80 protein-coding genes, 10 tRNA genes, 6 rRNA genes, 20 pseudogenes and 1 other annotated feature (1 of these 117 running past the window's edge) are annotated in these 95,545 nt (G+C 42.8%); of the genes and pseudogenes, 113 read left to right on the top strand and 3 right to left on the bottom strand.

What is annotated here, in order from left to right:
• The 3 genes from NDM98_RS21465 to ehuB form a co-directional block, all read right to left on the bottom strand.
• Positions 1-485, bottom strand: a 485-nt coding sequence (locus NDM98_RS21465; protein ID WP_251611531.1) for an amino acid ABC transporter permease, incomplete at its 3' end; no start/stop codon positions are given.
• A complete protein-coding gene (gene ehuC, locus NDM98_RS21460) occupies positions 482-1,138 on the bottom strand; it encodes an ectoine/hydroxyectoine ABC transporter permease subunit EhuC (protein ID WP_251608824.1) in 657 nt (218 codons plus the stop codon). The genes NDM98_RS21465 and ehuC, both read right to left, overlap by 4 nt.
• Positions 1,139-1,261: 123 nt before the next feature.
• On the bottom strand, positions 1,262-2,122 hold the full coding sequence (gene ehuB / locus NDM98_RS21455) for an ectoine/hydroxyectoine ABC transporter substrate-binding protein EhuB (RefSeq protein ID WP_251611530.1): 861 nt from the start codon (positions 2,120-2,122) through the stop codon (positions 1,262-1,264).
• A 374-nt stretch (positions 2,123-2,496) separates the two neighbouring features.
• Between ehuB and NDM98_RS21450 the strand changes: the two genes are divergently transcribed.
• From NDM98_RS21450 to NDM98_RS24775, 113 genes and pseudogenes are all read left to right on the top strand, one after another.
• The gene (locus tag NDM98_RS21450; RefSeq protein ID WP_251611529.1) at positions 2,497-3,732 is read left to right on the top strand and encodes a multidrug effflux MFS transporter; all 1,236 of its coding nucleotides are present in this window, start codon (positions 2,497-2,499) and stop codon (positions 3,730-3,732) included.
• A gap of 40 nt (positions 3,733-3,772) precedes the next feature.
• Positions 3,773-4,111 carry a L,D-transpeptidase gene (locus NDM98_RS21445; protein ID WP_251611528.1) on the top strand — a complete coding sequence of 113 codons (339 nt, stop codon included), beginning with the start codon at positions 3,773-3,775 and terminating at the stop codon, positions 4,109-4,111.
• A gap of 116 nt (positions 4,112-4,227) precedes the next feature.
• Positions 4,228-5,034, top strand: coding sequence for an alpha/beta fold hydrolase (locus NDM98_RS21440; protein WP_251611527.1), 807 nt, complete (start codon positions 4,228-4,230; stop codon positions 5,032-5,034).
• Between the two features lie 117 nt (positions 5,035-5,151).
• Entirely contained in the window at positions 5,152-5,460 is a 309-nt protein-coding gene (gene yabP, locus NDM98_RS21435) for a sporulation protein YabP (RefSeq protein WP_251611526.1), read from the top strand.
• On the top strand, positions 5,457-6,044 hold the full coding sequence (gene yabQ / locus NDM98_RS21430) for a spore cortex biosynthesis protein YabQ (protein ID WP_251611525.1): 588 nt from the start codon (positions 5,457-5,459) through the stop codon (positions 6,042-6,044). The genes yabP and yabQ overlap by 4 nt, the downstream gene beginning before the upstream one ends.
• 6 nt (positions 6,045-6,050) lie before the next feature.
• Entirely contained in the window at positions 6,051-6,428 is a 378-nt protein-coding gene (locus tag NDM98_RS21425; protein ID WP_251611524.1) for an FtsB family cell division protein, read from the top strand.
• Positions 6,429-6,504: 76 nt separating this feature from the next.
• On the top strand, positions 6,505-6,975 hold the full coding sequence (locus tag NDM98_RS21420; protein ID WP_251611523.1) for a S1 domain-containing RNA-binding protein: 471 nt from the start codon (positions 6,505-6,507) through the stop codon (positions 6,973-6,975).
• Between the two features lie 140 nt (positions 6,976-7,115).
• Positions 7,116-7,189: transfer RNA gene (locus tag NDM98_RS21415), tRNA-Met, on the top strand.
• Between the two features lie 717 nt (positions 7,190-7,906).
• Positions 7,907-10,403, top strand: a pseudogene (gene spoIIE / locus NDM98_RS21410) (stage II sporulation protein E).
• Positions 10,404-10,478: 75 nt separating this feature from the next.
• Positions 10,479-11,214, top strand: a pseudogene (locus NDM98_RS21405) (vWA domain-containing protein).
• On the top strand, positions 11,180-11,617 hold the full coding sequence (locus tag NDM98_RS24360; RefSeq protein ID WP_307728926.1) for a hypothetical protein: 438 nt from the start codon (positions 11,180-11,182) through the stop codon (positions 11,615-11,617). Before NDM98_RS21405 ends, NDM98_RS24360 begins: the two are co-directional and overlap by 35 nt.
• Positions 11,618-11,666: 49 nt before the next feature.
• The gene (locus NDM98_RS24355; protein ID WP_307728925.1) at positions 11,667-12,134 is read left to right on the top strand and encodes a hypothetical protein; all 468 of its coding nucleotides are present in this window, start codon (positions 11,667-11,669) and stop codon (positions 12,132-12,134) included.
• 108 nt (positions 12,135-12,242) lie between these two features.
• The gene (gene tilS, locus NDM98_RS21395) at positions 12,243-13,625 is read left to right on the top strand and encodes a tRNA lysidine(34) synthetase TilS (RefSeq protein ID WP_251611522.1); all 1,383 of its coding nucleotides are present in this window, start codon (positions 12,243-12,245) and stop codon (positions 13,623-13,625) included.
• A 52-nt stretch (positions 13,626-13,677) separates the two neighbouring features.
• Entirely contained in the window at positions 13,678-14,217 is a 540-nt protein-coding gene (gene hpt / locus NDM98_RS21390) for a hypoxanthine phosphoribosyltransferase (protein ID WP_251611521.1), read from the top strand.
• A 69-nt stretch (positions 14,218-14,286) separates the two neighbouring features.
• Positions 14,287-16,278 (top strand): annotated as a pseudogene (gene ftsH, locus NDM98_RS21385) (ATP-dependent zinc metalloprotease FtsH).
• 124 nt (positions 16,279-16,402) lie between these two features.
• The gene (locus NDM98_RS21380) at positions 16,403-17,173 is read left to right on the top strand and encodes a type III pantothenate kinase (RefSeq protein WP_251611520.1); all 771 of its coding nucleotides are present in this window, start codon (positions 16,403-16,405) and stop codon (positions 17,171-17,173) included.
• A gap of 15 nt (positions 17,174-17,188) precedes the next feature.
• Positions 17,189-18,070: an Hsp33 family molecular chaperone HslO gene (hslO, locus tag NDM98_RS21375; RefSeq protein WP_251611519.1), complete on the top strand. Its 882-nt coding sequence runs from the start codon at positions 17,189-17,191 to the stop codon at positions 18,068-18,070.
• A 110-nt stretch (positions 18,071-18,180) separates the two neighbouring features.
• Positions 18,181-19,108, top strand: a pseudogene (gene cysK / locus NDM98_RS21370) (cysteine synthase A).
• A gap of 105 nt (positions 19,109-19,213) precedes the next feature.
• Positions 19,214-20,666 (top strand): annotated as a pseudogene (gene pabB / locus NDM98_RS21365) (aminodeoxychorismate synthase, component I).
• A 12-nt stretch (positions 20,667-20,678) separates the two neighbouring features.
• Positions 20,679-21,272, top strand: coding sequence for an aminodeoxychorismate/anthranilate synthase component II (gene pabA / locus NDM98_RS21360; protein WP_251611518.1), 594 nt, complete (start codon positions 20,679-20,681; stop codon positions 21,270-21,272).
• Entirely contained in the window at positions 21,257-22,102 is an 846-nt protein-coding gene (gene pabC / locus NDM98_RS21355; protein WP_251611517.1) for an aminodeoxychorismate lyase, read from the top strand. Before pabA ends, pabC begins: the two co-directional genes overlap by 16 nt.
• 13 nt (positions 22,103-22,115) lie before the next feature.
• Entirely contained in the window at positions 22,116-22,931 is an 816-nt protein-coding gene (gene folP / locus NDM98_RS21350; protein WP_251611516.1) for a dihydropteroate synthase, read from the top strand.
• Positions 22,932-22,936: 5 nt separating this feature from the next.
• A complete protein-coding gene (folB, locus tag NDM98_RS21345; protein ID WP_251611515.1) occupies positions 22,937-23,308 on the top strand; it encodes a dihydroneopterin aldolase in 372 nt (123 codons plus the stop codon).
• Positions 23,301-23,789, top strand: a complete 489-nt coding sequence (folK, locus tag NDM98_RS21340) for a 2-amino-4-hydroxy-6-hydroxymethyldihydropteridine diphosphokinase (RefSeq protein WP_251611514.1) — start codon at positions 23,301-23,303, stop codon at positions 23,787-23,789. Before folB ends, folK begins: the two co-directional genes overlap by 8 nt.
• Positions 23,777-23,977, top strand: a complete 201-nt coding sequence (locus tag NDM98_RS21335; protein ID WP_251611513.1) for a helix-turn-helix domain-containing protein — start codon at positions 23,777-23,779, stop codon at positions 23,975-23,977. The genes folK and NDM98_RS21335 overlap by 13 nt, the downstream gene beginning before the upstream one ends.
• Positions 23,978-24,098: 121 nt before the next feature.
• A pseudogene (lysS, locus tag NDM98_RS21330) lies at positions 24,099-25,596 on the top strand (lysine--tRNA ligase).
• Positions 25,597-25,978: 382 nt separating this feature from the next.
• Positions 25,979-27,531 (top strand): 16S ribosomal RNA (locus tag NDM98_RS21325).
• 243 nt (positions 27,532-27,774) lie between these two features.
• Positions 27,775-30,707, top strand: a 23S ribosomal RNA gene (locus NDM98_RS21320).
• A 111-nt stretch (positions 30,708-30,818) separates the two neighbouring features.
• Positions 30,819-30,934, top strand: a 5S ribosomal RNA gene (gene rrf / locus NDM98_RS21315).
• A 14-nt stretch (positions 30,935-30,948) separates the two neighbouring features.
• Positions 30,949-31,024, top strand: a tRNA-Val gene (locus NDM98_RS21310).
• Positions 31,025-31,028: 4 nt separating this feature from the next.
• Positions 31,029-31,101: transfer RNA gene (locus NDM98_RS21305), tRNA-Thr, on the top strand.
• 38 nt (positions 31,102-31,139) lie between these two features.
• Positions 31,140-31,212 (top strand) — tRNA-Lys (locus NDM98_RS21300).
• Between the two features lie 16 nt (positions 31,213-31,228).
• Positions 31,229-31,310, top strand: a tRNA-Leu gene (locus NDM98_RS21295).
• 11 nt (positions 31,311-31,321) lie between these two features.
• Positions 31,322-31,396, top strand: a tRNA-Gly gene (locus NDM98_RS21290).
• A 36-nt stretch (positions 31,397-31,432) separates the two neighbouring features.
• Positions 31,433-31,521: transfer RNA gene (locus NDM98_RS21285), tRNA-Leu, on the top strand.
• Positions 31,522-31,532: 11 nt separating this feature from the next.
• Positions 31,533-31,609: transfer RNA gene (locus tag NDM98_RS21280), tRNA-Arg, on the top strand.
• Between the two features lie 5 nt (positions 31,610-31,614).
• Positions 31,615-31,691: transfer RNA gene (locus NDM98_RS21275), tRNA-Pro, on the top strand.
• Between the two features lie 10 nt (positions 31,692-31,701).
• Positions 31,702-31,776, top strand: a tRNA-Ala gene (locus NDM98_RS21270).
• Positions 31,777-31,999: 223 nt separating this feature from the next.
• Positions 32,000-33,552: ribosomal RNA gene (locus NDM98_RS21265) — 16S ribosomal RNA — on the top strand.
• A 243-nt stretch (positions 33,553-33,795) separates the two neighbouring features.
• A 23S ribosomal RNA gene (locus NDM98_RS21260) occupies positions 33,796-36,729 on the top strand.
• A 111-nt stretch (positions 36,730-36,840) separates the two neighbouring features.
• Positions 36,841-36,956 (top strand): 5S ribosomal RNA (rrf, locus tag NDM98_RS21255).
• Together the 16S, 23S and 5S rRNA genes with 9 tRNA genes alongside form the textbook arrangement of a ribosomal RNA operon.
• 1,052 nt (positions 36,957-38,008) lie before the next feature.
• Positions 38,009-38,470, top strand: coding sequence for a CtsR family transcriptional regulator (locus NDM98_RS21250; RefSeq protein ID WP_251611512.1), 462 nt, complete (start codon positions 38,009-38,011; stop codon positions 38,468-38,470).
• 29 nt (positions 38,471-38,499) lie between these two features.
• The gene (mcsA, locus tag NDM98_RS21245) at positions 38,500-39,033 is read left to right on the top strand and encodes a protein-arginine kinase activator protein McsA (RefSeq protein ID WP_251611511.1); all 534 of its coding nucleotides are present in this window, start codon (positions 38,500-38,502) and stop codon (positions 39,031-39,033) included.
• Between the two features lies 1 nt (position 39,034).
• Entirely contained in the window at positions 39,035-40,099 is a 1,065-nt protein-coding gene (gene mcsB / locus NDM98_RS21240) for a protein-arginine kinase McsB (RefSeq protein ID WP_251611510.1), read from the top strand.
• Positions 40,100-40,128: 29 nt separating this feature from the next.
• Positions 40,129-42,586, top strand: a pseudogene (gene clpC, locus NDM98_RS21235) (ATP-dependent protease ATP-binding subunit ClpC).
• Between the two features lie 99 nt (positions 42,587-42,685).
• Positions 42,686-44,059, top strand: a complete 1,374-nt coding sequence (radA, locus tag NDM98_RS21230) for a DNA repair protein RadA (RefSeq protein WP_251611509.1) — start codon at positions 42,686-42,688, stop codon at positions 44,057-44,059.
• A gap of 5 nt (positions 44,060-44,064) precedes the next feature.
• A pseudogene (gene disA / locus NDM98_RS21225) lies at positions 44,065-45,137 on the top strand (DNA integrity scanning diadenylate cyclase DisA).
• A gap of 127 nt (positions 45,138-45,264) precedes the next feature.
• Entirely contained in the window at positions 45,265-46,356 is a 1,092-nt protein-coding gene (locus NDM98_RS21220) for a PIN/TRAM domain-containing protein (RefSeq protein ID WP_251611508.1), read from the top strand.
• 142 nt (positions 46,357-46,498) lie between these two features.
• Positions 46,499-47,214 (top strand): annotated as a pseudogene (ispD, locus tag NDM98_RS21215) (2-C-methyl-D-erythritol 4-phosphate cytidylyltransferase).
• Positions 47,189-47,665: pseudogene (ispF, locus tag NDM98_RS21210) on the top strand (2-C-methyl-D-erythritol 2,4-cyclodiphosphate synthase). The pseudogenes ispD and ispF overlap by 26 nt, the downstream one beginning before the upstream one ends.
• A gap of 90 nt (positions 47,666-47,755) precedes the next feature.
• On the top strand, positions 47,756-49,222 hold the full coding sequence (gene gltX / locus NDM98_RS21205; RefSeq protein ID WP_251611507.1) for a glutamate--tRNA ligase: 1,467 nt from the start codon (positions 47,756-47,758) through the stop codon (positions 49,220-49,222).
• Between the two features lie 301 nt (positions 49,223-49,523).
• A complete protein-coding gene (gene cysE, locus NDM98_RS21200; RefSeq protein WP_251611536.1) occupies positions 49,524-50,171 on the top strand; it encodes a serine O-acetyltransferase in 648 nt (215 codons plus the stop codon).
• 48 nt (positions 50,172-50,219) lie between these two features.
• The gene (gene cysS / locus NDM98_RS21195; RefSeq protein ID WP_251611506.1) at positions 50,220-51,626 is read left to right on the top strand and encodes a cysteine--tRNA ligase; all 1,407 of its coding nucleotides are present in this window, start codon (positions 50,220-50,222) and stop codon (positions 51,624-51,626) included.
• A complete protein-coding gene (locus tag NDM98_RS21190) occupies positions 51,623-52,066 on the top strand; it encodes a Mini-ribonuclease 3 (RefSeq protein WP_251611505.1) in 444 nt (147 codons plus the stop codon). Before cysS ends, NDM98_RS21190 begins: the two co-directional genes overlap by 4 nt.
• The gene (gene rlmB / locus NDM98_RS21185; RefSeq protein WP_251611504.1) at positions 52,059-52,808 is read left to right on the top strand and encodes a 23S rRNA (guanosine(2251)-2'-O)-methyltransferase RlmB; all 750 of its coding nucleotides are present in this window, start codon (positions 52,059-52,061) and stop codon (positions 52,806-52,808) included. The genes NDM98_RS21190 and rlmB overlap by 8 nt, the downstream gene beginning before the upstream one ends.
• Before the next feature lie 2 nt (positions 52,809-52,810).
• The gene (locus NDM98_RS21180) at positions 52,811-53,323 is read left to right on the top strand and encodes an NYN domain-containing protein (protein WP_251611503.1); all 513 of its coding nucleotides are present in this window, start codon (positions 52,811-52,813) and stop codon (positions 53,321-53,323) included.
• Between the two features lie 157 nt (positions 53,324-53,480).
• A pseudogene (sigH, locus tag NDM98_RS21175) lies at positions 53,481-54,069 on the top strand (RNA polymerase sporulation sigma factor SigH).
• Between the two features lie 310 nt (positions 54,070-54,379).
• Positions 54,380-54,559: a preprotein translocase subunit SecE gene (gene secE / locus NDM98_RS21170; RefSeq protein WP_285804105.1), complete on the top strand. Its 180-nt coding sequence runs from the start codon at positions 54,380-54,382 to the stop codon at positions 54,557-54,559.
• Between the two features lie 75 nt (positions 54,560-54,634).
• Entirely contained in the window at positions 54,635-55,168 is a 534-nt protein-coding gene (gene nusG / locus NDM98_RS21165; protein ID WP_251611502.1) for a transcription termination/antitermination protein NusG, read from the top strand.
• Between the two features lie 157 nt (positions 55,169-55,325).
• The gene (gene rplK / locus NDM98_RS21160) at positions 55,326-55,751 is read left to right on the top strand and encodes a 50S ribosomal protein L11 (RefSeq protein WP_251611501.1); all 426 of its coding nucleotides are present in this window, start codon (positions 55,326-55,328) and stop codon (positions 55,749-55,751) included.
• Positions 55,752-55,869: 118 nt separating this feature from the next.
• Positions 55,870-56,565, top strand: coding sequence for a 50S ribosomal protein L1 (rplA, locus tag NDM98_RS21155; RefSeq protein ID WP_251611500.1), 696 nt, complete (start codon positions 55,870-55,872; stop codon positions 56,563-56,565).
• 55 nt (positions 56,566-56,620) lie between these two features.
• Positions 56,621-56,750 (top strand) — a sequence feature (ribosomal protein L10 leader region).
• A gap of 39 nt (positions 56,751-56,789) precedes the next feature.
• Positions 56,790-57,290 carry a 50S ribosomal protein L10 gene (gene rplJ, locus NDM98_RS21150; protein ID WP_251611499.1) on the top strand — a complete coding sequence of 167 codons (501 nt, stop codon included), beginning with the start codon at positions 56,790-56,792 and terminating at the stop codon, positions 57,288-57,290.
• 68 nt (positions 57,291-57,358) lie between these two features.
• Positions 57,359-57,728: pseudogene (gene rplL, locus NDM98_RS21145) on the top strand (50S ribosomal protein L7/L12).
• A 75-nt stretch (positions 57,729-57,803) separates the two neighbouring features.
• On the top strand, positions 57,804-58,406 hold the full coding sequence (locus NDM98_RS21140; RefSeq protein WP_251611498.1) for a class I SAM-dependent methyltransferase: 603 nt from the start codon (positions 57,804-57,806) through the stop codon (positions 58,404-58,406).
• 258 nt (positions 58,407-58,664) lie between these two features.
• On the top strand, positions 58,665-62,204 hold the full coding sequence (gene rpoB / locus NDM98_RS21135) for a DNA-directed RNA polymerase subunit beta (RefSeq protein WP_251611497.1): 3,540 nt from the start codon (positions 58,665-58,667) through the stop codon (positions 62,202-62,204).
• A gap of 121 nt (positions 62,205-62,325) precedes the next feature.
• A complete protein-coding gene (gene rpoC, locus NDM98_RS21130; RefSeq protein ID WP_251611496.1) occupies positions 62,326-65,949 on the top strand; it encodes a DNA-directed RNA polymerase subunit beta' in 3,624 nt (1,207 codons plus the stop codon).
• Positions 65,950-66,038: 89 nt separating this feature from the next.
• The gene (locus tag NDM98_RS21125) at positions 66,039-66,287 is read left to right on the top strand and encodes a 50S ribosomal protein L7ae-like protein (protein ID WP_251611495.1); all 249 of its coding nucleotides are present in this window, start codon (positions 66,039-66,041) and stop codon (positions 66,285-66,287) included.
• A gap of 108 nt (positions 66,288-66,395) precedes the next feature.
• Positions 66,396-66,817: pseudogene (gene rpsL / locus NDM98_RS21120) on the top strand (30S ribosomal protein S12).
• 38 nt (positions 66,818-66,855) lie between these two features.
• A pseudogene (gene rpsG / locus NDM98_RS21115) lies at positions 66,856-67,327 on the top strand (30S ribosomal protein S7).
• Positions 67,328-67,433: 106 nt separating this feature from the next.
• The gene (fusA, locus tag NDM98_RS21110; protein WP_251611494.1) at positions 67,434-69,512 is read left to right on the top strand and encodes an elongation factor G; all 2,079 of its coding nucleotides are present in this window, start codon (positions 67,434-67,436) and stop codon (positions 69,510-69,512) included.
• Positions 69,513-69,636: 124 nt separating this feature from the next.
• The gene (tuf, locus tag NDM98_RS21105; protein ID WP_251611493.1) at positions 69,637-70,827 is read left to right on the top strand and encodes an elongation factor Tu; all 1,191 of its coding nucleotides are present in this window, start codon (positions 69,637-69,639) and stop codon (positions 70,825-70,827) included.
• A 999-nt stretch (positions 70,828-71,826) separates the two neighbouring features.
• Positions 71,827-72,135, top strand: coding sequence for a 30S ribosomal protein S10 (rpsJ, locus tag NDM98_RS21100; RefSeq protein ID WP_143850525.1), 309 nt, complete (start codon positions 71,827-71,829; stop codon positions 72,133-72,135).
• 84 nt (positions 72,136-72,219) lie between these two features.
• Positions 72,220-72,849 carry a 50S ribosomal protein L3 gene (gene rplC / locus NDM98_RS21095; protein ID WP_251611492.1) on the top strand — a complete coding sequence of 210 codons (630 nt, stop codon included), beginning with the start codon at positions 72,220-72,222 and terminating at the stop codon, positions 72,847-72,849.
• Between the two features lie 29 nt (positions 72,850-72,878).
• Positions 72,879-73,502 carry a 50S ribosomal protein L4 gene (rplD, locus tag NDM98_RS21090; RefSeq protein WP_251611491.1) on the top strand — a complete coding sequence of 208 codons (624 nt, stop codon included), beginning with the start codon at positions 72,879-72,881 and terminating at the stop codon, positions 73,500-73,502.
• On the top strand, positions 73,502-73,789 hold the full coding sequence (gene rplW, locus NDM98_RS21085; RefSeq protein ID WP_251611490.1) for a 50S ribosomal protein L23: 288 nt from the start codon (positions 73,502-73,504) through the stop codon (positions 73,787-73,789). Before rplD ends, rplW begins: the two co-directional genes overlap by 1 nt.
• A 27-nt stretch (positions 73,790-73,816) precedes the next feature.
• Positions 73,817-74,647, top strand: coding sequence for a 50S ribosomal protein L2 (rplB, locus tag NDM98_RS21080; RefSeq protein ID WP_251611489.1), 831 nt, complete (start codon positions 73,817-73,819; stop codon positions 74,645-74,647).
• Positions 74,648-74,710: 63 nt separating this feature from the next.
• Positions 74,711-74,990: pseudogene (gene rpsS, locus NDM98_RS21075) on the top strand (30S ribosomal protein S19).
• A gap of 26 nt (positions 74,991-75,016) precedes the next feature.
• Positions 75,017-75,358, top strand: coding sequence for a 50S ribosomal protein L22 (rplV, locus tag NDM98_RS21070; protein WP_251611488.1), 342 nt, complete (start codon positions 75,017-75,019; stop codon positions 75,356-75,358).
• Positions 75,359-75,361: 3 nt separating this feature from the next.
• The gene (gene rpsC, locus NDM98_RS21065; RefSeq protein WP_251611487.1) at positions 75,362-76,021 is read left to right on the top strand and encodes a 30S ribosomal protein S3; all 660 of its coding nucleotides are present in this window, start codon (positions 75,362-75,364) and stop codon (positions 76,019-76,021) included.
• Positions 76,022-76,023: 2 nt separating this feature from the next.
• Positions 76,024-76,458: a 50S ribosomal protein L16 gene (rplP, locus tag NDM98_RS21060; RefSeq protein WP_251611486.1), complete on the top strand. Its 435-nt coding sequence runs from the start codon at positions 76,024-76,026 to the stop codon at positions 76,456-76,458.
• On the top strand, positions 76,448-76,651 hold the full coding sequence (gene rpmC, locus NDM98_RS21055; protein ID WP_203090893.1) for a 50S ribosomal protein L29: 204 nt from the start codon (positions 76,448-76,450) through the stop codon (positions 76,649-76,651). Before rplP ends, rpmC begins: the two co-directional genes overlap by 11 nt.
• A 16-nt stretch (positions 76,652-76,667) precedes the next feature.
• On the top strand, positions 76,668-76,928 hold the full coding sequence (rpsQ, locus tag NDM98_RS21050; RefSeq protein WP_251611485.1) for a 30S ribosomal protein S17: 261 nt from the start codon (positions 76,668-76,670) through the stop codon (positions 76,926-76,928).
• Positions 76,929-76,962: 34 nt separating this feature from the next.
• The gene (rplN, locus tag NDM98_RS21045) at positions 76,963-77,331 is read left to right on the top strand and encodes a 50S ribosomal protein L14 (RefSeq protein WP_251611484.1); all 369 of its coding nucleotides are present in this window, start codon (positions 76,963-76,965) and stop codon (positions 77,329-77,331) included.
• Positions 77,332-77,376: 45 nt separating this feature from the next.
• Positions 77,377-77,689: pseudogene (gene rplX, locus NDM98_RS21040) on the top strand (50S ribosomal protein L24).
• 29 nt (positions 77,690-77,718) lie between these two features.
• Positions 77,719-78,259, top strand: a pseudogene (rplE, locus tag NDM98_RS21035) (50S ribosomal protein L5).
• A 30-nt stretch (positions 78,260-78,289) separates the two neighbouring features.
• A complete protein-coding gene (locus NDM98_RS21030; RefSeq protein ID WP_251611483.1) occupies positions 78,290-78,475 on the top strand; it encodes a type Z 30S ribosomal protein S14 in 186 nt (61 codons plus the stop codon).
• A gap of 29 nt (positions 78,476-78,504) precedes the next feature.
• Positions 78,505-78,903: a 30S ribosomal protein S8 gene (gene rpsH / locus NDM98_RS21025; RefSeq protein ID WP_251611482.1), complete on the top strand. Its 399-nt coding sequence runs from the start codon at positions 78,505-78,507 to the stop codon at positions 78,901-78,903.
• Positions 78,904-78,935: 32 nt separating this feature from the next.
• The gene (gene rplF / locus NDM98_RS21020; RefSeq protein WP_251611481.1) at positions 78,936-79,472 is read left to right on the top strand and encodes a 50S ribosomal protein L6; all 537 of its coding nucleotides are present in this window, start codon (positions 78,936-78,938) and stop codon (positions 79,470-79,472) included.
• 34 nt (positions 79,473-79,506) lie between these two features.
• Positions 79,507-79,869 carry a 50S ribosomal protein L18 gene (rplR, locus tag NDM98_RS21015; RefSeq protein ID WP_251611480.1) on the top strand — a complete coding sequence of 121 codons (363 nt, stop codon included), beginning with the start codon at positions 79,507-79,509 and terminating at the stop codon, positions 79,867-79,869.
• 23 nt (positions 79,870-79,892) lie between these two features.
• A complete protein-coding gene (gene rpsE, locus NDM98_RS21010) occupies positions 79,893-80,393 on the top strand; it encodes a 30S ribosomal protein S5 (protein ID WP_143850508.1) in 501 nt (166 codons plus the stop codon).
• Positions 80,394-80,407: 14 nt separating this feature from the next.
• Positions 80,408-80,596, top strand: coding sequence for a 50S ribosomal protein L30 (gene rpmD, locus NDM98_RS21005; RefSeq protein WP_251611479.1), 189 nt, complete (start codon positions 80,408-80,410; stop codon positions 80,594-80,596).
• A gap of 31 nt (positions 80,597-80,627) precedes the next feature.
• Complete coding sequence (gene rplO / locus NDM98_RS21000; RefSeq protein WP_251611478.1) at positions 80,628-81,068, top strand: 50S ribosomal protein L15; 441 nt, start codon at positions 80,628-80,630, stop codon at positions 81,066-81,068.
• Positions 81,068-82,364: pseudogene (gene secY / locus NDM98_RS20995) on the top strand (preprotein translocase subunit SecY). The gene rplO and the pseudogene secY overlap by 1 nt, the downstream one beginning before the upstream one ends.
• A gap of 65 nt (positions 82,365-82,429) precedes the next feature.
• A complete protein-coding gene (locus NDM98_RS20990) occupies positions 82,430-83,080 on the top strand; it encodes an adenylate kinase (protein ID WP_251611477.1) in 651 nt (216 codons plus the stop codon).
• The gene (gene map / locus NDM98_RS20985; protein WP_251611476.1) at positions 83,077-83,823 is read left to right on the top strand and encodes a type I methionyl aminopeptidase; all 747 of its coding nucleotides are present in this window, start codon (positions 83,077-83,079) and stop codon (positions 83,821-83,823) included. The genes NDM98_RS20990 and map overlap by 4 nt, the downstream gene beginning before the upstream one ends.
• Before the next feature lie 166 nt (positions 83,824-83,989).
• The gene (infA, locus tag NDM98_RS20980) at positions 83,990-84,208 is read left to right on the top strand and encodes a translation initiation factor IF-1 (protein ID WP_251611475.1); all 219 of its coding nucleotides are present in this window, start codon (positions 83,990-83,992) and stop codon (positions 84,206-84,208) included.
• 61 nt (positions 84,209-84,269) lie between these two features.
• Positions 84,270-84,383: a 50S ribosomal protein L36 gene (gene rpmJ, locus NDM98_RS20975; RefSeq protein ID WP_143850501.1), complete on the top strand. Its 114-nt coding sequence runs from the start codon at positions 84,270-84,272 to the stop codon at positions 84,381-84,383.
• Between the two features lie 22 nt (positions 84,384-84,405).
• A complete protein-coding gene (rpsM, locus tag NDM98_RS20970) occupies positions 84,406-84,771 on the top strand; it encodes a 30S ribosomal protein S13 (RefSeq protein ID WP_251611474.1) in 366 nt (121 codons plus the stop codon).
• Between the two features lie 22 nt (positions 84,772-84,793).
• Entirely contained in the window at positions 84,794-85,186 is a 393-nt protein-coding gene (rpsK, locus tag NDM98_RS20965) for a 30S ribosomal protein S11 (protein WP_251611473.1), read from the top strand.
• Between the two features lie 163 nt (positions 85,187-85,349).
• Positions 85,350-86,294, top strand: a complete 945-nt coding sequence (locus NDM98_RS20960) for a DNA-directed RNA polymerase subunit alpha (protein ID WP_251611472.1) — start codon at positions 85,350-85,352, stop codon at positions 86,292-86,294.
• Between the two features lie 142 nt (positions 86,295-86,436).
• On the top strand, positions 86,437-86,799 hold the full coding sequence (gene rplQ, locus NDM98_RS20955; protein ID WP_251611471.1) for a 50S ribosomal protein L17: 363 nt from the start codon (positions 86,437-86,439) through the stop codon (positions 86,797-86,799).
• A 103-nt stretch (positions 86,800-86,902) separates the two neighbouring features.
• Entirely contained in the window at positions 86,903-87,739 is an 837-nt protein-coding gene (locus NDM98_RS20950; RefSeq protein ID WP_251611470.1) for an energy-coupling factor transporter ATPase, read from the top strand.
• Entirely contained in the window at positions 87,715-88,590 is an 876-nt protein-coding gene (locus NDM98_RS20945; RefSeq protein ID WP_251611469.1) for an energy-coupling factor transporter ATPase, read from the top strand. Before NDM98_RS20950 ends, NDM98_RS20945 begins: the two co-directional genes overlap by 25 nt.
• Entirely contained in the window at positions 88,590-89,381 is a 792-nt protein-coding gene (locus NDM98_RS20940) for an energy-coupling factor transporter transmembrane component T family protein (RefSeq protein ID WP_251611468.1), read from the top strand. The genes NDM98_RS20945 and NDM98_RS20940 overlap by 1 nt, the downstream gene beginning before the upstream one ends.
• A gap of 12 nt (positions 89,382-89,393) precedes the next feature.
• Positions 89,394-90,139, top strand: a pseudogene (gene truA / locus NDM98_RS20935) (tRNA pseudouridine(38-40) synthase TruA).
• A 188-nt stretch (positions 90,140-90,327) separates the two neighbouring features.
• Positions 90,328-90,765, top strand: coding sequence for a 50S ribosomal protein L13 (gene rplM / locus NDM98_RS20930; RefSeq protein ID WP_251611467.1), 438 nt, complete (start codon positions 90,328-90,330; stop codon positions 90,763-90,765).
• Between the two features lie 19 nt (positions 90,766-90,784).
• Positions 90,785-91,178, top strand: a pseudogene (gene rpsI / locus NDM98_RS20925) (30S ribosomal protein S9).
• A gap of 245 nt (positions 91,179-91,423) precedes the next feature.
• Complete coding sequence (locus NDM98_RS20920; RefSeq protein WP_251611466.1) at positions 91,424-92,383, top strand: hypothetical protein; 960 nt, start codon at positions 91,424-91,426, stop codon at positions 92,381-92,383.
• A 23-nt stretch (positions 92,384-92,406) separates the two neighbouring features.
• Positions 92,407-93,702, top strand: coding sequence for an autotransporter-associated beta strand repeat-containing protein (locus tag NDM98_RS24350; RefSeq protein WP_251611465.1), 1,296 nt, complete (start codon positions 92,407-92,409; stop codon positions 93,700-93,702).
• Between the two features lie 206 nt (positions 93,703-93,908).
• Positions 93,909-94,571, top strand: coding sequence for a DNA alkylation repair protein (locus tag NDM98_RS20910; RefSeq protein WP_251611464.1), 663 nt, complete (start codon positions 93,909-93,911; stop codon positions 94,569-94,571).
• Between the two features lie 169 nt (positions 94,572-94,740).
• Complete coding sequence (gene sigY, locus NDM98_RS20905; RefSeq protein WP_251611463.1) at positions 94,741-95,271, top strand: RNA polymerase sigma factor SigY; 531 nt, start codon at positions 94,741-94,743, stop codon at positions 95,269-95,271.
• Positions 95,258-95,491, top strand: coding sequence for a YxlC family protein (locus NDM98_RS20900; protein ID WP_251611462.1), 234 nt, complete (start codon positions 95,258-95,260; stop codon positions 95,489-95,491). The genes sigY and NDM98_RS20900 overlap by 14 nt, the downstream gene beginning before the upstream one ends.
• Positions 95,452-95,545, top strand: the 5' portion of a protein-coding gene (locus tag NDM98_RS24775; protein ID WP_373370434.1) for a hypothetical protein. Its footprint extends 56 nt past the window's final position; the window shows 94 of its 150 coding nt (coding positions 1-94); the start codon lies at positions 95,452-95,454; its stop codon lies beyond the right edge, outside the window. The genes NDM98_RS20900 and NDM98_RS24775 overlap by 40 nt, the downstream gene beginning before the upstream one ends.

The following is a 95,545-nucleotide window of genomic DNA, read 5'->3' as shown; positions in this document are numbered from 1 at the left end:
GTTTCTTTAAATAAAACAATTAAATAATTGCCCATCATTGGGATAACCGGTGGGATGGCCTGAGGTAAAATGACTTTTACCCATGTTTTTGTTCGGCCGAAGTTAAGAGCGCGGCTTGCCTCCCATTGACCTTTAGGTACAGAATTTATCCCTGATCGATAGATTTCTGATAAGTAGGTGGCATAGTGAATGCCGAGTGTCGCTATTCCTGCTGTAACAGCACTCATGGAAACACCAACAACTGGAATTTGTGGCCATGCATAATACACAAAAAACAGTTGAACAAGTGGTGGTGTACTTCGGACAAATTGTACAAATCCAAAAACTGTCCACGCTAGTGGTTTAAAGGATGAGCGACCTAACAAAGTTAGCACTAAGCCAAACGTTACTGAAACAAGATACGCTCCAAGTGTAATGCCGAGTGTAACAAACATGGCACGAAAGATGACTGGGAATGCGTCTGCTACTACCTGCCAATCAATCATGTGCTAGCCACTCCCTTCGATGCTCGCTTCTCGAAATATTTAGAGAGAAGAATAAGGGGTAGGGCAACAAGGAAATACATCACTAATAAGATGGAAAAAACGGGTAGAGCGATGCTATAATCGGCTCCACGTAAGTTTTGGCCCCAATACATCATGTCCTGCAACGTTATTAAGGCAACAAGAGATGTTCCTTTCAAAAGCTCAATTGAGTTGTTTGTTAAGCCTGGAATCATTGTTCTAAATGCTTGTGGAAGAATAACACGAAACATTTGCTGTCTGCTTGTCATATTTAAGGCAATGCCAGCTTCTGATTGTCCTTTTGGTACAGAAAGGATAGAGCTTCTCACAATCTCTGATCCGTATGCTCCATAGTTTAATCCTAATGTAATAACACCTGCAAGGAAAGGATCTAAACGAATACCAAAGGCTTCCGGTAATACATAGAACAGCCAAAACAGCTGAATTAACAAAGAGGTACCTCTAAAAAACTCTACATAGATCATTGTCCCAACTCGGACAAATTTGTACTTTGATACTCTTGAGATCCCAGCAATAAAGGCGATGGTGAAAGCAAGAGCGGTTGCCGTTAAAAGAAGTGAAACAGTCGTTGGCAATCCTCGTATGAGTACCTGTACAATGTCTGCTGTGCTCAAAATTTGTTCACTCCTAACGGTTCAATTAAACAAAAACAGGGATATCTCGTAGAAACTCAATCACATGGAGCTTCTAAGCGGTAGAGATATCCCTTTCTTTACATACGTTTTGATTCTATTTTACTATCCTGCGCAAAGTTCATCGGTTGTCATATCTGTAACCATATTATCCTCCGTGAAACCAAATGGCTCCATGATCTCTAAGATTCTTCCCGACTCTTTTAATTCTTCTAATTTTTCATTATAAGCATCTCTAAACTCTTCATCTTCAGGGTGGAATACAGCTGCACCATATCCATAGACTTCTTCTCCATCAATGACAGGCTGTTCAAAGTCTTCAACGATCTCGATATTATCATTGTCTTGATCTTCAAGCGCTGTTCTCAATGTAAGATCAGTCATTGTAATTGCATCTGTGCGGCCTGAAGTTAATGCTGAAATATTGTCTGTGATGCTAGAAACTTGTTCAATTTGTGAATTATCTACACCCATAGCACGAAGATAATCTAGTTCTATTGCACCTGACATGACGGTAACAGTAAGATCTGGATTATCAGCTAGATCTTGATAGCTTTTAATATCGTGCGGATTACCAGGTGCTACGGCAAGACCTTCACCAATGCGATAATCAGGCTCTGAGAAGAGAGCATTCTCGCAACGATCGGGCGTCACATAGACTCCAGCTGTGACAATATCAAAATTGCGTGAATTAACCCCATTGATCAATGCATCAAATTCAACCACTTGACCGTCTAATTCATCAACGCCTAATTCAGCAAAAATAGCCCGAGCTACTTCAACGGATGCACCTGTTACGCCTCCATCACTTTCTTCGTACCCATAAGGACGTTCATTTGCAACACCCACTGTGACGCTTCCGTCATCTTGAACTTTCTCTAATGTGTCTCCACCTACACTTGAACAAGCACCAAGTAAAGCAACAGACATCAACCCTGTAAGTATGTAACCTATCTTCAACTTCAAAAAACCAACCCCTTCTATTTTGGTAATAAAGTAAAAAATATTATTTCTATGTTATATTTTTCACGATTTGCACTTTATTAGCGTAACAAAAGCCAAATCGGATGACAAAAGCTCTGAGGTGGCATATAAGCCAAATATTTTGCTTGAAAGAGTCTTAGGTGGGAGATATGCGCATTATTCATAGATTAAGAGCGTGAATACGACCGAATCATCAGAATTGCGAATTATATCATTAGAGAGCGAGGGTACTTCGTTGTATGCTTGAATGATGAATACCCGGTTTTTAAAATAGCTAAACCACATATTTATAAATTTCTTGATGAAAAAATGAGAGAAGGTAAAATAGAGGTATTGATAGCAAAGGATGATACAACATGAATCAAAATCATACTCATAAACAATCCATACCTTTTTTGAGGACGCTGCTCATATTAGGGAGCTTAGCGGCGTTTGGTCCTTTAACCATAGATATGTACTTACCGGCCTTTCCGCAAATAGAAGAAGATTTCGGAACAAGTGCCTCCTTTACACAATTAAGCTTAACAGCTTGTTTGCTAGGTCTCGCACTAGGACAAATTATTGTCGGACCAATTAGTGATGTTCGTGGAAGAAAGGGACCGTTAATTGTCGCCCTCATTGCCTATTCAATTGCCTCGATACTTTGCGCCTTATCGCCTTCGATTTGGATGTTGATTGCTTTGAGGTTTATTCAGGGACTTGCAGGAGCTGCAGGGATTGTCCTATCTAGAGCAAGTATTCGCGATCTTTATTCAGGACCTGATTTAACAAAGTTCTTTGCAATGCTGATGTTAATAACAGGTGCAGCCCCAATATTGGCGCCTGTTGTTGGTGGCCAACTGTTGCAGTGGATGCCGTGGCAGGGTGTTTTTGTTGTGCTTGCAGGTATTGGTCTTGTGGTACTACTATCTGTAATAGTGGGACTTCCAGATACGCTCGCTCCTGAAAACCGCTCTGCGGGAGGTATGCGGGATCTGACTAAAACGTTTAAAGGACTCATTCGTAATAAACTATTTATTGGCTATGCTGCCACACAAGGTTTAGTCGGAGCAGGCATGTTCTCGTATATTTCTGGATCATCCTTTGTTTTGCAAAATGTATTTAGTGTGAGCGCACAGACTTATGGGTTTCTGTTTGCACTTAATGGTGCAGGTCTTATCATTGCATCACAAACAACGGGACGCTTAGCCGCTCGTGTAGGAGAAAAACGTCTTTTGGCAGTTGGCTTATTAATCGCAGTAAGTGGGGCACTTATTTTATTACTTGCCGTTCTATTTACGAATCAATTAATTCTAGTCATGCTTGGTTTGTTTTTAGCTGTTTCAAGCGTAGGAATTGTTGGTCCATCCTGTTTTGCTCTTGCGATGGCTGACCAAGAGAAAAGTGCAGGAAGTGCTGCAGCATTACTTGGGCTGATGCAGTACATTGTTGGTGCAGCTGCAGCCCCTTTTGTAGGCATTGCAGGAAGTCATACGGCCTTACCAATGGCAATCATCATTTTACTTTGTGAGATTGGCGCTATATTGATGTACTTTGTTCTTGTTCGACCGAATCAGTCTGTCCGTACCTATATTAATGAGCATTCATCCTAGGTGGCAGTCCTGCATAGAATACAGGACGGAGGAATGTTTAATGCCAAACAAATCAATTACGGTAAAACTTTCGACACATGAGCTGACGCTTTATGAGGATGGGAAAGCGGTCAAAACATACCCAGTAGCTGTAGGGAAACTTGCTACAATGACTCCTTTTGGACAGTTTACGATTGTGAATAAGCAGCCGAATCCAGGAGGACCTTTTGGTGCGTTTTGGATGGGTTTATCTAAGCCTCATTACGGTATTCATGGTACCAATGATCCATCCTCTATAGGTCAGTCTGTCTCGCATGGGTGTATTAGAATGTATAATGAAGATGTTTTAGAGTTATCAAAGCTCGTTTCGATTGGAACACCTGTTTCAATCGTGCCTTAAACGTAGGGTGGTGGGGACCGTGATTCGGTGGTTCCTGCCTTTTTTGTGTATGTTTAATGCCTTAATAAAGGGGAACATATATGCACATAAAGAAATTTTCAGAGGAGAGGATCAAAATGGGACATTATATAGAGGTTGAACCAAATGTGAATGTATACGTAGAGGATGTAGGTGAAGGGACGCCAATTATCTTTATCCATGGGTGGCCTGTAAGTCATAAAATGTTTGAGTATCAGCAGACAGAGCTTCCAAAACACGGATATCGTTTTATTGGAATTGATTTACGAGGTTATGGTAAATCAGATGCACCATGGTCGGGATATGATTATGACACCATGGCAGCAGATATACATGCAGTGGTGACAAAGCTTGAGCTTACAGATGCGGCACTTGCAGGTTTTTCTATGGGTGGTCCGATTGCGATTCGTTATTTATCGAAGTATAAAGAAAATCCAATTAGTAAGCTCATTCTTTTAGGTGCGGCGGCTCCAATCTTTACACAACGAGATGAATACCCACACGGCCTTGAAAAGTCTGGAGTAGACGATATTATTTCAAACCTGAAAGCGGACCGACAAGCAATGCTTAAAGACTTTGGGGGAATGTTCTTCCATCAAGAAATGTCTGATGCATTTAATGATTGGTTCTTAAACCTAGGTTTGACAGCAACACCACATGCAACAATTCATTCCGCAGAAGCGTTAAGGGACGAAGATGGACGAGTTGACCTCGCGAGTGTACATGTACCAACACTTATCCTTCATGGTAAACATGATGAGATTTGTCCATTTGAATTTACCTCATTTATGAACGAGGGAATTGCCGAATCAACCGTTGTACCTTTTGAGAATAGTGGGCATGGTTTAGTTTTTGAAGAAAAAGAGAAAGTGAACCATGAAATTGTTAAGTTTCTAAAAGGATAGATGGATGAAAAGCTGTTAGCCTATGAGCTGCAGCTTTTCTATCTGGATAAGGCTCGTTCTATTCTCACTCCTTTTAACATATGGTTAAGTACTAAAGTTGTTGGAGGGAGATGCGGAATGGACCAGTTTGAATTCGGGACACCGATGGGTAGAGAGAGCGTTACAAAAGATCATGATGTGACACTAGTAGGGCGAAAACAGCTAGATATTACTGGTGTTAAACAAGTAGAAAGCTTTGATAATGAAGAATTTTTGATGGAAACAACGATGGGTTTCCTTTCTGTAAGAGGTCAAAACCTGCATATGAAAAACTTAAATGTAGAGCAAGGATTTGTATCTATAGAGGGTAAAATCCATGATATGATTTATTTAGATCAAAATAATCAGGATAAATCAAAAGGGTTCTTAGGGAAGTTATTTAAGTGAGTTTGACTATACAGCTTCAGACCATGTTGTCGATGCTAGCAATGGGCGCGTGTCTTGGAGCTTCTCTAGATACATATGGGAAGCTTACCTACCAACCGCGCTCATTCAGCTGGGTTGTTGCCATACGAGATTTTTTATTTTGGTGTGTTCACGCATTGCTCATATTCTATGTGTTGTACCAATCAAATATGGGTGAGCTTAGATTTTACGTATTTGCAGCACTTCTTTGTGGTTATGCCACTTATCGAGCTTTATTACAATCGGTTTTTAATTATCTATTGGACAGGCTTATTGCCCTTGTTGTTGGAATTATTCGGTTCATAAAAAAAAGCTTGTATTACATGTTCATTAAGCCGATAAAATGGATATTGTATCTTATAAGCAGCTTTTGTATGATAGTATTAACGATCGTTTGGAAGATTTGTCTAGTCTTATTTTCATTTGTATGGAAACCGGTATGGTGGTTGATTCGACCAATTGTACGTTGGATAAATGGAACAAAGCAATGGCAGAGGGTTAAACCTTTTTTAATAAAAATAAAGGAGGTTGGCCGTTCTGTATGGAAGAAGAAAGACACGAGGTGATTGTGAATGGCCAACAGGAAACCTACGATAAGGGAATTAGATTCCGCATATATTAAGCAGCGCGAGCAGGAGAAGCAACTGCAGCATAAGAGAAAACGTGGATTAATGAGACGTCTTACAACCCTTGGAATTATAGGGTTTATCATTATAGGCATTGTTTCGGCTACATTAATTGCACAGGCCTCAGCTATAAATGAAAAGAAGGAAGAGCAGGCAGCTCTAAAAGAAGAGCAAGAAGCGCTTATAGCAGAGCAGGAAAGGCTAGAGCAGGAAATTGAGAATTATAATAATCCTGATTATATTGGAGAAGTACTCAGGAGAGATTACTTTTTGACACGTCCTGGAGAAACATTATATAAATTACCAGAATCATCATCAGATTGACACCTTTTTTTGCTTTCGGTTATACTATAATTCAAAGTGATTTTTTTACAGATATCTAAGGAGGATCTATCTTTTCATGTCAATTGAAGCAGGCAGCAAGGTGCAGGGCAAAGTGACAGGCATTACACATTTCGGTGCATTTGTAGAATTACCGGGCGGAACCACAGGACTTGTTCATATCAGTGAGGTTGCTGATAACTACGTAAAAGACATTAATGAGTTTTTGAAGGTTGGCGAAGAAGTCCTAGTTAAGGTTGTTAACGTTGAGAAAGACGGAAAAATTGGCTTATCTATTAGAAAGGCTCAAGACCGTCCAGGAGTGCGCCAAGCTCAGACTTCACGTCCTAGTGCTGCCTCACGCCCGTCCCGACCATTCAACAATAGTCGTCCTCAAGGTGGAAATCGTAGTCCAAGAGGAAGCGTTAGGCAAACTGTTACGTTTGAAGACAAGGTTAGTCGCTTTTTAAAAGATAGTGAGGAACGATTAACGACAATTAAGCGTCAAACAGAATCCAAACGTGGAGGGCGCGGTGCCAAAAGAGGCTAAACTGCTGTATTGATACGCTCCTTACTGAATAAATAAAAGGCAGATCTCGCATCTGTCTTTTTTTTCGTGCAAAAAACAATTGACTTGTCCCGAGCAAGAAGGTATATTTAGTTTTGTCGTCATTTTAGAATGACTTTTGAGGCGGTGTAGCTCAGCTGGCTAGAGCGTACGGTTCATACCCGTGAGGTCGGGGGTTCGATCCCCTCCGCCGCTATTGATTATTAGACAAGAGGCTAGCACAGAAATGTACTAGCAATAAGAAAAGCCGAACCATTGTGTGGATTCACTCACATAATGATTCGGCTTTTTTTGTTTATCGAAAATAAAAGAGGGGGAGGGATCACTTCGGACATAGTTAAGTTCTATTGAAGCAGCGTGATAAAAAGCGTGGGAGAAGAGCGATACCCGCGAGAGCAGAAGGAATACCCGTGGGAAGAGAGCGATACCCGCAAGAGTAGAAGGAATACCCGTGGGAGAAGATCGATACCCGTGAGAGCAGAAGAAATACCCGTGGGAAGAGAGCGATACCCGCGAGAGGAAAGAGAACCACCGAAAACCCCGCAAAGATCCGAATCTCCTTCTTTGATTTGGACGACGAACGGACTACAGCGATCTTCTTTATAGATTATTTGTACACATCTGTCCCCCAACATCTTTTTTGTCGTTTCTTTGAAATTGGCTATCTGAAGCGGTTTTTCATGATGAAACACTAGAAAAAATAAAACCTTATGCCAAATTATCGCAGGCGCACTTAAAATAGGTGGTTATATGCGCTCATATTGCCACGGTTTGCTAATAACTGTGTGTAATCGTTTTAGTTCTGGTTGAAATGAGTCGAACGATTCTGATTTCTTCCCCTGTGATTATGACAAATTCTTGCTCTGGAACCTGTTTATAATGAGACCACGAATCTAATAGGGTGGTGGGTCTTATGTTAAGAAAGGCTGTTAAGTTATGGAGTGAACCTGCGTGGATTGCACGAGCAGGCCAAATCTATCAAAGAACCACAGAGTCAGTTAAGCAACAATCGATTTCCTGGTTTGATACAGCATTTTATCAGTGGGGTCTACTAATTGCGATTATGGGTTTTTTACTTGGACGAGCCGTTATTTTAACTGAACTAACACCTTTTGTCTTACCCTTTTTAGCAGCTGTCTATCTATTAAAACGGGATAAGGCTGCGATTGCATCATTCTCATTACTTGGTGGTGCTATCTTTAGTTATCATGGACAAGTTGGGTTTGTCATTGTCGCCATCATTGCCTATATCCTCTTACAAAAAGCAGTTTCTAAATTTGTTCCCAATCAGAAAGAAGCCCTTCCATACCTCGTTTTCTCTGCGAGTTTACTATCAAGGCTTAGTCTAGTTTTTGTCGGTACCGGAACGATCTCAGGCTACGCATTAATGATGGCCGCGGTAGAATCTGGGCTGAGTTTTATTTTAACAATGATTTTTATACAAAGTGTACCTCTCTTAACAGCAAAACGAATGCAAAGACCTTTAAAGAATGAAGAAATTATTTGCTTAATTATTTTGTTGGCTTCGGTTATGACAGGTACGGTGGGCTTGGGCTTGGAATGATGTAACAGTGGAGCATGTGCTCGCCAGATATCTATTGCTTATTTTTGGATTGGTTGGTGGTGCAGCGATCGGTTCAACCGTTGGAGTGGTAACTGGCCTCATCTTAAGTCTCGCTAGCCTCGCAAGTTTGTATCAAATGAGCCTATTAGCATTCTCAGGCTTATTAGGAGGACTTCTTAAAGAGGGGAAAAAAGTAGGTGTGGCTGTTGGGCTACTTGTTGGTACGCTACTAATAGGTATGTATGGAGAAGGTGGACCTGGAATATCCGCTACCTTACTAGAGACTTTGGCAGCCATTTTACTATTTTTCTTAACGCCTAATCGTGTTATTCAAAATATCGCTCGCTACATACCGGGTACGGTTGAATATGCTACGGAACAACAACAGTATCTACGGAAGATCCGTGACGTGACTGCAGGTAGAGTAGAGCAATTCTCGACACTGTTTCAGACATTGTCCAATAGCTTTCAAATGCCTGCTCCACGTGAAGACCTAGAGCGTGATGAAAAAGAGGTTGATTATTTTCTGAGCAATGTAACGGAAAAAACATGCCAGACCTGCTTTAAAAAAGAGCGGTGCTGGGTGCAGAACTTTAATAAAACGTATGATTGTATGAATAAAATTATGACGGAAACGGCTAAAAATGGTGAGATAAAAGATCAGATCCTTCAGATGGAGTGGAACAAACATTGTATCCGGCCAGAAAAGGTTGTTCAGGCCATTGTAATGGAGCATAGCCACTATCAGGTTAATCAAATGCTTAGGAAGCAGGTATCAGAAAGCCGGAAGTTAGTTGCTGATCAATTGTTAGGTGTATCCCAAGTCATGGGCGACTTTGCAAGAGAAATCCAAAAAGAGAAGGAAGCTCACTTTCAGCAAGAAGAAGAGTTGTTGGAAATGTTGAGAGGAGCAGGTCTCGAGGTCGGTCATGTGGATATTTATAGTCTGAAGCCGGGACAAGCTGAAATTGAGTTAAGTGTGCCGTTTGATCAAGGACAGGGTATAGGTGAGAAGATTATTGCACCGATGTTGTCCTCCCTTCTAAATGAAACGGTAGTGCTTCAAAAAGAAGAAACCGAGTTCTACTCGAATGGTCACAGTCATATGACATTTGCATCTGCTAAGCAATTTGTTGTTGAAACGGGTGTGGCAAATGTGGCAAAAGGAGGAGCGTGGATATCGGGTGACAGTTATTCGACTCTTGAACTCGGTTCCGGGCAATATGCGATTGCCATTAGTGATGGAATGGGGAACGGAGAGCGGGCTCATCTAGAAAGTACAGAAACCTTACAGCTGCTGCAAAAGGTTCTTGAATCTGGAATTGAGGAAATGGTAGCCATTAAATCAGTGAATTCGGTGCTTTCTTTACGCACGACAGATGAGATTTTCTCGACGCTTGATTTAGCGATGATTGATCTGCAAACAGCAAAAGCTAAGTTCTTAAAAATAGGTTCCATCCCGACTTTCATTAAGCGTGGGGATAAGGTTTTAAAGATTGACTCGAGCAACCTACCGATGGGTATGTTTCAGGACTTTGATGTAGATGTTGTAAGTGAGCAATTAAAAGCTGGCGATATTTTAATCATGGTGAGTGATGGGATATTTGATTCGCCGACGCATGTAGAGAATAAGGATTTGTGGATGAAACGAATGATTGCAGAATTAGAAGTAGCCGAGCCACAGGAGATGGCAGATATCATACTAGAACGAGTGATCCGTTCAGATCGAGGCATTCAGATTGAGGACGATATGACCGTGATTGTTGCCGAAATTAAGCGAAATACACCAAAGTGGGCGTCCATTCCGCTCTATCGTCCAGCTCCACCGCTAAAAAAACGTGCGTAAAGAGTATGGCATGAAGTATAGATTCTCTCCAAGAAGTGAAGGATGTTACCATTCACAAATTTGGAGGGATTGTCGATGAAAGGCACACTTAAACAAATACTCTTGATCACAGATGGTCATTCAAATCAGGGAGAGGATCCAATTGCCATTGCGGCACTCGGAAAGGAACAAGGCATCACCCTTAATGTCATTGGAATAGTAGACGGAGACTCATTAAATGAACAAGGCATTCAGGAGGTTGAGGCTATTGCGCTTGCTTGGAGGCGGTGTCAGTCAAATCGTCTATGCGAAGCAGTTGGCTAAAACCGTACAAATGGTTACAAGAAAAGCAATGACACAAACCCTACATGGTGTGGTAAATAAAGAGCTGCAGGATATTTTAGGTAAGAACCAAGAGTTAGAGGATCTACCACCTGAAAAAAGAGGGCAGGTTATGGAGGTTGTTGATGATCTAGGTGAAACCATTTCGCTTGAGGTATTAATTTTAGTAGATACAAGTGCAAGCATGAGGGATAAGCTACCAATGGTACAGGAAGCATTAACAGACTTGTCCATTAGTTTAACGTCTAGAGTAGGAGAAAATCGTTTTGCACTCTATTCGTTTCCCGGGAAACGACGTGATGTGGATCGCTTGTTAGAATGGACACCAAAATTAAGTAGCCTAACAAGTATTTTTCAAAAACTCTCACCTGGAGGAACAACGCCTACTGGTCCTGCTATTCAAGCAGCTGTTCGTATCTTTACTCAAAAAGGTTCGAAAAGGAGCTTGCTGAATCATGAGGAACAGTTATTCGACGAAATCGCCGATTAAACTTGCTTCAGGTGCCAGATTAAAAGGGAAATGGCACAAAAAATCATATACCGTTATTCGTTTGCTTGGGGAAGGAGCGACAGGTGCAGTTTATCTTGTCCAATCAATCAATGGTTTAGTTGCTGTCAAAGTGGGAATAGACAGTATGGCGATTACAACTGAGGTGAATGTCTTAAGGCAGTTCTCAAAAAAACAAGGCGTGGCACTTGGGCCAAAACTGCTTGATGTGGACGATCTCGTTTTTGGAACTCATACTTACCCCTTTTATGCGATGGAGTATGTGAAGGGAGAAGCACTTATACCTTTTATGAGAGGCAAGGGACCCGAATGGCTAGGATTACTAATTTTGCAGCTACTTGGTGACCTAGAAAACCTTCATAAAGAGGGCTTGGGCATTTGGTGATCTAAAGCCAGATAATCTGTTAGTAACAGGGCCGCCTTCAAGGGTGCGCTTGCTTGATGTAGGAGGGACAACACTACTCGGAAGATCCATAAAGGAGTACACTGAGTTTTATGATAGAGGCTACTGGACGTTAGGTTCAAGAAAGGCAGAACCTTCTTATGATCTATTTTCAGTGGCGATGATTATGATGAATTGTGCATACCCTAAACGGTTTGATAAGAAAAACGGGCATCCTAAACAGCAACTAAGAACGGCTATTAACGGCCATCCTCTGTTAAAGCCTTATGAAACAGTCCTTGTTCGAGCAATAACGGGTCATTACTCGAGTGCCTCTTCAATGAAAAAAGAATTGACACAAAGCATGCAACAAGATATCACTTATGGTGATGTAGGCTCTAGTGCGCGTAAGCGATCAACTAAACACAAACGACGTTTTGCCTACAAAGTTGAACTGGTTTTAAGTGGGACCTTACTTTTTATCGGTTGTCTTTTATACGTATTCATTCTTACAATGTAGGGGCCAGTACGATTAGGTCCTTTTCTTTTTTGTGAAAAGGACATGTTTTCGCTAAAACACGCTATAATAGATAACAACTGAAATATGCATAAAAGGAGTCGTTTTGAAGTGGAAGCAACCGTCCGCTCTTTTATCAAGCAATCAAACATGACTCTAAATGGTAAGCATGTGGTGATTGCGGTTTCGGGTGGACCTGATTCAATGGCTTTGCTACACTTCCTTTGGAGGGAACGGCATCACACTCAGATTCAGGTTACAGCAGCACATATTAATCATCAGCTGCGAGGAGATGAGTCAAATCAAGACGAGGCACTCGTAAGGGACTTTTGTAAAAAAGAAGGAATTCCAATTCAGGTCGCTCGAGTTGATGTGAAAAGCTATGCCAAACAAAACGGAATAGGGTCTTCTGTTGCGGCAAGAGAGCTGAGGTACCAAAAGCTAAATAAGATCTTAGAAAGTATACAAGGAGACTATTTAGCTGTTGCTCACCACGGTGATGACCAAATTGAGACTGTATTTATGAAAATGGTTCGTAGTGCAAATGCTCTGCAAAAACCAGGTATGGATGCCGTACGATCGTTTGGAGAAGCAACATTAATTAGACCGTTATTATGTGTGACAAAAACAATTATTTTGGACTATTGTGAAGCCAATAACGTACCATTTGCGTTGGATTCAAGCAATTCGTCTCAAGTGTATACGCGAAATCGATTTCGCGAGTCAGTCCTACCTTTTGTTACACAGGAAAATCCGATGTTATTTAAGCATATTCAACGTTATCATGAATGGCAGACAGAAGATCAGGACTTTCTTTTTAGTCTCGCCGAGAATTCATTAAATCAAATGTTGGTTAAAAAAAGTGAACAATTCCTTACAATTTCAAGGGATCAGTTTCTCTCAGTGGCACTCCCTTTACAAAGGAGAGTGATTCATCTAATATTAAATTATCTTTACAACGAGTCTGCCCGTATTACGTCTGTACATATTGAGCAAACGATAACAATGCTACACGCTGAAAATCCATCAGCAACATTAGAACTAGCAAGTGATTTTAGGGCTATTCGAGAATACAACTACTGTCATTTTTCACGATTCGAGCCAAGTGATAAGGAACAGATCCATACTAGGCTTGATATTCCGGGCAGTGTACGTCTTCAATTGGGAGAAATAACAGCAACCAAACTAGGGCAGGATATGAATCAAGAAGATCTGCCGAAATTCCAATTAGATTTGGATGGACTAGTGCTTCCTTTAACTGTTCGCACCCCCATCCCTGGAGATCGTATTGCCGCAATAGGTATGACAGGTACAAAAAAGTTAAACAGGCTTTTTATTGATCGAAAGGTTCCGAAGTCATTAAGGTCCAAGTGGCCTGTTGTTACGGATGCACATGAACAAATCATTTGGGTACCGCTTTTACAAAGATCTCGTATAGCAAATGTAACAAATGCTTCAAGTAACATAGCCGAGTTAACGTTTTTAAGATACTGAACGTCTTCTCACATTTAGTAACCGAATTAAACAGGAGGGTCTTAAGCCTTTGATGAAAGATGAATTGAAAGAGATATTGATTTCTGAAGAAGAAATCCAGAATAAAGCCCGTGAATTAGGAAGCGAAATTTCGGAACAATATAAAGAAGCCTTTCCGCTTTTTGTAGGTGTGTTAAAAGGTGCATTACCTTTTATGGCAGAGCTTATCAAACATGTTGATGTACATCTTGAACTAGACTTTATGGATGTATCAAGTTATGGAAATGCCATGGTATCAACCGGTGAAGTAAAAATTATTAAAGACTTAAATACGTCTGTTGAAGGACGTGATGTCTTAATTGTCGAAGATATTATAGACAGTGGACTTACACTTAAGTACTTAATTGAGCTATTTCATTATAGAAAAGCAAAATCAGTGAAGGTTGTTACCCTTTTGGATAAGCCTGATGGACGTAAGGTAGACCTAGTCCCTGACATGTCTGGTTTTACAGTTCCCGATGCCTTTGTAGTAGGTTTTGGACTTGATTATGCTGAGCGTTACCGTAATCTCCCATATATCGGTGTCTTAAAACCAGAGATTTATGAGGGGTAATATTTGTGGACTTAAAGTCCAGTATGATACTATTATTGCAGCTTTGTTGGACGTGGGAGGAGGTCTAGAATGAAATACCGGGTATTTAGAAATACAATCTTTTATCTGCTTATCTTTTTGGTGATAATTGGTATTGTTAGTGTTATTAATACAGATCAAAGTACAGTGGATGAACTTAATTACAATGATTTCACCGAAAATCTAGATCAAGGCAACGTGGAAACATTTAGTATAAAACCGGAACGAGATGTTTATCTTGTTCGTGGACAGCTTGTTGGTGCTAAAGATGATGAGTTTTTCGAAACATATGTACTTCGTAGCGAACAAACATCTGAGCTTCTAGCACAAGCGCAAAGTCAATTAGAGATTGAGCCAGCTGATGAAACAAATAGCTTGGGTGGCAATCTTTACTTCCCTTATTCCCTTTGTGATTATCATCATCTTGTTTATCTTCCTTATGAGCCAAGCTCAGGGTGGCGGAAACCGTATGATGAGCTTTGGTAAGAGCAAAGCGAAACTGGTTAGCGACGACAAGAAAAAGGCTAAGTTCAAGGACGTGGCTTGGTGCAGATGAAGAAAAAGCTGAGCTTGTTGAAGTTGTGGAATTCCTTAAGGATCCGCGCAAGTTCTCGGCTATTGGTGCCCGTATTCCTAAAGGGGTTCTCCTTGTTGGACCTCCAGGTACAGGTAAAACCCTTCTAGCACGTGCTGTTTCTGGTGAAGCAGGCGTACCATTCTTCTCCATTAGTGGTTCTGACTTTGTGGAGATGTTTGTTGGGGTCGGTGCTTCACGTGTTCGAGATTTATTTGAGAATGCTAAGAAAAATGCACCGTGTATTATTTTTATTGATGAAATCGACGCAGTTGGACGTCAGCGTGGAGCTTGGAGTTGGCGGTGGTCACGATGAGCGTGAGCAGACGTTAAACCAATTGCTTGTTGAGATGGACGGGTTTAGCTCTAATGAAGGAATCATCATTATTGCTGCAACAAACCGTGCAGATGTTCTTGACCCAGCATTACTTCGTCCAGGACGTTTTGACCGTCAAATTCAAGTGAATCGCCCTGACGTTAAGGGACGTGAACATGTTCTTCAAGTTCATGCAGAGAACAAACCTTTATCGGATGACGTGAAGCTTGATGTAATAGCAACAAGAACACCTGGATTCTCAGGTGCCGATCTAGAAAACCTTCTAAATGAAGCTGCATTAGTGGCAGCTAGGAATAACGAGACTAAAATAGGCATGACTCACGTCGAAGAAGCCATTGACCGAGTTATTGCTGGTCCTGCTAAGAAAAGCCGTATTATTTCTCCAAAAGAGAAAAACATTGTTGCTTGGCATGAAGCGGGTCACACTGTAGTTGGTGTGAAGCTAGAGGGTGCTGATATCGTTCATAAGGTAACCATTGTTCCACGAGGTATGGCCGGTGGGTATGCAATGATGCTTCCAAAAGAAGATCGTTACTTTATGACAAAGCCTGAGCTTATCGATAAAATCGTTGGATTGCTTGGTGGCCGTGTAGCTGAGGAAATTCAGTTCGGTGAAGTAAGTACCGGAGCTCATAATGATTTCCAACGCGCAACGGGTATCGCTCGTAAGATGGTCACTGAATATGGAATGAGCGAAAAGTTAGGACCAATGCAGTTTGGACAAAGCTCTGGAGGTCAGGTATTCCTTGGCCGTGATATTCAGAATGAGCAAAATTACAGTGATGCAATTGCACACGAGATTGATTTAGAAGTTCAAAAAATCATTAAGGATGCTTATGAAATTTGTAAGAAAATCCTGACTGAAAATAAAGAATCTCTAGACCGCGTGGCTGAATCATTAATTGAACTTGAAACATTGGATGCTGAACAAATCCTTTCATTAGTAAATGAAGGAAAGCTTCCAGAGAATCATCATGGGAATAAACCAAAAGATTCTGATGTGAAAGTAAATATTAATGGCAAGCAAGAAGAGCGTCCTGAAGGTACTCCGTATGAAGAAACAACAAACCTTGAGCAAGGTGAAAATGAACCACCAGCTGAAGGCGGGGGCCAAGATAACGATCGACGTTAATTCATAAAAAGAGAGAAGGTGCCCAGTATGGGTATCTTCTTTTTCTTATGCTAGGCACGATCTTTGCCAAAATACCTTTTTGCAATCATAATAAAAAACGAGTCAGCTGGGATGGTGATTAGGATTGATTCTTGTAATGGATGTTGGTAATTCAACCATAGTTCTTGGCGTATATAAAGAGGATGTATGCATACGCTCTTGGCGTATTGCGACAGACAGGCAGAAAACGTCAGATGAATATGCGGTGTTAATCCGCTCGATGTTTGCGGATGAAGGCATTTCATTTTCTGATATAAAAGGAATCAGTGTGTCGTCCGTTGTGCCCCCTATCATGCATACACTAGAACAAATGTGTAAAGTGTATCTTGGTCAGAAGGCGTTAGTCATTGGTCCAGGTGTTAAAACGGGTTTAAACATTCTGTATGAAAATCCTCGTGAGGTAGGCTCTGATCGAATTGCCAATGCAGTTGGAGCGCTCACTCACTATGGTTCTCCTGTTGTGATTGTTGATTTTGGAACAGCTACTACGTATTGTTATATTAATGATAAGGAACAATATGTAGGAGGAGCTATTGCGCCAGGTATGGCTGTTGCAGCAGAGGCTTTGTATATGAGGGCATCTAAGCTTCCGAAAATTGAGCTTGCTAAGCCGAAGAATATTCTAGGCAGGAACACCATTCATGCCGTGCAGGCGGGTACGTTCTATGGGTACATCGGTCAGGTGGAAGGTATTATCTCGCGTATCTATAAAGAAGCAAAAGTAACAACAAAACCTGTTGTTGTGGCAACCGGTGGGCTTGCGGAACTACTTGCACCAGAGACCTCGATGATTGATGTCGTTGATCCATTTTTAACATTAAAAGGGCTTAAAGCCATTTACGAAAAAAACACCTAGAGTGGAGTGGGATAGATGAAGGATTATTTAGTAAAATCAACAGCTTTTGAAGGAAAGGTTCGTGCCTATGCACTTGTGGCAACAGATATGGTGAATGAGGCTGTAAGAAGACAAGGGACCTGGCCAACAGCATCAGCGGCCCTTGGTCGGACGATGATGGCAAGTGCGATGATGGGTATGATGCTTAAAGGAGAAGAAAAGCTAACTGTTAAGGTAGAAGGTGGCGGTCCAATCGGTGCTATCGTTACTGATAGTAATGCAAAAGGAGAGACGCGAGGGTACGTCTCTAATCCACAAACTCATTTTGATTTAAATGACAACGGCAAACTTGATGTGGCGCGCGCAGTCGGTACAGATGGTGCATTATCAGTTGTCAAAGACCTTGGGATGAAAGAGCCCTTTACTGGAAGTGTTCCAATTGTATCAGGTGAGCTTGGTGAGGATTTCACGTATTATTTTGCAAACTCGGAGCAAACACCTTCTGCAGTTGGTGTTGGCGTATTAGTGAATCCAGACAATACCATTAAAGCGGCTGGAGGATTTATTATTCAATTAATGCCTGGCGCTGATGATGATGTGATTTCTGAAATTGAGAAACGTCTTTCAAGCATTCCGCCAATTTCTAAATTAGTGGAACTAGGAATGCCTCCTGAGGAAATTCTTTATTCCGTTCTCGGTGAAGAGACGGTATCAATTCTTGAAACATCACCTGTTGAATTTAAATGTACATGTTCAAAAGATAGAATTGGTAAAGCGATTATTAGCTTGGGTCAAGATGAAATTAAGGCGATGATTGAGGAAGATGGTGGCGCAGAAACGGTTTGTCATTTCTGTAATGAAGACTATCAATTTTCAAGTGATGAACTATTAGAGTTAAAAGAGCAAGCAGCTGAATAAAATGTAAAATCCTTCTTTTTATATTAGTAGATTCATTGACTTATGTTGAAAGTTCTGATAACATCGACTTATAAAACCAATAAAATTACTAGGAATTAAGGAGGCGCATTATGACTGCTGTAAATTCTGTACTCGATTTAATTGGAAATACGCCATTAGTGAAATTAAATAGGTTAACAAGTGATAAGCATGCTGATATCTATTTAAAAGCTGGAATACTACAATCCAGGTAGTAGTGTAAAAGATCGAATTGGCTTAGCGATGTTAGAAGCCGCTGAAGAAGCCGGGAAAATTAAACCGGGTGACTCATTTGTTGAACCTACTAGTGGTAACACTGGTATTGGTCTAGCGATGGTTGCTGCTGCTAAAGGCTTTAAAGCGATATTAGTTATGCCTGAAACGATGAGTTTAGAGCGTCGTAACCTTTTGCGTGCGTACGGTGCTGAGGTTGTTCTAACTCCGGGTCCTGAAGGTATGGGTGGAGCGATCCGTAAAGCAACAGAACTTGCAAATGAGCATGGATACTTTATGCCTCAGCAATTTGAAAATGAAGCGAATCCTGCTATCCATAGAAATACAACAGGTAAAGAATTACTAGAGCAGGTAGATGGTCAACTGGATGCCTTTGTTTCTGGTATTGGTACGGGTGGAACGATTACTGGTGCTGGTGGATTCTTAAAAGAACATTTTCCTGATCTAAAGGTTGTTGCTGTTGAGCCAAAGGATTCTCCGGTCCTTTCTGGTGGTAGCCCAGGACCTCACAAGATCCAGGGGATTGGACCAGGATTTGTGCCAAAGATTTTAAATCAAGATGTTTACGATGAGGTTATTCAAGTAACAACTGAGCAATCCTTTGAATTTGCACGTAAGGCAGCAAGAGAAGAAGGTATTCTTGGTGGAATCTCCTCCGGTGCAGCTATATATGCGGCACTTGAAGTAGCAGAAAAGCTCGGACCAGGTAAAAAGGTCGTAGCGATTATTCCGTCAAACGGTGAGAGATATCTAAGTACGGCTTTGTATCAATTTGAAGAAGAATAAGCATTAGTATAAAAAGGCAGTCCGGATTATCTGGGACTGTCTTTTCTTATGCTTCGATGTCATGTAAAATAGAAGCCATATCTGACGGTGAGTAGGGGGTGTGAGATGTTTATTCATAATAAACGGACATCAAGAATAACAAGGTCAAAATCATTTCCTCTTCAAGCGAATGAGTGGTTTAATCGTTACCAAGCACTTGCTACACATTCAAAGCAGCATGTTTTACTAGAGAGTGGGCGTGGAGGTCGCTTTAGCATTATGGGTCTTGATCCATTTGCGACGCTAGAAGGACACGATCAAACGTTAACTCTTTCTATGGGTGAGGAGAAACAGGTTTGGGAAGGTCCATTGCTAAAAGGAATTGAGTCAGCCATGGAGCCTTTTGTAGTAGAGCCAACCCAAGCTGTTGCTGATATTCCCTTTAGTGGAGGTGCAATTGGTTACTTTAGCTATGATGTAGTAAGGGAAATCGAACGAATCCCATCTCAGTCTAAGGATGACCTTCCTTTGCCAGATGTGTATCTCATGTTATTTGAGAACGTTTTTGTTTATGATCATCACACAGAAATGATCCATCTTTGTGTAAATGGATTTGCAGAAGAGGAAGAAGCACTACTTTTGCGACTAGAGATGTTTGAGTCAATTTGGCGACAAGGTTCACCGACCCAAACGACATGGAAACAAAAGGAACACACTTCTGACGGTTCAAATACCGCAAGTTTGACGGAAGAAGAATTTGTTGATGCGGTTAATAAGATTAAATCATACATTGCACAAGGAGATGTTTTTCAAGTTAACTTGTCATTACGTGAGTCAAAGCCATTAACCGTAGAACCGATGCATGTCTATGAAAAATTGAGAGAGCTTAATCCTTCGCCATATATGGGGTATATGCAAACTCCTGATTTTCAGCTTGTTAGTGCTTCGCCTGAATTATTGGTCAAAAAACAAGGTGATCGCCTAAGTACAAGACCAATTGCTGGGACACGCTCACGTGGTGCAACGGTAGAAGAAGATCAAAGACTAGCTGATTCTCTCTTCGTCAACGAAAAAGAACGAGCGGAGCATGTGATGCTTGTTGATCTTGAGCGCAATGACCTCGGCCGTGTTTCAAGCTATGGCACAGTTGAGGTAGATGAGTTAATGGTCATTGAGCGATACTCTCATGTGATGCATCTTGTTTCAAATGTAGTGGGAGAGCTTGCTGATGATCACTCGGTTTATGATGTCATTCGGGCGGTTTTTCCTGGTGGAACGATAACTGGTGCACCAAAGATTCGCACGATGGAAATTATAGAAGAGCTAGAGCGTGTACGTAGAGGCATTTATACAGGTGCTATTGGTTGGATTGGTTTCCATGGTGATATGGAGCTAAACATTACAATTCGAACGATGATCTGCTATGATGAGCATGCGTATGTGCAAGCTTGGTGCCGGGATTGTAAGTGATTCAAATCCGCACCATGAGTATAAGGAATCGTTTAAGAAGGCGCGTGCTCTTTGGCGGGCGCTTGAGCTGAGTGAAGAAGAGTGTAAAAACGTAACACAGATGAGCTGAGGAGGAATTAATATGATTCTGATGATTGATAACTATGATTCATTTACGTATAATTTGGTTCAATATTTAGGTGAAATGGGCCAAGAGCTTGTGGTTAGACGGAATGACCAGATTACGATTGAAGAGATTGAAGAGATGGCCCCATCTATTTTAATGATTTCTCCAGGACCGTGCAGTCCAAATGAGGCAGGGATTAGTTTAGAGTCTATCCGACACTTCGCTTGGACCATCCCGATATTTGGTGTGTGTCTGGGCCATCAGTCTATTGCCCAGGTGTTCGGTGGTGATGTTGTAAGAGCTGAACGACTTATGCATGGAAAAACGTCTGAGATTAAACATAATGGGAAATCCGTTTTTAGTGGATTGCCATCACCAATGACGGCAACTCGTTATCATTCATTAATTGTAAAAAGAGAGACGCTTCCTGACTGTTTTATCATCTCAGCAGAGACAGATGAAGGTGAAATTATGGCGATACGCCACAAGGAACTACCGGTAGAAGGGGTTCAGTTTCATCCAGAATCGATAATGACTGGAGATGGGAAACAACTTTTGCGTAATTTTGTAGAAGCTCACTCTGGGAGTCAAGCATGTTCATCTACCTAAATGGAGAGTATGTTGAAGAGGCCGAAGCCAAAGTATCGATCATGGATCATGGGTATTTATATGGCTTAGGGCTTTTTGAAACATTTCGCATATATAACGGTCATCCTTTTTTACTGGATGACCATTTTCAACGTATGGCTGAGGGCTTAGAGGAACTTGGAATTGACTGGTCAATCACTAGAAGCGATGCGATGGACATCCTTACTGAACTTCTTACACGTAACGGAATAAAAGATGCCTATGTTAGATGGAATGTCTCTGCTGGAGCAATGGGTTTAGGTTTATATACAGGAAGATACACCGACCCAACAGTTGCTGTTTTGATCAAACCACTGCCTAGTAGCGTTCAGGATAAAGAAATTGTGATCTTAAATCGCAGGAGGAACACACCTGAAGGGGACAAGCGCTTAAAATCACACCATTACTTAAATAATGTGCTTGCTAAAAGGGAGCTTGGATCATCACCTTTGTTAGAAGGGATTTTTCTTACTAAAGAGGGTTGGGTTGCTGAAGGCGTTGTTTCCAATCTGTTCTGGATAAAAGATCATAAAGTATATACGCCGGCTCTTGAAACGGGCATTTTAGATGGAGTGACACGTAGGTATATAATGTCGCTCTTAAAGGATCAACAAATTCCGTTGATAGAGGGATTGTTTGATCAATCTGAGCTACTCGATGCAGATGAGGTATTTTTAACAAATTCTATTCAAGAAGTTGTTCGAGTGGAAAGCTGTGGCAGAACAGCTTATGCTAAGGAAAGTAATTTATTAAAAGGACTCAAAGAATCCTTTGAAGTTGAAACGACTCAGCGGTGGAGTATTGCTGAATAGGAGTGTCATATGTATGGCTGAAGCACAAGTTGATTTTTCTGCCCAATTGGAAGCAACACAAATTATGGGCATATTAAATATTACACCAGACTCATTCTCTGACGGTGGGCGCTACAATCAAATAGATCTAGCTGTCAAACGGGCAGGGGAGATGATCGCTGCTGGAGCAGACATTATTGACATTGGTGGCGAATCAACAAGACCAGGTGCGGAAAAGGTAAGCAAAGAAGAGGAGCTTGAGCGTGTTATTCCTGTCATCGAGGCATTGGTACAGGAAGTGGATGTTCCGCTATCTATTGATACGTATAAGGCTGAGGTAGCTGAACGTGCGCTTCAAGCAGGTGCTTCAATTATAAATGACGTATGGGGTGCAAAGGCAGATGTGAATATGGCCAAGGTTGCTGCACAAAATGGAGCAACGATCGTTTTGATGCACAACCGTCTTGATCGTGACTATGGCAATTTTATCGAGGACGTTAAGACTGATTTGAGAGAAAGCATTTCACTTTGTAAAAAAGCAGGAGTCACGGATGAGCAAATCATTCTGGATCCAGGTGTAGGTTTTGTTAAGTCCTATGAACAAAACTTGGAAGTCATTCGTAGGCTTGATGAAATTGCACAAATGGGATACCCGGTTTTACTGGGCGTCTCTCGGAAATCGTTCATTTCCAAAGCACTAGATCTTCCAGTAGAGGATCGATTAGAAGGAACAGGCGCGGCAAACTGTTTAGGAATATCAAAGGGTGCAGGTATTATTCGGGTACATGATGTAAAGGAAATGAGCCGGATGGCAAAAATGATGGATGCCTTGCTTGGAAAGGGGCAGTAATGGATATGGATAAAATACGATTAAATAGAATGAAGTTTTATGGATATCATGGCGTGTTTGAAGCGGAACAAAAACTTGGTCAGCGGTTTCAGGTTGATTTAACGTTGGAGGTTAACTTGGCAGAAGCGGCTGCTACAGATGATCTAACAAAATCAATTGATTATGGAGATGTTTTTTCGCGAGTGCAAAAGATTGTAGAAGGCGAGCCGAAGAAACTACTGGAAGCAGTAGCGGAGTCTATCACATCCGAATTACTGTTGGCGTATCCAATTCTCGAGCAATGTACGGTTGTGCTACTTAAACCGGATCCCCCTATCCCTGGTCATTACGATTCTGTTTCGGTTGAAATCACCAGGTCTCGGGTGAAGAATGTCTAAGGTATATATTTCGCTCGGCTCAAATATGGAGAGTCGATATGGCTATTTAGAAGAAGCTATTAAGCAACTACGTTCTATAGATGAAATTGAAGTGTCTACTATCTCATCCGTTTATGAGACTGACCCAGTAGGCTATGTCGACCAACCTGCCTTTTTAAATCTTGTTATTTGTATAGAAACAACTCTTAGACCTCTTGACCTTCTTTCAGAAACTCAGGCGATTGAGACCCTTTTGGGTAGAAAGCGGGATATAAAATGGGGTCCAAGAACAATAGACCTTGACATTCTTCTTTATGATCAAGAGAATATGAATGTAGAGAGGTTAATGATCCCTCACCCAAGAATGTGGCAACGTGCATTTGTCATTGTGCCACTTTTAGAGATTGCGCCTGATTTATTTATAGATGAATTAGGATTATCGATTAAAGAAGTTTATGAGCAATTAAACGACAAAGAGGGTGTGCGAATGTGGAAACCTTAAACTGGGGCAGGCGTATTCGTGCATTTCGCAAGCTGAAGGGATATACGCAAGAGACCTTTGCAAAAGCAATAGGTGTATCCGTTTCGGTTCTTGGCGAAATTGAACGTGATACGAGGAGTCCAGATGAGCAGTTAGTCAGTCACATTGCATCTGTGTTAGATATATCGATTGAGGAATTGCGTCCTTAGATTAAATTGTAGATCCTTTTTTGAGCTGTTTAAAACTCGTGAATTATAGATTTCTATAGATTGAATATAAGTGTACAGGCTTATGACATAAGTCTGTAGTTGACTAGGAGATGAATGTGGTATGAGTGAAGAGTTGGAATTACATGATTTGTTGGCGGTTAGACGCGATAAATTAAAGCAGCTAGAGGAACAGGGTATAGATGCATTTGGACATAAATTTGAGAGAACGCATACCTCTACGTCGATGGCAGAGGAATTTGATCGTTTCTCTAAGGAAGAGCTAGGGGAAAAAGAAGCTCCGGCAATTCTTGCTGGTCGTATTATGACTAAACGGGGAAAAGGGAAAAGCTGGTTTTGCTCATATTCAAGATCTAACGGGACAAATTCAAATTTACGTTAGAAAAGATGCGATCGGGGACGAGCAATATGCGTTATTTAATACGCTAGATATCGGTGACATCGTGGGAGTGTCCGGTACGGCTTTTAAGACAAATGTAGGGGAGTTATCTTTAAAGGTCTCTGACTTAAAGCTTTTGAGTAAATCGCTTCGCCCACTGCCGGATAAGTTTCACGGGTTAAAGGATGTTGAACAGCGTTATCGTCAGCGTTACGTTGACCTAATTGTTACACCAGATGTTCGTGATACATTTATCGTTCGTAGCCGAATTTTACAATCTATGCGTAGATATCTTGATGATCTAGGATACTTAGAAGTAGAAACACCAATGATGCATTCCATTGCTGGAGGCGCATCTGCTAAACCATTTATTACGCATCACAATACACTTGATATGACGCTTTATATGCGTATTGCTATTGAATTGCATCTTAAGAGATTGATCGTTGGTGGCTTGGAAAAAGTGTATGAGATTGGCCGTGTCTTTAGAAATGAAGGGGTATCAACTCGTCATAATCCAGAGTTTACGATGATTGAGCTTTATGAGGCTTATGCTGACTATAAGGATATCATGGCCTTAACAGAAGGTTTAATTGCTCATATCGCCGAAGAGGTGCTTGGTTCACAGGTCGTTCAATATGGCGAGTATGAGGTGGATTTAACTCCTAAATGGAGAAGAGTCCACATGGTTGATGCGATTAAGGAGCAAACAGGAGTGGATTTCTGGGTGCAAATGACAGATGAAGAAGCTCGTGCACTTGCTAAAGAACACAATGTTCCAATTAAAGAAACGATGAGTTATGGACATGTTGTTAATGAGTTCTTTGAGCACTTTGTAGAAGAAACATTAATTCAGCCGACGTTTATTTATGGACATCCTTTAGCGATTTCTCCTCTTGCTAAGAAAAATCCAGAAGATGAGAGATTCACAGATCGCTTTGAGTTATTTATCGTAGGTAGAGAGCATGCAAATGCATTTACAGAATTAAATGATCCGATTGATCAGCGTGCGCGTTTTGAACAGCAGCTAGTGGAACGTGAGCAGGGTGACGACGAAGCACATATGATGGATGATGATTTTATCGAGGCTCTTGAGTATGGAATGCCTCCAACGGGTGGACTAGGAATCGGGATTGATCGTGTAGTTATGCTTCTAACAAACTCAGCGTCGATCCGTGATGTATTACTGTTTCCGCAAATGAGAAACAAAGAGCAAGGTTAAGACCAAAAGAGAAGGATTGGTTTCACTTAATCGATGCAAAATAGATTAGGTGAAACCCGTTCATTTTCATTTTAAAATATTTTTATGATATTTTTTAAAAAAGTTATTGCATTCGTTTCGCCAGGGTGGTATATTATTTCTTGTCGCCAAGAACGAAACGGCGTTGAAAAAAATTAGTTATTGACAAGTTGATTTCGATTTGTTAGTATAGAAAAGTCGCAGTGAACAGCGACAAACAAGTTCTTTGAAAACTGAACAAAAGCCAAGCGTACGAAGAGATACATGATATCTCATTAGTAATAAAAAAGTCGCAGGTAACACTGTGCAATTGGAAAGTTGATGGAGACATCAACGCCAGCAGTTGAGCAATCAACTCACCACTTTTATGGAGAGTTTGATCCTGGCTCAGGACGAACGCTGGCGGCGTGCCTAATACATGCAAGTCGAGCGGACGTTTTTGAAGCTTGCTTCAAAAACGTTAGCGGCGGACGGGTGAGTAACACGTGGGCAACCTGCCTTATCGACTGGGATAACTCCGGGAAACCGGGGCTAATACCGGATAACATCTAGCATCTCCTGGTGCAAGATTAAAAGAGGGCCTTCGGGCTCTCACGGTGAGATGGGCCCGCGGCGCATTAGCTAGTTGGAGAGGTAATGGCTCCCCAAGGCGACGATGCGTAGCCGACCTGAGAGGGTGATCGGCCACACTGGGACTGAGACACGGCCCAGACTCCTACGGGAGGCAGCAGTAGGGAATCTTCCGCAATGGACGAAAGTCTGACGGAGCAACGCCGCGTGAGTGATGAAGGGTTTCGGCTCGTAAAGCTCTGTTATGAGGGAAGAACACGTACCGTTCGAATAGGGCGGTACCTTGACGGTACCTCATCAGAAAGCCACGGCTAACTACGTGCCAGCAGCCGCGGTAATACGTAGGTGGCAAGCGTTGTCCGGAATTATTGGGCGTAAAGCGCGCGCAGGCGGCCTTTTAAGTCTGATGTGAAATCTTGCGGCTCAACCGCAAGCGGTCATTGGAAACTGGGAGGCTTGAGTACAGAAGAGGAGAGTGGAATTCCACGTGTAGCGGTGAAATGCGTAGATATGTGGAGGAACACCAGTGGCGAAGGCGACTCTCTGGTCTGTAACTGACGCTGAGGCGCGAAAGCGTGGGGAGCAAACAGGATTAGATACCCTGGTAGTCCACGCCGTAAACGATGAGTGCTAGGTGTTAGGGGTTTCGATGCCCGTAGTGCCGAAGTTAACACATTAAGCACTCCGCCTGGGGAGTACGGCCGCAAGGCTGAAACTCAAAGGAATTGACGGGGGCCCGCACAAGCAGTGGAGCATGTGGTTTAATTCGAAGCAACGCGAAGAACCTTACCAGGTCTTGACATCCTTTGACCACTCTGGAGACAGAGCTTCCCCTTCGGGGGCAAAGTGACAGGTGGTGCATGGTTGTCGTCAGCTCGTGTCGTGAGATGTTGGGTTAAGTCCCGCAACGAGCGCAACCCTTGACCTTAGTTGCCAGCATTTAGTTGGGCACTCTAAGGTGACTGCCGGTGACAAACCGGAGGAAGGTGGGGATGACGTCAAATCATCATGCCCCTTATGACCTGGGCTACACACGTGCTACAATGGATGGTACAAAGGGTTGCGAAGCCGCGAGGTGAAGCCAATCCCATAAAGCCATTCTCAGTTCGGATTGTAGGCTGCAACTCGCCTGCATGAAGCTGGAATTGCTAGTAATCGCGGATCAGCATGCCGCGGTGAATACGTTCCCGGGCCTTGTACACACCGCCCGTCACACCACGAGAGTTTGTAACACCCGAAGTCGGTGAGGTAACCTTTTGGAGCCAGCCGCCGAAGGTGGGACAGATGATTGGGGTGAAGTCGTAACAAGGTAGCCGTATCGGAAGGTGCGGCTGGATCACCTCCTTTCTAGGGAGTAATACTTCTAGTCGATCACACAGGTTCGCCTGATGTGAATACGCTTTGGCTTTTGTTCGGTTTTGAATGAACTTCGTTCATTCTGAACCCACTTTTTTTGTGGGCAATGGTTCTTTGAAAACTAAATCGTGCAATGCAAAACACACACAACGCAATCATCTCTATAGATGTGAGCGAGTCTTTATATACACCATACTTGATGAATGGCATCGTCAGATGACCTGAAATCAAATTGGTTAAGTTAGAAAGGGCGCACGGTGAATGCCTTGGCACTAGGAGCCGAAGAAGGACGCGACGAACGGCGAAACGCCTCGGGGAGCTGTAAGTGAGCTTTGATCCGAGGATATCCGAATGGGGGAACCCACCATTTTTAATCGAATGGTACCCGTATCTGAATACATAGGATACGAGGAGGCAGACCCGGGGAACTGAAACATCTAAGTACCCGGAGGAAGAGAAAGAAAAATCGATTTCCTGAGTAGCGGCGAGCGAAACGGAAAGAGCCCAAACCTGAAGGCTTGCCTTCAGGGGTTGTAGGACATTCCATTGGAGTCATAAAGAAACGGAGTAGGTGAAGCATCTGGAAAGATGCGTCAAAGAGGGTAACAACCCCGTAGCCGAAACTTCGTTTCCTCCGGAGTGTATCCTGAGTACGGCGGGACACGTGAAACCCCGTCGGAATCCGGGAGGACCATCTCCCAAGGCTAAATACTACCTAGTGACCGATAGTGAACCAGTACCGTGAGGGAAAGGTGAAAAGCACCCCGGAAGGGGAGTGAAAGAGATCCTGAAACCGTGTGCCTACAACTAGTCAGAGCCCATTAACGGGTGATGGCGTGCCTTTTGTAGAATGAACCGGCGAGTTACGATGTCGTGCAAGGTTAAGCTGATGAGGCGGAGCCGTAGCGAAAGCGAGTCTGAATAGGGCGATTTGAGTACGCCGTCGTAGACCCGAAACCGAGTGATCTACCCATGTCCAGGGTGAAGTTCAGGTAACACTGAATGGAGGCCCGAACCCACGCATGTTGAAAAATGCGGGGATGAGGTGTGGGTAGGGGTGAAATGCCAATCGAACTCGGAAATAGCTGGTTCTCCCCGAAATAGCTTTAGGGCTAGCCTCGAGGGAAGAGTCTTGGAGGTAGAGCACTGATTGGACGAGGGGTCCCCACAGGATTACCGAATTCAGTCAAACTCCGAATGCCAAGTACTTATCCTCGGGAGTCAGACTGCGAGTGCTAAGATCCGTAGTCAAGAGGGAAACAGCCCAGACCATCAGCTAAGGTCCCAAAGTATACGTTAAGTGGCAAAGGATGTGGAGTTGCCCAGACAACCAGGATGTTGGCTTAGAAGCAGCCACCATTTAAAGAGTGCGTAATAGCTCACTGGTCGAGTGACTCTGCGCCGAAAATGTAACGGGGCTAAACGTATCACCGAAGCTATGGATGAACACCTTAGGTGTTCGTGGTAGGGGAGCGTTCCAAGGACAGCGAAGCTAGATCGTGAGGACTAGTGGAGTGCTTGGAAGTGAGAATGCCGGTATGAGTAGCGAAAAGAGGGGTGAGAATCCCCTCCGTCGAAAGCCCAAGGTTTCCTGAGGAAGGCTCGTCCGCTCAGGGTCAGTCGGGACCTAAGCCGAGGCTGAAAAGCGTAGGCGATGGACAACAGGTTGATATTCCTGTACCACCTCTCCACCGTTTGAGTAATGGGGGGACGCAGAAAGGTAGGGTGAGCGCGCTGATGGATATGCGCGTCTAAGCTGTTAGGCTGGAAAGTAGGCAAATCCGCTTTCCGTTCGGCTGAGCAGTGATAGCGAGGGAAATTTAGTACCGAAGTCCCTGATCCTCCGCTGCCTAGAAAAGCCTCTAGCGAGGTGGAAGGTGCCCGTACCGCAAACCGACACAGGTAGGCGAGAAGAGAATTCTAAGACGCGCGGGAGAACTCTCGTTAAGGAACTCGGCAAAATGACCCCGTAACTTCGGGAGAAGGGGTGCTCTATTAGGGTGCAAGCCCGAGAGAGCCGCAGTGAAAAGATCCAAGCGACTGTTTAGCAAAAACACAGGTCTCTGCGAAGCCGCAAGGCGAAGTATAGGGGCTGACACCTGCCCGGTGCTGAAGGTTAAGAGGAGGGGTTATCCTTCGGGAGAAGCTCTGAATTGAAGCCCCAGTAAACGGCGGCCGTAACTATAACGGTCCTAAGGTAGCGAAATTCCTTGTCGGGTAAGTTCCGACCCGCACGAATGGTGTAACGATTTGGATACTGTCTCAACGAGAGACCCGGTGAAATTATAGTACCTGTGAAGATGCAGGTTACCCGCGACAGGACGGAAAGACCCCATGGAGCTTTACTGTAGCCTGATAGTGGATGTTGGTATCGTTTGTACAGGATAGGTAGGAGCCTTTGAAACCGGAGCGCCAGCTTCGGTGGAGGCATTGGTGGGATACTACCCTGACGGTGCTGACATTCTAACCTCGACCCGTGATCCGGGTCAGGGACATTGTCAGGTGGGCAGTTTGACTGGGGCGGTCGCCTCCTAAACAGTAACGGAGGCGCCCAAAGGTTCCCTCAGAATGGTTGGAAATCATTCGAAGAGTGCAAAGGCATAAGGGAGCTTGACTGCGAGACCTACAAGTCGAGCAGGGACGAAAGTCGGGCTTAGTGATCCGGCGGTGCCGAATGGAAGGGCCGTCGCTCAACGGATAAAAGCTACCCTGGGGATAACAGGCTTATCTCCCCCAAGAGTCCATATCGACGGGGAGGTTTGGCACCTCGATGTCGGCTCGTCGCATCCTGGGGCTGAAGTAGGTCCCAAGGGTTGGGCTGTTCGCCCATTAAAGCGGCACGCGAGCTGGGTTCAGAACGTCGTGAGACAGTTCGGTCCCTATCCGTCGCGGGCGCAGGAAATTTGAGAGGAGCTGTCCTTAGTACGAGAGGACCGGGATGGACACACCGCTGGTGTACCAGTTGTTCCGCCAGGAGCATCGCTGGGTAGCTACGTGTGGACGGGATAAGTGCTGAAAGCATCTAAGCATGAAGCCCCCCTCAAGATGAGATTTCCCATGGCGTAAGCCAGTAAGACCCCTTAGAGATGATGAGGTTGATAGGTCTGGAGTGGAAGCGTGGCAACACGTGGAGCGGACAGATACTAATCGGTCGAGGACTTATCCAACATGGTGAAAGACAGTGTGAGTAGCATAGAAACAGGAAGAAGAAGTCACTTCGGTGAATTCCTCCTCCTGTGGGCACGATTTGGTTTTGAGAGAATCTTTTCTCTTATAAGTCCGGTAGCAATAGCGAAGAGGTCACACCCGTTCCCATGCCGAACACGGCCGTTAAGCTCTTCTGCGTCAATGGTAGTTGGGGGCTTCCCCCTGCGAGAGTAGAACGTTGCCGGGCTTACATATTTACTTGGAGGATTAGCTCAGCTTGGAGAGCATCTGCCTTACAAGCAGAGGGTCGGCGGTTCGAGCCCGTCATCCTCCACCATAGAGCCGGCCTAGCTCAATTGGTAGAGCAACTGACTTGTAATCAGTAGGTTGGGGGTTCAAGTCCTCTGGCCGGCACTGTTTAGTTGCAGGTAATATTGTAATTCTCATTTTATGAGCCATTAGCTCAGTTGGTAGAGCATCTGACTTTTAATCAGAGGGTCGAAGGTTCGAATCCTTCATGGCTCACTTCTTAATTTTATATGCGGGTGTGGCGGAATTGGCAGACGCGCTAGATTTAGGATCTAGTGTCTTATGACGTGGGGGTTCAAGTCCCTTCACCCGCATCAATTTAACTGCGGAAGTAGTTCAGTGGTAGAACATCACCTTGCCAAGGTGGGGGTCGCGAGTTCGAATCTCGTCTTCCGCTCCATATTGTTTTTTAAATGTGAACTTGTCCTTACCTCGTGCCGGGGTGGTGGAATGGGCAGACACACAGGACTTAAAATCCTGCGGTAAGTGATTACCGTGCCGGTTCAAGTCCGGCCCTCGGCACCATAATAAAATATGCGCCCGTAGCTCAACTGGATAGAGTACTTGACTACGAATCAAGCGGTTAGAGGTTCGACTCCTCTCGGGCGCGCCATATTACGGGAAGTAGCTCAGCTTGGTAGAGCACTTGGTTTGGGACCAAGGGGTCGCAGGTTCAAATCCTGTCTTCCCGACCATCTTCTTAATGGGGCCTTAGCTCAGCTGGAGAGCGCCTGCCTTGCACGCAGGAGGTCAGCGGTTCGATCCCGCTAGGCTCCACCAAATATTTTTTTGAAAAACATATTGACAAACTTTAATCGGTTTGGTAATATAGAAAAGTCGCCAAAACAGCGACAAACAAGTTCTTTGAAAACTGAACAAAAGCCAAGCGTACGAAGAGATACATGATATCTCATTAGTAACAAAAAAAGTCGCAGGTAACACTGCGCAATTGGAAAGTTGATGGAGACATCAACGCCAGCAGTTGAGCAATCAACTCACCACTTTTATGGAGAGTTTGATCCTGGCTCAGGACGAACGCTGGCGGCGTGCCTAATACATGCAAGTCGAGCGGACGTTTTTGAAGCTTGCTTCAAAAACGTTAGCGGCGGACGGGTGAGTAACACGTGGGCAACCTGCCTTATCGACTGGGATAACTCCGGGAAACCGGGGCTAATACCGGATAATATCTAGCACCTCCTGGTGCAAGATTAAAAGAGGGCCTTCGGGCTCTCACGGTGAGATGGGCCCGCGGCGCATTAGCTAGTTGGAGAGGTAATGGCTCCCCAAGGCGACGATGCGTAGCCGACCTGAGAGGGTGATCGGCCACACTGGGACTGAGACACGGCCCAGACTCCTACGGGAGGCAGCAGTAGGGAATCTTCCGCAATGGACGAAAGTCTGACGGAGCAACGCCGCGTGAGTGATGAAGGGTTTCGGCTCGTAAAGCTCTGTTATGAGGGAAGAACACGTACCGTTCGAACAGGGCGGTACCTTGACGGTACCTCATCAGAAAGCCACGGCTAACTACGTGCCAGCAGCCGCGGTAATACGTAGGTGGCAAGCGTTGTCCGGAATTATTGGGCGTAAAGCGCGCGCAGGCGGCCTTTTAAGTCTGATGTGAAATCTTGCGGCTCAACCGCAAGCGGTCATTGGAAACTGGGAGGCTTGAGTACAGAAGAGGAGAGTGGAATTCCACGTGTAGCGGTGAAATGCGTAGATATGTGGAGGAACACCAGTGGCGAAGGCGACTCTCTGGTCTGTAACTGACGCTGAGGCGCGAAAGCGTGGGGAGCAAACAGGATTAGATACCCTGGTAGTCCACGCCGTAAACGATGAGTGCTAGGTGTTAGGGGTTTCGATGCCCGTAGTGCCGAAGTTAACACATTAAGCACTCCGCCTGGGGAGTACGGCCGCAAGGCTGAAACTCAAAGGAATTGACGGGGGCCCGCACAAGCAGTGGAGCATGTGGTTTAATTCGAAGCAACGCGAAGAACCTTACCAGGTCTTGACATCCTTTGACCACTCTGGAGACAGAGCTTCCCCTTCGGGGGCAAAGTGACAGGTGGTGCATGGTTGTCGTCAGCTCGTGTCGTGAGATGTTGGGTTAAGTCCCGCAACGAGCGCAACCCTTGACCTTAGTTGCCAGCATTTAGTTGGGCACTCTAAGGTGACTGCCGGTGACAAACCGGAGGAAGGTGGGGATGACGTCAAATCATCATGCCCCTTATGACCTGGGCTACACACGTGCTACAATGGATGGTACAAAGGGTTGCGAAGCCGCGAGGTGAAGCCAATCCCATAAAGCCATTCTCAGTTCGGATTGTAGGCTGCAACTCGCCTGCATGAAGCTGGAATTGCTAGTAATCGCGGATCAGCATGCCGCGGTGAATACGTTCCCGGGCCTTGTACACACCGCCCGTCACACCACGAGAGTTTGTAACACCCGAAGTCGGTGAGGTAACCTTTTGGAGCCAGCCGCCGAAGGTGGGACAGATGATTGGGGTGAAGTCGTAACAAGGTAGCCGTATCGGAAGGTGCGGCTGGATCACCTCCTTTCTAGGGAGTAATACTTCTAGTCGATCACACAGGTTCGCCTGATGTGAATACGCTTTGGCTTTTGTTCGGTTTTGAATGAACTTCGTTCATTCTGAACCCACTTTTTTTGTGGGCAATGGTTCTTTGAAAACTAAATCGTGCAATGCAAAACACACACAACGCAATCATCTCTATAGATGTGAGCGAGTCTTTATATACACCATACTTGATGAATGGCATCGTCAGATGACCTGAAATCAAATTGGTTAAGTTAGAAAGGGCGCACGGTGAATGCCTTGGCACTAGGAGCCGAAGAAGGACGCGACGAACGGCGAAACGCCTCGGGGAGCTGTAAGTGAGCTTTGATCCGAGGATATCCGAATGGGGGAACCCACCATTTTTAATCGAATGGTACCCGTATCTGAATACATAGGATACGAGGAGGCAGACCCGGGGAACTGAAACATCTAAGTACCCGGAGGAAGAGAAAGAAAAATCGATTTCCTGAGTAGCGGCGAGCGAAACGGAAAGAGCCCAAACCTGAAGGCTTGCCTTCAGGGGTTGTAGGACATTCCATTGGAGTCATAAAGAAACGGAGTAGGTGAAGCATCTGGAAAGATGCGTCAAAGAGGGTAACAACCCCGTAGCCGAAACTTCGTTTCCTCCGGAGTGTATCCTGAGTACGGCGGGACACGTGAAACCCCGTCGGAATCCGGGAGGACCATCTCCCAAGGCTAAATACTACCTAGTGACCGATAGTGAACCAGTACCGTGAGGGAAAGGTGAAAAGCACCCCGGAAGGGGAGTGAAAGAGATCCTGAAACCGTGTGCCTACAACTAGTCAGAGCCCATTAACGGGTGATGGCGTGCCTTTTGTAGAATGAACCGGCGAGTTACGATGTCGTGCAAGGTTAAGCTGATGAGGCGGAGCCGTAGCGAAAGCGAGTCTGAATAGGGCGATTTGAGTACGCCGTCGTAGACCCGAAACCGAGTGATCTACCCATGTCCAGGGTGAAGTTCAGGTAACACTGAATGGAGGCCCGAACCCACGCATGTTGAAAAATGCGGGGATGAGGTGTGGGTAGGGGTGAAATGCCAATCGAACTCGGAAATAGCTGGTTCTCCCCGAAATAGCTTTAGGGCTAGCCTCGAGGGAAGAGTCTTGGAGGTAGAGCACTGATTGGACGAGGGGTCCCCACAGGATTACCGAATTCAGTCAAACTCCGAATGCCAAGTACTTATCCTCGGGAGTCAGACTGCGAGTGCTAAGATCCGTAGTCAAGAGGGAAACAGCCCAGACCATCAGCTAAGGTCCCAAAGTATACGTTAAGTGGCAAAGGATGTGGAGTTGCCCAGACAACCAGGATGTTGGCTTAGAAGCAGCCACCATTTAAAGAGTGCGTAATAGCTCACTGGTCGAGTGACTCTGCGCCGAAAATGTAACGGGGCTAAACGTATCACCGAAGCTATGGATGAACACCTTAGGTGTTCGTGGTAGGGGAGCGTTCCAAGGACAGCGAAGCTAGATCGTGAGGACTAGTGGAGTGCTTGGAAGTGAGAATGCCGGTATGAGTAGCGAAAAGAGGGGTGAGAATCCCCTCCGTCGAAAGCCCAAGGTTTCCTGAGGAAGGCTCGTCCGCTCAGGGTCAGTCGGGACCTAAGCCGAGGCTGAAAAGCGTAGGCGATGGACAACAGGTTGATATTCCTGTACCACCTCTCCACCGTTTGAGTAATGGGGGGACGCAGAAAGGTAGGGTGAGCGCGCTGATGGATATGCGCGTCTAAGCTGTTAGGCTGGAAAGTAGGCAAATCCGCTTTCCGTTCGGCTGAGCAGTGATAGCGAGGGAAATTTAGTACCGAAGTCCCTGATCCTCCGCTGCCTAGAAAAGCCTCTAGCGAGGTGGAAGGTGCCCGTACCGCAAACCGACACAGGTAGGCGAGAAGAGAATTCTAAGACGCGCGGGAGAACTCTCGTTAAGGAACTCGGCAAAATGACCCCGTAACTTCGGGAGAAGGGGTGCTCTATTAGGGTGCAAGCCCGAGAGAGCCGCAGTGAAAAGATCCAAGCGACTGTTTAGCAAAAACACAGGTCTCTGCGAAGCCGCAAGGCGAAGTATAGGGGCTGACACCTGCCCGGTGCTGAAGGTTAAGAGGAGGGGTTATCCTTCGGGAGAAGCTCTGAATTGAAGCCCCAGTAAACGGCGGCCGTAACTATAACGGTCCTAAGGTAGCGAAATTCCTTGTCGGGTAAGTTCCGACCCGCACGAATGGTGTAACGATTTGGATACTGTCTCAACGAGAGACCCGGTGAAATTATAGTACCTGTGAAGATGCAGGTTACCCGCGACAGGACGGAAAGACCCCATGGAGCTTTACTGTAGCCTGATAGTGGATGTTGGTATCGTTTGTACAGGATAGGTAGGAGCCTTTGAAACCGGAGCGCCAGCTTCGGTGGAGGCATTGGTGGGATACTACCCTGACGGTGCTGACATTCTAACCTCGACCCGTGATCCGGGTCAGGGACATTGTCAGGTGGGCAGTTTGACTGGGGCGGTCGCCTCCTAAACAGTAACGGAGGCGCCCAAAGGTTCCCTCAGAATGGTTGGAAATCATTCGAAGAGTGCAAAGGCATAAGGGAGCTTGACTGCGAGACCTACAAGTCGAGCAGGGACGAAAGTCGGGCTTAGTGATCCGGCGGTGCCGAATGGAAGGGCCGTCGCTCAACGGATAAAAGCTACCCTGGGGATAACAGGCTTATCTCCCCCAAGAGTCCATATCGACGGGGAGGTTTGGCACCTCGATGTCGGCTCGTCGCATCCTGGGGCTGAAGTAGGTCCCAAGGGTTGGGCTGTTCGCCCATTAAAGCGGCACGCGAGCTGGGTTCAGAACGTCGTGAGACAGTTCGGTCCCTATCCGTCGCGGGCGCAGGAAATTTGAGAGGAGCTGTCCTTAGTACGAGAGGACCGGGATGGACACACCGCTTGGTGTACCAGTTGTTCCGCCAGGAGCATCGCTGGGTAGCTACGTGTGGACGGGATAAGTGCTGAAAGCATCTAAGCATGAAGCCCCCCTCAAGATGAGATTTCCCATGGCGTAAGCCAGTAAGACCCCTTAGAGATGATGAGGTTGATAGGTCTGGAGTGGAAGCGTGGCAACACGTGGAGCGGACAGATACTAATCGGTCGAGGACTTATCCAACATGGTGAAAGACAGTGTGAGTAGCATAGAAACAGGAAGAAGAAGTCACTTCGGTGAATTCCTCCTCCTGTGGGCACGATTTGGTTTTGAGAGAATCTTTTCTCTTATAAGTCCGGTAGCAATAGCGAAGAGGTCACACCCGTTCCCATGCCGAACACGGCCGTTAAGCTCTTCTGCGTCAATGGTAGTTGGGGGCTTCCCCCTGCGAGAGTAGAACGTTGCCGGGCACTTTAAGAACCCCTTCATCTGATGGTTAACCCATTGGATGAAGGGGTTTTTTGTGTGGATATGGATTGGAGTTGAGGAAGCAAGAGGAATCGAGATTTAGCCAGAAGAGGAGAGGGATAGTAAGAAAAAAGGGCGGAGAATCAAGAAGAAAAGATGGAAAGGAATAAACCTATTCGGGTTTAGATCGATTGAAGCTGGAAGTGGAAGGAAGAAATCAATCCGGACTTAGACCGATTAGAAGCAGTAAACGAAAGGAACAAAGGCAATACCAAGAAACAGGCGAACGTAACCAAGCAAGAGCACCCATTCACCAAGAAATAGGCTTCATTACCAAGAGAAACCAGAGATAATACAAGAGCAAATCATCATTTACCCAGCATCAAGCTCCTATACTAAGAAAAACAACTAGGTAACCAAGAACCTCCCTTCACTAGCAAGAGAAAGAACAACGTTAGCAAGAACCTTTTTCATACCACCAAGAGACTTCTCTTCACACCAAGAACCACCTTCCTGTACCAAGCCCGAGCCCTCCGCACCAAGAGAGAAAGCCCAAAAGCAAGAGCACTCTCCAACTACTGAACAAGCCGCATCGCAACACTCAAACCATTTCAAAAGGAATAAACCTATTCAGGTTTACCCCATTATATAAACCCTACAAACCACTTAACCCGAAAACCAAAGGCAAAACCAAGAACAACAAAACCTTAACCAACGAAAAGCACCCATTCACCAAGAACCAAGCTGCACCACCAAGAGATACTGGAGGATAAGCAAGAGGAAGGGGAATATTAGCAAGAACCCACCACATAAAACCAAGCTCCCCCTCCCCACACCAAGATCTAACACATAAAACCAATCCTCCACCAAATCCTTTCTCCAAAAAAAGTCTAGATCATGCAAACCTGGAGAGACTAGAAGACACAGAATTTGAACTTTTTAATCAAAATGATTATAATAAAGTTAGTCAAATATAGTCAAAGTCAGATCGCGAACTAGATCGTGCACCAATTCATTCATCAGATCATCCATCTGAAGAGAGGGGGGTAACAAAATGCGAAATATCTCTGATTTTATTGAGCAGTACTTAAAAAGTACTTTACTAAAAAGTGGTAATGAGCTACTAGAGATAAAGAGAAGTGAGTTAGCGAAGAGATTTGAATGCGTCCCCTCTCAAATAAATTATGTTATTAGTACTCGTTTTACCTTGGAAAAAGGTTATATTGTTGAAAGTAAACGTGGTGGCGGAGGTTACATTCGAATTATAAAAGTTGAGACTCATGAGAAGGTCGACCTATATGATCATCTACTCCACCTTATTGGACCAGTCATTGATCAACAGACAGCTGAAACGATTGTGATGCGGTTATTTGAAGAGAAGGCAGTAACAAAAAGAGAAGCGAATTTAATGGTAAGTGTTCTTGATCGCTCTGTACTAAAAGTAGAGCTACCTTATCGAGACCAAATTCGTTCAAATGTTTTAAAAGCAATGATTAATACTCTTAAATATAAGTAAGCTAGATGAAAAAGAGGTGAGCGCATATAATGAAGTGCCAAGAGTGTCAACAGCGGCAGGCTACCCTACACTTTACAAAGATTATTAATGGTGAAAAAACAGAGATACATCTTTGCGAAACGTGTGCAAAAGAGAAGGGTGAACATATTCCCGGATCTAATACATTTTCGATTCATCAGCTTTTATCAGGATTGTTGCATTTTGAGCATCCAGATATCCAGGGCAGCGAGCATAAATCGGCGCCTAAGGAAAGAACGTGTGAAAGTTGCCAGATGACGTACAGTCAATTTGTTGAAATAGGAAGGTTTGGCTGTGCGACTTGTTATGAAACCTTTGATGATAAGCTTGACCCAGTGCTGCGCCGTGTACATAGCGGAAATGTAAGGCACCATGGTAAAATTCCGAAACGAATTGGTGGAGGAATTAAACGTCAAAAAGAAATCAACGCACTCAAATCGAAAATTAAAGAATACATTGAAAGTGAAGAGTTTGAAAAAGCAGCTGAAGTACGAGATCATATTCGTTCATTAGAGCAAAAAAATAAAGAGCAAGAGGAGGGGTGATATGACACTTGAGCGTTTTATAAAAGATGCAATTAGTCCTTGGATGAAGGAAACAGGGACAGATTTAGATATTGTTCTAAGTAGCAGAATTCGATTGGCTAGAAACCTTAAGGATTATGCTTTTCCAATCCTCTCCTCTTTAAATCAGTCAAAAGAAGTGACAGATTATACTGTGGATGCACTAACAAATGCTCCAAATGAGCAAATTGGCTCGATAGATACTTTGTACATGGAAGAGTTAAAGTCTAATGAAAAACGAGTGTTAGTTGAAAAACACTTAATTAGTCCACACTTAGCTGAACAATCCAAACACGGGGCAGTGCTGTTAAATAAAGACGAATCACTAAGCATAATGATTAATGAAGAGGATCATCTGCGTATTCAGTGTTTATTTACAGGCTCACAATTGGAGAATGGCCTGGACATTGCACAATCTGTTGATGATTGGGTTGAGGAACACCTTACGTATGCATATGATGAAAAGCGTGGCTATTTAACGAGTTGTCCAACAAATGTAGGGACGGGAATGCGTGCCTCAGTGATGATGCATTTGCCAGCTCTTGCGATGACGCAGCAAATCAATCGAATTTTACCGGCAATTAATCAATTAGGTTTAGTTGTTAGAGGAATTTATGGCGAGGGTAGCGAAGCTTTAGGTAACCTCTTTCAAATCTCTAATCAAATTACACTGGGGAAATCTGAGCAGGATATCGTTGATGATCTTCATGGCGTTGTGACACAGCTGATTCAGAGAGAACGAAATGCGAGACAGGTGCTTATGCAGAACTCTCGATTAAAACTCGAGGATCGGATTCATCGTTCATATGGAATCTTGTCTCACAGTCGCATTATTGAGTCGAAGGAAGCAACACGAAGACTATCAGATGTTCGGCTAGGAATAGATTTAGGGTTAATTGAGGGATTATCAGGGAACATACTTAATGAGCTGATGATTTTGACTCAGGTTGGATTCTTACAGCAGTTTGCAGGAGATGTATTAACAGCAGAACAGCGAGACGAGCGTAGAGCCGCTTTGATTCGTGAAAGGCTTCAAATTAAGGATTAGTGAACTGATTATGATGGAGGTGGCCACAAATGATGTTTGGTCGATTTACAGAGAGAGCTCAAAAGGTATTGGCACTAGCACAAGAGGAAGCAATTCGTTTAGGCCATAACAATATAGGAACCGAGCATATTCTACTTGGTCTGATCCGTGAGGGCGAAGGCATTGCAGCTAAAGCATTACAAGCGCTTGGACTTGGACCAGAGAAGCTGCAAAAAGAAGTAGAGACCTTGATTGGAAAAGGTCAGGAAGGTTCCAAAACAAAGCATTACACACCACGTGCGAAAAAGGTTATCGAGCTTTCTATGGATGAAGCACGTAAGCTAGGTCATTCATATGTTGGCACAGAGCACATTCTTCTTGGATTAATTCGTGAGGGTGAAGGTGTGGCAGCGAGAGTGTTAAATAACTTGGGCGTAAGCTTAAATAAGGCGCGTCAGCAAGTTCTTCAATTGTTAGGAAGCAATGAAGGAGGAAGCTCCTCACAGCAGAGTGGTGCGGTTTCTAATGCAAATACGCCTACACTTGATAGCTTAGCTCGTGATTTAACGGCCATTGCTCGTGAAGAGTCATTGGATCCTGTGATTGGACGTAGCAAAGAGATTGAACGAGTGATTCAGGTTCTTAGCAGACGTACAAAGAACAATCCGGTTCTGATTGGTGAGCCTGGTGTTGGTAAAACGGCTATTGCAGAGGGATTAGCCCTCTCTATTGTTGCCAATGAAGTGCCAGAGACATTACGCAACAAACGTGTGATGACACTTGATATGGGAACAGTTGTAGCAGGAACTAAGTACCGTGGTGAGTTTGAGGATCGTTTGAAAAAGGTGATGGATGAGATTCGCCAAGCAGGAAATGTCATTCTATTTATTGACGAACTTCACACTCTAATTGGTGCTGGTGGAGCAGAAGGTGCCATTGATGCTTCGAACATCTTAAAACCATCGCTTGCTCGTGGAGAGCTACAGTGCATCGGGGCCACAACCATAGATGAGTATCGTAAATACATCGAGAAGGATGCAGCGCTTGAGCGTCGTTTCCAAGCCAATTCAAGTGAACGAACCTACACTTGAGGAATCAATTCTAATCTTAAAAGGGCTTCGTGATCGCTATGAAGCGCATCACCGTGTCACGATTACGGATACAGCGATTGAAGAATCGGTTAAATTATCTGATCGTTATATTCCGGATCGTTTCTTACCAGACAAAGCAATTGATTTGATTGATGAGGCAGCATCTAAAGTGCGTCTGCGTTCATACACGGCACCACCTGATTTGAAGGAGCTTGAGCAGCGACTTGAGGAAACTCGTAAAGAAAAAGACGCGTCTGTTCAAAGTCAAGAGTTTGAAAAGGCGGCGTCACTACGCGATACAGAACAACGTTTGCGTGAGCAGCTTGATGAAATGAAAAACAAGTGGAAAAAGAAGCAGGGTCAAGAAAACACAGAAGTGATGGTAGAAGACATTGCTCAAGTGGTGGCTAGCTGGACTGGTATTCCTGTCGCGAAGCTAGCTCAAGAAGAGACAGAACGTTTATTAAAAATGGAAGAGATTCTTCATCAACGTGTGGTTGGTCAAGAGGAAGCTGTGCTCTCCATATCTAAAGCAGTTCGTCGCGCAAGAGCAGGTCTAAAGGATCCGAAGCGTCCTATTGGTTCATTTATCTTTCTAGGACCAACGGGTGTCGGTAAAACAGAGCTTGCCCGTGCTGTTGCTGAGACGTTATTTGGAGACGAAGATTCAGTTATTCGAATTGATATGTCGGAATATATGGAAAAACATTCTACAAGCCGTTTAGTCGGTTCACCTCCAGGGTATGTTGGACATGAGGAAGGCGGTCAATTAACGGAGAAAATTCGTCGTAAGCCTTACTCTGTTATTCTGTTAGATGAGATTGAGAAAGCACATCCAGATGTGTTTAATATTTTGTTACAGGTACTTGAGGATGGTCGTTTAACTGACTCTAAAGGGCGTACGGTTGATTTCCGTAATACAGCGGTTATCATGACGTCTAATGTTGGAGCAAGTGCTCTAAAAGGCAATAAATATCTTGGCTTTACGACTGAGACTGAAGGTCGTGAATACAAGGACATGAAAGACCGTGTGATGGGCGAGCTGAAAAACAGCTTTAGACCTGAGTTCATTAATAGAATTGATGAAATCATTGTCTTCCACGCATTAGAGAAGAAGCATATTCGAGAAATTATTACGTTGATGGCTGATCAATTGAAAATCCGCTTAAAAGAGCAGGGAATTGATTTTGAATTGACTGAGGAAGCTAAAGATAAAATTACGGACCTTGGTTATGATCCGGAATATGGTGCAAGACCACTACGTCGTGCATTGCAGAAGCAAGTCGAGGATCGTTTGTCTGAGGAACTATTAAAGGGCACAATTTCCAAAGGACAAAAAGCCGTTATTGGTGTGAAGGATAACGAGTTATTTGTAGAAACTGTTGATACAAAAGAAGAGACAGCAGCGTCGAAGTAATGGTTTAAGATGCGTTTGATTTAGTTGTTTAACAACAGACCGGGAGTTTGAATGGCTCCTGGTCTTTATTTTTAATTGGAGTGTCTTGGAGGAAAATGAATGGCGAAGAAAAAGACCAAGTTTGTATGCCAGGATTGTGGGTATGAATCGGCAAAATGGATGGGTAAGTGCCCTGGATGCCAGGAATGGAATACGATGGTGGAAGAGATGGAGGCAGTTGCTAAACAATCCAGCAGAAGTTATGTGACCTCTTCAACTACTACCACTAAACCTCAGCCGCTCTCCAAGGTTGTAGGAGACCGTGAGCCTCGTATTGATACAACCATTCAGGAGTTAAATCGAGTGCTTGGTGGAGGGATTGTACCGGGTTCTCTTGTTTTAGTTGGTGGGGATCCAGGTATAGGAAAATCAACGCTGCTTCTTCAGCTTTCTGCTAAACTTGCTGCGAAAAACGAGAAGGTGCTATATATATCCGGTGAGGAATCGATTAAACAAACGAAGCTACGGGCAGATCGATTAGGTATGATTTCACCAGAGTTATACGTACTTGCTGAGACAGATCTACAGTTTATCCAGCACGCTATTGAAGAAGTGGAGCCTTCATTAGTCATCATTGATTCTATTCAAACGGTATATCAAGATGATATCACCTCAGCACCAGGTAGTGTCGCACAGGTACGTGAGTGTACTGCGGCTTTTATGAAAATTGCCAAGACAAAAGGAATTGCTATTTTTATTGTTGGACATGTAACAAAACAAGGTTCAATTGCAGGACCCAAGCTACTTGAGCATATGGTAGACTCAGTCCTCTATTTTGAAGGGGAACGTCATCATACTTATCGTATTTTACGGGCTGTGAAAAACCGTTTTGGGTCAACAAATGAAATGGGAATCTTTGAAATGAAGGAAGCAGGATTAGAAGAAGTGTTAAATCCTTCAGAGATTTTCCTTGAAGAACGATCACAAGGGGCATCAGGGTCGGTTGTTGTAGCTTCGATGGAGGGCACAAGACCCGTGTTAGTAGAATTACAGGCGCTTATATCTCCTGCTGGTTATGGAAACCCTAGGCGTATGGCAACGGGTATGGATCACAACCGAGTATCCTTATTGATGGCGGTGCTTGAAAAACGTGTAGGATTGTTATTACAAAATCAAGATGCCTATCTAAAGGTTGCTGGTGGAGTGAAGCTAGATGAGCCGGCAATTGATTTAGCGATTGCGTTAAGTATCGCGTCAAGTTTTAAAGATAAACCAACACAATCAATGGATGCGGCGATTGGTGAGGTTGGGTTAACAGGTGAAATTCGCCGAGTGTCACGGATTGATCAACGAGTGAATGAAGCAGCTAAGCTAGGATTCAAACGTGTTATTATTCCGGAAAAAAATCTTGGAGGATGGACTGTACCGCCTGGCATTGAAGTCATAGGCGTGCCAACCTTGGAGAAGGCGATAGAAGTTGTTCTTGGGGGGTAGTTAAAATGGATGAACAAAACAGAAATGAATTTATACAAAATCTATTAAAGTTAGTGGCACCTGGAACACCTTTACGGGCTGGGATTGATAATGTACTTCGCGCGAATACAGGTGGATTAATTGTTCTAGGATATCCGGATGATATGAAACAAATTGTAGACGGAGGATTCCATATCAATTGTCCATTTTCTCCGGCATATTTATATGAGCTAGCTAAAATGGATGGAGCTATTATTTTAAGTGATGACGGCAAAAAGATCCTTTATGCCAACACTCAGCTAGTTCCAAATAATGGCATTAGCTCAAATGAAACAGGCATTCGTCATCGCACAGCTGAACGTGTGGCAAAGCAGACGAATCAGCTAACCATCTCCATTTCACAACGTCGAAATGTTATTACCCTTTATCAGGGAGAATTTCGTTATTCCTTAAAGGATATCGGCGTCATCTTAACAAAAGCGAATCAAGCTATTCAAACGCTTGAAAAGTACAAATCTGTTTTGGAGCAATCCATTACAAACCTTGGGGCACTGGAATTCGAGGAACTCGTCACTCTTTCTGAAGTTACTCAAGTTGTACACAGAGTACAAATGGTGCTCAGAATCAACGAGAGATTCTGAACTACATCAATGAACTTGGAGACGAAGGTCGTTTGATTACGATGCAATTAAAAGAGCTTGTCTCAGACACAGAGAAGGAAGCTGCCTTTTTGTTAAAGGATTATGTGAAAGACAGTAAGCAAGATGTATCAAAGACTCTGAAGGATCTTACCGACCTACAAACGGAAGATTTATTAGACGAACCTGCCATTATAAAGGCACTTGGCTACCCAAAAAATGTGAATCTCACTGAGTTTGTGGTTTCGCCACGAGGATACAGAATTCTGCATCGTATTCCTAGGCTGCCATCACAAATCATTGAAAATCTAATTAACGAGTATGAATTTTTGTCCAATATCGTGCTAGCAGATACAGATAAATTGGATGAAGTAGATGGTATTGGAGAGGCAAGAGCGAAGATGATTAAGAACGGCTTAAACCGAATTCAGGAGCAACTTTTTATTGATCGTCATCTGTAATTGTGACAATCGGTTATATTTTTAAGTCTTAAAAATGTTGTTTTATGGATGTCTTGTGTAAAATTCCAGTTTACTAGGTTTTGATTCCTAAATCTTGTCTATAATAGCTAGAAGGAGGTGGACCGTTATGATGACGTGGATCGTAAAAATATTTTTAATGGTAGCTGGCGGGGCTCTAGGCTTCTTATTTATTCCTGAACTTATCCAACTTTTTACTAATGATAGTATTCCCGCCTGGATACAGAATGAATTTACTGGTATGGCTATTGGGATTTTACTTATGTATATTGTATCAATGTGGTTGGCACGTTACATTGTAAATGTAATGAAAGTTCTTGAGGAACGAATTTTAAAAGCTTCGTTAACAGATATCATGTCAGGAACACTTGGATTAATTTTGGGTTTGGTTATAGGATATTTAATTAGTAGTCAAATCGCGCAACTGCAAATTCCAGGCGTGCAAAACATTTTACCTATCTTTGTGACAATCATTCTTGGTTATTTTGGTTTCCAAATTGGTTTTAAAAAACGGGACGAGCTTGTACAACTGTTTTTGGTTAATCGTGGCGGAGGAAAAGACAAGAAAGCTGATGAACAAACAGAATCACATAAAAAGCTCAAGATCCTTGATACTAGCGTGATTATTGATGGTCGGATTGCGGATATTTGTAAAACTGGTTTTCTTGAAGGTACGTTAGTTATACCAGAATTTGTTCTAGCGGAGCTTCAGCATATTGCGGATTCATCGGACGCGCTTAAACGAAATCGTGGAAGACGTGGACTGGATATTCTGAATAAAATTCAAAAAGAATTACCAATTGATGTTGAGATTTATGACGGTGACTTTGAGGACATTCAAGAGGTTGACAGTAAGCTTGTGAAGCTCGCAAAGATCTCAGATGGTGTTGTAGTCACAAATGATTTTAACTTAAACAAAGTATGTGAGCTGCAAGGCGTAGCTGTACTAAATATTAATGATTTAGCAAATGCCGTCAAACCAGTAGTCCTACCTGGAGAGAAAATGAATGTTCAGGTGATTAAGGATGGCAAGGAACACCATCAAGGCGTCGCGTATTTAGATGATGGCACGATGATCGTTGTAGAAGGCGGTCGAGAGTTTATCGGTAAACAAATTGATGTTGTTGTGACAAGTGTACTTCAAACAAGTGCAGGTCGAATGATTTTTGCGAAACCAAAGGTATATGAAAAAGCACTCTAACATGTTCATTATAAAAAAAGCGCCGGGACACTGGCGTTTTTTCTTTTCTATTTCATCGTTTAATCCAGCTAAATGTGTGTAAACATTGGGATGGACATGCTAAAATAAAACGAATGCATGTATGAGAATTGGAGAGGGCATGATGATGTACAGTATTGTGATCCCAGCTGCTTGGGCAGGGTAAACGAATGAAAGTTGGAATGAACAAGCAATTTATTGAATTAAATCAAATACCACTCATTGCGTACACATTACAAGTGTTTGAAGAGGACGAGCAATGCAAGCAAATTGTTCTTGTTGCGAATGAATCTGAAATAGAGGCCATGCAAGAGATTGTCAGTGACTATAACATCCAAAAGGTCAAAAAGATTGCTGTTGGTGGTGAAGAACGCCAAGCAAAGTGTATATGAAGGCTTAAAGCAATTAGAAGGACCTGATGAGATTGTGTTAGTACATGATGGAGCCAGGCCGTTTATTAGGAAATCGATTATCCATGAACTTATCAAAACCACAAATGAAGAAGGTGCGGCCATTGTTGGTGTGAGGATGAAAGACACCGTTAAACGAGTGGTGGATCATCAAATTGCCGAAACAATTGATCGTACTGAATTGTGGTCTGTTCAAACTCCGCAAGCTTTTTGGCGCGATTCCTTATTAGACGCTCATAAAGAAGCGGAAGAGAAGGCGTTTGTAGCAACAGACGATGCAAGCATCATGGAATGGATGGATACGCGGGTCGTTATGGTGGAGGGTGATTATAGCAATGTGAAAATCACAACACCGGAGGATCTACTAATGGCAGAGGCAATTTTACGAAAAAGGAGAATGGAACATGATTCGAATCGGACAGGGGTTTGACGTTCACCAATTAACTGAAGGGCGTCCTTTAATCATTGGAGGTATTACAATTCCATATGAGAAAGGATTACTAGGGCATTCTGATGCAGATGTGCTTTTGCATACAATTGCAGACGCTGCTCTGGGGGCCATTGGTGAAGGGGATATCGGAAAACATTTCCCTGATACTAGCGAGGAATTTAAGGATGCAGATTCAAAAGTGTTGCTTCAAGATGTATGGTCATTAGTCAAAGAGCGTGGATTTAAGCTTGGAAATGTAGACTGTACTATTATGGCGCAACTTCCCAAGATGGCGCCTCATATTGAAGATATGAGAAATCAAATTGCGCGGCTTTTAGAAGCAGATCCAACTTAGGTGAATGTAAAAGCGACAACAACGGAAAAACTAGGCTTTACCGGTCGTGGTGAAGGAATCGCTGCACAGGCTGTTATTCTAATTGAACAAGCATAGGTGAATGTTTTCACTAATGGTGTTAAAATAGAAGCCGACTACAGAAGATAACGATTAATAGAAGATTAATGAAATGGATGGTGTTTGAACATGAGCAGCAACGTACGAGTACGATTTGCGCCAAGTCCAACGGGTCACCTTCACATCGGAGGCGCACGTTCGGCATTATTTAATTATTTGTTTGCACGTAATCAAGGAGGAAAATTCATCCTTCGTATTGAGGATACAGACCAAGCTCGTAATGTAGAACAGGCAAAAGAGAAGTTACTAGACAGCTTAAAATGGCTAGGAATGGATTGGGATGAAAGTATCGACATTGGTGGAGAATACGGACCTTACAGCAGTATGGAACGTGTTGATATCTACAAGGAATACGTTCAGACGCTACTTGATGAAGGAAAGGCGTACTACTGTTATATGACCTCAGAAGAGCTTGAAGCGGAGCGTGCTGCTCAATTAGCACGTGGTGAGGCACCTAAGTATAGTGGACGTGATCGTGACTTAACACCGGAACAGCGTCAGGCATACGAAAATAAGGGGCTTAAGCCAGTTGTTCGTTTCCGTGTTCCGCAAGGCCAAGTTGTGAAGATTGAAGACTCGGTCCGTGGAGATGTATCATTTGAAACAGATGGCATTGGTGACTTTGTTATCTCTCGTACAGACGGCGTTCCTATGTACAACTTTGCGGTTGTCATTGATGATTATTTGATGAAAATTTCGCATGTAATTCGTGCGGAAGAGCATCTATCTAATACTCCACGTCAGGCGTTGGTATTTGAAGCATTCGGTTGGACAAAGCCTAGATTTGCCCATGCTTCGCTTATCTTAAATCCAGACCGTCAAAAAATGAGTAAGCGTGATGAATCCATCATTCAGTTTGTAGAACAATACCAAGAGCTTGGTTACCTACCTGAAGCGCTTGTGAACTTCCTTGCGTTGCTCGGTTGGTCACCAGTAGGAGAAGAAGAGATTTTTACACTGGATGAATTATCTGAGCAGTTCAGCTTAGAACGTGTTTCAAAAGCTCCGGCTGTATTTGATACAGATAAGTTGGCATGGATGAATAACCAATACATTCAAGCCGCTCCTTTGGAAAAAGTCATTGATCTAGCTTTACCTCATTTAATTAAAGCTGGTCGTCTTGAAGAGGATCTAGACGAAACGCGCAAAGAGTGGGCAGGTAAGCTCATTGGGATGTATCAAGAACAGCTTCATTATGGCGCTGAAATCGTAGAGCTAACAGAACTGTTCTTTAAGCAGGAAATTGAGTATAATGAGGAAGCAAAGGCTGTATTAAATGAAGAGCAAGTGCCTGAGGTTCTGAATCACTTTGTTAGTGAGTTGGATTCTTTAGAGGATTTTTCAGCTCCACAAATTAAAGCTGCCATTAAAGCAACACAAAAAGCAACAGGACATAAAGGTAAGAAACTATTTATGCCAATACGTGTTGCTGCAACTGGACAAACGCATGGTCCTGAGTTGCCTGATACGATTGAATTATTGGGCAAAGCAACGATTTCTGCTCGTTTATCACAAGCAGCTTCATTAAACGGATAATAATTGCATATACACATCTTGTTGATTGGGAAGGGCAACCTTAGATTCGGTACCCAGAGAACGTCGCATTTGCTGAGAGCGACGTAACGGAATCGGTTGAACATGCACCCATGAGACTTTTTCTGAACCAGGACGACCTTTAGTAGGGAAAAGCGGATTGCGCCGTTACACGCTCATAAAGTTTGATAGCAGTTAATTGTTATCAAAAAAACAGAGTGGAACCGTGCTGTCTGCGCCTCTGTACATCATAGATGTACAGAGGCTTTTTTTATTGAGGAAAGGGGGGAGTGTAGGTATGGGGATTTTTAAAACGTTAATCAATGATGTGGATGTTGTGTTCAGTCAGGATCCAGCAGCACGAAGTCGAATGGAAGTCATTTTTACGTATTCAGGTGTTCATGCAATTTGGGCGCATCGATTGGCTCATGGATTTTGGAAATGGAAGCTCTATTTTCTAGCAAAGCTACTTGCCCAATTTAGCCGCTTTTTTACCGGCATCGAGATTCACCCGGCAGCGGTCATTGGACAACGTTTATTTATAGATCATGGTATGGGTGTTGTGATTGGTGAAACCTGTGAGATCGGTGATAATGTGACGATCTATCAAAATGTAACACTTGGTGGAACAGGTAAGGAAAAAGGAAAAAGGCATCCAACGGTGCGCGACGGGGTCATGATTTCAAGTGGAGCAAAGGTCCTTGGATCGTTTACAATTGGAGAGTATTCAAGAATCGGCGCTGGTTCTGTTGTGTTGAAGGAAGTACCTCCTAATTCAACGGTTGTAGGAATACCGGGCCGGATTGTCGTGAAGAATGGATGTAAAGTAGACCATGAACTAGATCATCATATTCTACCTGACCCAGTTGCAGATAAATTTAAACAATTAGAAGACGAATTGGCTAAATTAAAAAAAGAGCTTTACAATCAGAAAATACGTCACGATAAATAGGTAAGCTGATTATGCTAAGAGAACAACAAAACCAAGGGAGAAGATTGTATGGCGATTCAGATTTTAAATAGCTTAACCATGAAAAAAGAGCCCTTTGTTCCGATTGAGCAAGGTAAGGTTAAGATGTATGTATGTGGACCAACAGTCTACAATTATATTCACATTGGAAACGCCCGTCCGCCAATTGTCTATGATATGGTGCGCAGATACCTAGAGTATCGCGGATATGAAGTGTTATTTGTTTCTAACTTTACAGATGTAGATGACAAAATTATTCGTGCAGCTAATGAATTAGGCGAAGATGTGTTTGATGTAGCCAATCGTTTTATTGAAGCTTATCATCAAGATACATGTGCACTAGGAGTAAAACCAGCTGATAAACACCCAAGAGTGACAGAGACCATTCCAGACATAGTGGAGTTTATTGAAGTGCTTGAGAAAAAAGGCTATGCATATGCCTCTGGTGGAGATGTTTATTTCCGAACTAGAAAATTCAAAGATTATGGGAAGCTTTCCTCACAATCAATTGATGATTTAAAAAGTGGATCAAGAATTGAAGTAGATGAACGAAAAGAAGACCCACTTGATTTTGTTCTATGGAAGGCTGCTAAAGAAGGTGAAATCTCATGGGAGAGCCCTTGGGGTAATGGTCGACCAGGCTGGCATATTGAATGTTCGGCTATGGTAAAAAAATATTTAGGGGATACCATAGATATTCATGCAGGTGGACGAGATCTTGCGTTTCCACACCACGAGAATGAGATTGCACAGTCGGAAGCCTTGACAGATAAGCAAATGGCGAACTATTGGATGCATAATGGCTTCATTAATATTGATAATGAAAAGATGTCAAAATCACTCGGGAATTTTGTTTTAGCTCATGATATTATTCGACAGCATTCACCAGAAGTTGTTCGTTTCTTTATGCTGACGGCTCATTACCGCAGCCCAATTAATTTCAGCTCTGAACTACTTGAAGGAGCAAAAAATGGTCTGGAACGAATTAAAACAGCTCTTGCCTCAATGAAGCATAGGTTAAACGACTCGGCTGACTTCGGAGAGCAGGCAGGTTGGTTAGACAAAGTTGCAGAGCTACGCACACGTTTTATTGCAGAAATGGATGATGATTTTAATAGCGCAAACGGAATTTCCGTATTATTTGATGCTGCAAAGGAAGCGAATATTTACAGTCGTGAACGTCAAACATCTAAGGCTGTTTTAGAAGCATTTATCACATTATTTGATGAGCTTGGAGCAGTGCTTGGACTTGAGCTTCACCAGGAAACAGAGCTACTGGATGCAGAAGTTGATCAACTCATTGAAAAACGTAACCAAGCACGGGTCGAACGGAATTTTCAAGAAGCAGATGACATCCGAGATCAGCTAAAAGCTCAAGGTATATTGCTTGAAGATACGCCTCAGGGGGTACGTTGGAAGAGAGAAGCTCGCGCATGAAAATTATTAAACCAACAACGGATTTAAAGCAATTAAATGGTTTGGCTCTTGCTTATATGGGTGATGCGGTACTGGATATGTACGTGCGGTATTACCTGTTAGCGAAGGGCAAAGTAAAACCTCATGCACTGCATGTGGAGGCGACACAATATGTGTCAGCTAAGGCACAGGCGGAGATGGTGCATCGCTTGGAAGAGAATGGCGTGTTTACAGAGCAGGAGATGATGGTCATTAAGCGAGGACGTAATGCCAAGTCCGGTTCTGTGCCAAAAAATACAAATGTGACGACCTATCGTTATTCCACAGGCTTTGAGGCTTTACTTGGGTATTTATATGTTTCAAACGAATCAAACCGGTTAGATGAGATTATTCAAATGGCTTTAGGCGAATTTGAGAATAAACAAGAAGGAACTGAAGGAGGGGCACAAAATCATGAGTGATGAGTTTATTGCAGGGAAGAATCCCATTTTAGAAGCGCTCCGATCTGGTCATGCGATTCATAAAATTTGGATTGCGGAGGGCTCACAAAAAGGGTCAATGAGTAAGGTTATTCAAGTGGCGAAGGAAAAGAATATACTTGTCCAGACTGCACCTAAAAAGAAGCTGGAGTCGTTACTTGGTAGTGAGAATCATCAAGGCGTTGTGGCGTCAGTTGCAGCGTATGAGTATGCAGAGATTGATGATATCTTTGAGCGTGCAGCAGCAAAAAATGAGGAACCGTTTTTCTTGGTACTAGATGAGATTGAAGATCCACATAACCTTGGTTCGATCCTGCGTACTGCGGATGCATCAGGTGCACACGGAGTGATTATTCCGAAGCGACGTGCAGTTGGTCTGACCCAGACCGTTGCTAAGGCGTCTACAGGGGCAATTGAATACGTACCGGTTGTTAGGGTTACAAATATCGCACGTACGATGGACGAGTTGAAGAAGCGCGGGGTGTGGTTTGCAGGCACAGATGCCTCTGCAAGTGAAGATTATCGTGGCGCATCCTTTGATATGTCACTAGGGCTTGTTATAGGCAGTGAAGGAAAAGGAATGAGCCGTCTTGTTAAAGAGAAGTGTGATTTTCTTGTCTATATTCCTATGGTCGGTAAGGTTACCTCACTAAATGCATCTGTTGCTGCAAGTTTACTTATGTATGAGGTGCACCGCAAACGTACTCCTTTAGGAAGTCGATAACAATGAGAACCATTCTGCTGGTTGATGGTTATAATATTATTGGTGCATGGCCAAAGCTACGAGATTTAAAGGACCAAGACCTGGAACTGGCAAGAGATCTCTTAATTAGCAAGATGGCGGAGTACCAAGCATATTCAGGAGACGAAGTGACCGTTATTTTTGATGCACACATGGTCTCAGGTATAGGCAAGTCTTATAAAAATCATCGAGTTGAAGTCATTTACACACGGAAATTAGAGACAGCCGATGAACGTATTGAGCGATTAGTGCGGGAATTAAAGCGTGTGGATACAACCATTCACGTAGCTACTTCCGATTTTGCGGAGCAGTCTGTTATTTTCGGAAGCGGTGCGTTGAGAAAGTCAGCCAGAGAACTTTTGATAGAGACAGAAATGGCAACAAAAGGAATTGCAAAAATGGTCGAAACTGCCAAGAAACAACAAAAACCGACACATGCTTATCTTAGTGAGGAGCTAACTGAAATTTTTGAAAAATGGCGACGTGGTGAGAGATGAGAGGTTGACCTCCTGGAAAACTGTGCTATATAATACGTTTAAACATTAAGTTAGTGGCCTTGGCCGAGGGGGTATTATTGTGACTGCAGAGCTTCAGCTTGAACCAACTTTTACAAAGCCTGGTAACGGATTTGAACAGGCTGATGATAGCTTTCTCGTGGAACAAGTAAGACTCGGAAATACTCAGGCACTTGAATATCTAATTAACAAATATAAGAATTTTGTTCGTGCTAAGTCACGATCGTATTTTTTGATTGGCGCTGATCATGAAGATATTGTTCAAGAGGGAATGATAGGTCTGTATAAGGCTGTACGAGACTTTAATGGGGACAAGCTATCCTCCTTTAAGGCGTTCGCGGAGTTGTGTATCACACGGCAGATTATTACTGCTATTAAGACGGCTACCAGGCAAAAGCATATCCCCCTCAACTCCTATGTGTCTCTAGACAAACCTCTTTATGACGAGGAGTCAGATCGCACATTACTTGATGTCATTTGTGGAAATCGAGTGACGGATCCAGAAGAGCTTCTCATCAATCAAGAAGAGTTTGAAAATATTGAATTAAAAATGGGGGAAATCCTCAGTGAATTAGAACAGCAAGTCCTTCTGCTTTATCTAGATGGCAGAACCTATCAAGAGATTTCGTCTGATCTTAATCGTCATGTGAAATCAATCGATAATGCGCTGCAACGGGTGAAACGTAAGCTTGGAGCGTTACGTGGAATTAAAAGGTGTTACGCTATAGAATCAATAACGGTACAAGGCTTGGAGCAATGTGCCGTTTTTGCTTTGAAAATCATTAACCAAAGATTGACACAAATTTCTTGACATGCTAGTATCAAAGAGCATGTGTAATTATAATTGTTCTCTTTATTGATATAGACTGTTACTAATCTCTGTGAATAAGGAAACGACTTTTATAGCGTCTTTGTACTAAACCGCATTTGAATGAATGCAGCGGTTCTTTTTTTATTTTGAGGAATCTTGTCTTCGGAATGCGGCTGTTTAGATAGACTTGATCATGACCATAATTATATGGTGCTGGAGGTGTTCCCTTGGCCGGTAAATTAGGTAATTTCTTTCAAAGTGTTGCTCAAGAGATGAGAAGAGTCAGTTGGCCAACGCGCAAAGAACTCACACGTTACACACTAGTGGTTCTTGCAACCGTTGCGATTATGACTGTCTTTTTTGCAGTGGTAGATTTGGGAATTTCGGAATTAGTTCGCCTACTCTAGGAGTGCGGTCGTATTATTAGAGCATGAAATGAGTACTAGAAAGGAGGCGAATAGGACTAGCTGGTCCTAGCCACAATGGAGAAAAATTGGTATGTAGTTCATACGTATTCAGGTTATGAAAACAAGGTTAAAGCAAATCTTGAAAAGCGTGTGGAATCTATGGATATGGCAGATAAGATCTTTCGAGTGCTTGTTCCTGTTGAAGAAGAAACAGAAGTAAAAAATGGTAAGACAAAAACCGTAACCCGCAAAGTATTTCCTGGTTACGTGTTGGTAGAAATCATTATGACAGATGACTCTTGGTATGTTGTTCGTAATACACCTGGAGTAACTGGATTTGTCGGTTCTTCTGGCGTTGGTTCTAAACCAACGGCTCTTCTTCCTGATGAGGTTGAAAGTATCCTTAAGCAGATGGGCGTTGAACAACCACGAGCAGAAATTGATTTTGATATCAAAGAATCTGTGAAAGTGAAAGAAGGTCCCTTTGCGAATTTTGTTGGAACAATTGAAGAAATTCAAGTGGAAAAACAAAAGATTAAGGTTCATGTGAACATGTTTGGACGCGAGACTCCGGTTGAGCTTGATTATAACCAAGTAGAAAAGATTTAAAAAATGACTTGATATCTATCTGCGAAGGTGATAGAATTTTCATGTTTGATATGGTTTGATAACATGAGCCATCGGGTGCATGAATGCATCCGTTTTTTGAGTGGGAGGATGAAAATCATCCGGATAACCACATCACGGACTTAAGGAGGTGTGTCACGTGGCTAAAAAGGTAATTAAAATGGTTAAATTGCAAATCCCTGCTGGAAAGCGAATCCAAGCTCCACCGGTTGGTCCTGCATTGGGTCAAGCAGGTGTGAATATTATGGGTTTCTGTAAAGAATTTAACGCTCGTACTTCTGATCAAGCAGGTCTTATCATTCCTGTTGAGATTACAGTTTTTGAGGATCGTTCTTTTACGTTCATCACAAAAACTCCGCCTGCAGCGGTATTGCTTAAAAAAGCAGCTGGAATCGAGTCTGGTTCTGGAGAGCCGAACCGAAATAAAGTTGCAACTGTTAAGCGTGATAAAGTGCGCGAGATTGCTGAAACTAAGATGCCAGATCTCAACGCAGCGAATGTTGAATCCGCTATGCGTATGGTTGAAGGAACAGCTCGTAGCATGGGAATTACGATCGAAGATTAATTGTTCCGTTTACTGGAGGTTGCGATTGAGGGTTATTCCTCTTACCTGTTAGACAGGGCGCAACCTTCTGTAGTGGGAGGACTATCCGTTAAAACCACAATTGAGGAGGAAAAGAATCATGGCTAAAAAAGGTAAAAAGTATCAAGAAGCTCTAAAGCTGGTTGATAAGGATACTACGTATTCTCCAGCAGAAGCGATTGAACTTGTTAAGAAAACAGCAACAGCTAAATTTGACGAGTCTGTTGAAGTTGCTGTTCGTTTGGGTGTAGACCCGAAAAAAGCGGATCAACAAATCCGTGGAGCAGTTGTGCTTCCAAATGGTACAGGTAAAACACAACGCGTTCTAGTTTTTGCTAAAGGTGATAAAGCTAAAGAAGCTGAAGCTGCTGGTGCTGACTATGTTGGAGAAGAGGATTTCATCAACAAAATCAACCAAGGTTGGTTTGATTTTGATGTAATCGTAGCTACTCCAGACATGATGGCTCAAGTTGGTAAGCTTGGTCGTGTACTTGGACCAAAAGGCCTAATGCCAAACCCTAAAACAGGTACTGTTACATTTGATGTAACAAAAGCTGTTAACGAAATCAAAGCTGGTAAAGTAGAGTACCGTGTTGAAAAATCCGGTAACGTACACGTGCCAATCGGTAAGGTGTCATTTGAGGATGACAAACTTGTTGAGAACTTCAAGACAATCATTGATACATTGCTAAAAGCTAAGCCTAGTGCTGCTAAAGGTACGTATATGCGTAACGTAGCAATTGCATCTACAATGGGTCCTGGAATTCGCGTGAACGTTTCATCTCTTTCTAAATAAACGTTGACAACATGAGTGTTCATTCTGTATACTTCTTGAAGTGCGCAATGAATGCACAAACAAAATGATTATACCGTAGACAGCAGGGGCTTATTAGCTTAATATCCTGCCGAGGTAAGCGATAGATTCTTTTCATTAGAATCCATACGCCCTCATGTCTGCATGAGGGCTTTTTATATGCTTATGTGCGGTATAAACGTAAAAGACTAACAGGAGGTGTATGTATGAGTAAAGTAATTGATGCTAAGAAACAGGTTGTTTCTGATATCGCTACTAAGCTTCGTGAAAGCCAGTCAACAGTTGTTGTTGATTATCGTGGACTTTCCGTTTCTGAAGTAACGGAACTTCGTAAACAGTTGCGTGATGCTGGTGTTGAATTCAAAGTATACAAGAACTCAATGACTCGTCGTGCTACGGCTGAGACTGAACTTACTGCTCTTGATGAGCAGCTTGTAGGTCCTACTGCGATCGCATTCAGTAAAGAAGACGTTATTGCTCCTGCTAAGATTCTTAACGAATTCGCTAAGAAACATGAAGCGTTAGAAATCAAAGCTGGTGTAATTGAAGGTCAGGTTGCTTCTCTTGAGCAAATCAAGGCGTTGGCTGAGCTTCCATCTCGTGATGGACTTCTTTCTATGCTTCTTAGTGTGCTTCAAGCACCAGTTCGTAACTTTGCACTTGTTACTAAAGCAGTTGCAGAACAAAAGGAAGAGCAAGGCGCTTAATAGAGTTGCCTGCTAACTAATAACAAACAAAGGTGAAAAATCACCTATAAAACAAGGAGGATTTACAAATGACTAAAACGCATGAAGAAATCATTGGTGCAATCAAAGAAATGACAGTTCTTGAACTTAACGATCTAGTAAAAGCTATTGAAGAAGAATTCGGTGTTACTGCTGCTGCTCCTGTAGCTGCTGCAGGTGCTGGCGCTTGGCGAAGCTGCTGCTGAGCAAACTGAATTTGACGTAATTCTTGAATCTGCTGGTGGTTCTAAAATCAACGTAATCAAAGCAGTTCGTGAAGTAACTGGTCTTGGTCTTAAAGAAGCGAAAGCACTTGTTGATGGTGCTCCAGCTTCAATCAAAGAAGGCGTTTCTCAAGACGAAGCTAACGAAGTTAAAGCTAAGCTTGAAGAAGCAGGAGCTTCTGTTGAAGTTAAGTAATTAGTTGAATAAGAAAAGGCTCGCGCCATAGCGAGTCTTTTTTTGTCCATAGGTAAAACAGGATGGAGGGTTACGATGTCTGAACACTATTATTCAAACAAACCAAGTACACAAAGCGAGCAAAAGACGTGGACTGCCGATTTACGTGGTTACACAATGCGTCTGACTTCAGATAGGGGAGTTTTCTCGAAGCATGAAGTAGATTTTGGGAGCAGGACGCTGATCGAGCATTTTCAATTCCCTGAAATAGAGGGGGATCTACTTGATGTTGGCTGTGGATATGGGCCAATTGGATTAACTCTTGCAAGAGTTGACCCCGAACGAGTGGTGCATTTAATTGATGTCAATGAGCGGGCATGCACATTAGCGAGATTAAATGCAAGACAAAACCGAGTGGAAAATGCCGTGGTTTATGAGAGTGATGGGTTTGAACATGTACCGCATAATGAATATGCCGGTATTGTAACCAATCCACCAATACGCGCTGGTAAGGCGTTAGTTTTTTTAATTTATGAACAAGCATATGCCCATTTACAAACGGGTGGAGAGCTTTGGGTAGTGATTCAAAAGAAACAAGGAGCACCTTCAACGCTTGAAAAACTTGGTCAACTCTTTGATGAAGTAGAGATTGTGGAAAAAAACAAAGGATATTTTATTATTCGAGCAAGAAAAAATTGACTCATTATTTACCTTGTGGTATTATCATTTAATGCGTACAATTGCCTATTTTTCTAGTTGAAGTCGGTAAAATCGCTATTTTATAAGGAATACGACTAGATAAATTTGGTTATACTGCTATAATCAGTTTGCTCTGATTGTGGCATGATTGTAAAGTGAGGTCAGTTTTTTTGAACAATGGTCATTCAATCATCTTTTAGTAAGATTTTTGTTTGCCTTTTTTAGATACTATAACGCGAGATTTAAGGGGTGAATCAGTTGGCAGGACAACTAATTCAGTATGGACGTCACCGCCAGCGTAGAAGCTACGCGAGAATCAATGAGGTATTGGAACTTCCTAACTTGATTGAAATTCAGACAGCTTCCTACCAATGGTTTCTTGATGTAGGACTACGTGAGATGTTCCAGGACATTTCACCAATCCAAGATTTCACAGGTAACTTGGTTTTGGAATTTATTGACTACAGCCTGGGAGAACCGAAATATCCTGTAGAGGAGTCAAAAGAACGTGATGTAACGTTTGCTGCTCCTTTGCGTGTGAAGGTTCGTTTGATTAACAAAGAAACAGGTGAAGTTAAAGAGCAGGAAGTGTTTATGGGCGACTTCCCTCTTATGACAGATACCGGTACGTTTGTCATTAATGGAGCAGAGCGAGTAATTGTTTCGCAACTGGTTCGTTCCCCAAGCGTATATTACAGTCAAAAAACAGACAAAAACGGAAAAAAAGGGTTTACTGCTACTGTCATCCCGAACCGTGGAGCGTGGCTTGAGCTTGAAACGGATGCAAAGGATATTGTTTACGTCCGGATAGACCGCACAAGAAAAATACCAGTGACGGTTCTTTTGCGTGCTCTTGGATTCGGTTCGGATCAAGAGATGGTCGATCTTCTTGGAGAGAACGAGTATCTTCGTAATTCTCTTGAGAAAGACAACACAGACAGCACAGAAAAAGCATTACTAGAAATCTATGAGCGTTTACGCCCTGGTGAGCCGCCAACGGTTGAAAATGCGAAGAGTCTACTTGATTCTCGTTTCTTTGATCCGAAGCGTTATGACCTAGCGAATGTTGGACGCTACAAGATGAATAAAAAGCTTCATATAAAAAATCGTCTCTTTAACCAACGCATTGCTGAAACGTTAGTAGACCCAGAAACAGGAGAAATTTTAGCTGAAGAGGGTACAGTACTTGATCGTCGTACACTTGACCGTATTATTCCTTACTTAGAGAATAATGTTGGTTTCAAGAAAGTGTACACGTCTGGTGGCGTTATTGAGGACGAGGAGATTAATATCCAGTCTGTAAAAATCTATGCGCCGAGTGATCGCGAAGGTGAACAAGTAATAGATGTTATTGGTAACGGAATGGTAGAGCGTGATGTGAAGCATATCGCACCATCAGATATCATTTCAGCTATCAGCTATTTCTTTAACCTTTTACACGGTGTTGGCGATACAGATGATATTGATCACCTTGGAAACCGTCGTCTACGTTCAGTAGGGGAGCTCTTACAAAATCAGTTCCGTATTGGTCTATCTCGTATGGAGCGGGTTGTACGTGAGAGAATGTCGATCCAAGATCCAAATATGATTACTCCACAGGCGTTAATTAACATTCGTCCAGTAATCGCATCAATTAAAGAGTTCTTTGGTAGTTCTCAGCTTTCTCAGTTTATGGATCAAACAAATCCACTAGCTGAGCTGACACATAAACGTAGACTATCTGCACTCGGACCCGGTGGTTTAACAAGGGAGCGGGCTGGATTTGAAGTTCGTGACGTTCACTACTCTCACTATGGTCGTATGTGTCCGATTGAAACGCCAGAGGGACCAAACATTGGTCTAATTAACTCTTTATCTTCATATGCGAAGGTGAATGAGTTTGGCTTTATGGAGACTCCATACCGTCGGGTTGATCCTGAAACAGGTATGGTTACTAAACAAATTGATTATCTAACTGCGGATGAAGAGGATAACTATGTTGTCGCACAGGCGAATGCAAAGTTAACAGAAGATGGCGCATTTGTTGATGACAATATTATTGCTCGTTTCCGTGGAGAAAATACAGTTGTTGCTCGTGAACGTTTAGATTATATGGATGTATCGCCTAAGCAGGTTGTTTCTGCCGCGACTTCATGTATCCCGTTCCTAGAAAACGATGACTCCAACCGTGCCCTAATGGGTGCGAACATGCAGCGTCAAGCTGTTCCGCTTTTAGTACCTGAGTCTCCGATTGTTGGAACAGGTATGGAGCATGTGTCAGCAAGAGACTCTGGAGCTGCGGTTGTTTCCAAGTTCCGTGGAGAAGTTGAACGTGTAACGGCTAAGGAAATCTGGGTTCGTCGCATTGAAGAAGTTGACGGACAGGATGTAAAAGGTGACCTTGATAAATACCGTCTTCAAAAGTTCATTCGTTCTAACCAAGGAACAAGTTACAATCAACGTCCTATTGTTGCAGAGGGCGACATTGTTGATAAGCGTGAAATCCTTGCCGATGGTCCTTCCATGGAAAAAGGCGAAATGGCTCTAGGCCGTAACGTTATGGTTGGTTTCATGACATGGGAAGGTTACAACTATGAGGATGCGATCATTTTAAGTGAGCGCCTTGTAAAAGATGATGTGTATACATCGATTCACATTGAAGAATATGAATCTGATGCTAGAGATACAAAGCTTGGACCAGAGGAAATCACTCGTGATATTCCAAACGTTGGTGAAGATGCACTACGTAATCTGGATGAGCGCGGCATCATCCGTACCGGTGCAGAAGTTAAAGACGGTGATATTCTAGTTGGTAAGGTTACACCTAAGGGAGTAACGGAACTAACAGCTGAGGAACGTCTACTTCATGCAATCTTTGGTGAGAAGGCACGTGAAGTACGTGATACATCACTTCGTGCACCTCATGGTGGAGACGGTATTGTGCTTGATGTTAAGATCTTCAATCGTGAAGATGGAGATGAATTACCACCTGGTGTGAATCAGCTAGTACGTGTTTACATCGTACAAAAGCGTAAGATTCATGAAGGGGATAAAATGGCCGGTCGTCACGGAAACAAAGGGGTTATCTCGCGTATCCTTCCAGAGGAAGATATGCCGTACCTACCTGATGGCACACCAATTGACATCATGTTAAACCCACTAGGGGTACCTTCTCGTATGAACATCGGACAAGTGCTTGAGCTTCATTTAGGAATGGCTGCTCGTAAGCTTGGTATCCACGTTGCATCTCCAGTATTTGATGGAGCGCGTGAGGAAGATGTTTGGGGTACGCTTGAAGAAGCGGGCATGGCACGTGATGGTAAGACAGTGCTATATGATGGACGTACAGGTGAGCCGTTTGATAACCGTATCTCTGTAGGTATTATGTACATGATCAAACTTGCTCACATGGTTGATGATAAGTTGCACGCTCGTTCAACTGGACCTTATTCACTTGTTACGCAACAGCCATTGGGTGGTAAAGCTCAATTTGGTGGACAGCGTTTTGGTGAGATGGAGGTTTGGGCACTTGAGGCATATGGTGCTGCTTATACACTTCAGGAGATCCTGACAGTGAAATCAGATGACGTGGTTGGTCGTGTGAAAACATACGAAGCCATTGTAAAAGGTGAGAATGTTCCTGAACCAGGAGTACCTGAATCCTTTAAAGTTCTGATTAAAGAGCTTCAATCACTTGGTATGGACGTGAAAATGCTCTCTAGCAACGAAGAAGAGATTGAAATGAGAGAGCTTGATGATGAAGAAGAACAAGGAAACGATAAGCTGAATTTGAACTTTGAGCCAAGTGCTAAGGCGTAAAGAATAGTATGAGCAACCGGGAGATGTTAGACACTCTCCCTGTTGCTTTCATTTTCTGCTTTGTAAGTGTTGTTAGACAGAAAGAATTACAGATACGGAAATCAAAAGGGAGGTTAACCCCTTGCTAGATGTCAATAACTTCGAGTATATGAAAATAGGTCTCGCATCACCTAATAAGATTCGTTCGTGGTCTAGAGGTGAAGTGAAAAAACCGGAAACCATTAATTACCGTACACTAAAACCTGAGAAGGACGGTTTGTTCTGCGAGCGTATTTTTGGTCCTACAAAAGACTGGGAATGTCACTGTGGTAAATACAAACGTGTTCGTTATAAAGGTGTAGTATGTGATCGTTGTGGCGTTGAAGTCACTCGTGCTAAAGTTCGTCGTGAGCGTATGGGTCACATTGAACTTGCTGCTCCTGTATCTCACATTTGGTACTTCAAAGGAATCCCAAGTCGTATGGGCTTAGTTCTTGATATGTCTCCACGTTCGTTGGAAGAAGTCATTTACTTTGCATCGTATGTTGTAACGGATCCAGGTGATACACCTCTTGAAAAGAAACAACTGCTTTCTGAGAAAGAATATAGAGCATATTACGATAAATATGGTCGTGGTTTTACTGCGCAAATGGGTGCAGAAGCGATCCGTAAGCTTTTAGCTGATATTGATCTTCAAAAAGAAGTTGATTCACTAAAAGAAGAGCTACTTACTGCACAAGGTCAACGTCGTACTCGTGCAATTAAGCGTCTAGAAGTTCTTGAAGCATTCCGTCATTCTGGCAATGAGCCATCTTGGATGGTACTTGATGTGCTTCCGGTTATTCCACCTGAGCTTCGTCCAATGGTACAGCTTGATGGTGGTCGTTTTGCAACTTCTGACTTAAATGACTTGTATCGTCGAGTAATTAACCGTAATAACCGTTTGAAGCGTCTACTTGATCTTGGAGCACCGAATATCATTGTTCAAAATGAAAAACGTATGCTTCAGGAAGCAGTCGATGCCTTAATCGATAATGGTCGTCGTGGAAGACCTGTTACAGGACCGGGTAACCGTCCGTTAAAATCTCTTTCTCATATGCTTAAAGGGAAGCAAGGTCGTTTCCGTCAGAACTTACTTGGTAAGCGTGTTGACTACTCTGGTCGTTCGGTTATCGTTGTAGGACCACATTTGAAAATGTATCAGTGTGGACTTCCTAAGGAAATGGCACTTGAGCTATTTAAACCTTTTGTGATGAAAGAACTTGTAAGTAAAGGTCTTGCTCACAACATCAAGAGTGCAAAACGTAAGGTAGAACGTGTTCAGCCGGAAGTATGGGATGTACTTGAAGAAGTTATTCGTGAGCATCCAGTTTTACTAAACCGTGCACCAACACTTCACCGTCTTGGAATTCAAGCGTTTGAACCGATTCTTGTAGAAGGTCGTGCAATTAAGCTTCACCCACTCGTATGTACAGCATATAATGCTGACTTTGATGGTGACCAAATGGCTGTTCACGTACCACTATCTGCAGAAGCACAAGCTGAAGCACGTATTTTAATGCTTGCAGCACAGAACATCCTAAACCCGAAGGACGGTAAACCAGTTGTTACACCTTCACAGGATATGGTATTGGGTAACTATTACCTAACGCTAGAACGTGATGATGCTAAAGGACAAGGTTCAACTTTTAAAGATTCAAACGAAGCGATTATTGCTTATCAGAATGGGTATGTACATCTGCACACACGTGTAGCTGTGCCGGTTTCTTCTTTAGGTAAATCGAACTTTACTGAAGAGCAAGAAAAGATGCTGATTTTAACAACAGTCGGAAAATTGATTTTCAACGAAATTCTACCTGAGTCATTCCCTTACATGAATGAGCCGACTGATTACAATCTTAGCGTAGCAACTCCATCTAAATACCTTGTGCCGAGTTCTACAGATGTGAAAAAGGAGCTAACTGAGCGTGAAGTAATCCTTCCGTTTAAAAAAGGCTTCCTAGGAAACATCATTGCTGAGGTATTCAAGAAGTTTAAGATTACTGAAACCTCTAAGATGCTTGACCGTATGAAGGATCTTGGATTTAAGTACTCTACTAAAGCAGGTATCACTGTAGGGGTAGCGGATATCGTTGTTCTTGCAGAGAAAAAAGTTATTCTTGCTGAAGCAGAGGAAAAGGTTGAACGTATCCTTAAACAATTCCGTCGTGGTCTAATCACGGAGGAAGAGCGTTATGATCGTGTTATCTCTATCTGGAGTGAAGCGAAAGATGTTATCCAGAATAAGCTTATGGGTACATTAGATCGCAGTAACCCAATCTTCATGATGAGTGATTCAGGAGCTCGTGGTAACGCATCTAACTTTACGCAGCTTGCGGGTATGCGTGGACTGATGGCGAATCCATCAGGACGTATCATTGAACTTCCGATCAAATCAAGTTTCCGTGAAGGTTTAACAGTACTCGAGTACTTTATCTCTACTCACGGTGCACGTAAGGGTCTTGCGGATACAGCACTTAAGACCGCTGACTCAGGTTACCTGACTCGTCGTCTAGTAGACGTAGCACAGGATGTTATCGTACGTGAAGATGATTGTGGTACCGACCGTGGACTTCAGGTTCAAGCAATTAAAGAAGGAAATGAAGTTATTGAAGGTTTATATGACCGTCTAGTTGGTCGTGTGGCCTTTAAAACAGTCCGTCATCCAGAATCAAATGATGTTCTTATCGGTAAAAACGGGCTAATTGGTGAAGATACAGCGAAAACAATTGTTGATGCTGGTGTTGAAGCTGTTACCATTCGTTCAGTATTCACATGTAATACACGCCATGGTGTGTGTAAGAAGTGTTACGGACGTAACCTGGCAACAGGAAGCGACGTTGAAGTGGGAGAAGCAGTTGGAATCATCGCTGCCCAATCCATTGGTGAGCCAGGAACACAGCTTACGATGCGTACATTCCACACAGGTGGTGTAGCAGGGGACGATATCACACAAGGTCTTCCGCGTATCCAAGAGCTATTTGAAGCTCGTAATCCAAAAGGTCAAGCGGTTATCTCTGAAGTTGATGGTGAAATTATCGACTTTAAAGATGGAGACAAACGTGAGATTACAGTGAAAAGTGAGCTTGAAACAAAAGCATACGCGATTCCTTATGGTGCTCGAATCAGAGTTTCAGTAGGAGATCATGTTGTCGCTGGTGAAAGCATTACTGAAGGTTCGGTTGATCCAAAAGAGCTTCTGAAGGTTAAAGGTATGAATGGAGTACAGGAATATCTTCTTAAAGAAGTTCAGAAGGTATACCGTATGCAAGGGGTAGAAATTGGAGACAAACACGTTGAGGTTATGGTTCGCCAAATGCTTCGTAAGATCCGTGTGACTGATTCCGGAGATACCAAAGTACTTCCTGGTGCATTAATCGAAATCCAGAAGTTTAATGATGAGAATACAAGTGTTCTTATCAACGGAGAAAACCCAGCTACTGGACGTCCGGTTCTTCTTGGTATTACCAAAGCGTCTCTTGAGACAGACTCATTCTTATCAGCTGCATCATTCCAAGAAACAACTCGTGTTCTTACGGATGCTGCAATCAAAGGTAAACGTGATGAGTTACTTGGACTTAAGGAGAATGTTATTATTGGTAAGCTGATTCCGGCCGGTACTGGAATGCAACGTTACCGTAACTTGAGCATTCATTCTGAGCATACAAAGCAGACGCCTGAAGAACAGGCAGAAGCAATGCTTGAAGAAATGATCACACAAGAATAAAAAAAGCACTATAGGTGGTTGACACGCATATATCCGGGTGTTAAGATATCAAAGTGTGCCTGAAGACCTGTTGCTTTGGAGGATATCGTATGTCTTATGAAAAAGTAGAACAGGGATCAAACCCATTCGTTGGTGTGAAACAGACACTTAAAGCGCTCGACAACGATCTTGTTAGTGAGCTTGTTATTGCCAGTGATGCTGATAGTAGAATTGTCAGTCAGGCTGAGCTTAAAGCTCAGACAAAGCGCATTCCGATTGTATATGTCGATTCAATGAGGAAGCTTGGAAAAGCTTGCGGAATTGATGTCGGCGCAGCCACTGTAGCGTTAAGGAAGTAATATAATGTTTTTGCCGATCGGTGTCGTCCGTTTGGCAAAAACATTACTTTTGCCTAAACATGAACCACCAGGATCAGTGGTCTTATTTTAGAGGGAAGGGGGATCATCATGCCTACTATTAATCAGTTAATCCGTAAAGGCCGTGAAAGCAAAGGGAAGAAATCAGATTCTCCAAGCGCTTAACAAAGGATTTAACAGTTTCAAAAAGTCCCAAACAAACGTATCTTCACCACAAAAACGTGGAGTATGCACACGTGTTGGTACTATGACTCCGAAGAAGCCGAACTCGGCCCTTCGTAAATATGCGCGTGTTCGTTTGACTAACGGAATTGAAGTTACAGCTTACATTCCAGGTATCGGACACAACCTACAAGAGCACAGTGTAGTACTTATTCGTGGCGGACGTGTGAAGGATTTACCAGGGGTACGTTATCACATCGTTCGTGGCGCACTTGATACGGCTTGGCGTTCAAAACCGTATGCAAGGTCGTTCGAAATATGGTACGAAAAAGCCAAAAGAAAAGAAATAATTTATTAAATCACCTATTATTCGAAAGGAGGGGAAACTATGCCTCGTAAAGGTCCAGTCCCACGTCGTGACGTATTACCAGATCCGATCTACAATTCTAAGCTTGTAACCCGTTTAATTAACCGTATTATGGTTGACGGAAAGAGAGGAATTGCTCAAACGATTCTTTATAATGCGTTTGATACAGTGAAAGAACGTAGCGGAAACGATCCTATGGAAGTATTTGACCAAGCGCTTAAAAACATCATGCCAGTTCTTGAAGTTAAAGCCCGCCGTGTTGGTGGTACAAACTATCAAGTACCGATTGAAGTAAAGCCTGAGCGTCGTACAACTTTAGGTCTACGCTTGGTTGGTAAACTATGCACGTCTACGCGGTGAGAAAACCATGGAAGAGCGTCTTGCTAACGAAATTCTTGATGCTGCTAACAACACTGGTTCTTCTGTTAAGAAACGCGAAGATACGCATAAAATGGCTGAAGCAAACAAAGCATTTGCTCACTATCGCTGGTAAGATCGTAAACAAAATAAAGGTGTTTCAAAAAGCAGGATTAAAGAGCACAGCTATTTAACCTGACTTTTTGTACATCATCTAACCGTTGAGGAAGGAGAAATACACTATGGCAAGAGAGTTCTCCTTAAAAGATACGCGTAATATCGGGATCATGGCACACATTGATGCCGGTAAAACAACTGCAACTGAACGTATCCTGTTTTACACAGGTCGTGTTCATAAAATCGGTGAAACTCACGAAGGTGCTTCTCAAATGGACTGGATGGCGCAAGAGCAAGAGCGTGGAATTACAATCACGTCTGCTGCGACAACAGCTCAATGGAAAGGCCATCGTATTAACATCATCGATACACCAGGACACGTAGACTTCACTGTTGAAGTTGAACGTTCACTTCGCGTATTGGATGGAGCTGTTGCGGTACTAGATGCACAATCAGGTGTTGAACCGCAAACAGAGACTGTATGGCGTCAAGCAACAACATATGGTGTTCCCCGTGTAGTATTCGTTAACAAAATGGATAAAACAGGCGCGGACTTCATGTATTCTGTTGGAACATTGCGTGATCGTTTGCAAGCAAACGCACACCCAATTCAGCTACCAATCGGTGCGGAAGATGATTTCACTGGAATCATTGACCTAATCGAAATGGAAGCACACATCTACAAAGATGACCTTGGTAAGGAATGGGAAACAACTGAAATTCCTGCTGAGTATAAAGAACAAGCTGAGAAACTTAACGAATCATTAATCGAAGCTGTTGCTGAGCTTGATGAAGACTTAACAATGAAATATCTTGAGGGTGAAGAGATTTCAAAAGAAGAACTCAAAGCAGCGATCCGTAAAGGAACGTGTAACGTTGAATTCTATCCTGTAATCTGTGGATCTGCATTTAAGAACAAAGGTGTTCAGCTTATGCTAGACGCGGTTCTTGCTTATCTACCATCACCACTTGACGTTCGTGCTATCACGGGACATGTGCCTGATTCTGAAGAAGAAATCACACGTGAGCCTGGTGATGACCAGCCGTTCTCTGCACTTGCTTTTAAAGTAATGACGGATCCTTATGTTGGTAAACTAACATTCTTCCGTGTTTACTCTGGTACGCTTGACTCTGGTTCTTATGTTCGTAACTCAACAAAAGACAAGCGTGAGCGTGTAGGACGTATCCTACAAATGCACGCAAACTCACGTGAGGAAATCTCTACGGTTTACTCTGGTGATATTGCTGCTGCTGTAGGTCTTAAAGATACGACTACTGGTGATACACTTTGTGATGAGAAGAACCTTGTTATCTTAGAATCAATGGACTTCCCAGAACCAGTTATTCACCTTTCAGTTGAGCCTAAGTCTAAAGCTGACCAAGATAAAATGGGTATGGCATTAGCTAAGCTTGCTGAAGAAGATCCAACATTCAAAACGCATACGGATGAAGAAACGGGTCAAACGATCATTGGTGGTATGGGTGAACTTCACCTTGATATCATTGTTGACCGTATGAGACGCGAATTCAAAGTTGAAGCGAATGTTGGTGCACCTCAAGTTTCATATCGTGAGACAATTCGTCAAGCTGCACAGGTTGAAGGTAAATTCGTTCGTCAATCTGGTGGACGTGGACAGTTTGGTCACGTATGGATTGAGTTCTCTCCTAACGAAGAGGGCGCAGGCTTTGAATTTGAGAACGGAATTGTTGGTGGGGTTGTTCCTCGTGAATACGTACCAGCGGTTCAAGCAGGTATTGAAGAAGCACTTGATAACGGTATGATTGCTGGCTTCCCTTTAATCGACATTAAAGCTCGTCTTTATGATGGTTCTTACCATGACGTCGATTCCAATGAGATGGCCTTTAAGATTGCTGCATCAATGGCTTTGAAAAATGCCAAAACCAAGTGTAACCCGGTTCTTCTTGAGCCACTTATGAAGGTAGAGATTGTTGTACCTGAAGAGTACATGGGTGACATTATGGGAGATGTAACAGCTCGTCGTGGACGCGTTGAAGGAATGGAAGCACGCGGTAACGCACAAACTGTTAAAGCGTTTGTACCTCTTGCAGAAATGTTTGGGTATGCAACATCTCTTCGTTCACGTACACAAGGTCGCGGTACGTACTCAATGTTCTTTGATCATTATGAAGAAGTACCGAAGAGTGTGGCAGCTGAGATTATTAAGAAACAAACAGGAGAGTAACCTTTCCGGATTGTTTCTAGAAGTATTTTGTTGTAAGCTAAGGATGATGTACAACACCCCTAGGGAGTTCCATCTTTCTTAAAAAAAATAAATGAATTGTTCAATTAAAGGGAGGAAATGAATCATGGGTAAAGAAAAATTCGATCGTTCCAAAACACATGCCAATATCGGTACTATTGGACACGTTGACCATGGTAAAACGACACTAACTGCTGCAATTACAACTGTACTTGCTAAGCGTTCTGGTAAAGGTCAAGCAATGGCGTATGACGCTATTGATGGTGCTCCAGAAGAGCGCGAGCGTGGAATCACAATTTCTACAGCTCACGTTGAATATGAAACTGATTCTCGCCACTACGCACACGTAGATTGCCCAGGACACGCTGACTATGTTAAAAACATGATCACTGGTGCTGCACAAATGGACGGAGGAATCCTAGTAGTATCTGCTGCTGACGGTCCAATGCCACAAACTCGTGAGCACATCCTACTTTCTCGTAACGTAGGTGTACCTGCACTTGTTGTATTCTTAAACAAATGTGACATGGTAGACGACGAAGAGCTTCTTGAGCTTGTAGAAATGGAAGTTCGTGATCTTCTTTCTGAGTATGACTTCCCTGGTGATGACGTTCCAGTTATCCAAGGTTCTGCACTTAAAGCCCTTCAAGGTGATGCAGATTACGAAGAAAAAATCATCGAGCTTATGAACGCAGTTGATGAGTATATTCCTACTCCACCGCGTGACACTGAAAAGCCATTCATGATGCCTGTAGAGGACGTATTCTCAATCACTGGTCGTGGTACTGTTGCGACTGGTCGTGTAGAGCGTGGTCAACTTAACGTTGGTGACGAAATCGAAATCATTGGTATCAACGAAGATGCTAAGAAAACAACTGTTACAGGTGTTGAGATGTTCCGTAAGCTTCTTGACTATGCTGAAGCTGGTGACAACATTGGAGCTCTTCTACGTGGAGTATCACGTGATGATATCCAACGTGGTCAAGTACTTGCTAAGCCAGGTACAATCACTCCACACACTAACTTCACTTCTGAAGTTTATGTACTATCTAAAGACGAGGGTGGACGTCACACTCCATTCTTCACAAACTACCGTCCTCAGTTCTACTTCCGTACAACTGACGTAACGGGTGTTGTACACCTTCCAGAAGGCGTTGAAATGGTAATGCCTGGTGATAACACTGAGATGACTGTTGAGCTTATCGCTCCAATCGCGATCGAAGAGGGAACTCGTTTCTCAATTCGTGAAGGTGGACGTACAGTTGGATCTGGTGTTGTAGCTTCTATCCAGAAGTAATAACACATGAAAAGCACTCCAAATTGGAGTGCTTTTTCTTTTGGGGAAAAGAGCCTAGGTAAGAAACGCAAAAGAATGACAAAACCGAATCATTAAGTTGTGTAAATCACTTAATGATTCGGTTTTTCTGTTCATCACAAGTAAAAGAGATTTGGCCGGGCCACTTGTGAGCCTCAGCTCCAGGAAGTCACCGTCTAAGTCTTGCGCTGATTTATAAATGAAATTGAGTGACATTCAGATCAGAGGATTTCAATATAGTAATGCTGTCAATTTAATCAATAGATTTGTTCCTCTTTATAAGTTATTCTTTTAATTCAAATTGTTGATTTTAAGATTCGTTTGTTTCGTTTTGTGTCAAACTGTTTCCTATCTACTACTTCATACGTTACTATCTCTGAAAAGTAGATGAATACTTCTATTCTTTTTCTTAATATCCCTTTAATAAGATTTAATTAACTAGGTAAAAATCCGTTGATATTCTTTAAAAATATGACGCACTGACATAGCGGACGGGATGGGGAGGCCGACTCCTGCGGGACTAAAAGGCAAGGTTGAAATAAAATGGCGCTAGCCAGTTTAGTTCAACGCCTTTCCGCGGAAAGCGTGCCCTCCATCCCGGTAGCGGCTCGACTGCAGATTACCCGTTCTTCCATATCTATCGTTAAGCCATAGACGGGGTCCCTGTCAATGTCTTTTAAGGTTATCAGTAGCATCTTTACCATCATCAAAAAAGAAATTCAGAAAAACCTTGGTCTATCAATAAATTTCTTTTCGAAACTCCTTGCATTTATAAGACTAAGTCATTATAATAGTAGAAGTGTGCCCAAACTATATTTATCTTGTTCTATTTTAGAACAGGGAAAATGGAAGTGAGTGCTGCATTGACATCGATGATGCGGAAGGTTGCTGATACACCCGGCCCCATTGCCATGGCAGAGTGTTGATAATTTTCGCGGAGTATGTCTGTTTATAAAAATGGACGATAAAGGAGGGGCTATAATGGCAAAGCAAAAGATTCGTATTCGTTTAAAAGCTTATGATCACCGTGTTTTGGACCAATCAGCAGAGAAAATCGTAGAAACGGCAAAACGTTCGGGTGCAAGTGTATCAGGACCAATTCCGCTTCCAACTGAGAGATCAGTGTACACGGTTCTTCGTGCTGTGCATAAGTACAAAGATTCTCGTGAGCAATTCGAGATGCGTACACATAAGCGTTTGATTGATATTGTGAATCCAACACCACAAACTGTGGATGCGTTGATGCGTTTGGACTTACCGTCTGGCGTTGACATTGAAATCAAACTATAATTCATAACCTGCTTTCAAGCGGCAATGCCGCTCTCAATAAAATGGCAAACAATAAATTATCTATTAATATAGGAGGTGTAACGGATGACCAAAGGAATCTTAGGTAGAAAAATCGGTATGACTCAGGTATTTGCTGAGAATGGCGAAGTCATCCCAGTAACAGTAATTGAAGCTGAACCAAACGTGGTTTTGCAAAAGAAAACAGTTGATTCTGATGGTTACGAAGCGATCCAACTAGGATTTGCTGACCAGAAGAAAAACAACACAACGAAACCGTCAGAAGGGCATGCAGCAAAAGCCCAAACGACTCCTAAGCGCTACATCAAGGAAATCCGTAACGTTACTCTAGATGACTATGAAGTCGGACAAGAGCTTAGCGTAACAACATTTACAGAGGGCGATATCGTAGACGTAACTGGAACATCTAAAGGGAAAGGTTTCCAAGGTGCTATCAAGCGTCATAACCAATCTCGCGGACCGATGTCCCATGGTTCACGTTACCACCGTCGTCCGGGTTCAATGGGTCCTGTTGCTCCAAACCGTGTATTTAAAGGGAAACTTCTTCCTGGACGTATGGGTGGAGAAACAAAGACTATCCAGAACCTTGAAATTGTAAAGGTTGACGCTGAACGTAATCTTCTTCTTGTAAAAGGAAATGTTCCTGGAGCTAGAAAAGGCTATGTAGCGATTCAGTCCGGAGTTAAAGCTAACTAATCGATCTATAGAAGAAAGGAGGCCACATCATGCCGAAAGTTACAGTATTTAATCAAACTGGTTCAGAGGTTGGCGATATCGAGCTAGCTGATTCCGTTTTTGGAATTGAACCAAATGAGAGTGTTTTACATGACGCGGTTGTAATGCAACAAGCATCACTTCGTCAAGGAACACACAAAACTAAAGGACGTTCTGAAGTACGTGGAGGCGGTCGTAAACCATGGCGCCAAAAAGGTACAGGACGTGCTCGTCAAGGTTCTATCCGTTCACCACAATGGGTAGGCGGTGGAGTAGTCTTTGGACCAACACCACGTAGCTATAGCTTCAATCTTCCTAAGAAGGTTCGTCGTTTGGCTATCAAATCAGCTCTATCTAGCAAAGTGCTAGCTTCTGAAGTTGTTGTGCTTGAAGATCTTAAATTTGATGCAGTAAAAACAAAAGACATGGCAGCAGTCTTGTCTGGACTTTCTATTGCTAAAAAAGCTCTTGTTGTTGTTTCTGACTACAATGAGAACGTAGAACTATCAAGTCGTAATCTTCCTAATGTAACAGTTTTAACTGCTGATTCTGTTAATGTTCTTGATGTGCTTAAGCACGACAAGCTTGTTTTAACAAAAGCGGCTGTTGAAAAGGTAGAGGAGGTGCTTGCATAATGTCAAACGCTCGTGATATCTTAAAGCGCCCTATCATTACTGAACGTTCAACTGATCTGATGGAAGATAAGAAATACACATTTGAAGTTGATGTTCGTGCGAACAAGACTCAAATTAAATCAGCTGTTGAAGAAATCTTTGAAGTAAAGGTTTCTAATGTCAATACAATTAACTCCAAAGGGAAGTCAAAACGTTTCGGACGTTACACTGGCTACACGGCTCGCCGTAAAAAAGCTATTGTTACATTAACGCCTGAAAGTAAAGAACTAGACTTCTTTGAAGGGTAACATTAACAAAGAAGGAGGGAATTAAACATGGCCATTAAAAAGTATAAACCAACCAGTGCCGGTCGTCGTGGCATGTCAGTACTTGACTTTGCTGAACTTACGACGGATAAGCCGGAAAAGTCGTTACTTGCTCCTTTACACAAAAAAGGCGGACGTAACAACCAAGGTAGATTGACAGTACGTCACCAAGGTGGCGGACACAAACGTCAATACCGTATTGTTGATTTCAAACGTAACAAAGATGGAATTCCAGGACGCGTTGCTACAATCGAGTACGATCCAAACCGTTCTGCTAATATCGCGTTGCTTCACTATGCAGATGGTGAAAAACGTTATATCTTAGCTCCAAAAGGCCTTAAGGTCGGAACTGTTGTAGAATCAGGTGCAGAATCAGATATCAAAGTGGGTAACACTCTTCCACTTATCAATATCCCAGTCGGTACTATTATTCACAACATCGAACTTCGTCCAGGAAAAGGTGGTCAGCTAGTTCGTTCTGCTGGTGCAGAAGCTCAACTTCTTGGTAAAGAAGGACAGTATGTACTTGTTCGTCTGAAGTCAGGGGAAACTCGTTACATCCTATCTACTTGCCGTGCTACAATCGGTCAAGTTGGTAACCTTGAGCACGAACTTGTGAACATCGGTAAAGCTGGTCGTTCTAGATGGTTAGGCAAGCGCCCAACGGTTCGTGGATCTGTAATGAACCCTAACGATCACCCACACGGTGGTGGTGAAGGTAGATCACCAATCGGACGTAAGTCTCCAATGTCTCCTTGGGGTAAACCAACTCTTGGATACAAAACACGTAAGAAGAACAACCAATCTGACAAGTACATTGTACGTCGTCGCAAAAAATAACGCGATATGGCTTCGGTTCTCAAGTCCGGGAGCCGGTTGCCAATCACGGGAGGAGGTAATCTCATGAGCCGTAGTTTGAAAAAGGGACCTTTTGTTGATGGTCATCTGATGAAAAAAGTTGAAGCTCTTAACGAAACTAACGATAAGAAAGTAATTAAAACTTGGTCTCGTCGTTCAACCATCTTTCCTGATTTCGTCGGTCATACATTTGCAATCTATGATGGTCGTAAGCATGTACCGGTATACGTATCTGAAGATATGGTAGGTCATAAGCTTGGGCGAATTCGCACCAAGCCGTACTTACAAAGGTCACGCTGCTGACGATAGAAAAACTAGACGTTAAGGATTGAAGAGAGGAGGTTTAAGACCATGCAAGCTAAAGCTGTAGCAAAACAAATTCGTATTGCTCCTCGTAAAGTGCGTTTGGTTATAGACTTGATTCGCGGCAAAAATGTTGGAGAAGCAGTGGCTATTTTACGTCACACTCCAAAAGCTGCCTCGCCGGTAGTAGAAAAGCTGCTGAATTCAGCTATTGCTAATGCAGAACACAATTACGAGATGGAGCCTAATAACCTTGTTATTAGTGAAGCCTTTGTTGATGAAGGTGTAACTCTTAAACGTTTCCGCCCTCGTGCGATGGGACGTGCAAGCAAAATTAACAAACGTAGTAGCCATATTACGATTGTAGTAACTGAAAAGAAGGAGGGATAACGCATGGGTCAAAAAATTAATCCGATAGGTCTTCGGGTTGGTGTTATTCGTGACTGGGAGTCTAAATGGTACGCAGATAAAGACTATGCAAACCTACTTCACGAAGATATTAAAATCCGTGACTATGTTGAGAGTCGCTTAAAAGAAGCATCCGTTTCTAAAGTAGAAATCGAGCGTGCTGCTAATCGTGTGAACATCACTATCTCTACTGCTAAACCAGGAATGGTTATTGGTAAAGGTGGATCAGAGGTTGAAGCTCTTCGTAAAGCGCTAAACGACCTAACTGGTAAAAGAGTTCACATTAACATCTTTGAAATCAAGCAAGCTGATCTTGATGCTAAGCTTGTTGCTGAAAATATTGCTCGTCAACTTGAGAATCGTATCTCTTTCCGTCGTGCGATGAAACAATCGATTCAACGTACTATGCGTTCTGGCGCTAAAGGAATTAAAACGCAAGTATCTGGCCGTCTTGGTGGAGCAGATATCGCGCGTTCTGAGCATTACAACGAAGGAACAGTTCCACTTCATACACTTCGTGCTGATATCGATTATGGTACAGCAGAAGCAGATACCACTTATGGTAAAATCGGTGTTAAAATCTGGATTTATCGTGGTGAAGTCCTTCCAACGAAAGGAACTAAAAAAGAGGAAGGAGGCAAATAATCATGTTATTACCTAAACGTGTTAAATATCGTCGCGAACATCGCGGAAAAATGCGTGGTCGTGCAAAAGGTGGTACTGAAGTTCACTTTGGTGAGTTCGGACTACAAGCTACAGAAGCTTCTTGGGTGACAAACCGTCAGATCGAAGCTGCTCGTATTGCTATGACTCGTTACATGAAGCGTGGTGGTAAGGTTTGGATCAAGATTTTCCCTTCTAAGCCATACACTGCAAAGCCTTTAGAAGTTCGAATGGGTTCTGGTAAAGGGGCACCTGAAGGATGGGTTGCTGTTGTGAAACCTGGTAAGATTATGTTTGAAATCTCTGGAGTATCAGAAGAAGTTGCTCGTGAAGCTCTTCGTCTTGCCTCTCACAAATTGCCGCTCAAAACTAAGTTTGTAAAACGTGAAGAATTGGGTGGTGACGCAAATGAAAGCTAATGATATCCGTAATTTAACCACTGCTGAGATTGAAAAACAGACTCAAACATTGAAAGAGGAGTTATTTAACCTTCGCTTTCAACTAGCAACTGGTCAATTAGATAATCCATCACGTATCCGCGAGGTACGTAAAGGAATCGCTCGTACAAAGACCGTTTTGCGTGAGCGTGAGCTTGGAATTAATAACGGCTAAAGAGGAGGTTTGCTAAATGGAACGCAACCAACGTAAGGTATATCAAGGTCGCGTTGTTTCCGACAAAATGGATAAAACCATCAGTGTTCTTGTTGAAACTTACAAGAAAGATCGTTTGTACGGAAAACGTGTTAAATATTCAAAGAAACTTAAAGCCCATGATGAAGAGAACACTGCTAAAGCTGGTGACATCGTTCGAATCATGGAAACTCGTCCGCTATCTAAGGACAAACGTTTTCGTCTAGTAGAAATCGTTGAAGAAGCGGTTATCATTTAATAGAAGCTTTTGATTCGAAGGGAGGTAAATTCATATGATTCAACAGGAATCCCGTTTAAAAGTCGCAGATAACTCTGGTGCTCGTGAAGTACTATGTATTAAAGTTCTAGGTGGTTCTGGACGTAAGACTGCTAACATTGGTGATGTAATTGTTTGTTCTGTAAAACAAGCAACACCAGGTGGCGTTGTCAAAAAGGGTGAAGTTGTTAAAGCGGTAATCGTTCGTACTAAAACAGGTGCTCGTCGTAATGACGGTTCATACATCAAATTTGATGAGAATGCAGCTGTAATCGTACGTGATGATAAGAGCCCGCGCGGAACTCGTATCTTTGGACCGGTTGCTCGTGAACTTCGCGATAACCAATTCATGAAGATTGTTTCTCTTGCTCCGGAAGTTCTGTAAGTAACGATTGAATGCAAGACCCAGGGAGGTGCAAATATGTCAAACATGCATGTCAAAAAAGGTGACACAGTAATCGTGATCGCTTGGTAAAGACAAAGGTAAGCAAGGAGTTGTTCTTGAAGCTTTTCCTAAGAAGAGCCGTGTGCTTGTTGAAGGTGTAAACCTTGTTAAGAAACACGCGAAGCCATCTCAGGATAATCCACAAGGCGGCATCCTTAACCAAGAAGCATCAATTCATTCATCTAACGTGATGCACGTTGATCCTAAATCAGGAGAGCGCACACGTGTTGGATATAAAGAAGAGAACGGTAAAAAAGTACGGGTTGCAAAACGTTCTGGCGAAGCGCTAGACAAGTAATCAACACGTTTGAAAGGAGGCCCCAATAAATGAGTCGTTTAAAAGAAAAGTACTCTCAAGAAATCGCTCCATCTCTAGTTGAAAAGTTTAAGTACAGCTCAACGATGGCGGTTCCGAAACTAGATAAAATCGTAATCAACATGGGTGTTGGTGAAGCCGTATCAAATGCAAAAGCACTTGATAAAGCAGTTGAGGAATTAACTGAGATCGCTTGGTCAAAAACCAGTTATCACTAAAGCTAAGAAATCAATTGCTGGTTTTAAACTTCGTGAAGGTATGCCAATCGGCGCTAAAGTTACACTTCGCGGACAACGTATGTATGATTTCCTTGATAAATTAGTTAGTGTATCTCTTCCACGTGTTCGTGACTTCCGTGGGATCTCAAAGAAAGCTTTTGACGGTCGCGGTAACTACACACTTGGTGTGAAAGAACAACTAATTTTCCCTGAAATTAACTACGATAAAGTAGATAAAGTACGTGGAATGGATATCGTTATCGTAACGACTGCTCAGTCTGATGAAGAAGCACGTGAATTGCTAACTCAAATGGGTATGCCGTTTCAAAAGTAAGTTAAGTCTTCTTGAATAGGAGGGAATACATTGGCAAAAAAATCAATGATCGCAAAACAAAAGCGTAAACCTAAATTTAAAGTGCAAGAATATACACGTTGTGAAAAATGTGGACGTCCGCACTCAGTATTACAGAAATTTAAACTTTGCCGTATTTGCTTTAAAGATCTCGCTTATAAAGGACAAATTCCTGGCGTTAAAAAAGCAAGCTGGTAATACCTAGAACGGGAAGGAGGTAATTAAACATGGTTATGACAGATCCTATCGCAGATATGCTTACTCGTATTCGTAACGCTAACCTTGTTCGTCACGAGAAGCTTGAGCTGCCAGCTTCAACGATTAAAAAAGAAATTGCCGATATTTTGAAGCGTGAAGGTTTCATTCGCGATTTTGAATATATCGAAGACAGCAAACAAGGTGTGATTCGTATTTTCCTTAAATACGGTTCGACTAACGAACGTGTAATCACTGGCCTTAAACGTATCAGCAAGCCAGGACTTCGTGTCTATGCTAAATCAGGGGAACTTCCTCGTGTACTTGGCGGACTTGGAATTGCGCTTGTATCAACATCAAAAGGTCTTATGACAGACAAAGATGCTCGTCAACAGCAAGTCGGTGGAGAAGTACTGGCTTACGTTTGGTAAGAGTGTGTTTGAATCGAATGGAGGTGTAATGTATGTCCCGAGTTGGTAGAAAACCAATTGAAGTTCCTGGTGATGTTACAGTTACACTAGAAGGTACTTTTATTAAAGTAAAAGGTCCTAAAGGTGAACTGAGCCGCGATTTGCACCCGGACATGAAAGTAAACGTAGAAGAAAAAGAGATCACGGTTGAACGCCCATCGGATCACAAAGAGCACCGCGCTCTTCATGGTACAACACGTAGCTTGATCAACAACATGGTTGAAGGTGTAACTAAAGGCTTCGAACGTGGACTTGAGCTTGTAGGTGTAGGTTACCGTGCTTCTAAATCAGGAAACAAACTTGTTCTTAACGTTGGATACTCTCACCCAGTTGAGATCGTTCCTGCTGAAGGAATCGAAGTTGAAGTTCCTTCAAATACAAAAGTAGTTGTTAAAGGGATTGATAAGCAAGCTGTTGGTGCTCTTGCATCTAACATCCGTGCTGTTCGTCTACCTGAGCCTTACAAAGGTAAAGGAATTCGCTACGAAGGTGAAAATGTTCGCCGCAAAGAAGGAAAAACAGGTAAATAATTAATTAATTAGTTAGCGAAAGGAATGACGTTTAATGATTACGAAGCCGAACAAAAATCAGGCACGTAAGAAAAGACATGCTCACGTTCGTCGCGCCATTACTGGTACGCCTGAACGTCCACGTCTTAACGTTTTCCGTTCTTCGAAACACATCTACGCTCAGTTGATCGATGATGTGAATCGTGTAACTTTGGCTCAAGCTTCTTCTTTAGATAAAGAACTTGACCTTAAGAACGGTGCGAACAAAGAAGCAGCTGAAAAAGTTGGTTCTCTTGTAGCAAAACGTGCAGTGGAAAAAGGACACGAAACAATCGTTTTTGACCGTGGCGGATACATCTATCACGGACGTGTACAAACACTTGCAGATGCAGCTCGCGAGGCTTGTCTGAAATTCTAAGAACAGATAAGGAGGGAAAATAAATGCGTCGTATTGACCCTAATACGTTAGAACTTGAAGAAAAAGTCGTTACGGTTAACCGTGTGGCAAAAGTAGTTAAAGGCGGACGTCGTTTTCGCTTTGCTGCATTAGTTGTAGTTGGCGACAAGAACGGACACGTTGGTTTTGGTATGGGTAAAGCTCAGGAGGTTCCTGAAGCAATCCGCAAAGCTGTCGAGGACGCAAAAAAGAACCTTATTGAGGTTCCAATTGTAGGCACAACACTTCCTCACCAAATTCTAGGACATTTTGGAGCAGGTCGCGTACTACTTAAGCCAGCTTCTGAAGGTACTGGAGTTATCGCAGGTGGTCCTGTTCGTGCAGTACTTGACCTTGCTGGTGTAGGCGATATCCTATCTAAATCATTGGGCTCTAACAACCCAATTAACATGGTACGTGCTACAATCCAAGGCCTGTCAAACCTAAAACGTGCTGAAGAAGTTGCAAAACTTCGTGGCAAATCCGTAGAAGAACTCTTAGGATAAGGAGGGACATTTAAATGGCTAAGAAATTAGAAATTACCCTCACGCGTAGTTTGATTGGTCGCCCTGAAACTCAGCGCGTTACCGTTAACACGCTAGGTTTACGTAAAATGCACCAAACTGTAGTGCAACAAGATAACGTTGCGATCCGCGGTATGGTTAATAAAGTAAGCCACTTGGTAACTGTTAAAGAAATTGAAGCTTAATTGACGATTTTTGAAAGAGGAGGTGTCGACATTGAAACTTCATGAGTTGAAGCCTGCAGAAGGTTCTCGTAAAGTTCGTAATCGCGTAGGCCGAGGAATCGGTTCTGGAAATGGTAAAACAAGCGGTAGAGGTCATAAAGGTCAAAACTCTCGTTCTGGTGGCGGAGTTCGTCCAGGATTTGAGGGTGGACAAAATCCACTATACCGTCGTTTACCAAAACGCGGATTCACTAACCGTACTCGTAAAGAGTACTCAGTAATTAGTCTTGATACACTTAACCGTTTTGACGCGGGTACAGAAGTTACACCGGAACTTCTTATCGAGTCTAAGACAGTTAAAAACGTAAAAGACGGAATTAAAGTACTAGGTAATGGTACGCTAGATAAAAAGCTAACTGTGAAAGCAAACAAGTTTTCAGCAACAGCAGTAGAAGCGATTGAGGCAGCTTGCGGAAAAACCGAGGTGGTTTAATGTTCCGGACGATCTCCAACATTTTCCGAGTGGGTGATTTGCGCCGTAAGGTTATTTTCACCCTTCTTATGCTCATTGTTTTTCGAATCGGAAGCTTTATTCCTATCCCAGGTTCAAATAGCGAGGTATTAACCTTCTTTGATGAAGCAAATGCTTTCGGATTTTTGAACACCTTCGGGGGAGGGGCTCTAGGAAACTTCTCGATTTTTGCTATGGGTATTATGCCATACATTACAGCATCCATCGTTGTACAATTGTTACAAATGGACGTGGTACCTAAGTTCACCGAATGGGCAAAACAAGGTGAAGCGGGCCGCCGTAAGCTGGCACAGGTAACTCGTTATGGAACGATCGTTTTAGGTTTTGTTCAAGCATTAGGGACTTCAATTGGTTTCAACACACTTGCTCCAGGTCTGATTGAGAATCCTGGTGTAATGACATATTTGTTCATTGCATTAGTTCTTACAGCTTGGTACAGCCTTCCTTATGTGGTTGGGTGAGCAAATCACCGCAAACGGTGTTGGAAACGGGATCTCTATTATTATATTTGCAGGTATTGCAGCTGGGATTCCAAACGGTCTTAATCAGATATACACATCTGAGATCCAGGGTGCTGGAGATCAGCTTTTCCTAAGTATTATTACGCTACTAGTTCTTGCATTAGCCATTCTACTGATTGTTGTAGGAGTTATTTACATTCAACAGGCCTTACGTAAGGTGCCTGTTCAATATGCAAAACGTCAAGTGAATAATCGTGCTACAACGGGCGGTCAATCTACGCACTTGCCATTAAAGGTAAATGCGTCAGGTGTTATCCCAGTTATCTTTGCTTCAGCGCTATTCTACTTCCCAGGAACCATTGCTGGTTTCTTTGGAACAGAAAACGCGACAGCAAGAGTGATTGTGGATATCTTTAAGCCGGCAAACCCATATGGTGCGGTCATTTTTGTTGCGTTGATTATTGCATTTACGTATTTCTATACATTCATTCAGGTTAATCCGGAAAAAATGGCAGAAAATCTTAAGAAGCAAGGTGGATATATCCCTGGAATCCGTCCTGGAAAAACCACACAGAATTACTTAACTCGCATTTTATACCGTTTGACCTTTGTTGGATCGTTGTTTCTTGCTACAGTTGCCATTATTCCTGTTATTTTCATTCAAGTAATGAACTTGCCACCATCTATTCAGATTGGCGGTACAGGACTACTGATTGTTGTTGGTGTTGCTTTAGATACAATGAAACAAATCGAAGGACAGTTAATCAAACGTTCGTATAAAGGCTTCATTAAGTAAACATGCATTCGGGGTTTATGCCCCGTTCGCTTGTTGTCGGGAGAACGGATGAGAGGGGACTCGTAATGAATCTAATGTTAATGGGACTGCCTGGTGCTGGTAAAGGTACCCAAGCAGAAAAAATCTCTAAGAAATATGAGGTACCTCATATTTCAACGGGAGATATGTTCCGAGCTGCGATCAAAGATCAGACTGAACTTGGTGTGGAAGCTAAGTCCTATATGGACGGCGGTAACCTTGTACCAGATGAAGTCACAATCGGTATAGTACGCGAGCGATTATCTCAGGATGATTGCAAAAAAGGGTTTTTATTAGACGGATTTCCTAGAACAGTAGCTCAAGCACAAGCCTTAGAAGAAATTCTAGCTGAGCAAGGTCGTACGTTAGACTACGTACTCTATGTTCATGTTCCTGAGCAACTACTGATGGATCGTTTAACTGGTAGAAGAGTTTCTTCTTCTGGTCGTACGTATCATGTGCTTTTTAACCCACCAAAGGTTGAAGGCAAAGATGATGTGGACGGTAGCGATCTGATTCAAAGGGAAGACGACAAACCAGAAACCGTTAAAAAGCGTCTAGAGGTAAATATTGCGCAAACACAGCCGCTTATTGACTTCTATACTGAGAAAGAGTATCTTCAAACGATACATGGCGATCAAGAAATCGATCAGGTGTTTGAAGAGATTGATTCCCTGTTAAAGGGACTCCATGCATGATTATTCTAAAGACCGATAGGGAAATAGAAATTATGCGTGAAGCTGGACGAATTGTGGCCCTAACTCATCAAGAGCTCAAGCCACATATTAAGCCAGGGGTCACTACAGGTGAACTCGATCAAATTGCTGAGAGATTCATTCGGTCTCACGGAGCAGTTCCTTCTTTTAAGGACTATAACGGATTTACAGGCAGTGTATGTGCTTCAGTAAATGAGGAACTGGTGCATGGTATTCCGGGTGAGCGGGTTCTGAAAGATGGCGATATAATCAGTCTGGATATTGGTGCCTACCATAATGGATATCATGGAGATTCAGCATGGACGTATGCCGTTGGCTCCGTTAATGCCGATGATTCACAGTTATGTGAGGTAACTGAAGCAGCACTGTATAGTGGTTTAGAACAGGCCAAACCTGGTGCTAGACTATCTGATATTTCCCATGCCATTCAGAATTATGCCGAACCTCTTGGATTCTCGATTGTAAGAGAGTATGTCGGCCATGGAGTCGGGCAAAACTTACATGAAGATCCACAAATTCCGAACTACGGACCTCCTGGAAAAGGCATTCGCCTTAAAAAGGGTATGGTGCTAGCAATTGAACCAATGATCAACGCGGGTTCAAGGTATGTACGAACGCTCGAAGATAACTGGACAGTTGTTACCGTAGATGGCAAAAAGTGCGCTCATTATGAGCACACCATTGCAATAACAGAAACAGGCTATGAAATTTTGACAAAAGCTTGATTTTGTAAGGTGATTAGTCGATTTTGATTTGCTTTAATGTTATTATAGGAATGTTAGGGGTTTTTTGTTTGAAGAGGCAAAACCCTCTTTTGATAAAACTTGCTTTATGTTGGATTCCGTACTAGTTTATATAGACACGATTTACTGAAGGGAGGAACCTTAGTACATGGTCAAAGAGGATGTTATCGAAGTAGAAGGAACGGTTATTGAACCGCTTCCCAATGCGATGTTTCGTGTAGAACTTGAGAATGGTCACAAAATTCTCGCTCACGTATCAGGTAAGATTCGGATGCACTTCATTCGTATTCTTCCAGGGGATAAGGTCACAATTGAACTATCTCCATATGATCTGACACGTGGACGAATCACTTATAGGTATAAATAATAGCATTGGCGTAACGAAAAGTTATCGCTGTGCGCTTCCTTACAGGAGGGGGTTATCTGTTATGAAGGTCAGTCCATCGGTAAAACCAATTTGCGAAAAATGCAAAGTCATTAAACGCAAAGGCGTCGTAATGGTTATTTGTGAAAATCCGAAACACAAGCAAAAACAAGGTTAATTTATAAGGAGGTGCAGAACGTATGGCACGTGTTGCAGGTATTGATATTCCGCGCGATAAGCGAGTAGTTATCTCACTTACTTACGTTTTCGGAATCGGTAAAACTAAAGCTTCTCAAGTTCTTGCACAAGCTGGAGTATCTGAAAATACTCGAGTTCGTGACTTAACTGAAGAAGAGCTTGGTAAAATCCGTGAAGCATTAGAAGCTCATTCAGTTGAAGGGGATCTTCGTCGTGAAGTTTCACTAAACATCAAACGTTTAATTGAAATTGGTTCATATCGAGGCATTCGCCACCGTCGTAGTTTGCCAGTACGTGGGCAAAACTCTAAAAACAACGCTCGTACACGCAAAGGTCCACGTCGGACTGTAGCTAACAAGAAGAAATAAGTAAAGGAGGTCGAGGATAACTATGGCTAAGAAAACGAATACTCGTCCAAAGCGCCGGCAGAAGAAAAATATTGAATCTGGTGTTGCTCACATCCGTTCTACTTTTAACAACACAATTGTGACTATCACAGATACTCAAGGTAACGCAATCTCTTGGGCAAGCTCTGGAGCACTTGGTTTCAAAGGTTCACGTAAATCAACTCCATTTGCTGCACAAATGGCTGCAGAAGCAGCTGCTAAAACAGCAATGGAACACGGAATGAAAAGCATTGAGGTTTCTGTTAAAGGACCTGGAGCTGGACGTGAAGCTGCAATTCGTTCTTTACAGGCAATTGGGCTAGAAGTAAACATGATCAAAGATGTTACTCCTGTTCCACACAACGGCTGCCGTCCACCAAAACGTCGCAGAGTGTAACGGAATCACTCATTTGTATAGATTTCCTGTAAGTGTCAATAATGGATGAGACGATCACAATCCGATTGACCTGAAGGTGAAAGTTTGGATTTGCCTATGGGAGACCAATTAGGCAATCCATGCGGTCTACCGGAGTTCGACGTTTTGAAGGAGGGTTTGTTTAATGATCGAAATTGAAAAGCCAAATATTGAAACGGTTGAAGTTAGTGAAGACGCAAAGTATGGTAAGTTTGTAGTAGAGCCACTTGAAAGAGGATATGGTACAACACTAGGTAACTCACTGCGCCGAATTCTTCTATCTTCTCTTCCAGGAGCAGCCGTTACTGCTGTTCAGATTGATGGTGTGTTACATGAATTCTCAACGATTGAAGGCGTTGTGGAAGACGTAACAACGATTATTTTGAACCTGAAAAAGCTAGCTCTTAAGATTTACTCTGAAGAAGAGAAGACACTAGAAATCGACATTCAAGGTGAAGGTGTTGTAACTGCTGGTGACTTAACTCACGATAGTGATGTTGAGGTATTAAACCCAGATCTTCATATTGCTACGTTGACAAAAGGTGCTAATCTGCACATGCGTCTTCTAGCTAAACAAGGTCGTGGGTATGTATTGGCTGAGGGAAATAAGAACGACGATCAGCCAATCGGTGTTCTTCCTATTGACTCTATTTATACTCCAGTTGCACGTGTAAACTATCAAGTTGAGAATACACGTGTCGGTCAAGTAACTAACTATGATAAACTAACCCTTGATGTTTGGACAGATGGAAGCACTCGTCCCGAGGAAGCTGTTTCTCTTGGTGCTAAAATCTTGAACGAGCATCTCAATATTTTTGTTGGATTAACGGATCAAGCGCAAAATGCTGAAATCATGGTTGAAAAAGAAGAAGATCAGAAGGAAAAAGTACTTGAGATGACGATCGAAGAACTTGACCTATCTGTTCGATCTTATAACTGTTTAAAACGTGCTGGCATTAACACAGTTCAAGAGCTGACACACAAAACAGAAGAAGACATGATGAAAGTACGTAACCTTGGTCGTAAATCACTAGAAGAAGTTCAAGAAAAGTTGGGTGAGCTAGGTTTAGGTCTTCGTAACGAAGAATAAGCCAGCCCCGGCCGTTTCTTTTACTCACTTCTTTATTTAATAAGCAACCTTACACAATGGCTTTTTTTACAGGCTTTTGTTAGGTGATTTTTTCATGTTAAGGACTCTGCTCTAAGCAGCAGGTTAAGGGAGGGAAATACACATGGCATACGCAAAACTTGGTCGTGATAGTGCTGGTCGTAAAGCATTATTCCGTGATCTTACTACAGATCTAATTATCAACGAGCGCATCGAAACAACTGAAGCAAAAGCGAAGGAGCTTCGTTCAATCGTTGAGAAAATGATTACTCTTGGTAAGCGTGGAGACTTGCATGCTCGTCGTCAGGCAGCTGCATTTGTTCGTCGTGAGGTAGCTGATACAGAAACTAAGCAGGATGCAATCCAAAAGCTTTTTGCTGATATCGCACCACGCTACGAGGAACGTCAAGGTGGATACACTCGTATTCTTAAAATTGGACCGCGTCGTGGAGACGGTGCACCAATGGTATACATTGAGCTTGTATAACCTATAACGTTTATATAAGGCGACTAAGGGCAGAAGAGACTGTGAGCGTAATTGCTCTGACTCTATTGCCCTTTTTTGTATTCAAAAAAAGGAGTGAGTGGCAATGACTGTTCTTATTGATATCCAAAATGTGAGCTTTCAATACCCTCATTCTTCTAGCCCTGTTCTAAATGAGATCTCTCTTCAAGTCTCAAAAGGAGAGTGGGTAGCAGTTGCTGGTCGTAATGGCTCTGGTAAATCAACACTTGCTCGGCTGTTAAATGCACAGCTTCAACCGACATCTGGAGCCATTTATCTAGCAGGCGAACCGATGGCTGATCCTGCGTTTGAACGTAATCATCGTAGACGTTGTGGCTATGTATTCCAGAATCCAGATCATCAATTTATTGGAGCAACCGTTTGGGATGACCTAGCCTTTGGATTGGAGAATCATTCGATTGAACGAACTGAGATGGTGGCACGAATGAACAAATATCTCAAAGTGCTCCATTTAGAGGATTTGGTTGATAAAGCTCCACACCAGTTATCAGGTGGCCAAAAACAGCGAGTAGGGCTTGCTTGTATGATGGTGCTTGAGCCTGATGTAATTATCTTAGATGAAGCGACTAGTATGCTAGATCCAAAAGGGCGTCGAGACGTCATGCAGGCTTTAACAGAGATCGCAAATCAAGGTGTAACCATTATTATGATTACACATGATATGGAGGAGGTTCTGCAAGCGGAGCGGTTGCTACTGATTGATCAAGGACGTGTAGTAGCAGATGGTGATCCTTTTCATGTGTTTGAACAGAATCAGCTGCTCGAACAGACTGGGTTAAAGCGACCTTTTGTGGTAGAACTGCAACAAGAACTCAAAAGAACCGGCTTGCAATTGGAAGGACGCTGTTACTCGGAAGGGGAGTTGGTTAAAAGATTATGCAACTTACCTTTAATCAAGTAAACCATACGTATATGGCAGGAACGCCGTTTGAGCATATTGCTTTGAAAAATATCAATCTAAGCATCCCGCCAGGCTCCTTTACTGTTGTGATAGGACCAACGGGTTCAGGCAAATCGACGCTTGTACAGCATATGAACGGATTAATCCGTCCAACATCAGGTGAAGTGCAAGTTGGTACGTATCGACTGAGAGCAAAAAAAGATCGCACATCTTTGCTTACACTCCGGAAGTCGATCGGATTTCTTTTTCAATATCCAGAGCACCAGTTGTTTGAGGAAACAATTGAAAAAGAGTTGATGTTTGGTCCGATGAATTTTGGTGTCTCAAAAACAGAGGCGGAGAGACGTGCAAAAGAGGTCCTGCCAAACGTTGGACTATCACCTGATCTTTTACCCAACTCTCCTTTGAACCTTTCAGGGGGGCAAATGCGTCGCGTAGCCATAGCCTCTATCCTAACCCAGCAGCCAGAGCTTCTCATTCTCGACGAGCCAGCAGCAGGTCTTGATCCTGAAGGGCGCCAAACGATTCTAGATATGCTCTATAGCTATCATCAGAAGCACCAGCAAACAACGGTGCTTGTGACTCACCATATGGAGGACGCACTTCGATTAGCTGATTTTATAGTGGTTATGAATCAAGGGTCTATTTTTCGTAGTGGCACACCGGAAGAGGTATTCTCCGGGCCAGAAGCACTTGTTTCAATTGGTCTGGAACTACCAGAAACGATTCGCTTTATGCAGGAAGTCAAAACCTCTTTTGCATTAACGGATGTTCCCTTTCTAAAAACAAGATCAGAAGTAGTGGAGTATCTTTCACACTTCCTCTCGAATGATAGAAAGGGTGACTCGTAGTGGCTTATTCAATCATTGGTCAATATGTACCAACAGATTCTTTTATGCATCGACTCGACCCACGTTCCAAGGTTATCAGTGTGTTTACATTAGCCATTGTCCTATTTTTAGCTGGAACGTTTCCTACCCTTCTCCTGATGGCAGGAGCAAGCATTGTGCTCGCTGCTGTCTCACGTATTCCTGCTCACTATTATGTGCAGAGTATGAAGCCGATTTTTGTCCTTATTAGCTTTTTTTTCTTATTCCATTTAGTTTTTACTCGTGAGGGAACTGAGTGGTTTTCAATTGGTGCAGTTGGAATCTATTCTGGGGGAGCGATAAAGGGATCGTTTGTAGCTTTGAGGATCTTAACCTTGCTAATGTTTGCATCATTTTTGACACTAACGACTAAAGTGGTTGATCTAACGGATGGATTAGAACGACTTCTGTCACCACTTCAACGAGTAAAACTGCCTGTGCATGAGATGGTGCTGATGATGTCCATTGCCTTACGCTACATTCCGATCTTAATGCAAGAAACGGACAAGCTCACGCGTGCGCAGGCAGCAAGAGGCGCTGATTTAAAATCTGGACCAATTCTATCAAGGATCAAGGCGCTCTATCCACTTCTTTTACCCCTAATTGTTCAATCATTTAGACGTGCTGACACGATGGCACAGGCAATGGAAGCAAGGGGCTACCAAATGGGGGGCGAAAGAACGTCTCTTCGTGAATTAACCTGGAGGACCGGTGATACACTCACCATCTGTTTTACTGCAATAGCTGCTGTAGGTATCATTTTAATGAGGTAAGGAGAGGGTTCGATGCAAAGAATCGCTTGTATGATTGAATATATTGGAACGAACTTTGCTGGATACCAAGTTCAGCCAAACGGTCGAACCGTGCAAGAGGAGCTGGAGTTGGCCCTTTCAAAGCTTCATAAAGGATTACCTATGAAAGTAGCTGCCTCAGGGCGAACAGATGCAGGCGTACATGCGAAGGGGCAAGTCATCCACTTCGATAGTTCACTAGGCATTCCGGGTGAGCGTTGTCTAAGGCAATCAATACGATGCTGCCACAGGATATCCGTGTCGTGAGCAGCCAATTTGTACCTAGTGATTTTCATGCAAGGTATACAACAACAGGCAAGCAGTATCGTTACAAGGTCATTAAGCGAGAGGACATCTTCATGCGCAATCGAGCTCACTTCGTACCCATGGCTCTTAACGTAAGTGCGATGAAAGAAGCAGCCAGTCATCTCGTTGGCACCTATGACTTTAGTTCCTTTTGTGCAGCAAATACATCTGTCATAGATAAAGTCCGGACGATCACCACGTGTGAGATCCACGAGGACCACGATGAGCTTCTGTTTATTCTTGCTGGAGATGGTTTCCTTTATAATATGGTTCGAATTGCAGTAGGCACGCTACTAGAGGTTGGAACCGGAAAAAGGAGCCCTCACGAAATGGAAGCAATCATCGCAGCAAAAAGTCGTGAGTCAGCAGGTAAAACCGCGCCAGCACACGGGCTGTACCTGTGGTCTGTATCGTATGCAGAGCCTTTATTTTAAAGGAAAACAAAGGAATGAAACACCCGGCAGAGTTTTTACAAGATAGTATTGACTTTGCTATCAAAATATTATATGATGTTAAATGGTAATTCTTAAGACCCACAAGCCCCGGGTTACGGAATGGTCATGTAACTTAACATTTATTGTAAGAGTAATGAATAGAATCATGTTCTTAGGAGGGACAATCCATGCGTACAACATATATGGCAAAGCCAGGTCAAGTAGACCGCAAATGGCATATCGTTGATGCTGAAGGACAAACACTTGGTCGTTTGGCTTCTGAAGTTGCATCAATTCTACGTGGTAAAAACAAACCAACGTTCACACCTCACATCGATACTGGTGACTTCGTGATCGTTATCAACGCTTCAAAGATTCAACTTACAGGTAACAAATTGAACGGTAAGATCTACTACCGTCACACAAATCACCCAGGTGGTCTTAAGCAAACAACTGCTAACGACATGCGTAACAACAAACCTGAGCGTATGATTGAACTAGCTGTAAAAGGAATGCTTCCTAAAAATACTCTTGGCCGTGCTCAAGGTATGAAGCTTCACGTATACGCAGGTAGCGAACACAAACATCAAGCACAAAAACCAGAAGTTTACACACTTCGCGGTTAATCGATAGGAGGGTATTACTTTGGCACAAGTACAATATTATGGTACAGGTCGTCGCAAGAACTCAACTGCTCGTGTACGCCTTGTTCCCGGTGATGGAAATATCGTAGTTAATGGTCGTTCTCTAGATGAGTATTTTGGTCTTGAGACTTTAAAGCTTATTGTTAAACAACCACTTCATGAGATCGATGTAGTAGGACAATATGATGTACACGTAAACGTAAACGGCGGTGGATTCACTGGTCAAGCTGGTGCAATTCGTCACGGTATCTCACGTGCACTTCTTAAAGTAGATCCAGAAAACCGTCCAAGCTCTTAAATCTGCTGGATTCCTAACTCGTGACGCACGTATGAAAGAGCGTAAGAAATACGGTCTTAAAGCAGCACGTCGCGCACCTCAGTTCTCAAAACGTTAATATACTTGCTATATCAATGTTCGCCCTCTTTGCTCTTGGAGCAGGGAGGGTTTTTTCGTGTGATTAGAAATCACTCTTCTCTTTTCTCCTTCTCATAATCTTCGTCATAAATCTCTTCACCTCTACATGAAATTTAATGATCTTAACACTTTCCCTACATGCGTTTAACAATCAGTCCTTAAAATGAAACTAATGTATTATAGATTTAAAAATATGCAGCAGAGAAGGAGTAATGAAAAGAAGATATGAAACTCATGAGAAAAACATCGACAATACTACTACTTTCAGTGCTAACTATAGGATCTCTTGAGCTTCCTGTTCAGGCCGCTAGTCAACTATCAAAACCTTCAAAGCCACAAGGGACAACTGAAGAAGTAAATACAGATGCGCCTGTTGGTGAGCAAGCTTTATCAGCAGTGGATCATGGTGAAAATGCTAACGATGATACCTTGAAGAATATTGCTGAGACCAATCCTTTTATACATATTTTAGATGGGTTTGATCAAGTATGGTCTATGAATCAGCCAGATTGGAGAGACGGAACAGCCTTAACTGTACCAGGTGAAAATGGTGAGGTTGCAGATTATGGTGACGGACCAACCGTTTATTTTGATGGATATAAAAATGATCAGACAAAAGTAGTAGCAGATAAGAAGACATATGCTAACACAGAAATTAGAGATCCAACGACGTGGGAAGCGAATATCAGATATGTAGAGCAGGTTACGAATAATAGAACGGATCAAGAGGCTCTAGAGGCCTATTATGATGATCAAAGAGATAAGATATATAGTATGATGGATGGTTTTGGACCTTTAGCAAATACATACGTAGATATTGTTCAACCAAAAACAAATGTGATCAGGTCAGCTGATGAGATGGATAAGCTGTTGGAGGAAACAACGGTAGAAGACGAATCCCAGGGGATGGGTGTATGGGAAGGGACTGAGCTAGAGGATACATTAGATCTAGTGGATTTAATTAGATTTAGGAATCCGTCATCATCTAATCCTTCTAAATACTTTTATTCTTCTCCAAGACCTTACAGAATGAATTCAAATGGTGAAGTGAAAGAAGTTGTGGATGAGAACGGTTTGCCTGTTTGGGACACAATCGGAAGTGGTGAAAGTGCAGAAGAAGAATTACCTTCAGGTGGTAAAAAAGAGACGGGAGAAAGACAGTACCAGCATATGAAACGAATGTGAAAATTATCCCTGCGCTCGAATATGTGAAGAGAATTGCGGAAGACGGCAGAGGTAAAGACGGAGCCTTTCCAAGCGGACATACAAGTGCAGCTTATTTATCTACATTTGGATTTGCATACGCAACGCCAGAAAGATACTCGGAGTTTTTAACAAGAGCAGCTCAAATGGGAGAAAATAGAGTAGTGACTGGCATGCACTCTCCACTTGATATTATAGGAGGAAGAATACAGTCCACGGCTATGACTGCCTATGCATACAATCTTCCAGAGAATAAAGAGGTATTGGATAAGGCTTATCAGAATGCAGGAGATGTATTCGGTGAATTAGCTGCATCAAAAGACATGAGCTTGTACGAATTTGCACATACAGTCACAGAGGATTATACGTTTGAAAATGCCTACGATGAAGAGAAGTGGGAAGATCATGAAGCAAATAAAGCATTCTATCGTGAAAAACTAACATACGGGTTACCTCAAACAGGCACAAAAGGTTTAGACCCTGTCGTACCTAAAGGGGCAGAAGTTTTACTCGAAACGCGTCAGCCTTATTTAGATGATAAACAACGTAGAGAAGTATTGTATACCACAGAAATTGAATCAGGCTATCCTGTAATAGACGAGTCAAATGGCTTGGGAAGAATCGATTTGGTCACAGCATCTGATGGATATGGTGCGTTTCTCGGTAATGTAACAGTGAATATGGATGCTTCAAAAGGAAGATTTAATGCTCATGATTGGTGGAGAAATGATATCACTGGCAGTGGTATGCTGACCAAGCAAGGGACAGGCACACTTACACTGACAGGAAATAATAGTTATTCAGGAGGCACATTGCTACAAGAAGGAACATTAGAAGCTACTTCTGAGACTGCTTTTGGTGAAGGTGATCTTTACGTAGAGAACGGTACAGTTTTAGTGAATGTAGATGAACCTTTGAATGTAAATGGTGACGTAACAATGGAAGCTGGAACCCTAGATATTGCGATGGAAGATGACAAAACTCAACTCATTGCAAATGGACTATTATACCTTGATGGTGGGGATCTGAATTTGGATCTTTCTAATTATGAAATAGATAAGGCAACAGATATTACGTTAATGACTGCCGAGAGGGTGGAAGGTACATTTGATCATGTAACGGCAGATGGATATGACGTAACACTCACTTATCATCAAGATCATGTTGTTGCCCATATTGTTGCAGACGACAGTAACAGACTACCGGATACTGCCACTTCAATTCCTTCGTATTTTTTAGCAGGGATTTTCCTTACCTTAAGTGGAGTATTCTTGTTCATCATGAGAAGAAGAACAGCTTAATCTGTTTTGTAGAATAATTAAAGCATTGGCATCTTGCTTGGTGCTTTTTTTCTATCATTACAAACGCAGTTGTTCTGTGACCACCATCTCCTTTTAGATGGTTATGGTACAATTGCATATAATAAGAGTTAAAACGAAATGTAGTTATAGATAGATCCGGCCAATGTCATATGATCAAACAGTGCTCTAATAAGGAGTTGTGTCAAATGAATAAAAGCACAGAAATACAACGTTCTTCAAAAGCAGAAACCATTCTATCTCAGATCCATAGTAAAACGAAGCTAGGCGACTTACGAAAAATCGCGAAGGACATAAAAAAAGATCACGAACTAGCTATGGAGCTTTGGTCAACCGGAGAGTATTTGCCCAGACTATTAGCCATCTTAATTATGGACAAAAAGCTTCTTTCTCAAGATGTGTTAAATCAGCTTGATAAGGATATGCAGACTCACACGCTTGATGAGCGAAATAACTTAATGGATTGGTTAATGGCTAATCAGCTCACCAAAGACAAGAAGAACATTGCATTGATGGAGTCATGGGAAAGTAGTTCTTCTGCTCTTCAAAGGCGAGTTTTCTGGTATTATCAAGCGCGATTAAGATGGACTGGGAAAACACCGCCTGATAACACCGCAGAATTACTATCTGCAATAGAAGCCAATATTACGCAGGAAGAACCGGAAGTACAATGGGCTATGAATTTCACTGCAGGCTGGATAGGCGTTTATGATGAACAGTATCGAGCACGTTGTATAAAAATTGGTGAAAAAACGGGTCTTTACAAAGGTGAAATGGTATCCAAAGGATGTACGCCTGATTATTTGCCTGAGTTCATTACGATTGAAGTGAACAAACGAATGAATAAATAAGTAGTGCTTCCAGACCCTCTTTGCTCTTGGAGCAGGGAGGTTTTTTTATGAGTGTGGTCATGTTGACGAAGTTCTCAAGAAACGGTAAACATTTCTTTATATTAAAAATGAACGATTTTACCCAGTTAGTCGTATTAGAGAATGACTATGATTGTATGGAGTAGATCTCATGGATGAAAAGGATTTAATACGAAAGGCGAAAAAGGGAGATACGTTGGCACTTTCGAAACTGCTACAACAAAACTATTCGTTTCTCTTAAAGTATTTAATGAAAGTCACCCTTCATCCACAGATCGCAGAAGATTTAACACAAGAGACGATGATGAAGAGTGTTGAAAAAATCCAACTGTATAATGGTGAATCCAAGTTTTCTTCATGGCTCATTACTATTGCAACGAACCTTTTCATCGATCAACAGCGTAGAAAGAAGCGGGAAAAGAACTGGCTAGAGCAGGAACAAGCGCTTCGAAAAATGAAGTGGAATGCAGCTAATATGAACGAAGAATGGATAGATGTCCTTGATGTACTTGCTCAAATGAATGAAGAAGTACGTATGCCAATCGTGTTAAAGCATTATTACGGATATTCATATGAGGAAATTGGAAAGATGATGGGCATTGCAGAAGGCACAGTGAAATCTCGAGTTTCAAATGGTCTAAAAAGTGTACGGAAGGAGTTGGCTAAACTTGAAGGACTATGATTCTAGAAATAATCATTCTACGTTGGATGATGAAGATGAATTAACAGTTAAGCAAGTAACAGATGGTTTAGACAAGCTGGATCAATGGAATTCAGTATCTACTCCAAACTTACAATGGTTTCAGCAACATGTTGAAGTAGAGAAAAAAGAATACGAAAAAAACAATGGAAAGACCTCCTCATGTTTATCTCTGTTGCAGTCCTTGTGCTTTCAGTTGTGATTGCTGTCGTTTATCGTCAGCCCATTCTTTTTCTGTATTTTCAACTCCTAGGAA

Origin of the sequence: Alkalicoccobacillus plakortidis, assembly GCF_023703085.1 — a bacterium.
In the GTDB taxonomy this organism is placed as follows: Bacteria; Bacillota; Bacilli; order Bacillales; family Bacillaceae_D; genus Alkalicoccobacillus; species Alkalicoccobacillus plakortidis.
This window is presented reverse-complemented; position numbering and strand designations above follow the sequence as displayed.

Bases quoted from the DNA above. Each gene is read 5' to 3' on its own strand.
- NDM98_RS20960 (WP_251611472.1), top strand. From the start codon at position 85,350: ATGATCGAAATTGAAAAGCCAAATATTGAAACGGTTGAAGTTAGTGAA.
- rplC (WP_251611492.1), top strand. From the start codon at position 72,220: ATGACCAAAGGAATCTTAGGTAGAAAAATCGGTATGACTCAGGTATTT.
- NDM98_RS21125 (WP_251611495.1), top strand. From the start codon at position 66,039: ATGTCTTATGAAAAAGTAGAACAGGGATCAAACCCATTCGTTGGTGTG.
- rpsQ (WP_251611485.1), top strand. From the start codon at position 76,668: ATGGAACGCAACCAACGTAAGGTATATCAAGGTCGCGTTGTTTCCGAC.
- rplD (WP_251611491.1), top strand. From the start codon at position 72,879: ATGCCGAAAGTTACAGTATTTAATCAAACTGGTTCAGAGGTTGGCGAT.
- NDM98_RS20950 (WP_251611470.1), top strand. From the start codon at position 86,903: ATGACTGTTCTTATTGATATCCAAAATGTGAGCTTTCAATACCCTCAT.
- NDM98_RS21425 (WP_251611524.1), top strand. From the start codon at position 6,051: ATGGCCAACAGGAAACCTACGATAAGGGAATTAGATTCCGCATATATT.
- rpsC (WP_251611487.1), top strand. From the start codon at position 75,362: ATGGGTCAAAAAATTAATCCGATAGGTCTTCGGGTTGGTGTTATTCGT.
- hpt (WP_251611521.1), top strand. From the start codon at position 13,678: ATGAAAGATGAATTGAAAGAGATATTGATTTCTGAAGAAGAAATCCAG.
- rlmB (WP_251611504.1), top strand. From the start codon at position 52,059: ATGAGTGATGAGTTTATTGCAGGGAAGAATCCCATTTTAGAAGCGCTC.
- NDM98_RS20920 (WP_251611466.1), top strand. From the start codon at position 91,424: ATGAAACTCATGAGAAAAACATCGACAATACTACTACTTTCAGTGCTA.
- rplW (WP_251611490.1), top strand. From the start codon at position 73,502: ATGTCAAACGCTCGTGATATCTTAAAGCGCCCTATCATTACTGAACGT.
- pabC (WP_251611517.1), top strand. From the start codon at position 21,257: ATGTTCATCTACCTAAATGGAGAGTATGTTGAAGAGGCCGAAGCCAAA.
- rplA (WP_251611500.1), top strand. From the start codon at position 55,870: ATGGCTAAAAAAGGTAAAAAGTATCAAGAAGCTCTAAAGCTGGTTGAT.
- NDM98_RS20910 (WP_251611464.1), top strand. From the start codon at position 93,909: ATGAATAAAAGCACAGAAATACAACGTTCTTCAAAAGCAGAAACCATT.
- radA (WP_251611509.1), top strand. From the start codon at position 42,686: ATGGCGAAGAAAAAGACCAAGTTTGTATGCCAGGATTGTGGGTATGAA.
- rplV (WP_251611488.1), top strand. From the start codon at position 75,017: ATGCAAGCTAAAGCTGTAGCAAAACAAATTCGTATTGCTCCTCGTAAA.
- rplQ (WP_251611471.1), top strand. From the start codon at position 86,437: ATGGCATACGCAAAACTTGGTCGTGATAGTGCTGGTCGTAAAGCATTA.
- rpmJ (WP_143850501.1), top strand. From the start codon at position 84,270: ATGAAGGTCAGTCCATCGGTAAAACCAATTTGCGAAAAATGCAAAGTC.
- rplM (WP_251611467.1), top strand. From the start codon at position 90,328: ATGCGTACAACATATATGGCAAAGCCAGGTCAAGTAGACCGCAAATGG.
- NDM98_RS21190 (WP_251611505.1), top strand. From the start codon at position 51,623: ATGAAAATTATTAAACCAACAACGGATTTAAAGCAATTAAATGGTTTG.
- NDM98_RS21440 (WP_251611527.1), top strand. From the start codon at position 4,228: ATGGGACATTATATAGAGGTTGAACCAAATGTGAATGTATACGTAGAG.
- rpmD (WP_251611479.1), top strand. From the start codon at position 80,408: ATGGCTAAGAAATTAGAAATTACCCTCACGCGTAGTTTGATTGGTCGC.
- hslO (WP_251611519.1), top strand. From the start codon at position 17,189: ATGAAGGATTATTTAGTAAAATCAACAGCTTTTGAAGGAAAGGTTCGT.
- gltX (WP_251611507.1), top strand. From the start codon at position 47,756: ATGAGCAGCAACGTACGAGTACGATTTGCGCCAAGTCCAACGGGTCAC.
- map (WP_251611476.1), top strand. From the start codon at position 83,077: ATGATTATTCTAAAGACCGATAGGGAAATAGAAATTATGCGTGAAGCT.
- mcsB (WP_251611510.1), top strand. From the start codon at position 39,035: ATGACACTTGAGCGTTTTATAAAAGATGCAATTAGTCCTTGGATGAAG.
- NDM98_RS24360 (WP_307728926.1), top strand. From the start codon at position 11,180: ATGAGGAACAGTTATTCGACGAAATCGCCGATTAAACTTGCTTCAGGT.
- NDM98_RS21220 (WP_251611508.1), top strand. From the start codon at position 45,265: ATGATGACGTGGATCGTAAAAATATTTTTAATGGTAGCTGGCGGGGCT.
- NDM98_RS21250 (WP_251611512.1), top strand. From the start codon at position 38,009: ATGCGAAATATCTCTGATTTTATTGAGCAGTACTTAAAAAGTACTTTA.
- fusA (WP_251611494.1), top strand. From the start codon at position 67,434: ATGGCAAGAGAGTTCTCCTTAAAAGATACGCGTAATATCGGGATCATG.
- rpsK (WP_251611473.1), top strand. From the start codon at position 84,794: ATGGCTAAGAAAACGAATACTCGTCCAAAGCGCCGGCAGAAGAAAAAT.
- yabP (WP_251611526.1), top strand. From the start codon at position 5,152: ATGGACCAGTTTGAATTCGGGACACCGATGGGTAGAGAGAGCGTTACA.
- nusG (WP_251611502.1), top strand. From the start codon at position 54,635: ATGGAGAAAAATTGGTATGTAGTTCATACGTATTCAGGTTATGAAAAC.
- NDM98_RS21420 (WP_251611523.1), top strand. From the start codon at position 6,505: ATGTCAATTGAAGCAGGCAGCAAGGTGCAGGGCAAAGTGACAGGCATT.
- rplR (WP_251611480.1), top strand. From the start codon at position 79,507: ATGATTACGAAGCCGAACAAAAATCAGGCACGTAAGAAAAGACATGCT.
- rpsM (WP_251611474.1), top strand. From the start codon at position 84,406: ATGGCACGTGTTGCAGGTATTGATATTCCGCGCGATAAGCGAGTAGTT.
- mcsA (WP_251611511.1), top strand. From the start codon at position 38,500: ATGAAGTGCCAAGAGTGTCAACAGCGGCAGGCTACCCTACACTTTACA.
- NDM98_RS21140 (WP_251611498.1), top strand. From the start codon at position 57,804: ATGTCTGAACACTATTATTCAAACAAACCAAGTACACAAAGCGAGCAA.
- rpsE (WP_143850508.1), top strand. From the start codon at position 79,893: ATGCGTCGTATTGACCCTAATACGTTAGAACTTGAAGAAAAAGTCGTT.
- rpmC (WP_203090893.1), top strand. From the start codon at position 76,448: ATGAAAGCTAATGATATCCGTAATTTAACCACTGCTGAGATTGAAAAA.
- folB (WP_251611515.1), top strand. From the start codon at position 22,937: ATGGATAAAATACGATTAAATAGAATGAAGTTTTATGGATATCATGGC.
- NDM98_RS21180 (WP_251611503.1), top strand. From the start codon at position 52,811: ATGAGAACCATTCTGCTGGTTGATGGTTATAATATTATTGGTGCATGG.
- rplJ (WP_251611499.1), top strand. From the start codon at position 56,790: ATGAGTAAAGTAATTGATGCTAAGAAACAGGTTGTTTCTGATATCGCT.
- NDM98_RS21445 (WP_251611528.1), top strand. From the start codon at position 3,773: ATGCCAAACAAATCAATTACGGTAAAACTTTCGACACATGAGCTGACG.
- rpsJ (WP_143850525.1), top strand. From the start codon at position 71,827: ATGGCAAAGCAAAAGATTCGTATTCGTTTAAAAGCTTATGATCACCGT.
- rpsH (WP_251611482.1), top strand. From the start codon at position 78,505: ATGGTTATGACAGATCCTATCGCAGATATGCTTACTCGTATTCGTAAC.
- rplB (WP_251611489.1), top strand. From the start codon at position 73,817: ATGGCCATTAAAAAGTATAAACCAACCAGTGCCGGTCGTCGTGGCATG.
- rplP (WP_251611486.1), top strand. From the start codon at position 76,024: ATGTTATTACCTAAACGTGTTAAATATCGTCGCGAACATCGCGGAAAA.
- tuf (WP_251611493.1), top strand. From the start codon at position 69,637: ATGGGTAAAGAAAAATTCGATCGTTCCAAAACACATGCCAATATCGGT.
- pabA (WP_251611518.1), top strand. From the start codon at position 20,679: ATGATTCTGATGATTGATAACTATGATTCATTTACGTATAATTTGGTT.
- cysS (WP_251611506.1), top strand. From the start codon at position 50,220: ATGGCGATTCAGATTTTAAATAGCTTAACCATGAAAAAAGAGCCCTTT.
- folP (WP_251611516.1), top strand. From the start codon at position 22,116: ATGGCTGAAGCACAAGTTGATTTTTCTGCCCAATTGGAAGCAACACAA.
- folK (WP_251611514.1), top strand. From the start codon at position 23,301: ATGTCTAAGGTATATATTTCGCTCGGCTCAAATATGGAGAGTCGATAT.
- NDM98_RS20990 (WP_251611477.1), top strand. From the start codon at position 82,430: ATGAATCTAATGTTAATGGGACTGCCTGGTGCTGGTAAAGGTACCCAA.
- infA (WP_251611475.1), top strand. From the start codon at position 83,990: ATGGTCAAAGAGGATGTTATCGAAGTAGAAGGAACGGTTATTGAACCG.
- NDM98_RS20945 (WP_251611469.1), top strand. From the start codon at position 87,715: ATGCAACTTACCTTTAATCAAGTAAACCATACGTATATGGCAGGAACG.
- rplF (WP_251611481.1), top strand. From the start codon at position 78,936: ATGTCCCGAGTTGGTAGAAAACCAATTGAAGTTCCTGGTGATGTTACA.
- NDM98_RS21450 (WP_251611529.1), top strand. From the start codon at position 2,497: ATGAATCAAAATCATACTCATAAACAATCCATACCTTTTTTGAGGACG.
- rplN (WP_251611484.1), top strand. From the start codon at position 76,963: ATGATTCAACAGGAATCCCGTTTAAAAGTCGCAGATAACTCTGGTGCT.
- sigY (WP_251611463.1), top strand. From the start codon at position 94,741: ATGGATGAAAAGGATTTAATACGAAAGGCGAAAAAGGGAGATACGTTG.